Annotated in this window: 101 protein-coding genes and 2 pseudogenes (1 of these 103 running past the window's edge); 46 read left to right on the plus strand and 57 right to left on the minus strand. The window is 59.8% G+C overall.

Annotated elements, in window-relative coordinates; genetic code table 11:
- Nucleotides 1-212: 212 nt before the first annotated feature.
- Nucleotides 213-734: a BRO-N domain-containing protein gene (locus ACA071_RS30620; protein ID WP_497642416.1), complete on the plus strand. Its 522-nt coding sequence runs from the start codon at nucleotides 213-215 to the stop codon at nucleotides 732-734.
- Here ACA071_RS30620 and ACA071_RS30625 read toward each other — a convergent pair.
- Nucleotides 731-1,009 carry a HigA family addiction module antitoxin gene (locus tag ACA071_RS30625; RefSeq protein ID WP_497642417.1) on the minus strand — a complete coding sequence of 93 codons (279 nt, stop codon included), beginning with the start codon at nucleotides 1,007-1,009 and terminating at the stop codon, nucleotides 731-733. The two genes, ACA071_RS30620 and ACA071_RS30625, sit on opposite strands and share 4 nt — an antisense overlap.
- A gap of 285 nt (nucleotides 1,010-1,294) precedes the next feature.
- Between ACA071_RS30625 and ACA071_RS30630 the strand changes: the two genes are divergently transcribed.
- Entirely contained in the window at nucleotides 1,295-2,788 is a 1,494-nt protein-coding gene (locus tag ACA071_RS30630; RefSeq protein ID WP_497642418.1) for a YifB family Mg chelatase-like AAA ATPase, read from the plus strand.
- A gap of 5 nt (nucleotides 2,789-2,793) precedes the next feature.
- Here ACA071_RS30630 and ACA071_RS30635 read toward each other — a convergent pair whose 3' ends face one another.
- Nucleotides 2,794-4,008, minus strand: a complete 1,215-nt coding sequence (locus tag ACA071_RS30635) for an aldose 1-epimerase family protein (protein WP_497642419.1) — start codon at nucleotides 4,006-4,008, stop codon at nucleotides 2,794-2,796.
- A gap of 268 nt (nucleotides 4,009-4,276) precedes the next feature.
- Between ACA071_RS30635 and ACA071_RS30640 the strand changes: the two genes are divergently transcribed.
- The 13 genes from ACA071_RS30640 to ACA071_RS30700 all read left to right on the plus strand — a co-directional run bounded on the left by ACA071_RS30640 (nucleotide 4,277) and on the right by ACA071_RS30700 (nucleotide 22,948).
- Nucleotides 4,277-5,623, plus strand: coding sequence for an SrfA family protein (locus tag ACA071_RS30640; protein ID WP_497642420.1), 1,347 nt, complete (start codon nucleotides 4,277-4,279; stop codon nucleotides 5,621-5,623).
- A gap of 17 nt (nucleotides 5,624-5,640) precedes the next feature.
- Nucleotides 5,641-8,706 (plus strand): virulence factor SrfB, encoded by a 3,066-nt coding sequence (locus tag ACA071_RS30645; protein ID WP_497642421.1) that lies wholly within the window; start codon nucleotides 5,641-5,643, stop codon nucleotides 8,704-8,706.
- On the plus strand, nucleotides 8,703-11,417 hold the full coding sequence (locus ACA071_RS30650; protein WP_497642422.1) for a putative virulence factor: 2,715 nt from the start codon (nucleotides 8,703-8,705) through the stop codon (nucleotides 11,415-11,417). Before ACA071_RS30645 ends, ACA071_RS30650 begins: the two co-directional genes overlap by 4 nt.
- Before the next feature lie 3 nt (nucleotides 11,418-11,420).
- Nucleotides 11,421-12,443 (plus strand): hypothetical protein, encoded by a 1,023-nt coding sequence (locus ACA071_RS30655; protein ID WP_497642423.1) that lies wholly within the window; start codon nucleotides 11,421-11,423, stop codon nucleotides 12,441-12,443.
- On the plus strand, nucleotides 12,443-14,437 hold the full coding sequence (locus ACA071_RS30660) for a vWA domain-containing protein (protein WP_497642424.1): 1,995 nt from the start codon (nucleotides 12,443-12,445) through the stop codon (nucleotides 14,435-14,437). Before ACA071_RS30655 ends, ACA071_RS30660 begins: the two co-directional genes overlap by 1 nt.
- 10 nt (nucleotides 14,438-14,447) lie before the next feature.
- A complete protein-coding gene (locus ACA071_RS30665) occupies nucleotides 14,448-15,149 on the plus strand; it encodes an ABC transporter ATP-binding protein (protein ID WP_497642425.1) in 702 nt (233 codons plus the stop codon).
- Complete coding sequence (locus tag ACA071_RS30670) at nucleotides 15,133-16,356, plus strand: ABC transporter permease (protein ID WP_497642426.1); 1,224 nt, start codon at nucleotides 15,133-15,135, stop codon at nucleotides 16,354-16,356. The genes ACA071_RS30665 and ACA071_RS30670 overlap by 17 nt, the downstream gene beginning before the upstream one ends.
- Nucleotides 16,346-17,890 (plus strand): SUMF1/EgtB/PvdO family nonheme iron enzyme, encoded by a 1,545-nt coding sequence (locus tag ACA071_RS30675; protein ID WP_497642427.1) that lies wholly within the window; start codon nucleotides 16,346-16,348, stop codon nucleotides 17,888-17,890. The genes ACA071_RS30670 and ACA071_RS30675 overlap by 11 nt, the downstream gene beginning before the upstream one ends.
- A 34-nt stretch (nucleotides 17,891-17,924) precedes the next feature.
- A complete protein-coding gene (locus ACA071_RS30680; RefSeq protein ID WP_497642428.1) occupies nucleotides 17,925-18,656 on the plus strand; it encodes an OmpA family protein in 732 nt (243 codons plus the stop codon).
- Nucleotides 18,657-18,660: 4 nt separating this feature from the next.
- Nucleotides 18,661-19,167 carry a hypothetical protein gene (locus tag ACA071_RS30685; protein ID WP_497642429.1) on the plus strand — a complete coding sequence of 169 codons (507 nt, stop codon included), beginning with the start codon at nucleotides 18,661-18,663 and terminating at the stop codon, nucleotides 19,165-19,167.
- Nucleotides 19,168-19,225: 58 nt separating this feature from the next.
- Entirely contained in the window at nucleotides 19,226-20,644 is a 1,419-nt protein-coding gene (locus tag ACA071_RS30690; RefSeq protein ID WP_497642430.1) for a VWA domain-containing protein, read from the plus strand.
- 205 nt (nucleotides 20,645-20,849) lie between these two features.
- Entirely contained in the window at nucleotides 20,850-22,226 is a 1,377-nt protein-coding gene (locus ACA071_RS30695; protein ID WP_497642431.1) for an AAA family ATPase, read from the plus strand.
- On the plus strand, nucleotides 22,223-22,948 hold the full coding sequence (locus ACA071_RS30700; RefSeq protein ID WP_497642432.1) for a retron system putative HNH endonuclease: 726 nt from the start codon (nucleotides 22,223-22,225) through the stop codon (nucleotides 22,946-22,948). Before ACA071_RS30695 ends, ACA071_RS30700 begins: the two co-directional genes overlap by 4 nt.
- 98 nt (nucleotides 22,949-23,046) lie before the next feature.
- Here the strand turns inward: ACA071_RS30700 and ACA071_RS30705 are convergent, their stop codons facing one another.
- Nucleotides 23,047-25,023, minus strand: a complete 1,977-nt coding sequence (locus tag ACA071_RS30705) for a methyl-accepting chemotaxis protein (protein WP_497642433.1) — start codon at nucleotides 25,021-25,023, stop codon at nucleotides 23,047-23,049.
- A 345-nt stretch (nucleotides 25,024-25,368) separates the two neighbouring features.
- Complete coding sequence (locus ACA071_RS30710) at nucleotides 25,369-26,289, minus strand: LysR substrate-binding domain-containing protein (protein WP_497642434.1); 921 nt, start codon at nucleotides 26,287-26,289, stop codon at nucleotides 25,369-25,371.
- A gap of 157 nt (nucleotides 26,290-26,446) precedes the next feature.
- Here ACA071_RS30710 and ACA071_RS30715 point away from each other — a divergent pair, with 157 nt between their 5' ends.
- Complete coding sequence (locus ACA071_RS30715; protein ID WP_497642435.1) at nucleotides 26,447-27,844, plus strand: NorM family multidrug efflux MATE transporter; 1,398 nt, start codon at nucleotides 26,447-26,449, stop codon at nucleotides 27,842-27,844.
- Nucleotides 27,845-27,922: 78 nt separating this feature from the next.
- On the opposite strand, the gene ACA071_RS30720 is transcribed toward ACA071_RS30715, so the two are convergent.
- Nucleotides 27,923-29,593 (minus strand): putative bifunctional diguanylate cyclase/phosphodiesterase, encoded by a 1,671-nt coding sequence (locus tag ACA071_RS30720; protein ID WP_497642436.1) that lies wholly within the window; start codon nucleotides 29,591-29,593, stop codon nucleotides 27,923-27,925.
- A gap of 263 nt (nucleotides 29,594-29,856) precedes the next feature.
- On the opposite strand from ACA071_RS30720, the gene rep reads away from it, so the two are divergent.
- Both rep and ACA071_RS30730 read left to right on the plus strand, forming a co-directional pair.
- The gene (gene rep / locus ACA071_RS30725) at nucleotides 29,857-31,866 is read left to right on the plus strand and encodes a DNA helicase Rep (protein WP_092276241.1); all 2,010 of its coding nucleotides are present in this window, start codon (nucleotides 29,857-29,859) and stop codon (nucleotides 31,864-31,866) included.
- Between the two features lie 56 nt (nucleotides 31,867-31,922).
- Nucleotides 31,923-32,495, plus strand: coding sequence for a xanthine phosphoribosyltransferase (locus tag ACA071_RS30730; protein WP_020799401.1), 573 nt, complete (start codon nucleotides 31,923-31,925; stop codon nucleotides 32,493-32,495).
- A gap of 116 nt (nucleotides 32,496-32,611) precedes the next feature.
- Here ACA071_RS30730 and ACA071_RS30735 read toward each other — a convergent pair whose 3' ends face one another.
- The 6 genes from ACA071_RS30735 to dadA form a co-directional block, all read right to left on the minus strand.
- Nucleotides 32,612-34,537 (minus strand): acetyl-CoA hydrolase/transferase C-terminal domain-containing protein, encoded by a 1,926-nt coding sequence (locus tag ACA071_RS30735; protein WP_497642437.1) that lies wholly within the window; start codon nucleotides 34,535-34,537, stop codon nucleotides 32,612-32,614.
- A gap of 135 nt (nucleotides 34,538-34,672) precedes the next feature.
- On the minus strand, nucleotides 34,673-35,086 hold the full coding sequence (locus ACA071_RS30740; protein WP_497645409.1) for a c-type cytochrome: 414 nt from the start codon (nucleotides 35,084-35,086) through the stop codon (nucleotides 34,673-34,675).
- 181 nt (nucleotides 35,087-35,267) lie between these two features.
- Nucleotides 35,268-35,816, minus strand: a complete 549-nt coding sequence (locus tag ACA071_RS30745) for a cupin domain-containing protein (RefSeq protein WP_497642438.1) — start codon at nucleotides 35,814-35,816, stop codon at nucleotides 35,268-35,270.
- Nucleotides 35,817-35,944: 128 nt separating this feature from the next.
- Complete coding sequence (gene alr, locus ACA071_RS30750) at nucleotides 35,945-37,021, minus strand: alanine racemase (RefSeq protein WP_497642439.1); 1,077 nt, start codon at nucleotides 37,019-37,021, stop codon at nucleotides 35,945-35,947.
- Nucleotides 37,022-37,116: 95 nt separating this feature from the next.
- The gene (locus tag ACA071_RS30755; protein WP_497642440.1) at nucleotides 37,117-37,470 is read right to left on the minus strand and encodes a RidA family protein; all 354 of its coding nucleotides are present in this window, start codon (nucleotides 37,468-37,470) and stop codon (nucleotides 37,117-37,119) included.
- Nucleotides 37,442-38,746: a D-amino acid dehydrogenase gene (gene dadA / locus ACA071_RS30760; RefSeq protein ID WP_497642441.1), complete on the minus strand. Its 1,305-nt coding sequence runs from the start codon at nucleotides 38,744-38,746 to the stop codon at nucleotides 37,442-37,444. The genes ACA071_RS30755 and dadA overlap by 29 nt, the downstream gene beginning before the upstream one ends.
- Nucleotides 38,747-38,902: 156 nt before the next feature.
- Here dadA and ACA071_RS30765 point away from each other — a divergent pair, with 156 nt between their 5' ends.
- On the plus strand, nucleotides 38,903-39,391 hold the full coding sequence (locus tag ACA071_RS30765; protein ID WP_010465173.1) for an Lrp/AsnC ligand binding domain-containing protein: 489 nt from the start codon (nucleotides 38,903-38,905) through the stop codon (nucleotides 39,389-39,391).
- A gap of 115 nt (nucleotides 39,392-39,506) precedes the next feature.
- Here the strand turns inward: ACA071_RS30765 and ACA071_RS30770 are convergent, their stop codons facing one another.
- On the minus strand, nucleotides 39,507-39,860 hold the full coding sequence (locus ACA071_RS30770) for a YkgJ family cysteine cluster protein (protein WP_149416194.1): 354 nt from the start codon (nucleotides 39,858-39,860) through the stop codon (nucleotides 39,507-39,509).
- A 146-nt stretch (nucleotides 39,861-40,006) separates the two neighbouring features.
- Between ACA071_RS30770 and ACA071_RS30775 the strand changes: the two genes are divergently transcribed.
- A complete protein-coding gene (locus ACA071_RS30775; protein ID WP_497642442.1) occupies nucleotides 40,007-41,320 on the plus strand; it encodes an NAD(P)/FAD-dependent oxidoreductase in 1,314 nt (437 codons plus the stop codon).
- A gap of 109 nt (nucleotides 41,321-41,429) precedes the next feature.
- Here ACA071_RS30775 and ACA071_RS30780 read toward each other — a convergent pair whose 3' ends face one another.
- A complete protein-coding gene (locus ACA071_RS30780) occupies nucleotides 41,430-41,675 on the minus strand; it encodes a DUF1127 domain-containing protein (protein WP_497642443.1) in 246 nt (81 codons plus the stop codon).
- A gap of 179 nt (nucleotides 41,676-41,854) precedes the next feature.
- Here ACA071_RS30780 and ACA071_RS30785 point away from each other — a divergent pair, with 179 nt between their 5' ends.
- The gene (locus ACA071_RS30785; protein ID WP_497642444.1) at nucleotides 41,855-43,285 is read left to right on the plus strand and encodes an aminotransferase-like domain-containing protein; all 1,431 of its coding nucleotides are present in this window, start codon (nucleotides 41,855-41,857) and stop codon (nucleotides 43,283-43,285) included.
- Here the strand turns inward: ACA071_RS30785 and ACA071_RS30790 are convergent.
- From ACA071_RS30790 to ACA071_RS30800, 3 genes are all read right to left on the minus strand, one after another.
- Complete coding sequence (locus tag ACA071_RS30790; RefSeq protein WP_497642445.1) at nucleotides 43,282-45,702, minus strand: fimbria/pilus outer membrane usher protein; 2,421 nt, start codon at nucleotides 45,700-45,702, stop codon at nucleotides 43,282-43,284. The genes ACA071_RS30785 and ACA071_RS30790 overlap by 4 nt on opposite strands.
- Entirely contained in the window at nucleotides 45,702-46,406 is a 705-nt protein-coding gene (locus tag ACA071_RS30795; RefSeq protein ID WP_497642446.1) for a fimbria/pilus chaperone family protein, read from the minus strand. Before ACA071_RS30795 ends, ACA071_RS30790 begins: the two co-directional genes overlap by 1 nt.
- Before the next feature lie 175 nt (nucleotides 46,407-46,581).
- The gene (locus tag ACA071_RS30800; RefSeq protein ID WP_497642447.1) at nucleotides 46,582-47,232 is read right to left on the minus strand and encodes a DUF1120 domain-containing protein; all 651 of its coding nucleotides are present in this window, start codon (nucleotides 47,230-47,232) and stop codon (nucleotides 46,582-46,584) included.
- A 281-nt stretch (nucleotides 47,233-47,513) separates the two neighbouring features.
- Here ACA071_RS30800 and ACA071_RS30805 point away from each other — a divergent pair, with 281 nt between their 5' ends.
- A complete protein-coding gene (locus ACA071_RS30805) occupies nucleotides 47,514-49,082 on the plus strand; it encodes a phospholipase D family protein (RefSeq protein ID WP_497642448.1) in 1,569 nt (522 codons plus the stop codon).
- Between the two features lie 89 nt (nucleotides 49,083-49,171).
- Here the strand turns inward: ACA071_RS30805 and ACA071_RS30810 are convergent, their stop codons facing one another.
- On the minus strand, nucleotides 49,172-50,317 hold the full coding sequence (locus ACA071_RS30810) for an MFS transporter (protein WP_497642449.1): 1,146 nt from the start codon (nucleotides 50,315-50,317) through the stop codon (nucleotides 49,172-49,174).
- A 198-nt stretch (nucleotides 50,318-50,515) separates the two neighbouring features.
- Entirely contained in the window at nucleotides 50,516-52,009 is a 1,494-nt protein-coding gene (locus ACA071_RS30815; protein WP_497642450.1) for an aldehyde dehydrogenase, read from the minus strand.
- A 238-nt stretch (nucleotides 52,010-52,247) separates the two neighbouring features.
- Here ACA071_RS30815 and ACA071_RS30820 point away from each other — a divergent pair, with 238 nt between their 5' ends.
- On the plus strand, nucleotides 52,248-52,610 hold the full coding sequence (locus ACA071_RS30820) for a cupin domain-containing protein (protein WP_123403799.1): 363 nt from the start codon (nucleotides 52,248-52,250) through the stop codon (nucleotides 52,608-52,610).
- Between the two features lie 133 nt (nucleotides 52,611-52,743).
- Here the strand turns inward: ACA071_RS30820 and rpmG are convergent, their stop codons facing one another.
- Nucleotides 52,744-52,899 carry a 50S ribosomal protein L33 gene (gene rpmG / locus ACA071_RS30825; protein ID WP_007894709.1) on the minus strand — a complete coding sequence of 52 codons (156 nt, stop codon included), beginning with the start codon at nucleotides 52,897-52,899 and terminating at the stop codon, nucleotides 52,744-52,746.
- A gap of 11 nt (nucleotides 52,900-52,910) precedes the next feature.
- Nucleotides 52,911-53,144, minus strand: coding sequence for a 50S ribosomal protein L28 (rpmB, locus tag ACA071_RS30830; protein WP_007894701.1), 234 nt, complete (start codon nucleotides 53,142-53,144; stop codon nucleotides 52,911-52,913).
- Between the two features lie 445 nt (nucleotides 53,145-53,589).
- On the opposite strand from rpmB, the gene ACA071_RS30835 reads away from it, so the two are divergent.
- Complete coding sequence (locus ACA071_RS30835; protein ID WP_497642451.1) at nucleotides 53,590-55,176, plus strand: ABC transporter substrate-binding protein; 1,587 nt, start codon at nucleotides 53,590-53,592, stop codon at nucleotides 55,174-55,176.
- Between the two features lie 113 nt (nucleotides 55,177-55,289).
- Here ACA071_RS30835 and radC read toward each other — a convergent pair whose 3' ends face one another.
- Nucleotides 55,290-55,964: a RadC family protein gene (radC, locus tag ACA071_RS30840; RefSeq protein WP_497642452.1), complete on the minus strand. Its 675-nt coding sequence runs from the start codon at nucleotides 55,962-55,964 to the stop codon at nucleotides 55,290-55,292.
- 136 nt (nucleotides 55,965-56,100) lie between these two features.
- Between radC and coaBC the strand changes: the two genes are divergently transcribed.
- The 7 genes and pseudogenes from coaBC (at nucleotide 56,101) to ACA071_RS30875 (ending at nucleotide 61,848) form a co-directional block, all read left to right on the plus strand.
- Nucleotides 56,101-57,309 (plus strand): bifunctional phosphopantothenoylcysteine decarboxylase/phosphopantothenate--cysteine ligase CoaBC, encoded by a 1,209-nt coding sequence (gene coaBC / locus ACA071_RS30845; protein ID WP_497645410.1) that lies wholly within the window; start codon nucleotides 56,101-56,103, stop codon nucleotides 57,307-57,309.
- Between the two features lie 5 nt (nucleotides 57,310-57,314).
- Nucleotides 57,315-57,770 (plus strand): dUTP diphosphatase, encoded by a 456-nt coding sequence (dut, locus tag ACA071_RS30850; RefSeq protein ID WP_497642453.1) that lies wholly within the window; start codon nucleotides 57,315-57,317, stop codon nucleotides 57,768-57,770.
- A 359-nt stretch (nucleotides 57,771-58,129) separates the two neighbouring features.
- A pseudogene (locus ACA071_RS30855) lies at nucleotides 58,130-59,506 on the plus strand (phosphomannomutase/phosphoglucomutase); the annotation flags it as partial.
- A 25-nt stretch (nucleotides 59,507-59,531) separates the two neighbouring features.
- Nucleotides 59,532-60,437: an acetylglutamate kinase gene (gene argB / locus ACA071_RS30860; RefSeq protein ID WP_109626724.1), complete on the plus strand. Its 906-nt coding sequence runs from the start codon at nucleotides 59,532-59,534 to the stop codon at nucleotides 60,435-60,437.
- Between the two features lie 189 nt (nucleotides 60,438-60,626).
- Complete coding sequence (locus ACA071_RS30865; protein ID WP_497642454.1) at nucleotides 60,627-60,887, plus strand: hypothetical protein; 261 nt, start codon at nucleotides 60,627-60,629, stop codon at nucleotides 60,885-60,887.
- An 18-nt stretch (nucleotides 60,888-60,905) separates the two neighbouring features.
- Nucleotides 60,906-61,478 carry a hypothetical protein gene (locus ACA071_RS30870; RefSeq protein WP_497642455.1) on the plus strand — a complete coding sequence of 191 codons (573 nt, stop codon included), beginning with the start codon at nucleotides 60,906-60,908 and terminating at the stop codon, nucleotides 61,476-61,478.
- Nucleotides 61,465-61,848 carry a hypothetical protein gene (locus ACA071_RS30875; RefSeq protein ID WP_497642456.1) on the plus strand — a complete coding sequence of 128 codons (384 nt, stop codon included), beginning with the start codon at nucleotides 61,465-61,467 and terminating at the stop codon, nucleotides 61,846-61,848. The genes ACA071_RS30870 and ACA071_RS30875 overlap by 14 nt, the downstream gene beginning before the upstream one ends.
- 73 nt (nucleotides 61,849-61,921) lie before the next feature.
- On the opposite strand, the gene pyrE is transcribed toward ACA071_RS30875, so the two are convergent.
- Nucleotides 61,922-62,566: an orotate phosphoribosyltransferase gene (pyrE, locus tag ACA071_RS30880; RefSeq protein ID WP_497642457.1), complete on the minus strand. Its 645-nt coding sequence runs from the start codon at nucleotides 62,564-62,566 to the stop codon at nucleotides 61,922-61,924.
- Nucleotides 62,567-62,648: 82 nt separating this feature from the next.
- Between pyrE and crc the strand changes: the two genes are divergently transcribed.
- Entirely contained in the window at nucleotides 62,649-63,428 is a 780-nt protein-coding gene (gene crc / locus ACA071_RS30885; protein ID WP_007934608.1) for a catabolite repression control protein Crc, read from the plus strand.
- Between the two features lie 79 nt (nucleotides 63,429-63,507).
- On the opposite strand, the gene gltS is transcribed toward crc, so the two are convergent.
- From gltS to rph, 3 genes are all read right to left on the minus strand, one after another.
- Nucleotides 63,508-64,716: a sodium/glutamate symporter gene (gene gltS / locus ACA071_RS30890; protein WP_497642458.1), complete on the minus strand. Its 1,209-nt coding sequence runs from the start codon at nucleotides 64,714-64,716 to the stop codon at nucleotides 63,508-63,510.
- Between the two features lie 383 nt (nucleotides 64,717-65,099).
- Entirely contained in the window at nucleotides 65,100-65,465 is a 366-nt protein-coding gene (locus ACA071_RS30895) for a DUF4870 domain-containing protein (protein WP_463258857.1), read from the minus strand.
- Nucleotides 65,466-65,494: 29 nt separating this feature from the next.
- Nucleotides 65,495-66,217, minus strand: a complete 723-nt coding sequence (gene rph, locus ACA071_RS30900; RefSeq protein WP_163910644.1) for a ribonuclease PH — start codon at nucleotides 66,215-66,217, stop codon at nucleotides 65,495-65,497.
- Nucleotides 66,218-66,487: 270 nt separating this feature from the next.
- On the opposite strand from rph, the gene ACA071_RS30905 reads away from it, so the two are divergent.
- The 6 genes from ACA071_RS30905 to ACA071_RS30930 all read left to right on the plus strand — a co-directional run bounded on the left by ACA071_RS30905 (nucleotide 66,488) and on the right by ACA071_RS30930 (nucleotide 71,780).
- Nucleotides 66,488-67,351, plus strand: coding sequence for a YicC/YloC family endoribonuclease (locus ACA071_RS30905; RefSeq protein WP_497642459.1), 864 nt, complete (start codon nucleotides 66,488-66,490; stop codon nucleotides 67,349-67,351).
- A gap of 12 nt (nucleotides 67,352-67,363) precedes the next feature.
- Nucleotides 67,364-67,984 carry a guanylate kinase gene (gene gmk, locus ACA071_RS30910; protein ID WP_149659479.1) on the plus strand — a complete coding sequence of 207 codons (621 nt, stop codon included), beginning with the start codon at nucleotides 67,364-67,366 and terminating at the stop codon, nucleotides 67,982-67,984.
- A 167-nt stretch (nucleotides 67,985-68,151) separates the two neighbouring features.
- A complete protein-coding gene (rpoZ, locus tag ACA071_RS30915; protein WP_007894670.1) occupies nucleotides 68,152-68,415 on the plus strand; it encodes a DNA-directed RNA polymerase subunit omega in 264 nt (87 codons plus the stop codon).
- A gap of 57 nt (nucleotides 68,416-68,472) precedes the next feature.
- Nucleotides 68,473-70,578: a bifunctional GTP diphosphokinase/guanosine-3',5'-bis pyrophosphate 3'-pyrophosphohydrolase gene (gene spoT, locus ACA071_RS30920; RefSeq protein ID WP_497642460.1), complete on the plus strand. Its 2,106-nt coding sequence runs from the start codon at nucleotides 68,473-68,475 to the stop codon at nucleotides 70,576-70,578.
- A 24-nt stretch (nucleotides 70,579-70,602) separates the two neighbouring features.
- On the plus strand, nucleotides 70,603-70,983 hold the full coding sequence (locus ACA071_RS30925; RefSeq protein WP_003229509.1) for a RidA family protein: 381 nt from the start codon (nucleotides 70,603-70,605) through the stop codon (nucleotides 70,981-70,983).
- A 56-nt stretch (nucleotides 70,984-71,039) separates the two neighbouring features.
- Complete coding sequence (locus tag ACA071_RS30930; protein WP_497642461.1) at nucleotides 71,040-71,780, plus strand: hypothetical protein; 741 nt, start codon at nucleotides 71,040-71,042, stop codon at nucleotides 71,778-71,780.
- Between the two features lie 80 nt (nucleotides 71,781-71,860).
- Here the strand turns inward: ACA071_RS30930 and ACA071_RS30935 are convergent, their stop codons facing one another.
- Entirely contained in the window at nucleotides 71,861-72,718 is an 858-nt protein-coding gene (locus ACA071_RS30935) for an SDR family oxidoreductase (protein WP_497642462.1), read from the minus strand.
- A gap of 189 nt (nucleotides 72,719-72,907) precedes the next feature.
- On the opposite strand from ACA071_RS30935, the gene exbB reads away from it, so the two are divergent.
- The 6 genes from exbB to ACA071_RS30965 all read left to right on the plus strand — a co-directional run bounded on the left by exbB (nucleotide 72,908) and on the right by ACA071_RS30965 (nucleotide 79,825).
- The gene (exbB, locus tag ACA071_RS30940; protein WP_497642463.1) at nucleotides 72,908-73,873 is read left to right on the plus strand and encodes a tonB-system energizer ExbB; all 966 of its coding nucleotides are present in this window, start codon (nucleotides 72,908-72,910) and stop codon (nucleotides 73,871-73,873) included.
- 6 nt (nucleotides 73,874-73,879) lie between these two features.
- Complete coding sequence (exbD, locus tag ACA071_RS30945; RefSeq protein ID WP_008150131.1) at nucleotides 73,880-74,308, plus strand: TonB system transport protein ExbD; 429 nt, start codon at nucleotides 73,880-73,882, stop codon at nucleotides 74,306-74,308.
- Nucleotides 74,305-75,054, plus strand: a complete 750-nt coding sequence (locus tag ACA071_RS30950; protein WP_497642464.1) for an energy transducer TonB family protein — start codon at nucleotides 74,305-74,307, stop codon at nucleotides 75,052-75,054. The genes exbD and ACA071_RS30950 overlap by 4 nt, the downstream gene beginning before the upstream one ends.
- A 276-nt stretch (nucleotides 75,055-75,330) precedes the next feature.
- Nucleotides 75,331-76,260: a hydrogen peroxide-inducible genes activator gene (locus tag ACA071_RS30955; protein WP_497642465.1), complete on the plus strand. Its 930-nt coding sequence runs from the start codon at nucleotides 75,331-75,333 to the stop codon at nucleotides 76,258-76,260.
- A gap of 9 nt (nucleotides 76,261-76,269) precedes the next feature.
- The gene (gene recG / locus ACA071_RS30960) at nucleotides 76,270-78,345 is read left to right on the plus strand and encodes an ATP-dependent DNA helicase RecG (protein WP_497642466.1); all 2,076 of its coding nucleotides are present in this window, start codon (nucleotides 76,270-76,272) and stop codon (nucleotides 78,343-78,345) included.
- 79 nt (nucleotides 78,346-78,424) lie between these two features.
- Nucleotides 78,425-79,825 (plus strand): aminoacyl-tRNA deacylase and HDOD domain-containing protein, encoded by a 1,401-nt coding sequence (locus ACA071_RS30965; protein WP_497642467.1) that lies wholly within the window; start codon nucleotides 78,425-78,427, stop codon nucleotides 79,823-79,825.
- A gap of 98 nt (nucleotides 79,826-79,923) precedes the next feature.
- Here ACA071_RS30965 and ACA071_RS30970 read toward each other — a convergent pair whose 3' ends face one another.
- From ACA071_RS30970 to ACA071_RS31025, 12 genes are all read right to left on the minus strand, one after another.
- On the minus strand, nucleotides 79,924-80,307 hold the full coding sequence (locus tag ACA071_RS30970; RefSeq protein ID WP_201190491.1) for a helicase: 384 nt from the start codon (nucleotides 80,305-80,307) through the stop codon (nucleotides 79,924-79,926).
- A gap of 162 nt (nucleotides 80,308-80,469) precedes the next feature.
- A complete protein-coding gene (locus tag ACA071_RS30975) occupies nucleotides 80,470-81,069 on the minus strand; it encodes a lysozyme inhibitor LprI family protein (protein ID WP_497642468.1) in 600 nt (199 codons plus the stop codon).
- Entirely contained in the window at nucleotides 81,066-82,796 is a 1,731-nt protein-coding gene (locus ACA071_RS30980) for a tetratricopeptide repeat protein (protein ID WP_497642469.1), read from the minus strand. The genes ACA071_RS30975 and ACA071_RS30980 overlap by 4 nt, the downstream gene beginning before the upstream one ends.
- Nucleotides 82,793-83,215, minus strand: coding sequence for a hypothetical protein (locus ACA071_RS30985; RefSeq protein WP_497642470.1), 423 nt, complete (start codon nucleotides 83,213-83,215; stop codon nucleotides 82,793-82,795). Before ACA071_RS30985 ends, ACA071_RS30980 begins: the two co-directional genes overlap by 4 nt.
- A gap of 49 nt (nucleotides 83,216-83,264) precedes the next feature.
- A complete protein-coding gene (locus tag ACA071_RS30990; protein WP_497642471.1) occupies nucleotides 83,265-83,813 on the minus strand; it encodes a hypothetical protein in 549 nt (182 codons plus the stop codon).
- A 39-nt stretch (nucleotides 83,814-83,852) separates the two neighbouring features.
- Complete coding sequence (locus ACA071_RS30995) at nucleotides 83,853-84,335, minus strand: hypothetical protein (protein ID WP_497642472.1); 483 nt, start codon at nucleotides 84,333-84,335, stop codon at nucleotides 83,853-83,855.
- Between the two features lie 23 nt (nucleotides 84,336-84,358).
- Entirely contained in the window at nucleotides 84,359-84,811 is a 453-nt protein-coding gene (locus ACA071_RS31000) for a hypothetical protein (protein ID WP_497642473.1), read from the minus strand.
- Nucleotides 84,808-86,178 carry a tetratricopeptide repeat protein gene (locus tag ACA071_RS31005; protein ID WP_497642474.1) on the minus strand — a complete coding sequence of 457 codons (1,371 nt, stop codon included), beginning with the start codon at nucleotides 86,176-86,178 and terminating at the stop codon, nucleotides 84,808-84,810. Before ACA071_RS31005 ends, ACA071_RS31000 begins: the two co-directional genes overlap by 4 nt.
- 25 nt (nucleotides 86,179-86,203) lie before the next feature.
- Entirely contained in the window at nucleotides 86,204-88,639 is a 2,436-nt protein-coding gene (locus tag ACA071_RS31010; protein ID WP_497642475.1) for a PEP-utilizing enzyme, read from the minus strand.
- A gap of 9 nt (nucleotides 88,640-88,648) precedes the next feature.
- On the minus strand, nucleotides 88,649-90,091 hold the full coding sequence (locus ACA071_RS31015) for a TIGR01777 family oxidoreductase (RefSeq protein ID WP_497642476.1): 1,443 nt from the start codon (nucleotides 90,089-90,091) through the stop codon (nucleotides 88,649-88,651).
- Complete coding sequence (locus ACA071_RS31020; RefSeq protein WP_497642477.1) at nucleotides 90,084-90,569, minus strand: cell division protein; 486 nt, start codon at nucleotides 90,567-90,569, stop codon at nucleotides 90,084-90,086. The genes ACA071_RS31015 and ACA071_RS31020 overlap by 8 nt, the downstream gene beginning before the upstream one ends.
- Nucleotides 90,570-90,676: 107 nt before the next feature.
- Nucleotides 90,677-91,948, minus strand: a complete 1,272-nt coding sequence (locus tag ACA071_RS31025) for a hypothetical protein (RefSeq protein WP_497645411.1) — start codon at nucleotides 91,946-91,948, stop codon at nucleotides 90,677-90,679.
- Between the two features lie 390 nt (nucleotides 91,949-92,338).
- Between ACA071_RS31025 and ACA071_RS31030 the strand changes: the two genes are divergently transcribed.
- The gene (locus tag ACA071_RS31030; RefSeq protein WP_497642478.1) at nucleotides 92,339-92,728 is read left to right on the plus strand and encodes a DUF6124 family protein; all 390 of its coding nucleotides are present in this window, start codon (nucleotides 92,339-92,341) and stop codon (nucleotides 92,726-92,728) included.
- 51 nt (nucleotides 92,729-92,779) lie between these two features.
- Here ACA071_RS31030 and ACA071_RS31035 read toward each other — a convergent pair whose 3' ends face one another.
- Nucleotides 92,780-93,208 carry a hypothetical protein gene (locus ACA071_RS31035; protein WP_497642479.1) on the minus strand — a complete coding sequence of 143 codons (429 nt, stop codon included), beginning with the start codon at nucleotides 93,206-93,208 and terminating at the stop codon, nucleotides 92,780-92,782.
- Between ACA071_RS31035 and ACA071_RS31040 the strand changes: the two genes are divergently transcribed.
- Nucleotides 93,207-93,365, plus strand: a complete 159-nt coding sequence (locus ACA071_RS31040; RefSeq protein ID WP_497642480.1) for a hypothetical protein — start codon at nucleotides 93,207-93,209, stop codon at nucleotides 93,363-93,365. The two genes, ACA071_RS31035 and ACA071_RS31040, sit on opposite strands and share 2 nt — an antisense overlap.
- A gap of 20 nt (nucleotides 93,366-93,385) precedes the next feature.
- On the opposite strand, the gene ACA071_RS31045 is transcribed toward ACA071_RS31040, so the two are convergent.
- The 18 genes and pseudogenes from ACA071_RS31045 to tssG form a co-directional block, all read right to left on the minus strand.
- Entirely contained in the window at nucleotides 93,386-93,667 is a 282-nt protein-coding gene (locus tag ACA071_RS31045) for a hypothetical protein (RefSeq protein WP_497642481.1), read from the minus strand.
- A gap of 6 nt (nucleotides 93,668-93,673) precedes the next feature.
- On the minus strand, nucleotides 93,674-94,231 hold the full coding sequence (gene tli1a / locus ACA071_RS31050; protein WP_497642482.1) for a Tli1a family immunity protein: 558 nt from the start codon (nucleotides 94,229-94,231) through the stop codon (nucleotides 93,674-93,676).
- A pseudogene (gene tli1a, locus ACA071_RS31055) lies at nucleotides 94,216-94,536 on the minus strand (Tli1a family immunity protein); the annotation flags it as partial. The gene tli1a (ACA071_RS31050) and the pseudogene tli1a (ACA071_RS31055), both read right to left, overlap by 16 nt.
- Before the next feature lie 300 nt (nucleotides 94,537-94,836).
- Nucleotides 94,837-97,449: a T6SS phospholipase effector Tle1-like catalytic domain-containing protein gene (locus tag ACA071_RS31060; protein ID WP_497642483.1), complete on the minus strand. Its 2,613-nt coding sequence runs from the start codon at nucleotides 97,447-97,449 to the stop codon at nucleotides 94,837-94,839.
- Nucleotides 97,434-98,054: a Tli1a family immunity protein gene (tli1a, locus tag ACA071_RS31065; RefSeq protein WP_497642484.1), complete on the minus strand. Its 621-nt coding sequence runs from the start codon at nucleotides 98,052-98,054 to the stop codon at nucleotides 97,434-97,436. The genes ACA071_RS31060 and tli1a (ACA071_RS31065) overlap by 16 nt, the downstream gene beginning before the upstream one ends.
- A gap of 217 nt (nucleotides 98,055-98,271) precedes the next feature.
- On the minus strand, nucleotides 98,272-99,078 hold the full coding sequence (gene tla1, locus ACA071_RS31070; protein WP_497642485.1) for a toxin Tle1 chaperone Tla1: 807 nt from the start codon (nucleotides 99,076-99,078) through the stop codon (nucleotides 98,272-98,274).
- A gap of 11 nt (nucleotides 99,079-99,089) precedes the next feature.
- The gene (locus tag ACA071_RS31075; protein ID WP_497642486.1) at nucleotides 99,090-101,162 is read right to left on the minus strand and encodes a type VI secretion system Vgr family protein; all 2,073 of its coding nucleotides are present in this window, start codon (nucleotides 101,160-101,162) and stop codon (nucleotides 99,090-99,092) included.
- 28 nt (nucleotides 101,163-101,190) lie between these two features.
- Nucleotides 101,191-102,192, minus strand: a complete 1,002-nt coding sequence (locus ACA071_RS31080; RefSeq protein ID WP_497642487.1) for a serine/threonine-protein kinase — start codon at nucleotides 102,190-102,192, stop codon at nucleotides 101,191-101,193.
- Nucleotides 102,189-102,917, minus strand: a complete 729-nt coding sequence (locus tag ACA071_RS31085) for a PP2C family protein-serine/threonine phosphatase (protein ID WP_497642488.1) — start codon at nucleotides 102,915-102,917, stop codon at nucleotides 102,189-102,191. The genes ACA071_RS31080 and ACA071_RS31085 overlap by 4 nt, the downstream gene beginning before the upstream one ends.
- Complete coding sequence (gene tssM, locus ACA071_RS31090; protein WP_497642489.1) at nucleotides 102,917-106,456, minus strand: type VI secretion system membrane subunit TssM; 3,540 nt, start codon at nucleotides 106,454-106,456, stop codon at nucleotides 102,917-102,919. The genes ACA071_RS31085 and tssM overlap by 1 nt, the downstream gene beginning before the upstream one ends.
- 13 nt (nucleotides 106,457-106,469) lie before the next feature.
- On the minus strand, nucleotides 106,470-107,345 hold the full coding sequence (gene icmH / locus ACA071_RS31095) for a type IVB secretion system protein IcmH/DotU (protein WP_427630967.1): 876 nt from the start codon (nucleotides 107,343-107,345) through the stop codon (nucleotides 106,470-106,472).
- Between the two features lie 5 nt (nucleotides 107,346-107,350).
- On the minus strand, nucleotides 107,351-108,682 hold the full coding sequence (gene tssK / locus ACA071_RS31100) for a type VI secretion system baseplate subunit TssK (RefSeq protein WP_429513207.1): 1,332 nt from the start codon (nucleotides 108,680-108,682) through the stop codon (nucleotides 107,351-107,353).
- A gap of 2 nt (nucleotides 108,683-108,684) precedes the next feature.
- Nucleotides 108,685-109,185, minus strand: coding sequence for a type VI secretion system lipoprotein TssJ (tssJ, locus tag ACA071_RS31105; protein WP_497642490.1), 501 nt, complete (start codon nucleotides 109,183-109,185; stop codon nucleotides 108,685-108,687).
- Between the two features lie 5 nt (nucleotides 109,186-109,190).
- The gene (gene tagH / locus ACA071_RS31110; protein WP_497642491.1) at nucleotides 109,191-110,387 is read right to left on the minus strand and encodes a type VI secretion system-associated FHA domain protein TagH; all 1,197 of its coding nucleotides are present in this window, start codon (nucleotides 110,385-110,387) and stop codon (nucleotides 109,191-109,193) included.
- 17 nt (nucleotides 110,388-110,404) lie between these two features.
- Nucleotides 110,405-110,545, minus strand: a complete 141-nt coding sequence (locus ACA071_RS31115) for a hypothetical protein (RefSeq protein ID WP_008030659.1) — start codon at nucleotides 110,543-110,545, stop codon at nucleotides 110,405-110,407.
- A gap of 93 nt (nucleotides 110,546-110,638) precedes the next feature.
- Nucleotides 110,639-112,159: a sigma-54 interaction domain-containing protein gene (locus ACA071_RS31120; protein ID WP_497642492.1), complete on the minus strand. Its 1,521-nt coding sequence runs from the start codon at nucleotides 112,157-112,159 to the stop codon at nucleotides 110,639-110,641.
- 10 nt (nucleotides 112,160-112,169) lie between these two features.
- Complete coding sequence (tssH, locus tag ACA071_RS31125) at nucleotides 112,170-114,824, minus strand: type VI secretion system ATPase TssH (protein ID WP_497642493.1); 2,655 nt, start codon at nucleotides 114,822-114,824, stop codon at nucleotides 112,170-112,172.
- A 13-nt stretch (nucleotides 114,825-114,837) separates the two neighbouring features.
- Nucleotides 114,838-115,343, minus strand: partial view of a type VI secretion system baseplate subunit TssG gene (gene tssG / locus ACA071_RS31130; RefSeq protein ID WP_497642494.1) — the 3' portion only. Its footprint extends 502 nt past the window's final position; 506 of the gene's 1,008 nt are visible here — the last part of the coding sequence; the start codon falls outside the window, past its right edge; its stop codon occupies nucleotides 114,838-114,840.

Below are 115,343 nucleotides of genomic sequence, written 5' to 3' on the forward strand. Positions count from 1 at the left end.
GGTTTGGCGACCTGGATAGCATCTAAACGCATCGCGACCACGTTCGAATCAGGGAATTATTCCCATCTCGAATTATGGCGGCTGTGCGTGGGAGACCTTCGGGTCTGCCGGTTTCCGGATGCACCGGTTCGCCAACCCGCGCATAGCTGCCACCCTTTTCGTTTGGCGACGATCAGAGGCAGTTTCCTTAATTCGCATCCGGGAGCTGCACCATGAATGAAAACTATCTAATCCCCCACGTCTTCACCCGCCACAAACTCCACCTTCACGCGCTTTTGATCGAAAACCAGACTTGGTTCAGCGCCCGAGACCTGGGTCGTCTGCTTCGCCTTTTCCTCGACGAACGCGCTGTCCGAAAACTCGACCCCGATCAACATCAAACCGCGCAAGTCGTCATCCACGGCACTATCGAAAACACCCTGCTGATCAGCGAATCCGGCGTCTACGCCCTGCTCGTCTACCACTACTGCCCCGAATACCGAGGCCTGCGCGAATGGCTGACCCACGACGTAGTGCCAGCCCTGAGAGACGCGCAACACCCCACCTCAACCGAACGCCCGATGCTGAGCCTGCTGAACTGGCCCGAGATGTCGTTGAGTTTGCTGCACTGGAATAACCAACCGTGGATTCGGTTGCAGGATGTTCCGCAGATGCTGGCGGATAGTGAACGGTCGCAGACTGTGGTCAATGCATCGTGGTGGAAGCGTGCTTCGCGGATATTGCAATCGCTTTAAGTATTTAAAGTCCTACCACGTTCGATTTCGGCTTCCCGCAAATCGTAAGTCGCTTGCAGGTTCAGCCAGAACTCGGGCGTGGTATTCAGGCAGCGAGATAACTTGCCCGCTAGATCGGCACTGACACAACGCTGGTACATGACGATTTCGTTTACCGTTTCCAAACACTCGTCCAACGAATGGGCGAACGCTGATTCTGAAATGCCTAACGGCTCAAGAAACTCCTCCTTGAGGATTTCGCCGGGATGAATCGGCCGCATTCCATTACTGTTCATTTTTCCTTCCGAAGGCAGCGATCAAATGACGATCATAAGCAGCCCTGCCAGCCAGACAAGATCGCTCACACCCTTTCGCCGGAGTCCTTCATTAATCCAGGCAACGTCCTACAACAACCTCATCCCGCGACTGATTACGTCGCAAATCCCTACTCCCTTACGCTTCACCCATCAGAAAGACACTCGCAACATCCTGCGAAGATTTGGCACCTGCGCCATCACGCGCCCCCGACTACCCTTCAAAAAACCGCAGGAAGCGGTTCCCGTAAAGCTCAAGGAACGACCATGTCCCTCTCCATCGTCCATAGCCGCGCTCAGATTGGTGTCGATGCGCCCGCCGTTACCGTAGAAGTCCATCTGGCCAACGGTCTGCCGTCATTGACGATGGTTGGTTTACCCGAAGCGGCGGTAAAGGAAAGCAAGGATCGGGTACGCAGCGCGATCATCAACTCGGGTCTGCAATTCCCGGCGCGGCGCATCACGCTGAATCTCGCGCCTGCGGACTTACCGAAGGATGGCGGACGGTTTGATCTGGCAATTGCCTTGGGGATTCTGTCCGCCAGCGTGCAGGTACCGACGTTGACGCTGGATGACATTGAATGCCTGGGAGAGTTGGCGTTGTCCGGCGCGGTACGTGCCGTGAGAGGTGTGTTACCGGCTGCGCTGGCTGCACGCAAGGCCGGGCGTTCGTTGATGGTGCCGCAGGCGAATGCCGAGGAGGCGTGCCTAGCATCCGGGTTGAAGGTGTTTGCCGTGGATCACCTGCTGGAAGCCGTTGCGCACTTCAATGGACATACGCCGGTTGAACCCTACGTTTCCAATGGCTTGCTCTACGCCAGCAAACCCTATCCGGACTTGAATGAGGTGCAGGGGCAAATCTCGGCCAAGCGCGCATTGCTGATTGCGGCGGCTGGGGCTCACAACTTGCTGTTTAGCGGGCCGCCGGGGACTGGGAAAACGCTGTTGGCGAGTCGTTTGCCAGGCTTGCTTCCTCCCTTGGCCGAAAACGAGGCGCTGGAAGTCGCTGCCATTCAATCCGTCACCAGTTGCGTGCCCTTGAGCCACTGGCCGCAAAGACCCTTCCGCCAGCCCCATCACTCAGCCTCGGGCCCGGCGTTGGTGGGCGGTGGTTCGAAGCCGCAACCCGGCGAAATCACCCTCGCCCATCATGGCGTGCTGTTCCTCGACGAACTTCCGGAATTCGATCGAAAGGTGTTGGAGGTTTTGAGGGAGCCACTGGAATCCGGTCACATCGTGATCTCCCGCGCCAAAGACCGCGTGCGCTTCCCGGCACGCTTCCAACTGGTCGCCGCGATGAACCCCTGCCCCTGTGGATATCTTGGCGAACCCAGCGGCAAGTGCAGTTGCACGCCAGACATGGTCCAGCGCTACCGCAACAAACTCTCCGGGCCGCTGCTGGACCGCATCGACCTGCACCTGACCGTCGCCCGAGAAGCCACGGCATTGAATCCTTTACCCAAACCCGGTGATGACACCGCCACAGCTGCCGCACTGGTCGCCGATGCACGGGAGCGGCAACACAAACGCCAAGGCTGCGCCAATGCCTTCCTTGATCTGCCGGGCCTGCGTAGATATTGCAAGTTATCCACAGCCGACGAAACCTGGCTGGAATCCGCTTGCGAACGACTGACCTTATCGCTGAGAGCAGCGCACCGTCTGCTCAAGGTCGCCCGCACGTTGGCAGACCTTGAACAGGCAGATTCCATTACCCGCGAACACTTGGCGGAAGCGTTGCAATATCGGCCGACTGCCAACTGATGGCTTTACTCCTTGCTCAAATCCACCAACGGCACCGACCTCACCTCAGTCGCCCGTCCACCTTGAATCTCATTCACCCGCGTCAACGCCTTATCCACCGCCCCCTTATCCGCCAACAAGCTATAGCGAATCTGGAATTGCTTCTGCTCTTTCACCCCAATCGTCGGCACCAAACCAAGTGGCCGTTGATACCGACGGTTGTAGGAAAAACTCGTCCCCGGTTCCAGCCCGGTGACATAACCCTGACCTTGGGTATCGGTGTTTTTCCACAACGAAAACACCGGCAACTGCTGGGTGTTGAACCCCACCGAAACCCCGAGGCTGCCCGCCTTGTTATGCAGCACAGTCAGCGTATCGCCCTTGGCATCGCCATACGGCACGACGTTGTAGACGGTCTCGTCGTAATCCTTGGTCGGCGCACGGTAGGTCTGCCAGTCTGGCAAATCGCCTTTGGCCTTGTCGTTGAATGGCGAAACCTGTTTCACCGGCGCGGCAAACCGGGCGCCTTGTTCCAGGAATGGGGTGCTGAAGTTGCTGTGGTAGAGCGCTTGGTATTCCTTCGGATAGTCGCCGTTGTTGGTCAAGGTGTCGTTGAGGGCAAACGCGACGCTGCCGGGCTCGGTGACCAGCTCGGTCTGCACCGAGAAATCGACTTTCTTGAACGCCTGCTCCTTCAACTCGCCGCGCAGGCTGATGGCGTACGGCGGTTTTTCATCGATATGCAGGGTGACTTTGCTGGCCGGGATGTTCGCGGCGCGGCCGTGGAGGGTCAGCAGTTCGCCGTTGTCCATGCCGGGGTGGCCGACCCATTCGTAGCCGCAGCGGGCGACCAGTTCGTTGAAGCCTTCGAGCCAGCCCAGGCCGCCACGGCCATTGAGCTCTATAAAGGACGGATTGACCACGTCCTTGACCGGCGAATCCCAGCCCATGCGCACATTGCCTACAGACGCTTGCAGGACGTTCATCCCGCGCGTCGGCACCACCGAGAGTTTCAGCGTGCCGTTATCGATGTCGACAATGCTCACGCCTTCCTGCCGACCGCCATGCAAGGTGCGCAGGGTCACGGAGAAGGGTTTATCGGTTTTCACTCCCAGTTGCTGGCTGGTGATTTGCCAGTTCTGGGCGGCTTTGTCAGTGTCGAGCAAGACGTAATCCCAAGCCATGGCGTGGGAGGCAGCGGACAGTGCGCCAAGGGTGATGGCGAGTTTGAGCGGAGTCATGGGGAAAGCCTTTCTTGGAATTGTGTATTTTTTATAGCGCTGATGAAACGATTCAGCAAGATTAAAAAATACACAGGTCCAGGCCTCCCTCAACAAACAGGGAGAGGACTGAAGCAGTACGTGGATTTCTGTACTAGTCTCAAACGGTTTTGGACCATCGGCTGATTGACGGCGACATCATAATGACATTAAGGTCGCCAGCTTAATGCAGGAGCAAGTACAGACAGGTTTGTCTGTCATTTTGCGCAACGGATCATATGGAGTTTGGATGCGCGGGGCACTATTACGCAGCGGTAAGAGCGGGTCATTCACTGCCCTGGGCGAAACAGGTCAACCGGTCTACCGGGCGGCTCTGCAATTGCGCGAAGCCATTCGCCGCAAGAACCCCGAGATGGTCTATCACCTGGCCATTCCTCAAAGCGATGAACTCGGTAACCAGATCGACTGGTACAGCGGCCTCGACGGCGATGTCATCCCGTGGAGCAGCGCCACCGAAGAAGAGCGCGCGCCTGCGCGTCGGCAACTTGAAGCGCTGAAAACTGCGCTCGATGAGTTGAGCCAGCGTTTCCTGGCCACCGATACCGCTGAACAGCAGCAAGGCGACAAAGCCGTGTTCGGCAAGTTGCTCAAGCGCGTCATTCATTTCCCCGACGAAAACTTCGTTTACCTGGTGCAAGGCAAACCGGTGCTGACCTTTTGGGGTTTCGAGCATGCTGGTGCCGACCGCCTGCGCGATCCGTTGCACTGCCTGTATTCGGTTGCACCCGTATTCACCCCGCCACCCGTGGTCGAAGCGCCGGTTGTAGCGCCTATCGTGCCGGTGGTCGTCCGTCCGTGGTGGCGTCGCTGGTGGTGGCTGTTGCTGCTGCCGTTCTTGCTGCTGTTTCTATGGCTGTTGCTCGGCTTGCGCGGTTGCGTGCCGATTCCATTGGTGGCGGTTGATCTGCTGCCTGCGGGCATCGTTCCGGTAGAAAACCAGGAACCGCAACTGACCGGCAACGCCACGACGCTGAACGGCGTTCCAGTGACCGGCACCGTCGCAGGTTCCACCACCGCTGCCGCTGTTGAAGGCACCCACGGTGTGGAAGCGCCAGCCGTCGAAGGCAATGAAGCTGACGCCGCCCCCGCCGACATCACTCAAGACCCGGCAGCCGAAGCCCCGGCCACGCCACCAGAAAATAAAACCGCGCCGCCGGTGGTCACGCCACCCGACGTGGAAAAAGCCGGCTCAGCCAAACCAGGCCCGGCGCTGAGCATTCCACCTGACGCCGCCGACGGTGCCGCGGACTTCCTTGATGGTCAGTACCGTGCGGGCGCCGGCATCCAGGATCGCCGCACCGGCAAGCCGCTGCGCCTGGAATACCAGTTCAAGGACGGTAAAGGCGAAGTCACCGTGCACCAGGCCGACGGCTCGAAATGCAGCGGCCCGGTCACCGCTGCCATGAAGTCAGGCAGCCTGGCCATCGATAGCCAGGGCCAGGCCGTATGCGGCGATGGCAGCACCTACGACATGCCCAAGGTCAACTGCCGCAAAGGGGCGACCACGGTCGCGGACTGCACCGGCGGTTACGGAAAAGATCAATTCCCCATGTCCATGCGGCAAACGGGCGAATAAACACGGAATAACCTGACATGTTGCCTGAAGTCACCCAATTCGAAGACACCGTCACGCTGGTCAGCGACACCGGTATCCAGTTCATGGATTTCGCCCTGCGCCTGGACCCTCGCAAGGAACCGGCGGGCGAGTTCGCGCCGATGATCAGCGGGCTGATCTGCCGGTTGATGTACAACGAAGAGAAAGACTTCTACTTCTACGAGCCCGAGCCGGAAAAGGTCGAAAAAGCCAAACCGGCGTTCAGCGTCGACATGAAAAGCAGCCTGGATCTGCTCAACGGTGTCTGGCTGCCGATCCCGTTTTTCCGTTTCATGCCGCCGCACCGTTTCGACGAAGGCCCGAGCAACTGGTCGCGCATGCGTCTGGTAAAACTGGCCACGCCCGACATCGACGGCAACACACACCGCCTGACGATGGCGTTCGACAGCCGCGTGATGCCCAAGCGTGATGGCACTGCCTACCTGGCGCCGAACGAAGAAGACATCAGCTCCGGCGTGTCTTTCAAACTGGCGACCAAGGCCAGCGAAACCCGTTGGTTCCTGGCCCAGCCGTGGGTCAACGAATGGCTGCTGGAGCTGTTCAACGAAGGCAACACCCACCGCTCCCGCGAAGAGCTGGACATCGACATCCGCGCCAACCATCACCTGGCGCACTACCTCAACCTGCTGAGCCTGTTGAGCACGCCGTCTGTGGCAGCGCAGTCGACGGCCCGGCCGAAGGTCGATATCCCTGAACTGAAAGTGGTCGCCAACGACAGCAATGGCCTGGTCAAGCCGATCCCGGTGGACCTGGTGCTGGACGTCGGCAACTCGCGCACCTGCGGCATCCTGATCGAGAACCACGGCCAGGCCGGCTCCGGGTTGAAGCAGAATTACGTGCTGGAACTGCGCGACCTGATCACGCCCGAACACACTTACAACCAACCATTCGAAAGCCGCGTGGAATTCGCCCAGGCGTATTTCGGCAAGGACCACTGCTCGGTCAAGAGCGGTCGTCACGATGCGTTCCAGTGGGCGACGATCGCCCGGGTCGGCAACGAGGCCAGCCGTCTGGCCAGCCGCCGTCGCGGCACCGAAGGCTCCACTGGCCTGTCCAGCCCGAAACGTTACCTGTGGGACGAAAACGCCTATGGCCACGGCTGGCGTTTCAACTGTTCGTACATCAAGACCGACAACGAGCCGTACGCCACCGCCGCGCCGTTCTCACACCTGATCAATGAAACCGGCGAGGCGCTTTACAGCCTCGAAGAGGACGATCGTCTGCCCGTGTTCATGCCGCGTTACTCGCGCAGCTCGCTGATGACCTTCATGCTCGCCGAAGTGCTGGCCCAGGCGCTGTCGCAGATCAATAGCCCGGCCCAACGCTCGCGCCAGGGTCACACCCGCGTGCCGCGCCAACTCAACAGCATCACCCTGACTGTGCCACCAGGCATGCCCCAGGCTGAGCGCAGCATTCTCAACGAACGCATGTTGCAAGCCATCGGCCTGGTGTGGAAAAGCCTCGGCTGGCACGCCGGCGAGGAAGACCCGCATCAGGACGCGGCCGTCAGCCCACGCACGCCGATCCCGAGTATCCGCGTCGAATGGGACGAAGCCTCCTGCGGCCAACTGGTGTACCTGTACACCGAGGTCAACGAGAACTTCGCCGGCCACCCGGAAGAGTTTTTCGACACCATCGCCCGCCCCGACAAGACCGACCGCGAGCGCATCACCCTGGCGACCATCGACATTGGCGGCGGCACCACGGACCTGGTCATCACCGACTACCGCCTCGACCGCGCCGGCAACACGGGCAGCGGCAGCAACGTGCACATCGTGCCGGAGCAGCGTTTTCGCGATGGTTTCAAAGTCGCTGGCGACGATATCCTGCTGGATGTGATTCAGGACTTCATCCTGCCGAGCTTCGAGAAAGCCTTACAGAACGCCGGCGTCAAAGCCCCGGATTCGTTGATGTCGCGCTTGTGCGGCGACGAATCCGTCAGCGCCCAGGACATGATCCTGCGCCAGCAATTGAACCTGCAGGTGTTCTCGCCGCTGGGCCTGGCGCTGCTCAAGGCGTACGAGCATTACGACCCGCAAGTCCCGCAGGAAGTCACCCCGCAGAGCTACCGCCAGTTGCTGGGCGACAACGCGATCAGCCAGACCGTGCTCGACTACGTCAACGCCGCCGTGCGCCGCGATGTCGGTGGCCAGAGCGGTTTCGACCTGTATGAAGCGCCGATCAGCTTCGACCTGCAAAAACTTCACGCTGCGTTCCTCAATGATCAGGTCAACATCACCAAAATCCTTGGCGCACTCTGTGAAGTGGTCGCGCATTACCCGTGCGACGTCCTGCTGCTGACCGGCCGCCCTTCGCGCCTGCCCGGCATCCAGGCGTTCATCCGCAAGGTGCTGCCGCTGCCACCGGGGCGCATTCTGGCGTTGCAGAACTACCGCACCGGCGGCTGGTATCCGTTCCACAAGAATGGCCGGATCGACGACCCGAAAAGCACCGCGTCGGTCGGCGCCATGCTGTGTTTGCTGTGCGCCAACCACAGCGTGCCGAACTTCTACTTCCGCTCTTCGGCGCTCAAGCCGTACTCGACGGTCAAGCACATTGGCGTCATCGACCTGAACAATGTGATCAAGGATGCCGACGTGCTGTACCGCGACATCCAGTCCGAAGACTACAAAATCAAGCTGCCGGAAATCGGCACGGGCGACGACGCCGATACGCCGCAACTGGAAATGCGCGGCGACCTGCGCCTCGGTTTCCGCCAATTGGCCGCCGATCGCTGGGCCGCCTCGCCGTTGTACACCTTGCGGTTCACCAAGGCCGGCCGGGAAAAGTTCTCCCGCGCGATCGGTGATAACGGCAGCGCGCCGCTGCTCAAGGTGCGCTTCGAGGTCAAACCGGCGGACAAATACACGCGCAAGCAGGATCTGGTCAGCGACCGCCTCTCGGTACGCGACATCGAATCCAACAGTAACAACGTCAACTTCAACCCGCGCAGCGACCTCGAGCTGGAACTCAACACCATGCTCGACGCCGGCCTGAGCGAGACCAAGTACTGGCTCGACAGTGGAAGTGTGAAACGCAAATGAATGATCTGACTCCCGATCAACATCAGCTCGCTGCCAGCTGGACCGCTGTTTATGAAGGTGCCGGCCAGGCGCTGGAATGGATTGGCCAGACGCGCGTCAATGCGCCACGCCTGGACAGCGAAGCCGACAACCTGAACATCCGCCTGCACCGCGCCCGCAACCTGGCTCACAGCCTGGGTCGCGTGGCCTGCACGCCAATGACCATCGGCTTTTTTGGTTTGTCCCAGGCCGGCAAGTCCTACCTGATTTCGGCCCTGGCGGCCGGGCAGAACGGCAAGTTGGAAACCAACTATGGCGACCAGCGCCTGGACTTCATCAAGCACATCAACCCGGTGGGTGGCGGCAAGGAAGCCACCGGCCTGGTGACGCGCTTCAGCCGCCGCGCCACGCCAAGCCCGGACCGGGATTTCCCGGTGCAACTGACGCTGTTCAAGGAAGTCGAGCTGGCGAAGATTCTGGCCAACTCCTGGTTCAAGGATTTCGACCTTGAGCGCATCTCCTACGAAATCGATGAAGAGCGCATCCAGCGTGTGCTCAAGCCGTTCGAGGGCCGTGAAAACGGGCCGATACAGCCAGGCGTCAACGCCGACGACCTGGTGTCGCTGTGGGATTACCTGCGGGACAACTTCCGCAACTCGGTGAAGAAACTCGAACACCTGTATTGGCCCAAGGCGTTGAAACTGGCGCCACGCCTGAATTTCCAGGAGCGTGCCGAGCTGTTTGCCATCCTCTGGGGTGAGCAAAGCGAGTTGACCCGCGTGTATCAGCAACTGGCCGGCGCCCTGCATAAACTGGGTCTGCCCGAGACCGTGTTCGCGCCGCTAAAGGCGTTGGTGAGTTTCGAAAACGACACCTACAGCCAGCGCGACAGCATCATGAACGTCGACATCCTCGAACGCTTCGGCAGCCCGCGGGACTTGCCGATCGACGTACGGCCCCAGGTCGACGGACGCCTGCAAAACAGCCAGGGCATTCCCGTGGCGCAACTCGCGGCGTTGACCGCCGAAATGACCTTCTGCCTGATCGAAGCCCCGGCCGACGACATCGTCAATCAGGTCGATCTGCTGGATTTCCCCGGGTATCGCGGGCGCAAGAAGCTGCACGAGATCGCCGACTCCAACGACCCGGAATCCGCGACCAAGGACAACTCCGTCTCGCAGCTGATCCTGCGCGGCAAAGTGGCTTACCTGTTCGAACGCTACACCGACAACCAGGAAATGAACGCCCTGGTGGTGTGCACCGGCTCGACTAAACAGAGCGATGTCAACGACGTGGGCCCGGTGCTGACGCGCTGGATCGAAAAGACCCAGGGCGCCGACGCCGCCGCGCGCAGCAAACGCGACACCGGCCTGATCTGGGCGCTGACCATGCTCGACCTGCGCATCACCAACTCCCTGAGCCTGACGCCTGATCAGTACGACGAGAGCTGGAACGGCATGGTCAAGCTGACCATGCTGGAGCGCTTCGGCAGCCTGAGCTGGATGAATGACTGGGCCGGCACGCCGTTCCAGAACACCTTCCTGGTGCGCAAACCGCGCATGGATGCGGCGTTCATCGGCCAAGACGCCAACGGCGCCGAAACCGGGATCAACGCCAGCTATAAAGAACGCGTCGATGCGTTGGGTTCGAGCTTTGCCAGCAACGCGCTGGTGGGCAAGCACATCAACGCCCCCGCCAAAGCCTGGAGCGAAATGCTGCGCGACGACGACGGCGGCATCAGCCACTTCAGCGGCAGCTTCAAAGGTGTGGCCAACATCGATTTCAAACTGCAGCGCATCCGCGAGCAACTGAGCGAGTGCCTCGAAGGCCTGACCACTCACGGCCTGAGCACCTGGTATCACGCCGATGGTGACGGCGCCGCAGCCGCCAAGAAAGCCCAGGCACAGATGATCCTGTCGGGCCTGGGCCGTCGTCCGGCGGTGTTGGGCGAGTTCATCGATCAACTCGACATGCCGAGTGAAGAGGTACGTGACCTGTACCTCAGCGGCGTGTACGAAACCGATGATGAACCCGCCGCGAGCGATGAACCGGTGGCACCGACCCCGAGTCACAGCCTGTACGGTAGCAACGACGCCGGCTTCGACTTCGATTTCGGCGACGACTTGAGCCACGACGCACCGGCCAGCAGCAAAACCAGCGCCCCGGCGCCGGAGCTGCAAAGCAACGAACATCGATTCGCCAAAGCCGCATTCAAGGCCTGGATCGCGCACCTGCGTGAACTGACCACCCGGCAAAGCCTGCTCAACCTGCTGGGGCTGGAAAAAGCCTTGCTCGAAGCGGTGGTCGACGAACTGATCACCGCCGGTTATCGCCAGGACCTGCCGGGCCAACTGAGCCGCGCGGTGCTCAAGCGTGCGCAAAGCGGTGCACGACGGGATCAACTGGTCGAGCGCCAGGTCCTGGAAGTGCAACGGGTCCTGCGCGATTTCGTGTCCTGGTTCGGCTACATCCAGAAACCGGTCAGCGAGCGGCCGATCAGCCGCGCCGGGGCCAAGGCGCCATTGTTTTCGTTCTACACCGACATCGGTCCGGGACAAGTACCCGTGCTGCCGGCGCAACCGGCGAACCAGGCGCAGCGGTTCCTGGGCGACTGGCTCTCGGGCCTGGCCTACATCACGATGGACAACGCCGGCCATGGTGCCGGTCGCGAAATCACCCCTGAACAGAACGAACGGCTGGGCCATGTGCTCACCGCCTTCGCAGCGAGATAAGCAATGCCAATTCGTGTCGACCTGCTCGCGTTAGAGCCCAATGTGCCTGGCCACGCCAACCTCACCGTAAAGAAATGGCAGGGTGGCGAAGAACAGCTGGAGTTTTCCATCCAGCGCAACCAGGACGGTTTCTACCTCCAGGCCCAGAAGGCCTGGAGCAACAACCCGTTCTGGTTCCAGGTCGCGCGCTTTAACGTCGCGGCCAGTGGCGAAGCCATTGAAACCCCGGTCGGCCCGGACGTGCTCGACCCGTTGCTGGAAGGCAGCGCCGGTTCGCAATTCCAGATCGAGTTGCGCGAACAAGGCCCGGGGCACACCGACAAAGGCGTGGTCCGGCCAGGTGTTGGTCTGCTGCCGTCCACGGCCGGCGGTGAAACGCGCTCGACTTACGGCGGCGCAGAACTGACGGCGCCAAAAGCACCAGAACCTGAAATCCCGGAACTCCCTGAACTGATCCTGCCAACGGCAGAGCCGGAAGTGGAACCGAAACCGCTGGCCGCCGAACCCGTCTACACCCCTCCACCGGCTCCGGTGAAGAAAAGCAATAAAGCCCTCATCGCCCTGCTGATTGTCGTGCTGTTGCTGCTGGCAGCAGGGGCCGGGTTCTGGTTCTACAAACGCTCCCCGGCGCCTGTCCCGGCGGTCGCGACCACCGCACCGGCCACGGCCACGGCCAACGCTGAAGCCTGCACCCTCGACAGCATGAACAGCCTGCCCGAGCTGACCTTCGTCCAGACCTGCATCAAGGCCGCGCCGGACAGCGCCAAATTGCTGGAGATCATCAACCAGGCCAAGGCCGGCAAACACTGTGGCGTCGCCCAGCGTCTGTACGCCAACCGCGCCCAGGCCGGTGACCCGCTGATTGCCAACGCTTATGCCCGCGAATACGACCCTAAATACCTGAAGGCCAGCGAGTGCTTCCCGGTTGCGGACAACGCCACCGCCGCCTACTGGTACGAAACCATCCTCACCCAGGACCCGAACAACGCCGAAGCCAAGCTGCGTTTCGAGGAGTTGCAGAAGTGATGCGCTCGCCCTTGAGTCGATTCCTGTTGAGTGGCGCCGCGTTGCTGGCGCTGTGCATCAGCCCGCTGTCCCAGGCCGATGACAAGCCGCTGATCCAGGTCGGTAAAAAGACCTTGTTCCAGCGCGTGCTGACCACCCCGGGCTGCAAGATCAGCCCGACGGCGGGCGGCGCGGCGGGCGACGAACAACCGGTCTTCAGCCGTTTCTACGTCTACGAACGTGCCCAGGCCGCCAATGCCGAATGGTTGAAAGTCGGCCCCGACAGCTATGGCAAGACCATTGGCTGGCTGCCCGCCAGTTGCACCACCGACTGGAAGATGCAGCTGACTCTGGCCTTCACCAACCCGGCCAACCGCGACCGCTTGTTGTTCTTCAAGGAACGCGCCACCGTCGAAGGCATCCTCGATGCGCCGGACCCGGTGAGCAAAGTCGCGCCGCTGCGGGCCACGTTGAAGAAAGGCCAGCAAGCACCCGGCGTGCTCGCCGAAGAACCTGAATACTTTGTCGATATGCAAAAGCAGTTCTACCTGCTGCCAGTGCTCAGTGGCGAAGAAGTCATGACCGAGGCCGGTTTCCGCACGCGCCTGCTCAATGTGGCGTCGGTGAGCAAACCCGATGACAAGGATCCCAAGGGCGGCGCTGCCAAAACCGGCCCGGCCGGCAGTAAGGAAGCCGACGACAAGGCCGCCAGCCAACTGAAGGAATTCAGTGCGGCGGTGGTGTTTGTCATCGACTCGACGATATCCATGGATCCGTACATCGACCGCACCCGCGAAGCGATCCGCAAGGTCTATCAGCAGATCGAGTCGCAGAACCTCGGCAAGCAGGTCAAGTTCGGCCTGGTGGCGTTCCGTTCCAGCACTAAGGCAGTGCCAGGTCTGGAATACACCACCAAAATGTACGCCGACCCGACCCAGGTGAAGGACAGTACCGACTTCCTGGCCAAGGTCGCCGACCTCAAGCAAGCCAAGGTGTCGAGCAGCAGTTACGACGAAGACTCTTTCGCCGGTGTCATGCACAGCATCGACAAGATCGACTGGAGCCAGTTCGGCGCACGCTACGTGGTGCTGATTACCGACGCCGGAGCCATCGAAGGCGACGACAAGATCTCGCAAACCGGCTTGAGCGCTTCGCAGGTTCGCCTCGAAGCCGCCAACCCCGGCGTGGCGATTTACACCCTGCACCTGAAAACCCCGGCCGGGGTCAAGGATCACGCCAAGGCCGAAGCGCAGTACCAGAACCTGTCGACCTACCCGGGCACCAACACCTCGCTGTATTACCCGGTGAACGCGGGTGATATCCAGGAATTCGGGCGCAAGGTCGACGCCCTCGCCACGGCCATCACCTCCCAGGTGAAAGCGGCCTACATGGGTGAGGACGCCATCGGCAGCGCGGCGAACGCCAAGCAGGACCCGGCCGAGAAGAAAATGCTCGATGACGCCGCCCTGATCGGCCACGCCATGCAACTCGCTTATCTGGGCGAGAAGACCAACAGCAAGGCGCCGCCGGTATTCAAGGCGTGGATCACTGACCGTGACCTGATCAAGCAGAACATCCCGACCACCGACGTGCGAGTGTTGCTGACCAAGTCTCAGCTCAGCGACTTGAGCGACGTGATGAAGCAGATTCTCGATGCCGCCAACGAAGGGCTGATCTCGCCCACCGAAATGTTCGATCGCCTGCGCTCGGTGGCCGCGACCATGGGTGCCGATCCGAACCAGCTCAAGCAGAACGGCAACGCCAAACTGGCGGACATGGGCGTGCTCGGTGAGTACCTCGAAGACCTGCCGTACCAGAGCGAAGTGCTGAACCTGGATGAAGAAACCTGGAAGAGCTGGGATGGCCTGGCCCAAGAGAAATTCATCCGCACGCTCAACACCAAACTGCGGCACTACCAGCGCTACAACGCTGACGTCGACCGTTGGGTGGCTTTAGCCAAGGACAGCGACGCACGGGACAACGTGTACCCCGTGCCACTGGAAATGATGCCTTAACGAGACACCCATGCTCGATATCAAGAACCTGCTGGTGCGCCGTGGTGAAGGCGCGCTGGCCCATCATGTGCGCCTGCCGCACTTGCAGGTGGGGGCCGGGGAAATCCTCGCCATCACCGGCGAGAGCGGCAGCGGCAAAAGCACGTTGCTCGAAGCCATCGGCCTGTTGCTGGCACCGGTCGAGCTCGAGCGTTTTCGGCTGGGTTCGGCGCACGCCCAGGACATCGCTCAATTGCTCGCCAGTGACGACCAGGCGGCCCTGGCGGCGGTGCGTTCGCGACACCTGGGGTTTATTTTGCAGAGCGGCGGGTTGCTGCCGTTCCTGAGCGTGCGCGACAACATCAGCCTGCCCCGTCGTTTGCTCGGTATGTCGGCGAACAGCGCGCACATCGACCACGCGGTTGAAGTGCTGCGCCTGCAAGGCTTGCTGGATAAACACCCCCAGGCGCTGTCGATCGGCGAACGCCAGCGCGTGGCCTGTGTGCGTGCGATTGCCCATGAACCATTGCTGTTACTGGCCGACGAGCCGACCGCCGCGCTCGACCCCCACAGTGCCCGGCGTTTGTTCGAGTTGCTGTTGAGCCTGGTGTCGAGCATGGGCCTGAGTGCTCTGGTTGTGTCCCATGACTGGGCCTTGTTGAAGGATTTCGGCTTGCCGCGACTCGGCGCTATCAGCCGTCAGGGAGAGACACTGTTTGAACCGATGGACTGACCGCTTGCGCCTGCTGGCAACCCTGGCACTGCAAGACCTCTGGCACGACCGCAAAGTGTCGCTGTGCATCGCCGCCTCACTGGTGGCGGTCATCGCGCCGCTGTTGCTGCTGTTCGGCCTCAAGCACGGGGTGGTCAGTCAGTTGCAGGACGAACTGCTGCGCGACCCGCGCAACCTTGAAGTGAAGATGCTCAGCAACGGCAACTACGACAGTGCCTGGATCGAGCGCCTGCGCCTGCGACCCGAGACCGGTTTCGCCCTGGGCCAGACCCGCTCGCTCAACACCCAGGCCGATTTGTTGATCGGCCTGACACGCTTTGTTGAAAGCGCGGAAATCATCGCCACCGAACCCGGCGACCCACAACTGAACCTGCCGCAATTCAATCCCGTCGGCCAGCAGGTGATCCTCAGCGCCCGCGCCGCCCAACGCTTGCAGGCCAAAGTCGGCGACAGCGTGCAACTGCGCGTGCTGCGTCGCCTGGATGGCGCCAATGAGCGCGGCGAGTTGACCTTGACCGTGCTCGCGGTACTCGACGGCGCCCGCTTCGGCCGCGCCGCCGGGTTTGTCGCGCCGCCGCTGCTGCTGGAGCTGGAGCGCTTTCGCGATGGTTATCAGGTCGGCGCGTTCGGCATCACAACCGGTAAACCGGTCGGTGACCTGCCCGCGCTGTATGCCCGCGCCCGGGTCTATGCGCGTGACATTGATCAAGTCGCGCCGCTCGAGCGCTGGCTCAACGAACAACACATCGAAACCTCGAGCCGACTGGCCGACATCGACAACGTCAAAGCCATCAATCATGTACTGGGGCTGATCTTCGGGGTCATCGCTTTGGCCGCGCTGATCGGCTGCGTGGCGTCGATGGTCGGCGCGTTCCTGGCCAATATCGACCGCAAGCGCAAAAGCCTCGCGGTCTTGCGCCTGCTGGGGTTCAAGCGTACGGCAGTCGCCGGTTTCGTGGTCCTGCAAGCGCTGTTGCTGAGCCTGGCCGGTTACCTCGGCGGGCTGGGGTTTTATGCGGTCGGCAGCCATTTGTTCGACTACTTGCTCGGCAGCAGCCAGGCCACCGGCACCTTCGTTTGCCACATCACTATCTGGCATGGCCTCGCCGCCCTGCTCCTGACCTTTCTGGTCGCTGCACTGGTGGCCGTGATCGGCGCCGTGCGAGCCATCAGCATCCAACCTGCGGAGAGTCTGCGTGAGCTATAAACATCTTGGCTTGCTGTTGCCCCTGAGCCTGGGATACCTGCTCGACGCCTCGGCGGCGGGCTGGGAAGAGAAGTATTACAACCCGATGCCCGACGCCAGCGATGTCGTGCTGCCGATGCCGTGCGACGGTTCGATGGTGTTTCGCAAGGTGTTCATTCCGGTCGCCGGGCCGCTCGACGACTACCCGATCAACATCGGCCAGGACGGCGCCGAATACGGCTACGTCGAACAGACCCGCCCCACGTTTATCGCCGGCAGTTTCACCGGCGCCAAGACCGACAAATCCCGCTACTACCTGATGGCAAAGTACGAGATGAGTCAGCTGCAGTACGCGGCATTGACCGAAGACACCTGCCCCACCGCCGCCACCAAAATGCGCTTGCCGCAAGTGTCGGTGAGCTGGGTGCAAGCCGTCGAAGCGTCCGACAAGTACAACCTGTGGCTGCGTAAAAACGCCGCGGACAAACTGCCGAAAGAAGACGGCGCGCTGGGCTTCCTGCGCTTGCCGACTGAAGTCGAATGGGAGTTCGCAGCGCGCGGTGGCCTGGAAGTCGGCGCGGCGGAATTCCGTGATACCCACTACCCGATGCCCGACGGAATCAACGCCTACGAATGGTTCGCCGGGGCGCAATCGTCCAATGGCAAATTGCAGTTGTCCGGCCTGCAAAAGCCCAATCCGCTGGGCTTGCACGACATGCTCGGCAACGTCGACGAGATGATGTTCGAGCCGTTTCGCCTGAACAAACTCGACCGCCAGCACGGCCAGGCGGGCGGCTATGTGGTCCGCGGCGGCAACTACCTGACCGCCCAGGCCGACCTGCGTACCGGATTGCGCAAGGAAGATCCGTACTACAACGCCGAAGGCCAGGTGAAGAACAAGACCACCGGCCTGCGCCTGGTACTGGTCTCGCCGACCCTGACCTCCCGCGAACGGGTTGCCAGCATCGAAAGCAGCTGGAAGAAACTCGGCACCGGCAGCAAGGAAACCGAGTCGGCGGACAAAGGCACCGTGCAGTCACTGAACAGCCTGGCCTCGGGCGTCGAAGACAAAGCCCTCAAGGAAAAGCTTCAGGCGTTGGAAAACCAATTGCGCGCCAGCAACCAGCAGCAGGAAGAAACTCGCGACCAGGCGATCCGCGCCAGCCTCAACCTGGGAGCGTTCCTGTGCACCAAAATGCTCGACGACGGCCAATACGTGGATTTCCTGCAAAAGAACTACAAGCTCAACTGTGAAGCCGCGGACAAAGACGCCAGTTGCGACATGCGCAAAGGCAAGCTCGACGAGCAGAAGGATCGCCTGCACAAACTCAGCCGTTACTACGCCAGCAGCCTGGTGGAATCGGCCACCTTGTATGGCCAGCCACTGCTTGAAGCGCAAGTGCCGGTGATGGAAGAAATCATCACCCGCAACAAGCAGCTGCAAGACCTCAAACCCTATTTGCGTACCCACTGGGCGAACCAGAAGACCTTCCTGCAAAAGCAGAAGATCGACACGGATGCCTGGCTGACCAGTTGCAAAACCGTCACTCAATAACAACACGCCAACACCGTCACCAAGGAGTTTCACCATGTCGCGCAGCCTTTGGACTCGCTTCAAGCTACAGATCGCTTTCGTCCTCACCGGCAGTTTGCTGATGACCGGTTGTGCCACCACTGGTAGCTCGATGCTCGGCGGCAGCGACGGCACCGACCCGCGCCTGACTCAGGGCAATGACGCACAGTTCTTCAGCAAATCCGGTTACCAGGCCTGCGCCGTCGGCGCCGGTGTCGGCATCCTCGGTTGTGCACTGTCCAACAGCAGCAACAAGGCCGTGTGCGCCATCGCTGCCGGTATCACCGCATGTGGCGTGGCCATGGGCGCGAACTACTACCTGGATCAACGTCGCAGCGAATACTCCGACACCACCACCCGCCTGGCGAAGATGAACAGCGACGTCGAACAAGACACCCAGAACGTGATCGCCCGTACCGCGACCGCCCAGCAGGTGATCAACGATGATCAGGCGCGCATCGCCCAGATCAAAAAGGACATTGCCAGCAAGAAGGTCGACAAGACCAAGGCCCAGGCGCAAATCGCCGAGATCGACCAGAACATCGCCCGCCTGCGTAAAGACCTCGGCAACATGCGCACCAAAGTCACCGAGTACACCAAAGTGGCCGATGCCGAACGCTCCCAGGGCAGCAGCGCCGAAATCAAGCAAGTGGACGTGAGCATCCTGAAAATGAACTCGAAAGTCGCCGCCCTGCAAAAGGAAGTCGACGGTTTGTACAGCCAGCGCTCCGCAATCACCCTGGGCTAAGCACATGACTCTACGACAACTGACGATCCTCACCGCCGTCCTGGTGTTGAGCGGTTGCGCGACCAAGCCCGGCGAATGCGATGCGACCAATCGCGACAGCAGCATGCTGACCAAAATGAACTGCGACTACTCCGGTGGCTACAGTGATCAGGTCAAGCAGAAGGAACTGGCCCTGACCGCGTCTCGCCAGGAGAACGCGATGTTCCGCCAGGTGTACGAGAACATTCAGGCCCAGCAACTGAGCACTAAAACCGACCTGGCCAGCCAGCAGAAATCCCAGGCGGCGTTGAACCAGTCCCTGGGCCAACTGCTGACGTCGCTGAAATCCCGGCATGGCAATGAAAGCCAGGTCCAGAAACAGATTGCCGGGCTGGAACAGCAGCTCCAGGCTTCACAGGCTGCGCCAACAGCCAAGGCCACGCCCGCGTCGCTGGCAGCCAAGCAGGAACAACTGAAGGCGTTGCAGAAGAAGGTCAATCAACTGCAATTCAGCCTCGGTTACGAAGAGTAACTTTTCACCCCGCAGGCCTCCCTCTGGGGGCCTGCACTTTTTTCCAGGAATCGTCGTCATGCAGCGGGTCATCAGGGATGCGCAAGCCACACCGCAGGGGATGAGTGCGCTGCAAGCCAAAGTCGCCCTCATCCAGAAACACTTTCCACCCAACGTCGCCAGCCTCTTCGCCATCCCGCGGATGGGCAGCGGCGACGTGCTGGAATGGTGGACCGAACTGGGTGGCCAACCCACGCCCTATGCCGAGCTCAACGAAGACGCGCAACGACGTTTGCTGGAAACCTACGAAGTACGCCAGAAGTCCCTCGAGCTGCTGGCGGACGACCTGCAAAAACGCGGTCAGCCGACCGTAGCGGACGAGTTGCGCAGCCTGCTCGGCGCGCCCGAACTGGACAAACTCTACAGCCTCAACGGCGAACCGTTGGCCGTGCGCTGGAACCAGCGTCCGCCAAGGCCAATCCCGCCGCCGGTGATTCCACTGGCTCCCGTGGTGGCGGCTTTACCGCCGTCGCGTCGTGGATGGTGGGTCGCCGCCGCATTGCTCGCGCTGCTGTTGCTGCTGTTGGCGTTGTGGCTTTACTGGTTCCTGCACCGTGAACCTGTTGTCGTGGTTGAACCGGTAGCGCCAGTGGTGGTACCGGTCGAACAGCCGGTTGTCCCGGTCCCCGAGCCTGAACCGGTCGTGGCGCCCGTCCCGGAACCTGAGCCCGAGCCGGTACCCGAGCCCGAGCCAGTCCCGGTACCCGCGCCCGTTCCACCGCCAAAACCCGTAGTCGTCGCCCCGCCACCGCCGCCGACACTGGATAACTTCGCCTGCCGCAAAAAAACGCCGGATACCAAGATCCCGCAATTCGTCGTGGTGCTCGATACCTCGGGCTCGATGGACATGAACATCAAGTCGGTGAAGGCCGACGAAGACTGGTTCTTTGGCAACGAGTACAACAAGTACCTGGACCCCAACCGCACCTTGCGGATCTTCGCCAAACCGACTCGCATGGATGTGGCCAAGGATTCGCTGGCAGGCATGATCAACGGGCTCGACCCGAAGATCGATACACGCCTGATCACCTACGAAGGCTGCGACAGCACGCCGGACCAGGGTGTCTTCAAGTTTGGCGACCGCCAGCGGCTGATCAACGGGATTCGCGGCCTGCGGCCCAACGACGGCACGCCCCTGGCCGACAGCCTGGCCAAAGCCGCCAGCACGGTGGATGGGCGCAATAACGATGCGGTGATCGTGATGTTCGTCGACGGCGAGGACAACTGCCAGAAAGACGTATGCGCCGTGTCCCGCCAGATCGCCCAGAACCAGCCGCGCCTGCGGGTCAACGTGGTGAACATCGGTACCGGCGGCCCGTCACGCTGCATCGCGCAAAACACCGGCGGCCGGGTTTACTCCAGCAACGACGCGGCGGAGTTGGGCAAGCAGTTGAAACTGGCGAGCAAGGAAGTGGCGAGTAACGCCAAGTGCAAATAGTCGTCCTGCCTGGCAATGTCGGTCAGGACACAGCGACGTTCATTCTTCACCCGGGTCGCTACGGCGGCCGGATAAAACTGGTGGCTGTACCGGCGGGTATAGCGTTGTTTGGTGTTGTTGTGGTTTGCATTAGTATGCTGTTCCATTCGCAACGCAAAGGTGCGTTCCCTATGCATGGCCAGATAACGAAATCGGAGAAAATCCTGTGAGGCTCGACAAGCTGCGCGTACAGAACTATCGCTGCTTTGGGGAGTTCGAGATCGACTTCGATCCACATCTGACCATTTTGATTGCCTCCAATGGTGGCGGTAAAACCACCATTCTGGACGCCGCGCGAGTCGCGTTATGGCCTTTTGTCAAAGGTTTCGACCTGGGTAGTCAGACCGGTAAATCGGCAACTATCCAGAACGAAGATGTCCGGTTGGCTCGACTCAGCAGTGGCAACATGGAGCCTAAGACTCCCTGCGCTATCGAAGCCTTCGGGCATTGGACCAACACCTCTGTTCCCGACAGCTGGTTGCAGCAGCGCGTGAGCTTGAACAAATCGACCAATACCATCGGAGACGCTGGCTCCAAAGCCCTTACCTTGTTCAGCAAATCGCTTCAGGAACAGGTACGTGCTGATGCGCATGTGACCTTGCCGATGGTGACTTACCTGGGGACGTCCCGACTATGGTTCGAAGGGCGCTTCACCTCGGTAGCCGCCAAAACCGCTCTCGACATAAGCGAATACTCCAGAACCTCCGGCTACCTCAACTGTCTGTCCTATTCGTCCAGTTTCAAGAACTTCACTGCCTGGTACGGCTGGCTGTATCGCAGTTACCGGGAACAACAGTTGATCGCTCTGGAGAACAACAAAAAGTTATCTGATGAGGGGCAGCGCTTCGAACATGTCATAGCCGCCATCAAGAACGCCATCGATTTGCTGACAAAGACGCCTACTGGCTGGCACAGCCTGGAATACAGCGAGAGTCGTCACCAGCAACTGGTTATGCACCATCCTGAACAGGGCGTAATGCCTGTAGACATGCTGAGCGATGGCCTGCGAAACACCATTGCCATGGTTGCCGATCTCGCTTTTCGTGCCTGCAAACTCAATCCACACCTTGGTGAACGAGCCGTGCTGGAAACGCCGGGCATTGCATTGATCGATGAAGTGGACATGTTTCTTCATCCATTCTGGCAACAGACCATCATCGGTGGGTTGCGAGCGGCTTTTCCTGCCATGCAATTCATCGTCACGACCCACAGTCCTCAGGTGCTGAGTACCGTGCAGCGCGAGAACATCCGCGTAATCGGGAAAGATTCCCTGGGTCAATTGATTGCGTCACAACCTCTTGCCATGACCTACGGCGAGCCGAGCAACAACGTGCTGCATAGCGTGATGCAGGTTGATCCGCAGCCTCCAGTGACTGAGAAGCCAGACTTGCTGCAGCTCACCGAATGGGTGGATAAGGGCCGCTATGACGAACCACCAGCGGTCGAGTTGATGCAGCAACTGACCGAGACGCTCGGCGAACAACATCCCCAGCTTCAACGCCTGCAACGCAGTATCAGGCGGCAGAAGGTGCTGAAGGGATGAGGTCAATTCGTAAGCGTGGAAGCGGCCCCTTTCAGCTAACCAATGCGCATTCCAACCCTCCAACAACTAAAGCAGCTGCGACCAGCCGTTGGAAAAGCTTTAACCATGCAATACAGGTACGCGGCTATTTACTGGAGGAACAGTACGGGTTGTGCTGCTACAGCGAAATACGTCCGGATTTGTTGGGCGTGGGTTTACACATCGAGCATGTCGAAAACAAAAGCCAGCACCCTCAACGTACCTTTGACTATCTCAACCTAGCGGCCTGCGCGCTAGACAGCGAAATAGACTTGAAGGCATTCGCGGCGCAAGAAGCTGAAGTATTTGGTGGTCACGCGCTCGGCAAATCGAAAGGAGTCGACATTGCCCGCTTTGTCTCGTGCCATCAGCCCGATTGTGCGCGCTTCTTCGCTTATTTGTCCGATGGACGCGTCGTGCCTGCTGACGGATTGTCCGAACAGGAAGCTGACCGCACTCGATACACCATCAAGCTGCTTAACCTGAACAGCCCTTACCTACTAGTTTTACGCCAGCTCTGGTGGGACGAGCTCGAAACACTTTTTGAAGAGCATATTGGCCAAGACATGAGCCTGCATTGCCTCGCCGGAATCGATCTGGTGCCTATCGGAGGAAATCTGAGCCCGTTTTTCAGTATCACTCGCACGATTTTCAGGGGCATTGCCGAGGAAGTGCTCGAGCGCGTCGCCCCTCATTTGCGCTGAATAGATCTAATTCAGTTAAACCACGCAGGTCGATGTCTGAAACGTCCGATTAAAGGCCGCAAGGGGTGTCGATCCAAGATAGACGCCCTTAACTGGACTCAACGAAACCGATCAACCTCATGCCGCAAGCCCGCCGCCAGCGATTCCAGCTCCTTGGCGGTAATGGCCAGGTTCGACACCACTTCCCGCTGCTCGCTGTTGGCCAGCGCAATGCTTTGCAGATTGCTACTGAGCAACGTCGCGGTGCTGCTCTGCTCTTGGGTCGCGGTGGTGATCGCCGCAAACTGCTGACCCGCCGAACGGCTCTGCTCATCAATCCGCGCCAGTGCCGAAGCCACGTTGGCGTTACGGGACAGGCCTTCCTGCATCAGCACGTTGCCCTGCTCCATGGTGCTGATGGCGTTGCCGGTTTCCTGCTGGATGCTCTGGATCATCCCGGAGATTTCATCCGTCGCTTCGCGGGTACGTGAAGCCAGGTTGCGCACCTCGTCGGCCACCACCGCAAAACCACGGCCCTGCTCGCCGGCACGGGCAGCTTCGATGGCGGCGTTCAGCGCCAGCAGGTTGGTCTGATCGGCAATGGCGGTAATCACCCCGACAATGCCGCCGATTTCCTGGGAGCGCTGGCCGAGGGTGTTGATCACCGTTGCGGTGCTGTTCAACGCACCGGCGATTTGCTCCAGGGACGAGGACGCTTCCTCCATCGACGTACGACCGATCTGAGTTTGCTGTGCATTTTCCTGCGCCATACGCTGGGTGTTGCCCATGTTGTCGGCAATGTTCAGGGACGTGGCACTGAATTCTTCGACGGCGCCGGCCATGCTGGTGATTTCGCCGGACTGCTGTTCCATCCCTTCATAAGCACCGCCGGACAGACCGGACAAGGCCTGGGCGCGACTGTTGACCTCTTCCGAGGCCTTGCGGATGTGCTCGACCATGGTCGACAGCGCTTGGCTCATCTGGTTGAAAGCCCGGGCCAATTGACCGATTTCGTCATTGCTCGCCACGTTCAGGCGCACGCTCAAATCACCGGCACCCAAGGCTTCGGCCTGACGCACCAGGTCACTCAGGGGGGCCAGTTTGCTGCGCAGCAACCAGACCGCCGAACCCACCGCAATCAACATCGCGAGCAGGCTGCCGATGGCCAATTGAATGCCGACGCTCCAAGTCACGGCGCTGATTTCGGCTTTCGGCATGCTCGCCACCACCGACCACGGCCCGCCTTCGAACGGAACGGCAAGGCTGTAGAAATCTTCCGATTTGTCGCTCCAGAACTCGCCTTTACCCGGCGTCTTCGCCAAATCAGTAATGGTCGGGACCGCTTTATCCAGCGCTTGCACGCCGGCGATCGGCACCAGCCATTTGCGCTGCTCATCCAGCAACGCCAAAGAGCCGGTCTTGCCGATGCGGAAGCGTTTCAAGTTCTCGAACTGCGCGTTCTGCGCGTCGGTGTAATCGAATCCTACGAACAGCACGGCAATCACCTTACCGCCGGAATCTCGTACGGGGGTGTACTGAGTCATGTAGGAGCGTTCGAACAGCAACGCACGACCGACGTAGCTCTGCCCCGCAATCAAGCGCGCGTAGGCCGGGTGGGCGTGATCGAGCAAGGTGCCGATGGCGCGGCTGCCGTCCTGCTTGCTCAGGGAGGTGCTGACCCGAACGAAGTCTTCGCCGCTACGCACGAACAACGTCGCAACGCCGGCGGTCATTTGCTTGAACTCGTCGACTTCCTTGAAGTTGTTGTTCAACACTTCGCTGCCCAGGTGCAGGCCCGGGGTCTGTACGCCCGCCACGGTCACCGGCTCGTCCGGGTGCACGCTGAGGCCGGCGCTGAAGCGCTTCTCGAACAGACCGCTCAGGCGCTGGGTGCTTTCGCGCAGCGTACCGTGGAAGGTGCTGAGCTGATCGGCGAGCAAGCGGGCCTCACTGGCCAGGTGCTCTTCGCGGGTGGCGAGGTTGGCGGTGTCCAGCGAGCGCAGGGCGAACACGGTGCTGCCGCTGATGACAATCGCCAGAATCACGGCAAGCGCAAGACCAAGCTGTGAGGCGATCCGGGCACGAGGTTGAGACATGACAGCTCCTGGCCAAGCGACCGGGATCCTCCTTGATCCGGCTCAACGCTCAGCAAAATTTCGAATAATGGGACAAACGCGAAACCTGCACGAAGGTTCCACCTGCAGATTTTCGGCTGCAAACTTGAATACTTGAGTTATTAACCCGGTTATAGCTCAGTTACGCCGTAACGCGATCTGTAGCAGCTGGCGAAGCCTGCGTTCGGCGGCGAAGCCGTCGTGAAATCAGGCAGCGCGGAGCTTCCGGTAGATCGCGTGCGCAGGATTGACGACGGCTTCGCCGCCGAACGCTGCCTCGCGTTGCTCGTCAGCTGCTACGAAGAGCGTGTTTCGCCTGAGATTTATTTAGCTCAGGCGTTCAACGTCCGGCAATTCCATCGCCCGCACTTCGCCCTGTAGGAAATCGCTGAGCCGGCGCAAACGTTCGCCTCCGGGGCGGGTTTTCGGCCACACCAGGTAATAATGCTCGCCGCTGGCGACGGCGGTCGGCCATGGCAAACTCAGGCGACCTTGCGCCACGTCCTCGGCCACCATCAGCAGATCCCCCATCGACACGCCGTAACCTCGGGCCGCCGCGATCATGCCCAGCTCCAGGGTATCGAACACCTGCCCGCCCTTGAGCGACACCTGATCGGACAAGCCCATACGTTCCAGCCAACTGCGCCAGTCGCGGCGGTCCGGCGTCGGGTGCAGCAATTCGGTACTGGCCAGGCGCGCCACGTCCCACGGCTGATCCTTCAGAAGATTCGGCGCGCCCACTGGAATCAGCTCTTCCGGAAACAGCAACGTCGCCTCCCAGTCCGGAGGGAAACGCCCGTTACTGAGGATGACGGCGCAATCGAACGGTTCGTGGTTGAAGTCCACCGTGTCGATGTCCATCCAGGCACTGGTCAGTTGCACCTCGTTGCCCGGTTGCAGATGCCGGAAGCGACTGAGCCGCGCCAGCAGCCAACGCATGGTCAGGGTCGACGGAGCTTTCATGCGCAGGATGTCGTCTTCAGCGCGCAAGGTATTACACGCCCGTTCCAGCGCAGTGAATCCTTCGCGGATGCCCGGCAGGATCAGCCGAGCCGACTCGGTCAGTTGCAGGTTGCGTCCGCTGCGGTGAAACAGCCGACAGGCAAAATGCTCTTCAAGCGTACGAATATGCCGACTGACCGCACTTTGAGTGATCGACAGCTCTTCGGCCGCGCGGGTAAAGGAGCTGTGCCGCGCCGCCGCTTCGAATGCGCGCAGGGCATACAAGGGAGGAAGACGACGTGACATTCGGAATGCTCCTATAGCGGGATTGGGCAAACTTATCAGAAAGTCCTCTGGATGAGTTTTAATCATGCCACCCATCCTTTTTATCCCTTTGTGCAAACCCCGCAGAGCGCCGAGAATCGAGCCTTTCCAGTTCATTTCAAAAGGGAGCGTGATGACCATGCAGCATCCAGCACGTACCGAACTCTGGGCCATCCTGCGGCTGGCGGGGCCGTTGATTGCCTCGCAGTTGGCGCACATGTTGATGGTCCTCACCGACACCTTGATGATGGCGCGCCTGAGTCCCGAGGCGCTGGCCGGCGGCGGCCTGGGCGCGGCGACTTATTCGTTCGTGTCGATTTTCTGCATCGGCGTGATTGCGGCGGTCGGCACGTTGGTAGCGATCCGCAAAGGTGCCAACGATATCGTCGGCGCCGCGCGGCTGACCCAGGCCGGGCTGTGGCTCGCCTGGCTGATGGCGCTGGTGGCGGGGTTGCTGCTGTGGAACCTCAAACCGGTGCTGCTGATGTTTGGCCAGACCGAAACCAACGTCCACGCCGCCGGGCTGTTCCTGACGTTCCTGCCGTTCGCCCTGCCCGGTTACCTGAGCTTCATGGCCCTGCGCGGTTTCACCAGCGCCATCGGCCGGGCGACACCGGTGATGGTGATCAGCCTGTGCGGCACCGTGGCCAACTTCGTTCTCAACTACGCGTTCATCACCGGGATGTTCGGCTTGCCGAAAATGGGCCTGGTGGGGATTGGTCTGGTGACGGCGATTGTCGCCAACCTGATGGCCGTGGCCCTGGCGCTGCACATTCGGCGGCATCCGGCTTATGACGCTTATCCATTGCGCCAAGGCCTGTCGCGGCCGAACCGCCAGTACCTGAAAGAACTGTGGCGCCTGGGCCTGCCCATCGGCGGCACCTATGCGGTGGAAGTCGGGTTGTTCGCCTTCGCAGCGCTGTGCATGGGCACCATGGGCAGCACGCAACTGGCGGCGCATCAGATTGCCCTGCAGATTGTTTCGGTGGCGTTCATGGTGCCGGCGGGGCTGTCGTATGCGATCACCATGCGTATCGGCCAGCACTACGGCGCCGGGCAGTTGCTTTATGCACGGCTGGCCGGTCGGGTCGGGATCGCCTTTGGTGGTGCGTCGATGCTCGCCTTCGCCATGGTCTTCTGGCTGCTGCCGAATCAATTGATCGGCTTGTTCCTCGACCATAACGACCCGGCGTTTCGCCCGGTCATCGACCTGGCTGTGAGCCTGTTGGCGGTGGCGGCGTGGTTCGAGCTGTTCGATGGTACGCAAACCATCGCCATGGGCTGTATTCGTGGGCTCAAGGATGCCAAGACCACGTTCCTGGTGGGCTTGGGTTGCTACTGGCTGATTGGCGCGCCGGCCGCTTGGATGATGGCCTTCAATTTGAACTGGGGCCCGACGGGCGTCTGGTGGGGCTTGGCGCTGGGGCTGGCGTGCGCGGCGGTGAGTCTGACGCTGGCATTTGAGTGGAAGATGAAGCGGATGATTCGGCGCGAGCCTTCGTCAGGGGCAAGTTTTCAGGTAGCTCAAGCGGATTAAGATCAAAAGATCGCAACCTTCGGCAGCTCCTACAGGGGAATGTGTACACCCGTAGGAGCTGGCGAAGGCTGCGATCTTTTAAATGGCTTCCACAACTGCCTGCTGGTTGGAACCAAAGGTCAAATATTCAACCAACTCCGCCAACGGCAACGGCTTGCTGATCAAGTACCCCTGCACCTGATCACACCCAAACCCGCGCAACAAATCCAGCTGCTCCGGCGTTTCCACACCCTCAGCCACCACTTCCAGATTGAGGTTGTGCGCCAGGTTGATCATCGCATGCACCAGTTTGCGGTTTTCTTCGCGCTCCTCCATGCCGCCGACAAAGCTCTTGTCGACCTTTAGCAAGGTAATCGGCAGGCTGTTGAGGTGCACAAATGACGAGAACCCGGTGCCGAAGTCATCCAGCGAGAAGCGCACACCGAGGCGGCCGAGGGCGTCCATGGTCTGCTTGACCAGATCGCTGCGGCGCATCACTGCGGTTTCGGTCAGCTCGAACTCCAGCCATTGCGCTTCGACACCGCGCTCGTTGATCAGGCGACTGAGCGTCGAAAGCAACTGACTGTCCTGAAACTGGCGGAACGACAGGTTGATCGCCATGTGCAACGCCGGCAAACCTCGTTCGCGCAACGCCTGCATGTCGCGCAGGGCCCGGGATATCACCCAGTAACCCAACGGCACGATCAAGCCGCTCTGCTCGGCCAGCGGCACAAACTCGCTCGGCGGCAGCAAGCCCCGTTCAGCGTGACGCCAGCGCACCAGCGCTTCAAGGCCGACGATCTTGCCGTCTTCAAGGTTCAGGCGCGGCTGGTAGTGCAGTTCCAGCTCATCGCGCCGCAAGGCCCGGCGCAGCTCGCTTTCGAGGTCGGCGATGCTGCGGGCATTGCGGTTGATGCGTTCGTTGAAGATGTGGAAGGTGCAGCCCTGCGTGCTCTTGGCCTGCTGCATCGCAATGTGCGCGTGCCACATCAGCGGGTCGGCGCCGGCCTGGGCCCGAGCATGGGCAATCCCCAGGCTTGAGCCGATCAACAGGCTTTCGCCGTCGACCCAATAGGGCTCGGACAGCGCTTCGGTAATGCGTTCGGCCATCCATTCGGCGCGTTGCGGCGCGCGGCGGGTGTCGATCAGCAGGGCAAATTCATCGCTGCCGAGCCGCGCCAGTTGATCGCCTGCCTCAAGCTGGCTTTTGAGCCGAGCGACCACTTGCAGGATCAAGCGGTCGCCAGCCTGATGGCCGAGGGCGTCGTTGGCGTGACGAAAGTTGTCGAGGTCGAGGTGGCCGAGAGCCAGGCCGCGGCCGTCATTTTCCGCCAGGCGCGCTGCCAGCAGGGTCTGGAAACCCTGGCGATTGGCGATGCCGGTCAGCGGGTCTTGCTCGGCCAGGCGTTGCAGGGTGTTTTCCAGCACGCCGCGCTCGCGAACATGGCGCAGGCAGCGGCGCAACATGCCGGGGTCGAGCACATCGCGTACCAGCCAGTCACTCACACCATCGGGCGGCGACAACGGCTCGTGTTCGAGCAGCAACACCGTCGGCAGGCTGCAACGGCCAGGCGCCGGCTGAAGGGCCGGGATCGTCAACAACACCGCACTGCGGTTGTCTTCGAACAGACTGCTGACCGACTCCCAGCTCGGCGCGCTGATCAGCACTGCCGAGCTCCCCATTGGAGCCAGACACTCGCGCAACAACGCTGCCCACGCTGGCTCTTCGGCCAGTAGCAGCAAACGCAAGGGTTCGACAGGCGTAGACAAGCTAGCTCCCTAGACTCTGCTAATGATGGAGGCGGCGGGCATTATGCCGCGCCGATAACCAATGACCAACCGGCCCGGGTTATCAAACGCGGTTTTGTCTCTGGAATACGAACATTAGCCGCAAATTCTCTGCGCATCCTGCGTGAAAGTAGCAAAACCGGCAAATAGAGATCGCGTGCTGCGTCACAAGTCGGAGAGAGCAGCACAATTCGCTGAGCCTGTTAAAATGCCGGCCCATTTCATAAATGACTCCCTGATTCCGTATGTCCCGACTCAATCCCCGGCAGCAAGAAGCCGTGAACTACGTCGGCGGCCCTCTATTGGTGCTCGCCGGTGCAGGCTCCGGCAAGACCAGCGTGATCACGCGCAAGATCGCGCACTTGATCCAGAACTGCGGCATCCGTGCCCAGTACATCGTCGCCATGACCTTTACCAACAAGGCTGCGCGCGAGATGAAGGAACGGGTCGGCACCCTGCTCAAGGGCGGCGAAGGCCGTGGCCTGACGGTGTGCACCTTCCACAACCTGGGCCTGAACATCATCCGCAAGGAACACGTGCGGCTGGGCTACAAACCGGGCTTCTCGATCTTTGACGAGACCGACGTCAAAGCCCTGATGACCGACATCATGCAGAAGGAATACGCGGGCGACGACGGCGTCGACGAGATCAAGAACATGATCGGCTCGTGGAAAAACGACCTGATCCTGCCGCCCGAAGCCCTGGAAAATGCGCGTAACCCCAAGGAACAGACCGCCGCCATCGTCTACACCCACTACCAGCGCACGCTCAAGGCGTTCAACGCGGTGGACTTCGACGACCTGATCCTGCTGCCGGTGAAACTGTTCCAGGAACACGCCGACATCCTCGAAAAGTGGCAGAACAAAGTCCGCTACCTGCTGGTGGACGAATACCAGGACACCAACGCCAGCCAGTATTTGCTGGTGAAGCTGCTGATCGGCACGCGCAACCAGTTCACCGTGGTCGGCGACGACGACCAGTCGATCTACGCCTGGCGTGGCGCCCGTCCGGAAAACCTGATGTTGCTCAAGGACGATTACCCGTCCTTGAAAGTGGTGATGCTGGAGCAAAACTATCGCTCCACCAGCCGCATCCTGCGTTGCGCCAACGTGCTGATCTCGAACAACCCCCACGAGTTTGAAAAACAACTGTGGAGCGAAATGGGCCACGGCGACGAGATCCGCGTGATCCGCTGCCGCAACGAAGACGCCGAAGCCGAACGCGTGGCCGTCGAGTTGCTGACTCTGCACTTGCGCACCGACCGACCGTACAGCGATTTCGCCATCCTCTACCGCGGTAACTACCAGGCCAAGCTGATCGAGCTGAAGCTGCAACACCACCAGATTCCGTATCGACTGTCTGGCGGCAACAGCTTCTTCGGCCGTCAGGAAGTGAAAGACCTGATGGCCTACTTCCGCCTGATCGTGAACCCGGATGACGACAACGCCTTCCTGCGGGTGATCAACGTGCCGCGCCGGGAGATCGGTTCGACCACGCTGGAAAAACTCGGCAACTACGCCACTGAACGCAAAATCTCGATGTACGCCGCCACCGACGAAATCGGCCTGGGTGAGCATCTGGACACGCGCTTCACCGATCGCCTGTCGCGCTTCAAGCGCTTCATGGACAAGGTTCGCGAGCAATGTGCCGGCGAAGACCCGATCTCGGCCCTGCGCAGCATGGTCATGGACATCGACTACGAGAACTGGCTGCGCACCAATAGCTCCAGCGACAAGGCCGCCGATTACCGCATGGGTAACGTCTGGTTCCTGATCGAGGCGTTGAAAAACACCCTGGAGAAAGACGAAGAAGGCGAGATGACCGTCGAAGACGCCATCGGCAAACTCGTTTTGCGCGACATGCTCGAACGTCAGCAGGAAGAGGAAGACGGCGCCGAAGGTGTGCAGATGATGACCTTGCACGCTTCCAAGGGCCTGGAATTCCCCTACGTGTTCATCATGGGCATGGAAGAGGAAATTCTCCCGCACCGCTCCAGCATCGAAGCCGACACCATCGAAGAAGAACGCCGCCTGGCCTACGTCGGGATTACCCGGGCGCGTCAGACGTTGGCCTTCACCTTCGCCGCCAAGCGTAAGCAATACGGCGAAATCATCGACTGCGCGCCGAGCCGCTTCCTCGATGAACTGCCGCCGGACGACTTGGCCTGGGAAGGCAACGACGACACCCCCGTGGAAGTCAAAGCCGTTCGCGGCAATACCGCATTGGCGGATATACGCGCGATGTTAAAGCGCTAGAATCGACTACTTTTTAACCAGCCCTGGACGCACAAGCGTCCTTAGAGGAAAGCTTCATGGAAGCACTGCACAAGAAAATTCGCGAAGAAGGCATCGTGCTTTCCGACCAGGTCCTGAAAGTCGACGCCTTTCTGAACCACCAGATCGACCCGGCCCTGATGAAGCTGATCGGCGACGAATTCGCCACGCTGTTCAAGGATTCGGGTATCACCAAGATCGTCACCATCGAAGCCTCGGGCATTGCGCCAGCGATCATGACTGGCCTGAATTTGGGCGTGCCGGTGATTTTCGCCCGCAAACACCAGTCCCTGACCCTGACCGAAAACCTGCTGTCGGCGACCGTTTACTCGTTCACCAAGCAGACCGAAAGCACCGTGGCGATCTCCCCGCGCCACCTGACCAGCAGCGACCGCGTGCTGATCATCGATGACTTTTTGGCCAACGGTAAGGCGTCGCAAGCGCTGATCTCGATCATCAAGCAGGCTGGCGCAACTGTCGCTGGCTTGGGGATCGTGATCGAGAAGTCGTTCCAGGGTGGGCGTGCGGAATTGGATGCCCAGGGTTATCGCGTTGAGTCGTTGGCTCGCGTGCAGTCCCTGGCTGGCGGCGTCGTGACCTTCATCGAATAACCCCCACCAATGATCGTTCCCACGCTCCGCGTGGGAATGCCTCAAGGGACGCTCCGCGTCCGCTTTTGGGACGCAGAGCGTCCCGGGCTGCATTCCCACGCGGAGCGTGGGAACGATCAGGCTTGGGCGGTGGCTTTGAGGCCTGCGAGCAACAGTCGCTGAAACAAATCCTCTTTCAGCCCTTCAGGGTTGCTCAACTGCATCCGCTCCAGATGTTCCGGGTATTGCGATGCTTCCGGCGCATCCAGCGCAGCCTTGCCCAGTTCCAGAATCTCGCTCAGCTTGAACTTGCTCTTCAACCAGTTCAGCGCCCGCAACACGTCACGCTCCACCTCAGTAAAATCACACCCCAGCGGATATTCCGGAAACAGGTTCGGATGGCGTGCCTTGATGTCTTGCAAACGCTGAGGGCTGTTGTCTGCGAAGCGTGGATCAATGCGGAAATTCTTCGGCAACTTGCCAACGTTCTGCGCCTGTTCGATCAGCCCCGGCTGAAAGCGTGAGTCGCTGATGTTCAACAACGCCTCGATCACCGCCGAATCGGTCTTGCCCCGCAGGTCGGCGATGCCATATTCGGTGACCACGATGTCCCGCAGATGCCGTGGGATGGTGCAGTGGCCGTACTCCCAGACGATGTTCGAGCTGACCTCACCGCCCGACTCACGCCAACTGCGCAAGATCAGGATCGAACGCGCGCCCTCCAGCGCATGGCCTTGGGCGACAAAGTTGTACTGCCCACCGACGCCGCTGAGCACCCGCCCGTCTTCCAGTTGATCCGCCACGCCGGCACCCATCAGGGTCATGGTGAACACGGTGTTGATGAACCGCGCATCCAGGCGCTGCAAACGCTTGAGTTCTTCCTGGCCGTAGAGCTCGTTGATGTAGCTGATGCGGGTCATGTTGAATTCGAGCCGCTTGCTCTGGGGAAACTCGCGCAGCCGCTCATAGAAACTGCGCGGCCCGAGGAAAAATCCGCCATGCACCGAGATGCCGTCGGTTTGCGCCGCTTCGTCGAGGGTGCCGTCGTTGGCTTGTTGCTGGGTCGGCACGTCCGGGTAGACCTTGCGCCGCACAATCCCGGCATCCGCCAGCACCAGCAAGCCGTTGACGAACATCTCACTGCAACCGTAAAGGCCCGTGGCGAAGGGGTCGACGCCGCCTTCGCGATCAATCAACTGCGCCCACTGGCTCAGATTCAGATCCGCCAGCAACGCTTTGTACCCGGCATTATCGGCCTGGCGCGCCAGCAACGCAGCGGTCAACGCATCGCCCATGGAGCCGATGCCGATTTGCAGCGTGCCGCCATCGCGCACCAACGTGCTGGCGTGCAGACCGATGAAATGGTCTTGGAACCCCACCGGCATATTCGGCGTCGAGAACAGCGTGGTGTTGTCCTTCGCGTCGATCAACAGGTCGAACGCGTCCATGCCGACTTCGGCATCACCGGGCATGTAGGGCAAATCGTTGTGCACCTGGCCCACCAACAGGATCGTCTCCCCCGCCTCACGCCGTTTGGCGATCATCGGAAACAGGTCGAGGGTGATGTCCGGGTTGCAGCTCAGGCTCAGGCGATCCGGGTGTTCGGCGTGGCTGGCCACCAGTTGCGCCACGAGGTTTAAACCGGCGGCATTGATGTCCCGGGCGGCGTGGCTGTAGTTGCTGCTGACGTAGTCCTGCTGGGCCTGCGCGCTGTGCAGCAGGCTGCCGGGCTGCATGAAGAATTGCTGGATCTGGATGTTGGTCGGCAGGGTGTCTTTTTGTAATTCGGCTAGAAAATCCAGTTCCGGGTAATCGCCGAAGACTCGCTCAATGAAGGGTTCGAGGAAGCGCTTTTGCAAACCATCGCCCAATGAGGGACGGCCGAGGCACAGGGCGGTGTAGATGGTCAGTCGCCGCTCGGGCAGTTGCGCGACGCGTTGGAACAGCGCGTTGACGAAGTGGTTGGGTTTACCCAAACCCAGGGGCAAGCCCATGTGAATATGCACCGGCAACCGCGCCAATACGTCATCGACCGCCTGCTCGATAGAACACAGCTGCACCATCTGATCCTCCCTTACATTCCGTGAATTGGGGTTGGACCGAGCTTGCCGGGCCTTTGCTGCAAAGAATAGTCCCAAGGGTAAATCGCAGGCACAAAAAAGCCGCTCGCAAGCGGCTTTTTCGCTGAAGATGAAGGCTTATTTCAGGCCGGACATCTTCTCGATTGCGCCCTTCAGCTCAGGATCGGAGCAGTCGGCGCAGGTGCCTTTCGGCGGCATGGAGTTGATGCCGGAGATTGCTTTCGCGAGCAGGCCGTCAACACCACCTTCCTTCTTGGAGCGTTCGCCCCAGGCAGCAGCGTCACCGATTTTCGGCGCACCCAACAGGCCGGTGCCGTGGCAAGCGTTGCAATGTTTTGCAATCACTTCATCAGGGGTCTTGGCCCCACCGCCGCCTGCCGAAGCAGCGACTTCCATCCCTTTGCACTCTTGACCCGTTACACAGACCTGGCCGACTGGCTCAAGGCGCTTGGCGATATCGTCGGTGGTAGAAGCTTGTGCGCTCACTGCCCATAGGGCCAATACAGTTGCTGGTGCAGCCAGCATTTTCATAATTAGGTTCACGCGTTCACCCTCAATGGTGGCTAGTCACGCCCACGGCCACGGTTCGCAGGCGGGCGCAAGTATAACGGCAAGCCCGCCACACTGAAACAACCCCAAAGTCGAAGGGGTCTTGTTGTGTGGCGTAAAACGGTTCGGGCGCCTTCGCAGTGCTGGCAGGACGCCTCTTTTCTTAGAAATTCGCTGGCGTGGCTGCGCTGATTAGTCGCGCCGGCGAGTCGAACGGATTCCGGAAACGGTGCGGCTTGGTACTTTCAAAGTAGTAGCTGTCGCCGGCTTCGAGCACAAAAGTTTCAGCCCCGACCACCAGTTCCAGCCGACCTTCGACCAGAATCCCGGTTTCCTCGCCCTCATGGGTGAGCATCTCGTCACCGGTATCGGCGCCAGGCGGGTAGATTTCATTGAGGAATGCGATAGCCCGGCTCGGGTGGGCCCGGCCGACCAGCTTCATGGTCACGGCGCCATCGGAAATATCGATCAGCTCGTTGGCCTTGTAGACGATCTGGGTCGGTTTTTCCTGCAGGATTTCTTCGGAAAAGAACTCGACCATGGACATGGGAATCCCGCCCAACACTTTACGCAGCGAACTGATCGAGGGGCTGACGCTGTTTTTCTCGATCATCGAAATGGTGCTGTTGGTGACACCCGCGCGCTTGGCGAGCTCACGCTGCGAAAGACCTTTGAGCTTACGGATGGATTGCAGTCGTTCACCGACGTCCAATGCTGGAGCCTCCAGGGATTCAGGTTGTTGGAATATTGAGCGTTATCATGGCGACAGCGTTCAGTATTTACAACACTTGGGCCTGAATCCTGTTCAGCGAGGCGACTTCCGGTGCACAGTGCTTTGCCTCAAGCCCCGGAATAGAGCAGCGGCACCCGGCGCAGGTTGCAGAATATCTGGTACGGAATCGTGTCCGCAGCCAAGGCCACTTCGCTGGCCAGGATGTTTTTGCCCCACAACTCGACGGTCGAACCGAGGCCGGCTTGCGGCACATCGGTCAGGTCGATGCAAAGCATGTCCATCGACACCCGGCCGAGCAACTGGCTGCGCTGCCCGGCGACCAGCACCGGCGTACCGGTCGGCGCGTGGCGCGGGTAGCCGTCGGCATAACCCATCGCCACCACGCCGATACGCATTGGCTTCTGGGTGATAAATTTCGCGCCATAGCCAACGGGTTCGCCGGCCGGCAGTTCGCGCACGCAAATCACTTTCGATTCGAGGGTCATCACCGGTTGCAGGCGAGACGCCACGGCATTGGCCTCTTCGAAAGGCGTGGCGCCGTAGAGCATGATGCCCGGACGTACCCAATCGCTTGGGATCTGCGGCCAACCGAGCACCGCCGGCGAGTTGCGCAGGCTGACCTCGGCGGACAAGCCCTGGCGCGCCGCCTCGAATACCGCAACCTGCTCGGCACTGGCCTGATCGTGCAGCTCATCGGCGCGGGCGAAGTGGCTCATCAAGACGATTTTCGCCACTTTGCCGCTGGCCAGCAGCCGTTGATAGGCCGCCTGATAATCCTTTGGATGCAAGCCTACCCGGTGCATGCCGGAATCGAGTTTGAGCCAGACCGTGATCGGTTTGCTCAACGCGGCTTTCTCGATCGCCTCGAGCTGCCACAGCGAATGCACCACGCACCAGAAATCATGCTCGACGATCAGGGACAGCTCATCGGCCTCGAAAAAGCCTTCCAGCAACAACACCGGCGCCTTGATACCTGCGGCGCGCAGCTCCAGGGCTTCTTCGATGCAAGCCACCGCAAACCCGTCCGCCTCGGCTTCCAGCGCCTGGGCACAACGCACCGCGCCATGGCCGTAGGCATCGGCCTTGATCACCGCAAGGGCCTTGGCCCCCGGTGTGACTTCACGGGCGATCTGGTAGTTGTGACGCAGGGCTTGAAGGTCGATCAGGGCACGGGCAGGACGCATGGCGGCAGACTTCTAGGCGGTCATGGGAATAAAAACCGGCGCTGGCTGACGGCGTAAACCGCCAACAGCACCGGGAGAGGGATCGTTATAACGGGTTAAGGCAGTGCGGCAACCACCGACAGCTCAACCAGGATTTCCGGTTCGCACAGCTTCGACTCAACGGTGGCGCGGGCTGGCGCGACGCCTTTTGGCAGCCACTTGTCCCACACCGAGTTCATGCCGGCGAAATCCGCGTCGATGTCTTTCAGGTAAATCGTCACCGACAGCAGGTGGTTCTTGTCGGTGCCGGCCAGATCGAGCAATCGCTCGATATTGGCCAACGTTTCACGGGTCTGCTGTTCAATCCCGGCGCTCATGTCATCGCCGACCTGCCCTGCCAGGTACACCGTACCGTTGTGGGCGACGATCTGACTCATGCGTTCATTGGTGAGCTGGCGCTGGATTGCCATGTTTTGCGGACTCCTGAATTTTGTGACCGTAACGGGAAATATCGAGGCCTTCGGCGCTGATCTGCGGCGTTTTCTTCGCCATCAGGTCGGCCAGCAAACGACCGGAACCACAGGCCATGGTCCAACCGAGCGTGCCGTGGCCGGTGTTCAGGAACAGGTTGCTGAACGGTGTCGCGCCAACGATCGGCGTGCCGTCCGGCGTGGTCGGACGCAGGCCAGTCCAGAAACTCGCCTGGGCCAGATCGCCGCCCTGAGGATAAAGGTCGTTGACGATCATCTCCAGGGTTTCACGCCGACGCGGGTTCAGCGACAGGTCAAAACCGGCGATCTCCGCCATGCCGCCGACGCGGATGCGGTTGTCGAAACGGGTGATCGCGACCTTGTAAGTCTCGTCGAGAATGGTCGACGTCGGGGCCATCGCCGGGTTAGTGATCGGCACGGTCAGGGAGTAACCCTTGAGCGGATACACCGGGGCCTTGATGCCCAGCGGCTTGAGCAGTTGCGGCGAGTAGCTGCCGAGTGCGAGGACGTAGCGGTCAGCGGTTTCCAGCTTGCCGTCGATCCACACGCCGTTGATGCGGTCACCGGCGTAGTCGAGTTGCTGGATGTCCTGGCCGTAGCGGAACTCCACACCCAGTTTCACCGCCATTTCGGCCAGGCGGGTAGTGAAAATCTGGCAGTCACCGGTCTGGTCGTTCGGCAGGCGCAAGGCACCGGCGAGGATGTCGGTGACGCTGGCCAGGGCCGGTTCGACCCGGGCAATGCCGGCGCGGTCGAGGAGTTCGAACGGCACACCGGACTCTTTCAGCACAGCGATGTCTTTTGCGGCGCCGTCGAGTTGAGCCTGGGTGCGGAACAGTTGGGTAGTACCAAGGCTGCGGCCTTCGTAGGCAATGCCGGTTTCGGCGCGCAATTCGTCGAGGCAGTCACGGCTGTACTCGGACAGACGGACCATGCGCTCCTTGTTCACCGCATAACGGTTGGCGGTGCAGTTGCGCAGCATCTGCGCCATCCACAGGTATTGGTCGATGTCGGCAGTGGCCTTGATCGCCAGCGGCGCGTGACGCTGCAGCAGCCATTTGATGGCCTTGAGCGGCACACCCGGCGCGGCCCACGGCGAGGCATAACCTGGCGACACTTGCCCGGCGTTGGCGAAACTGGTCTCCATGGCCGCAGCCGGCTGCCGGTCCACGACCACCACTTCAAACCCGGCACGGGCCAGATAGTAAGCACTGGCGGTACCGATGACGCCGCTACCCAAGACCATAACGCGCATTTTTGTATCCCTCATCGCGGCTTACCGCTGACGTGTGTTGTGCAGACCGAAGATGTGGGCAGTTTAAAAAAGATTAGCCAGTGCATTTCACTATATAAGTGCCTATATTTGGCGACAATTCTCGGCAAAAACCCTTTTCACGGAGGCGCATCCCCTATGCGTACCAATACTCAGACCAAACGTGAGCTGGACAAGATCGACCGCAACATCCTGCGGATCCTGCAAGCGGACGGGCGTATCTCCTTCACCGAGCTGGGGGAAAAGGTCGGCCTGTCGACCACGCCTTGCACTGAGCGGGTCCGCCGGCTGGAGCGCGAAGGGATCATCATGGGCTACAACGCCCGACTCAATCCGCAGCACCTCAAGGGTAGTCTGCTGGTGTTTGTCGAGATCAGCCTCGACTACAAATCCGGCGATACTTTCGAAGAGTTCCGACGTGCGGTGCTGAAACTGCCCCACGTGCTGGAGTGCCATTTGGTGTCAGGGGACTTTGATTATTTGGTGAAGGCGCGGATTTCCGAGATGGCCTCGTACCGCAAGTTGCTCGGCGATATCTTGCTCAAGCTGCCGCATGTACGGGAGTCCAAGAGCTATATCGTGATGGAAGAAGTGAAAGAGAGTTTGTGTTTGCCGATTCCGGATTGAGCCCGCGCCGATCGCTCCCACGCTCCGCGTGGGAATGCAGCCTGGGACGCTCTGCGTCCCAAAAGCCGAACGCGGAGCGTCCGTTGAGGCATTCCCACGCAGAGCGTGGGAACGATCACACGAGGACCTGCCGCGTCGACGCCATGTACTCATGAATCTGCTTCTCCACCCGTGGATGAATCAGCTCCACCGGCCCGCGCCCATTGGGGCATGGCAAGGTCTTGGTGGTGCCGAACAGCCGGCAAATCAGCGGCCGCTCGCCATAAACAGTGCAGCCGTTTGGCCCCAGGTGCACACAGTTGAGCTCATCCATCGCCGCATCCTGCTCGGCGCGGGTCTTGCGCGGCAGGCGGGACATTTCTTCCGGCGAAGTAGTGACCGGACCGCAGCAGTCATGGCAGCCAGGCACGCACTCGAACGAGGGAATCTGCTGGCGCAGGGTGCGAATTTTCTGACTGTTGCAACTCATCGAAGCGGTGACCAAAAGCGGAATAGAGCGGGATTCTGACGCAAAAAACCCGATCCAGACAGCACCAGCCGACCAATGTTGCCCGCGCGGGAAGGTCCGGCTTATGCTCCGTCAACTTTTTCAAACACCGCATCTGGATGACGCACATGAACGCCCGTGTTCAGCAACCTGCCCCGAATCATCGGCATGCCGCCTCTTATTACGCCGCCAGCAGCCTGCCGCAGCCCGAACATCCGATGCTTCAGGGTGAGTTGACGGCGGACGTGTGCGTGGTCGGTGGCGGGTTCTCCGGGTTGAACACGGCGCTCGAACTGGCGGAACGTGGCCTCAGCGTGGTGCTACTGGAAGCGCACAAGATCGGATGGGGTGCCAGCGGCCGCAACGGCGGGCAATTGATTCGCGGCGTCGGCCATGGCCTCGATCAGTTTGCCAACGTCATCGGTGCCGACGGCGTGCGTCAGATGAAACTCATGGGCCTGGAAGCGGTGGAAATCGTCCGACAGCGGGTGGCACGTTTTCAGATCCCCTGCGACCTGACCTGGGGCTACTGCGACCTCGCCAACAAACCCCGGGACCTCGAAGGCTTCGCCGAAGACGCCGAAGAATTACGCGGTCTCGGTTATCGCTACGAAACCCGCCTGCTGCAAGCCAACGAAATGCATTCGGTGGTGGGCTCCGACCGGTATGTCGGCGGTTTGATCGACATGGGCTCCGGGCATCTTCATCCGCTGAACCTGGCGCTTGGTGAAGCAGCAGCCGCGCAGCAATTGGGCACCAAACTGTTCGAACAGTCGGCGGTCACCCGCATCGATTACGGCAGCGAAGTGAAGGTGCATACCGCACAAGGTTTGGTCCGCGCCAAAACGTTGGTACTGGGCTGCAACGCCTACCTCAATGACCTCAATCCCGAACTCAGCGGCAAAGTACTGCCCGCCGGCAGTTACATCATCGCCACCGAGCCGTTGAGTGAAGAACAGGCTCACGCGCTGCTGCCGCAAAACATGGCGGTCTGCGACCAACGCGTGGCGCTGGATTACTACCGGCTCTCGGCGGATCGACGCTTGCTGTTCGGTGGCGCTTGCCATTATTCAGGGCGAGACCCGAAAGACATCGCGGCGTATATGCGGCCGAAGATGCTGGAAGTGTTCCCGCAACTCGCCGAGGTGAAGATCGACTATCAATGGGGCGGCATGATCGGCATCGGCGCCAACCGCCTGCCGCAAATCGGCCGGCTCAAGGACCAGCCGAACGTGTATTACGCCCAGGCGTATTCCGGTCACGGGGTGAATGCCACGCACCTGGCGGGCAAGCTGTTGGCTGAAGCCATCAGCGGCCAGCACAGTGGCGGGTTCGATCTGTTTGCCCAGGTGCCGCACATTACCTTCCCTGGCGGCAAACATTTGCGTTCGCCGTTGTTGGCGCTGGGGATGTTGTGGCATCGGATGAAAGAGTTGGTTTGAGATCGTTCCCACGCTCCTGCGTGGGAATGCATCCAGTGACGCTCTGCGTCACAGTGGACGCAGAGCGTCCGGGGCGGCATTCCCACGCGGAGCGTGGGAACGATCACGACTAAATCCGCCAGAACGGCTTAAGCCCCTCCTCCAACGCCTGTTCCCGACTCAACCCGACATCCCTTAGCTGCTCCGGCGTCAGGTTCAGCAACGCCTTGCGCGTGTGCAGACGATGCCAGAACAGATCCCAGCGGCTCAGGCAGGACGGCGCATTGCGCATCAGCGCCTCGCGTGTACCGTTTTCCTGCCCTGCCGCCAGTTCCTGACTGTGTAACGTCAGCCGCACATCGCTCAAGCCGTTCATGTTGATCGCTCCTGTTTACTTGGGTAGCCAGAGGTTTCATCATGCGCGGACGGCGAAAAGCATTACAGATTCAAAGCCACTGTATTATTTCCATACAGATTTGCCACTTTAACCTCTGAATCACGTATTTTTGCCCCATCTGTACTGGTTAACCGAATCACCTGCATCGAGGCTGCACCATGACCCTTTACGTCAATCTCGCCGAGTTACTCGGCACGCGTATCGAACAGGGCTTCTATCGCCCCGGCGACCGGCTGCCGTCGGTGCGGGCGTTGAGTGTCGAGCACGGGGTCAGCCTGAGCACGGTGCAGCAGGCGTATCGGGTGCTGGAAGACAGCGGGTTGGCGACACCCAAACCCAAATCCGGATACTTTGTGCCGGTCAGCCGCGAGCTGCCGGAACTGCCCGCCGTCGGCCGTCCGGCACAGCGTCCGGTGGATATTTCCCAGTGGGATCAGGTGTTGGAGTTGATCCGCGCCGTACCGCGCAAAGACGTGGTGCAACTGGGTCGCGGCATGCCGGACATCACCACGCCGACCATGAAACCGCTGCTGCGCGGACTGGCGCAGATCAGTCGGCGCCAGGACATGCCAGGTCTGTATTACGACAACATCCACGGCAACCTTGAACTGCGCGAACAGATCGCCCGCCTGATGCTCGATTCCGGCTGCCAGTTGAGTGCCGCCGACCTGGTGGTGACCACCGGTTGCCACGAAGCACTGTCCACCAGCATCCGCTCCATCTGCGAACCCGGCGATATCGTCGCCGTGGATTCACCGAGCTTCCACGGCGCCATGCAGACCCTCAAGGGCCTGGGCCTGAAAGCCCTGGAAATTCCCACCGACCCGATCACCGGCATCAGCCTCGATGCGCTGGAACTGGCCCTGGAACAATGGCCGATCAAGGCCATACAGTTGACCCCCAACTGCAATAACCCCTTGGGCTACATCATGCCGGAGGCGCGTAAACGCGCGTTGTTGAATCTGGCACAGCGCTTTGATGTGGCGATCATCGAGGACGATGTGTATGGCGAACTGGCCTACACCTACCCGCGCCCACGCACGATCAAATCCTTCGACGAAGATGGCCGCGTGCTGCTTTGCAGCTCCTTTTCCAAGACCTTGGCGCCGGGGCTGCGCATTGGCTGGGTCGCGCCGGGGCGTTATCTGGAACGGGTGCTGCACATGAAATACATCAGCACCGGCTCCACCGCGCCGCAAGCGCAGATCGCCATCGCCGATTTCCTCAAAGGTGGGCACTTCGAACCGCATTTGCGGCGGGTGCGTACCCAATACCAGCGCAATCGCGACATGATGATCGATTGGGTTACGCGCTACTTCCCCGCCGGCACCCGGGCCAGTCGGCCACAGGGCAGTTTCATGCTGTGGGTCGAACTGCCGGAAGGATTCGATACCCTGAAACTGAATCGTGCACTGCATGACCAAGGCGTACAGATTGCCGTCGGCAGCATCTTTTCGGCCTCGGGCAAGTACCGCAATTGCCTGCGGATGAACTACGCTGCCAAGCCGACAGCGCAGATCGAAGAAGCTGTGCGCAAGGTTGGCGCGGCGGCGATCAAGTTGTTGGCGGAAACGCCAAGCGACAGCTAACCCGCCCGGCAAACCATCTCGACGGTTGAGTAAGGCATGGACGATTCGGGGAGCCCGGAAGGGTCGACCTGCAAATGGCAGGGCTCGTCATCAGGCAGCATCACTTGCAGTCGAACGTCATCGGGCACATCGGCCAGGTACACCAGACCGGCGTCCACCACGCTGGTCAGGTACTCACCCTGGCTGCCATGTACCGATGCGCCTTTGGGTACCCAGTCGCCCTCGGCTGTGCGTACGTGGAGCATCAAGCGGCGTACCGAGCCCACGCTGAAGTCCAGTCGTGGTACTGCGCCACGCCCGGCCTCGACCTCTTGATAGCCGTTGAGCACGTCGAGGTGACGCGGCAGGCTGACGGTGTCGATTTCGATGCGACTGGTCTGGTAGGCCGGCAAACTGGCAGCCACCGCCCGCCCGCCGCCATCCGTCCAGACCGGGCCTTGTGGCGTGCTGACCTTAATCCCGGCAGCATCGCCGACTTTGAGCAGGCCGAAGGTGTCACGCAGCGGATAGGGTGATGGGGTCAGCCCTTCTTCATGGATCGCCAGGCCGCCGCGTAGCGTGAGATCGTAATTGCTGGCGCCGACGCCACTACGCGAATAACCAAGGTCAGCGCTGGTGTAACGGGGCAACGCATTGAGGCGCCCGTTGAAGTCCGTCTGGCCACGGTCAGAACGGTCGGCGCCGATGCTGTAGCCCAGGTTTTCGCTGAGTTGTTCTGTGTATCGCCCCCCAGTGCGTAGCCCGCTCCGCTTGTCATGACGCCCATAGGTATTGAGGCTTCGGTTGCGCCCAATGGGCAGGCTGAGGTTGGCATGAAGGCCCGTGCCACGGACATCGTCGCCGCTGTCGCGTTGCACGCTCAACGACATGTTCGCCCCACTGAACCCCCGCGACCACGAGGCACTGACCCGCGAACGGCCCTGCCCACTGTCCACGGTGTACCGTGTCAATGCTCCGGAAAACGCCCCCCATCGCGGGCCGGAAAAGCTCAACGACGCACCCCACTGGCGCTCAGAGCGACCACCGATGTCATCGGCAACCGACGCCAATCCGGTGTCGGCCAGGTGCCGAAATCCTTGACTGCGCTGGCTTGCCGTCAGGCTGGCGGACAACCCGGGACCCAATGCCGTGCTGAACGCGGCTTGCAGTTCCCGGCCCTGGCCGCTTTGTGGCGTACGCGAACTCAACTGCTGGACGCTCACCACCGACCTTCGCGACAACGCCTGCTGCACGCCCAAGCCCAAGGATTGGTATTGGCCGGCGCCCATTAACCCGCCGCTGAACTGAGTCGCAGAGCCCCACTGCCAGTCCTGGCTCACCGCAAAAAACGACGGTGCATCGCGCTCATCCCCGTCAAACCGTCGGACCTTGCCTGCCGCAATTCCATAGCCGGGCAACGCCCCGACGCTGACGGGGCGCACGTTCGCCGCCGGCACGCGAAAGTCACGCTGCTCGCCGCTCTCTTCGAACACGCTGATCTCAAGGTCCAGGCGATTGCTGAGCAACGGCAAATCGCGCAAGGTGAATGGTCCGCTGGGGACGAGGGTGGTGTAGATCACCACGCCACTCTGGCGCACCTCGACCCGCGCCGGTGAATAGGCCAGCCCTTGCACTTGCGTCCCGGCGCCCAGGCCTTCACCGGTCCGAGACGCGAGGGCCGTTTCCGGGAGGATCTGCAGACCGGTGAACGCTTCTCCGGCAAACAGCGACGAACGCATATTGAGCTGGCCAAGCTGCACGTTGGCCTGAAAGTGTTCCCACGTTCGCGAGGCCTGGGTGTAAAGCGTCTCGAAACGCTCCACGCCCTGAAACGAGGTGTAGTTTTGCCGGCTGCGCACCACCCAATCGCCTGCGTTGAAACCCAACTCGGTACCGAGGCTGCTGAATTGGCTGGATTGCCCGGCGGCAGAACTTGTGAGCAGTAGCGCGTCGTAGTTGAACAACCCGGCTATACCGCCCGTGGTCCAGGTTCGCGGATCGCGCGCTGACGGGAGCAGCCACTCGGTCGGCACTAGCAACTGTACTTGCTGCTTGCCCGGATCGAGCTGAACCTGCGCACCCGCCAGACCATCGATGGCCCGTAAGCACTGCGCACTGCCAGCGCTCGAGGGCATATCCGATGGCGCGGCGATCCCGGCCTGATCAAGCAGATTCGAATCGAAGCACAACTGCCCCTCCTCATCGAAGGTCGCCACAATGTGTCCCGAAGGTGCGCCATTGACCTGCAGCGCCACTCGACTGCGGCCTGCCGAAAAGCGTGGCGCCCGACCAAAGTGCTCAGCGACTTTCGGGTCAATGCCCCGCGCCTTGAGCACCGACTGATCGAACTCGGTGAGTGCTTCACCCCAGGCTTCTTCCATCGCCACCATGACCAGGACGAAGCCACCGGCCAAATACCAGCTGCAGCCATGGCTCACTACTGCAAACTCAGCAGAGCGTCATAACTGCCGACGGCAAACCCGTAGGTGGTCGCGGGAAACAGCCGTACATGTGTGCCCAGAATCGATGGCGCACTGAGGCTCAGCACCTCTCCCGGCAGGATATAGGTGCGCCCCAAATCCAGCGTGGCGCCACCAGGAATCAGGTTCACCGACCTGGCCAGCCGAACCACATAGGGGCTGGGATTGCTGACCTGCACACGAGTGCCGGCACCCGCCCAGACCAACCGTTTCCAGGGCATGCGTTCCACTGCAAGATTGGCCGGACGCAGGATGACCGGGATGTTCTGCCTGATCCCGAGGCTGACGTGTGCATCACCTGTGTTCTGCCGAGGCTTGATGCCCTCCAGCACCACACGTTTGAGCCGCTCGGTTTCCAGGGGCTTGGCACTGCGCAGGATGAATCGCACTTGCTGGCTCTGACCCGGCTCTACCCGTGCCACCGGCGGGTTCAGCAACAACAGAGGCTCGTCGTCCTCGGCGATATGTTCGATGGTGCTGTACAGCAATGCCGGTTGATCGTCGGAGTTCCTGACGTTCAGGGTTGCCTCGCCCAATGCCTGGTCGACCACCACCACCGGCGTTTCCGGAATCATTCCGGCGGCATGAGTACTCAAATTTGTGAACGACAGGCACAACGTCGCGACAGCGCCGAGCACAGTGGAAGGTTTAAGGGGGTACATGAAAGTCTCCAAAAGGCATCGACCGACCCTGTAAACACAGCGCCAGCCGAGGCCCGGTAATGCAATGGATCCTGTCAGTGACAGTTTTTCAGGCGAGCCGCCGCCCAGGCTCACCCCAGGCGAACCCCGTCAATCAGGCCGGTTCAGAACACAGTGACGCAGGGGCTGCGTCGGCTCAGAGGTAATACACGTCAAACGTGACCGAACCATCGAGCAGGAACTCGTCGGTGGTCGGTGGCAGCTCAGAAGTGGCGCGAATGGCCGCAGCCACTTTCATCGGGAAGGTGTGCAGACGGGCGGCGGCCGGGCCGGCCGCAGCGCTCGGCCCCCAGGAATAGGAGATCGGCGCATTGGACACCAATCCGCTGACCGGAACTCGCCATACTGGATTAGCCGGCGAACGCACCAGGAACATCTGTGGGTTGCCATCGGTCAATGGTTGACCGGTCAACAGACCGAAACCACCAATACCGACGCCTTGCGTACTGCCCAGACCGTAGTAAAGGTCGTTATTGGTGCGACCATTGAAGGTCAGGCCCGGCACCTTGGTGGCGCCACGGTTATCGGTGACGGCGATTTCCACCGCCGCCGGCGCATCGCAAGCGATCTTCAGGGTGATATCCCGTGGCGGCAGGTTGTTTTGCGCGCCCGGGTTCAAGGTGGCGGAAAAGATCCGACCCAGATCGACATTGCTGCCGCCTGCAAAGGCCGGGATACACGATGTCGGAATGACCGCGCCGGAGACCGACAGATCTACGCTGGCTGCCTGGACCGCAAAAGGCGTCAATGCAGCGACCAAAGCAACTACCAATTTAGTTTTTTTCATCATCACTTACCTGTGAAATAGCTGGAAACATTGGTGCCAGAGAGCGCGCAAGAAAAAACACGGCCTCTTGTGGCACCAAATGCCTAGCGATCATTCCGGCTTTTGTAGGTCTTTTATGTAGGAAAAAAAGGCAAATCGACGTGACTTTATCTACAGGGTTTGTAGTTCTTGAAAGTTCGTGGAGAACTGTCCGACAACAGAGACCTTCACTTCCTGCAAAAGCGGCGAATCACAATGACGTGCCATACTTCGGCCTTTGCAATGACCCGAGACGATCCGATTTGAGAGTCAGCCCGGCCCTGCCCTTCGCTCTGTTGCTCGCCTTGCTACTCAATGGCTGTGCGAGCCTCGACGTCTCCCGTGAGCCCAGCCAGGCATTGCCGGCGGGCAACTCGGCGTTCGGTCGCTCAATCCAGGCCCAGGCCGCGCCTCACCAAGGGCAATCAGGCTTTCGCCTGCTCTCCAACAGCACCGAAGCCTTCATGGCCCGCGCCGAGCTGATCCGCAACGCGCAAACCAGCCTCGACTTGCAGTACTACATCGTCCACGACGGCATCAGTACGCGCATGCTGGTGGAGGAATTGCTCAAGGCAGCCGATCGCGGTGTGCGGGTGCGGATCCTGCTCGATGACACCACCAGCGATGGCCTGGACCAGATCATTGCAACCCTGGCGGCCCATCCGCAGATTCAGATCCGCTTGTTCAACCCGTTGCACCTGGGTCGCAGTACCGGCGTGACGCGGACCATGGGCCGGTTGTTCGACCTGTCGTTGCAACACCGACGCATGCACAACAAGCTCTGGCTGGCGGACAACAGCGTGGCCATCGTTGGCGGACGCAACCTGGGCGATGAGTACTTCGATGCCGAGCCCAACCTGAATTTCACCGACATCGACATGCTCAGCGTCGGGCCGGTGGCCGAGCAGCTTGGGCACAGTTTCGACCAGTACTGGAACAGCGCCCTGAGCAAGCCGATCGACGAATTCCTCTCCAGCAGGCCGACCGCCAAGGATCTGCAAAACACCCGCACGCGCCTGGAAGAATCGCTGGAAGAAACCCGCAAACAGAACCACGCGCTGTATCAACAGCTGATGATCTACGACAAGCACCCACGCCTGGACGTCTGGCGCCGGGAGCTGATCTGGGCCTGGAACCAGGCGTTGTGGGACGCGCCGAGCAAGGTGCTGGCCAAGGGCGAGCCCGATCCGCAGTTGCTGCTGACCACGCAGTTGGCACCCGAACTCAACGGGGTCAGTAAAGAGTTGATCATGATCTCGGCGTACTTTGTGCCCGGCCAACCGGGGTTGGTGTACCTGACCGGCCGCGCCGATGCCGGGGTTACGGTGAGTTTGTTGACCAACTCGCTGGAAGCCACTGATGTGCCGGCGGTGCACGGCGGTTACGCACCGTATCGCAAGGCGTTGCTGGAGCATGGCGTGAAACTGTTCGAATTGCGCCGCCAGCCCGGTGAAGGCGGCGGTAGCGGACCGCATCTGTTCCGGCGTTCGGCTTATCAGGGCTCGGATTCGAGCCTGCACAGCAAAGCGATGATTTTCGACCAGCAGAAATCCTTCATCGGCTCCTTCAATTTCGACCCGCGGTCGGTGCTGTGGAACACCGAAGTCGGCGTGCTGGTCGACAGCCCGGAGCTGGCTGCGCATGTGCGCGAACTGGCCCTGCAAGGCATGGCGCCGCCGCTGAGTTATGAGGCGAAACTGGAAAGCGGCCAGATTGTCTGGGTCACCGAAGACAACGGCAAACTGCACACCCTGACCAAAGAGCCGGGGAATTGGTGGCGACGGTTCAATGCGTGGATGAGCACCACCGTAGGGTTGGAGCGGATGTTGTAGCTCAAATCGCCAAGATCACAGCCTTCGACAGCGCCTACATTCGAATGGCGTACACCCGTAGGCGCTGCCGAAGGCTGCGATCTTTTGATCTATGCGGGTTCGGCCACCGCGCCAAATGCCCCTTGGCGCATCAGCAGAATCACCAACCCCAACGCCCCCACCGCCATCAGCAACGGCAACGCATGCCCGCTGATCCACTGACTCCCCGCCCCGGCCGCCAGCGGCCCGACCAGACACCCAATCCCCCACAGCTGCGCGATATGGGCATTGGCGCGCACCAGCGCATCGTCGCGATAGCGCTCGCCGATCAAGATCAGCGACAAGGTGAACAAACCACCGGCACTGGCACCGAACAGCACCCACAGCGGCCAGATCAACAACGTATCGATCAACAGCGGAATCGCCAGGCTCGACACCAAAAGGACCACGGCGCACCCAGTGAACAAACTACGCCGGGACAGGCGATCCGCCAGTGCACCGATGGGCAGTTGCAGCAAGGCATCGCCAACCACCACGGTACTGACCATCGCCAGGGCGATTTCCGCAGTAAAGCCCTGGCGCAGGCAATACACCGGCAACAAGGTCAGGATCATCGCTTCAAACGCGGCGAACAGCGACACCGCCCAGGCAATTGCCGGCAGCCCCCGGCAGAAGGTCCATAAATCGCCGAAGGTCACGCTGCTGGCTTCACTGCTCGGTGCGCCGCTACGGCCCAACAGCAGCAACGGCGCCGTCAGCAGCAAGCCGACGCCGACCCAGAAGCCGTAATCGTGCTCCGTACCCAGCGCGCCCAGCAGCAACGGCCCGCCGAGCTGACTCAACGCATAACTGCTGCCATACAACGCCACCAGCCGCCCGCGCCACTTTTCGACCACCAGTTGGTTGATCCAGCTTTCACCGAGGATAAACACCAGGGTCAGAATCACGCCAATCATCAGGCGCAACACCAACCAGATCGGATAACTCGGCAACAGCGCCAGCAAACCGATGGACACCGCGCCGGCCCACAGGCACAGGCGCATCAGATTGGCCGTGCCGAAACGCGCGGCCAGGTGGCTGGAAATCTTCGCCCCCAACAGCACGCCAATGGCCGGCATCGCCGCCATCACACCAATCGCAAACGAACCGTAACCCCAGCTTTCCAGGCGAAACGACACCAGCGGCATGCTGACACCCAGGGCTAGGCCGACACTCAAGACAGACGCCAACACGGCGAAATAAGTCGCCCAACGCATGTTCCACGCTCCTGTGGATATTATTTTTCAAACATCAGAGACGACGCAGCCGGACCCCCTTGAGGAAAGTCCGGCTGCGGCGATAGACCTGTGTTTTCACGTCGTCCCCTTCGCGGGTAAGCCTCGCCCTAAGCGATCTCCGTAGGAGCGAGGCTTGCCCGCGAAGGCGTCATCAGCAACACCACAGGCTTTAGATTCTTACAACTTGATCCAGGTCGCCTTCAGCTCGGTGTACTTGTCGAACGCGTGCAGCGACTTGTCGCGACCGTTGCCCGACTGTTTGAAACCACCGAACGGTGCGGTCATGTCGCCGCCGTCGTACTGGTTGACCCACACGCTACCGGCACGCAGGGCCTTGGCGGTCAGGTGCGCTTTGGAAATGTCCTTGGTCCACACCGCTGCGGCCAGGCCATACGGCGTGTCGTTGGCAATCTGGATGGCTTCTTCGGCAGTGTCGAACGCGATGACCGACAACACCGGGCCAAAGATCTCTTCCTGAGCGATTTTCATCGCGTTGTTCACGCCGTCGAAAATCGTCGGTTCAACGTAGGTGCCACCGGTTTCCTGCAGAATACGCTTGCCGCCAGCCACCAGTTTGGCGCCGTCGGTGTGACCGGATTCGATGTAGGACAGCACGGTGTTCATCTGCTGGGTATCGACCAGCGCACCGACGTTGGTCGCCGGGTCCAGCGGGTTGCCTGGCTTCCAGGTTTTCAGCGCTTCAATGACCAGCGGCAGGAAGGTGTCCTTGATCGAACGCTCGACCAGCAGACGCGAACCGGCGGTGCAGACTTCGCCCTGGTTGAAGGCGATGGCGCTGGCGGCGGATTCGGCGGCGGCTTGCAGGTCCGGGGCATCGGCGAACACGATGTTCGGGCTCTTGCCGCCGGCTTCGAGCCAGACGCGCTTCATGTTCGATTCGCCGGAGTAAATCAGCAATTGCTTGGCGATCTTGGTCGAACCGGTGAACACCAGGGTGTCCACATCGTTGTGCAGGGCCAAAGCCTTGCCGACGGTGTGGCCGTAGCCCGGCAGCACGTTCAGCACGCCTTTCGGGATACCGGCTTCAACGGCCAGTGCGGCGATGCGGATGGCGGTCAGCGGCGATTTTTCCGACGGTTTGAGGATCACCGAGTTACCGGTGGACAACGCCGGGCCGAGTTTCCAGCAGGCCATCATCAGCGGGAAGTTCCACGGCACGATGGCAGCGACCACGCCGACCGGCTCGCGAGTTACCAAGCCCAGTTGATCGTGCGGGGTGGCGGCGACTTCGTCGTAGATCTTGTCGATGGCTTCGCCGCTCCAGCTCAGGGCTTGCGCCGCGCCGGGAACGTCGATGTACAGGGAATCGCTGATCGGCTTGCCCATGTCCAGGGTTTCAAGCAGGGCCAGCTCTTCGGCGTGCTGTTTCAGCAGGCCGGCGAAACGAATCATGGTGGCTTTGCGCTTGGTCGGCGCCAGGCGCGACCACACGCCGGAATTGAAGGTGGCGCGGGCGTTTTCCACGGCGCGCTGGGCGTCGGCGGCGTCACAGCTGGCGATCTTGCCCAGCAGACGGCCATCGACCGGGCTGATGCACTCAAAGGTCTCGCTGGAGACGGCGTCGGTGTATTCGCCATTGATGTAGGCGCGGCCTTCGATCTTCAGATCGCGAGCCCGCTGTTCCCAATCGGCACGAGTCAGGGTGGTCATTCGAGTGTCCTCCTCTTATTGAATACAAGCGCCCCGCGATCTTCGCGGGTGCTTTCAGGAATTCCGCCCGGCCAGCCTGCTATCGGCCCGAGGCACCTGCCACCCTAAACCAGTGGCCGGGGTTGTTTCAATATATTTGACACAAGGTCGGCAAACGGCCTTGCAGTGTTCATTTTAATAAACATAGACTTTGTCCTTTCCAGCCAATCGCGCCGCAATCACGGGGGATTACAACAAAATGAATATCCAGGATGTCGTCGACTTCAGCCAAGCCACCACCCAGCCCGATCGCTATCGGCCGGACCCGGCGAAAGTCCTCAAGGGTGACCCCGAACAAGCGGTGTACAACCACTACAACAGCCCCTGCGGGCAGATGAGCGCCGGCGTGTGGGAAGGCGAAATCGGCCAGTGGCTGGTGAATTACACCGAACATGAATACTGCGAGATCGTTCAGGGCGTTTCAGTGCTGCGCGACAACGATGGCAACAGCAAGACCCTGCGGGTGGGTGATCGCTTTGTGATCCCTGCGGGTTTTCGTGGGACTTGGGAAGTGCTGGAGGCGTGCCGCAAGATCTATGTGGTGTTTGAACAGAAGGCTTGAGGATTTGTGTTAGCAGGGTCGACCTCTTCAACTTGCCCGTGAAGGCGCCCTGGCAGGCAACACATAAACCACAGGCAACAAAAAAGGCCCGTATCTCGCGATACGGGCCTTTTTCGTAAGTCGGAAAAATCAATTACTTGATTTTGCCTTCCTTGTAGATCACGTGCTTGCGAACAACCGGATCAAATTTCTTGATCTCGATTTTGTCCGGAGTAGTACGCTTGTTCTTGTCGGTAGTGTAGAAGTGACCAGTACCGGCGCTCGAAATCAAACGAATCAATTCACGCATGATTAGCTCCCTTAGATCTTGCCGGCTTTGCGGATTTCGGCCAGCACGACAGTGATGCCACGCTTGTCGATGATACGCATGCCTTTGGCAGATACGCGCAGACGCACGAAACGTTTCTCTTCTTCAACCCAGAAGCGGTGATGCTGCAGGTTCGGCAGGAAACGACGACGGGTTTTGTTGTTTGCGTGGGAAATGTTATTCCCAGTCACCGGACCCTTACCGGTAACTTGACATACTCTCGACATGCCTCAGCCCTCTAAAACCACATGCCCAACCCGGCATGGGTTGGCCGCTTAATCTCTCAGTCATTTGGCGCCAGGCGCCGCGTTTCTTTAGAGGTCTTACCGGCTACACCTACAGTGAAGGAACCGGGCCCCTAGAAAAGAGCGCTGCTTTATACCAGAAAGACCAGAGAGCAACAACATTCAGTGTGCGATGAATTCACAAAAAGCCCGTTTTCCGCGCTACGAGCGCCTTGGACAAAGGCTGTCGTCGATGGCGACCGCTCGTCGCAGAGCATCGGCCAACACGCCAATCCAGGGCTTTGTGAAACCGCGCACACCCAAATAAGGCGCCTATAGTCACCCCAAAATGAAAATGGGGATAGTCATTTGCAAAAGAGCCCACTAGGGTAGGCCTTTTCCAGACTGCACTTGCAGATGGGCCTTCGATCTGTAAAGGAATCCGACCATGCGCCTCGCTGCCCTACCGCTGCTGCTTGCCCCACTGCTACTGAGCCCACTGGCCCAAGCCGCCGCCCTGACCGTCTGCACCGAGGCCAGCCCCGAAGGGTTCGACGTGGTGCAATACAACTCGCTGACCACCACCAACGCCTCGGCCGATGTGCTGATGAACACACTGGTGAATTTCGATACCGCCAGCGGCAAAGTGGTCGCCAGCCTTGCGGACAGCTGGGAAGTCTCGCCCGACGGCCTGAGCTACGTCTTCAAATTGCACCCGCAAGTAAAATTCCACAAAACCGACTATTTCAGCCCGACCCGCGACCTGAGCGCCGAAGACGTCAAGTTCAGCTTCGACCGCATGCTCGACCCGGCCAACCCGTGGCACAAAGTCGCCCAGAGCGGCTTCCCCCACGCCCAGTCGATGCAACTGCCGGCGCTGATCAAAAAGATCGACGCCCTCGACCCGCTGACCGTGCGCTTCACCCTCGATCACCCGGACTCGACCTTCCTCGCCACCCTGAGCATGGGCTTCGCCTCGATCTATTCGGCTGAATACGCGGACAAACTGCTGAAGGCCGGCACGCCCGAGAAGCTCAACAGCCTGCCGATCGGCAGCGGCCCGTTTGTGTTCACGCGCTTCCAGAAAGACGCCTCGATTCGCTACAAGGCCAACCCGGACTACTTCGGCGGCAAGCCGTCGGTGGACCCGTTGATCTTCGCCATCACCCCGGACGCCAACGTACGCTTGCAGAAACTGCGCCGCAACGAGTGCCAGATCGCCCTGTCGCCCAAGCCCCTGGATGTGGTGGCTGCCAGGCAAGAGCCGACACTGAAAGTGGAAAAGACTGACGCCTTCATGACCGCATTCGTCGGCATCAACAGTCAGCATCCACCGCTGGACAAGCCCGAAGTCCGCCAGGCGATCAACCTGGCGTTCGACAAGGCCAACTACATCAAAGCCGTGTTCGAAGACACCGCCGAAGCGGCGAACGGCCCTTATCCGCCGAACACCTGGAGTTACGCCAAAGGCTTGCCGGGTTATCCGCATGACGTGGCAAAGGCCAAGGCATTGATGGCCAAAGCCGGGCTCAAGGAAGGCTTCCAGACCACCATCTGGACTCGCCCTTCCGGCAGCCTGCTCAACCCGAATCCGAGCCTCGGCGCACAACTGTTGCAATCTGATCTGGCGGAAATCGGGATTCAGGCCGAAATCCGCGTGATTGAATGGGGCGAGCTGATCCGCCGCGCCAAGGCTGGCGAGCATGACCTGCTGTTCATGGGCTGGGCCGGCGACAACGGTGACCCGGACAACTTCCTCACGCCGCAGTTTTCCTGCGCTGCGGTCAAGTCCGGCACCAACTTCGCCCGTTACTGCAACCAGGACCTGGACAAGTTGATCAGCGCCGGCAAGACCACCAGCGAGCAAGGTGTGCGTACCAAGCTCTACGAACAGGCCCAGGCGCAGATCCAGCAACAGGCGCTGTGGCTGCCGCTGGCGCATCCGACTGCGTTCGCGTTGACGCGTAAAGATGTGCAGGGTTACTCGGTAAGCCCGTTTGGTCGCCAGGATTACTCGAAGGTCAATCTCAAGTAACCCCCTGTAGGAGCTGCCGAGTGAAACGAGGCTGCGATCTTTTGATCTGAAAAACAAAATCAAAAGATCGCAGCCTTCGGCAGCTCCTAAAGGTGCAGGGCGCCCGCTAAGGCTTACATCCACCCATACTCAGCCATCGACAGCGGATCCCCATCCCCAATGATGAAATGGTCGAGCACCCGCACATCAATCAGCTCCAGCGCCTCCTGAAGACGCTTGGTCAGCATTCGGTCGGCCTGACTGGGGTCGGTGTTGCCTGACGGGTGGTTGTGGCACAGGATCAACGCAGCGGCGTTGTGAGCCAGGGCGCGCTTGACCACCTGACGCGGGTAAACGCTGGTGCTGTCGATGGAGCCACGAAACAGCGTTTCAAACGTCAGCACCCGGTGCTTTGAATCCAGAAACAGGCAACCGAACACCTCGTGGGGTTCATGACGGAGCATCGCCTTCAGGTAATCACGAACAGCCTGCGGGTTTTCCAGCGCTGACTTCTGCCGCGAATGCTCCGCCAAATGCCGTCGGCCCATTTCCTGGGCTGCCTGCAATTGAGCGAATTTCGCGGGCCCGAGGCCTAATTCTTTGCTGAATGTTTTTTGATCAGCCTCTAGCAGTGAACGCAGACTGCCAAACTGACTCAACAAGTGTCGCGCCAGGTCTACCGCGCTTTTGCCGGAGACACCCGTGCGTAAAAAAATCGCCAGCAGCTCGGCGTCCGAAAGACTTGCCGAGCCCAACTCCAGTAACCTCTCCCGCGGCCGCTCCGCCGCCGGCCAATCACGAATACTCATAACACCTCCCTGGTCTGTGGGCGCCGCTGTTCCGTAGCGGTCGCTGTGATATCGTAGCCCATCTTTTTTGCGGGCGATTTCACTCCTGGGGAGGGGGTTTCGCCATGCAGTCATCAACGAAATGAAAGGCAGACCTATGCAGCGGCTGTATCGGAAACGCATCGTTCTGGGCGTCGGCGGCGGCATTGCTGCCTACAAGAGCGCCGACCTGGTTCGCCGTCTGATCGACCAGGGCGCCGAAGTGCGCGTGGTCATGACCCGTGGCGGCAGCGAATTCATCACCCCGTTGACCATGCAGGCCTTGTCCGGCCACCCGGTTCACCTCGACCTGCTGGACCCGGCGGCCGAAGCCGCCATGGGCCACATCGAGCTGGCCAAATGGGCCGACCTGGTGCTGATCGCCCCCGCCACCGCGGACCTGATCGCCCGCCTGGCCCAAGGCATTGCCAACGACCTGCTGACCACACTGGTGCTGGCCACCGACGCAGTGGTTGCCGTGGCTCCGGCAATGAACCAGGCCATGTGGCGCGACCCGGCGACCCAAGCCAACCTGCAACTGCTCGAAAGCCGCGGCATCAAATCCTTGGGCCCGGCCTCCGGCAGCCAGGCCTGCGGCGACGTCGGCATGGGCCGCATGCTCGAAGCCACCGACCTTGCCCAGTGCGCGGCGGACTGCTTCCAGCGCCAGGCCCTGACCGGTAAACACGTGCTGATTACCGCCGGCCCGACCCAGGAAAACATCGACCCGGTGCGCTACATCACCAACCACAGCTCCGGCAAAATGGGCTTTGCCCTGGCCGAAGCAGCCGTGGAAGCCGGCGCCCGCGTCACGCTGATCACCGGCCCGGTGCATTTGCCGACTCCGGATCGCGTGACGCGCATCGACGTGGTCAGCGCACGCGACATGCTCGCTGCCTGTGAAGCCGCGATCCCTTGCGACCTGTTTATCGCCTCGGCAGCGGTCGCGGACTACCGCCCGGAAGTCGTCGCCCCACAGAAACTCAAGAAAGACCCTACGAACGGCGACGGCTTGTTGCTACAAATGGTGCGTAACCCGGACATCCTGGCCACCATCGCCACCCGCCCCGACCGTCCGTTCAGTGTTGGTTTCGCCGCCGAAACCGAACACCTGCTCGATTACGCTGCCCGCAAGTTGAAAGACAAAAACCTCGATTTGATCGTCGCCAACGACGTCGCCAACCCGAGTATTGGCTTCAACAGCGAAGAAAACGCCTGCAGCGTGATCGACCGCGAGCTGCACGCCACACTTTTCGCCCAGACCAGCAAGAGCAAGATTGCTCGCCAGCTGATCACTTTTATCGCCGACCGTCTGAACCAGGTTTAATTTACATGCACACTTTGCAAGCCAAGATCCTCGACCCACGCATCGGCAGCGAATTCCCGCTGCCGCAGTACGCTACCCCTGGCTCCGCCGGCCTTGACCTGCGCGCCATGCTGGAAAAAGACACCGTGATCAAGCCGGGCGAAACCCTGCTGATCCCCACCGGCCTGTCGGTCTACATCGGCGATCCGGGCCTGGCGGCGCTGATCCTGCCGCGCTCCGGCCTGGGCCATAAGCACGGCATCGTGCTGGGCAATCTGGTCGGTTTGATCGACTCCGATTACCAGGGCCCGTTGATGGTTTCGTGCTGGAACCGCAGCGACAAGGATTTCACCCTTGAAGTGGGCGAGCGTCTGGCTCAGCTGGTTTTGGTCCCTGTGGTTCAGGCGCACTTCGAAATGGTCGAAGCGTTCGTTGAAACCGAACGCGGTGCCGGCGGGTTTGGCCACTCCGGTAGCCAATGATCCGCTGAAGCCCTCCCGGTAGGAGCTGCCGAAGGCTGCGATCTTTTGATTTTGCTTTTTAAGATCAAGATCAAAAGATCGCAGCCTTCGGCGGCTCCTACAGGGAAAGCGTGAGCAGGTTCTGTTGCTTAATACTGAAAATTGCACAGTCGTCATCTGGAAGGTTTACCACTGAATATCAAGGGATTGGCGGGCCAAATGCGCGTCGATGCCGCGGTCATGGCCTTTGCACACCACGAACTCTCTGTGGAAAACGCCGTCATACCCTTCAGTTTGCGCCTGCCGACGAGTCATTCCCTGGCAGGTCCAGTCACTTTCGAAATGGAGCAATCCCACAGATGAGCAGTCCAGCCCAAGTCGCACCCAAGTTCCCCGACAGCATCTTCCGCGCCTACGACATTCGCGGCACCGTCCCGGAATTCTTGAACGGTGAAACCGCTTACTGGCTCGGCCGTGCCATCGGCGCCCAGAGCCTGGCTCAGGACGAACCCAACGTATCCGTCGGCCGCGACGGCCGCCTGTCCGGCCCGGAACTGGTCGAACGCCTGATTCAAGGACTGGCCGACAGCGGCTGCCACGTCAGCGACGTCGGCCTGGTGCCAACGCCTGCGCTGTACTACGCCGCCAACGTACTGGCTGGCAAATCCGGGGTGATGCTCACCGGCAGCCACAACCCGTCGAACTACAACGGCTTCAAGATCGTCATTGCTGGCGACACCTTGGCCAACGAACAGATCCAGGCCCTGCACGAACGCCTCAAGACCAACAACCTGACCAGCGGCAAGGGCAGCATCACCAAGGTCGAGATCCTTGATCGCTACAACACCGAAATCGTCCAGGACATCAAACTCGCCCGCCGCCTGAAAGTGGTGGTCGATTGCGGTAACGGCGCGGCCGGCGTGATCGCCCCGCAACTGATCGAAGCGCTGAACTGCGAAGTTATCCCGCTGTTCTGCGAAGTGGACGGCAACTTCCCGAACCATCACCCGGACCCGGGCAAGCCTGAAAACCTCGTGGACCTGATCGCCAAGGTCAAGGAAACCAACGCCGACATCGGCCTGGCCTTCGACGGTGACGGCGACCGCGTCGGCGTGGTGACCAACACCGGCAGCATCGTCTTCCCGGACCGCCTGCTGATGCTGTTCGCCCGCGACGTGCTGGAACGCAACCCGAACGCCGAAATCATCTTCGACGTCAAATGCACCCGTCGCCTGACGCCGCTGATCAAGGAATACGGCGGTCGTCCGCTAATGTGGAAGACCGGTCACTCGTTGATCAAAAAGAAAATGAAACAAACCGGCGCCCTGTTAGCCGGCGAAATGAGCGGGCACATCTTCTTCAAGGAGCGCTGGTTCGGTTTCGACGACGGCATTTACAGCGCCGCACGGCTGCTGGAGATCCTCAGCAAGGAAAAATCCACCGCAGAAGAGCTGTTTGCGACCTTCCCGAACGATATTTCTACGCCTGAAATCAATATCCATGTGACCGAAGAGAGCAAATTCAGCATCATTGATGCATTGCACGACGCGAAGTGGGGCGAAGGCGCCGACCTGACCACCATTGACGGCGTGCGAGTCGACTACGCCAAAGGCTGGGGCCTGGTGCGCGCGTCCAACACCACACCGGTGCTGGTGCTGCGTTTCGAGGCTGATGACGAGGCTGAACTGCAGCGCATCAAGGACGTTTTCAAAGTCCAGTTGAAGCGTGTTGCCCCTGATCTCCAACTACCGTTTTGATTTAACGATGCACCCGGAGCCCTGAATGACCCTCGAACGCGAAGCCGCCGCCAACACCGCCAAGGTCCTGTCCGAAGCGCTGCCTTACATTCGCCGCTATGTCGGCAAGACGCTGGTGATCAAATACGGCGGCAACGCGATGGAAAGCGAGGAGCTGAAAACCGGCTTCGCCCGCGACATCGTGCTGATGAAAGCCGTGGGCATCAACCCGGTGGTGGTTCACGGCGGCGGCCCGCAAATCGGCGACTTGCTCAAGCGTCTGTCGATCGAGAGCCACTTCATCGATGGCATGCGCGTGACTGACGCGCAGACTATGGACGTGGTGGAAATGGTCCTCGGCGGCCAGGTCAACAAGGACATCGTCAACCTGATCAACCGTCATGGCGGCAGCGCCATCGGCCTGACCGGTAAAGACGCCGAGCTGATTCGTGCGAAAAAGCTCACCGTGACCCGCCAGACCCCAGAGATGACCCAGCCGGAAATCATCGACATCGGCCAGGTGGGCGAAGTGGTCGGCATCAACACCGACCTGCTGAACCTGCTGGTCAAAGGCGATTTCATCCCGGTGATCGCGCCAATCGGCGTGGGCGCCAACGGCGAGTCGTACAACATCAACGCTGATTTGGTGGCCGGTAAAGTGGCCGAAGCACTGAAAGCTGAAAAGCTGATGCTGCTGACCAACATCGCCGGACTGATGGACAAGTCGGGCACGGTCCTGACCGGCCTGACCACCCAGCAAGTCGACGACCTGATCGCCGACGGCACGATCTACGGCGGCATGCTGCCGAAGATCCGTTGCGCGCTGGAAGCGGTACAGGGTGGCGTGGGCAGTTCGCTGATTATCGACGGTCGGGTACCGAATGCGATTCTGCTGGAGATCTTCACCGATACCGGTGTGGGTACTTTGATCAGTAATCGCAAGCGTCCCTGATCTAAAGATCAAAAGATCGCAACCTTCGGCAGCTCCTACAGGTGTATCGCAATTCCCTGTAGGAGCTGACGAAGGCTGCGATCTTTTTTTGCTCGCAGGAAATGCCTGACACCAATGCAGGAAGTGTCTGACATCGAGAAAGAAGCAATCTGCCTAGGATCTTCCCTGTATCCACAGGAGATCTTCCCTATGCAAAAAGATTACGTTCCTTACGGCAGTGATGTTTCACCAGGCACCTACGAGTGCGTGGACTGCGGCCACCAGTATTCGAATCAGGCCAAAACATCGATGCCGCCCTGCCCGCAACTTCGTAAAACCCCGCACATTAGCCATGGTTGGAAAATTCTGACCGGCCAAGGCGACGCCGTGATTGATCCATATCCTGAGAAAGCCGAAAAACCTGCCGGAATCAAACAGGTCGAAACCTCCAGCCCTGCCAGCAAAAAATAACTTCGGAGGCGCTGAGCCATGCAGATCTCGTTCACGATTGACGCCCAGGCTTTCGAGCAAGAGCAAAAGGAACCGGTCAAGAAGACCCTGAAGATTTCCGACAGCGAAATCGCCCATGCTTTGCAGCGTATTGCCAAGGCCAGCCTGACTGAATACTTGAAAATGCTGGTCGAAGGCGGGATGCCGAGTCGGGCCGATGAAGCGAAACAGGATCGCTTGCTGTATCTGATTCAAAGCTACTTCGGGCAGACACTGCCGACCGAATCGCAAATATCGACGATATTCCAGCTGACCCAGAGTCAAAGTAAAACCTTGCTGAAAAACACGGTGTCACGCTTTCGCAATCAGCTGGACGAGATCTTGCGACACAGCATGCGTGCAGTGATCGAGTCTGCAGAGCATGCGCAGACGGTGTATCTGGTGGTGATCAGCTCTGACGTCATCCGTGATGAGCTGAACATGCTGATCACGCAGAACGAGCCTACTTTCAAACCCATCATCAAACGCAAAGGCAGTGCCGGGCAATTCGAGATCAGCGAAGATTCCCACGCGTTGTTGTGCCAGACGCTGGGCCTGAATGCCGTTCAGTGACATCGTCGCGGTCAGTGGCTTGCTGCTGACCCTGACCACTTTCATGTTCAATCTGGCGTGGCCCAGGTTGCATGAAGCGTTGGAACTGGATGAAAAACAACCGGGTCCGCTTGCCAGAAAGCGCAGCCGAAAAATCGTAATGACCGTTTTGTTCGGCTGCGCCCTTCCGCTGACGACCGCTTTCATGGCGCTGTTTTACGTCAACTTCCCTGCCGCCGTGAGGATCATGGGAAGCAGCACACTGAATCTGTGGGAGTTTGATGTGGATCGCACGCTCTACGTGTTAGTTGATTTGGCACTGCTGGTGTTTGCGCTGTTCAACTTGGGATTGGCAATGAAACTGGTACATAAATGGCGAAGACTATGCTGAAGACATAAAACAAAAGACCCCGCTCAGAACGGCTGAGCGGGGTCTTTTTGTATGTGCAATCTTTGTCCGCGTATCAGACGCCGAACTGGGCGCGGTAGGCTTCTACGGCAGGCAAATGCTGCTTGAGCTGCGGATCGTCTGCCAGGAATTCCAGCACTTGGTTCAGCGAAACAATGCTGATTACCGGAATACCGAAGTCACGCTCCACTTCCTGAATCGCCGACAACTCGCCATTGCCACGCTCCTGACGGTTCAGCGCGATCAACACGCCCGCCGCCTTGGCGCCATCCTGGGAAGCGATGATTTGCATCACTTCGCGGATGGCGGTGCCCGCAGTGATCACGTCGTCGATAATCAGCACGTCGCCGGTCAACGGTGCGCCGACCAGGCTGCCACCTTCGCCGTGGGCCTTGGCTTCCTTGCGGTTGAAGCACCATGGCAGGTCACGGCCGTGATGTTCGGCCAATGCCACTGCGGTGGTCGCCGCCAACGGGATGCCTTTGTACGCAGGGCCAAACAGCACGTCGAACGGGATGCCGCTCTCGACGATGGCCGCAGCGTAGAAACGACCCAGCTGCGCCAAGGCGGAACCGCTGTTGAACAGACCGGCATTGAAGAAGTAAGGACTGGTGCGCCCGGACTTCAGGGTGAACTCACCGAAGCGCAAAACGCCGCGATCGATGGCAAAACGAATGAAATCGCGCTGATACGCTTGCATGAAAAAAACCCCAAATACCACGGATTTAGCTAATTAGGTTGACGCCGTGTATCATACACGCACGCGATTTTTGGGGCCATTTATGCGGATCATCAGTGTGAACGTCAATGGTATTCAGGCTGCAGTGGAGCGAGGTTTGCTCAGTTGGCTGCAAGCACAGAATGCCGACGTCATCTGCCTGCAGGACACCCGCGCCTCCGCCTTTGAACTGGACGATCCAGCCTTCCAACTGGATGGCTACTTCCTTTATGCCTGCGAAGCCGAAGTTCCCGCCCAGGGTGGCGTGGCTTTGTATTCGCGGTTGCAACCGAAGGCAGTCATCAGCGGTCTCGGCTTCGAGACGGCCGACCGCTACGGGCGCTACCTGCAAGCCGATTTCGATAAGGTCAGCATCGCGACCTTGCTGCTCCCTTCGGGGCAGAATGGCGATGAAGACTTGAACCAGAAGTTCAAGCTAATGGACGATTTCGCCCGTTATCTGGATAAACAGCGACGCAAACGTCGCGAGTACATTTATTGTGGCTCGCTGTACGTGGCGCAACAGAAGCTGGATATCAAGAACTGGCGCGACAGCCAGCAATCCCCGGGCTTCCTGGCACCTGAACGTGCCTGGATGGACGAGATTGTCGGCAATATGGGTTATGTCGATGCCCTGCGCGAAGTCAGCCGTGAAGGCGACCAGTACAGCTGGTGGCCGGACAATGAACAGGCTGAGATGCTCAACCTGGGCTGGCGTTTCGACTACCAGTTGCTGACCCCGGGCTTGCGCCGCTTTGTACGCAGCGCACGCCTGCCACGTCAGCCACGGTTCTCGCAGCACGCACCGCTGATCGTGGACTACGACTGGACGCTGACTATCTAAGCGTCAATTCGCAGATAAAAAAATGCCCGTATCGCAAGATACGGGCATTTTTTATGCGCCAGTCGACATGGCCCAAACCTCAGGCAACGGCAAAAAACGGCAGCGCAAGGTACATCTTGATCACGATGACATTGATGATGTCGATGAAGAACGCACCCACCATGGGCACCACGAGAAACGCTATCTGCGAAGGCCCGTAGCGCTGCGTCACCGCCTGCATATTAGCGATGGCCGTGGGTGTGGCACCCAGCCCAAAACCGCAGTGCCCCGCCGCCAACACCGCCGCATCGTAGTTACTGCCCATGATTCTGAACGTCACGAAAATCGCAAACAACGCCATGACCAACGCTTGCGCAGCCAGAATGATGAAGATCGGCAAGGCAAGTGCCGCCAGGTCCCACAGTTTTAGCGACATCAAGGCAATCGCCAGAAACAGCGACAGGCTGACGTTCCCCAGCACGGAGACTTCACGCTCGAATACCTGATACAAGCCCAACGCTGAAAGCCCATTGCGTAAAACCACACCCACGAACAAGACGCACACGAACGTCGGCAGCTCAAGTGCAGTTCCTTGCAGGAAGCCATTCAGAAGATTGCCGGCCAATAAGCTGACCGCGATCAGGGCGAGTGTTTCGATAAACGAAAATGGCGTAATCGAGCGCTCTTTGTTCGGCTGCTCAAAACCTTTCGGCAACTGTGGCGCTTCCTGAGAGTGGCAGCCAGGTACTTGAACACGCTTGATCAGCAGGCGAGCGACCGGACCACCAATCAAGCCACCCAACACCAGGCCAAACGTTGCAGAGGCAATCGCAAGCTCGGAGGCAGACGCCAGACCGTACTTCTCACTGAACACCGTTCCCCATGCAGCGCCTGTACCGTGACCGCCCGACAACGTAATCGAACCTGTCAGCAGACCCATCAAAGGATCGAGCCCCAGCATTTTTGCGAGGCCGATGCCCATGGCGTTCTGGGCGATCAGAAGTCCGGCCACTGCCAGCAGAAAAACGCCCACTACGCGACCGCCCTTCTTCAGGCTGGCGAAGTCCGCACTCAAGCCGATCGTGGCAAAAAAAGCCAACATCAACGGCGTCTGTAATGAAGTATCGAAGCGGACTTCAATATCAAACGTTCGTAATACCAAGAGAACCAAGGCAACCAACAAGCCGCCGGCGACGGGTTCAGGGATATTGTAATTACGTAGAAAACCAACACGTGTAACAAGTCCGCGCCCCAGCAAAAGCACCAAGGAGGCGGCCACAAGCGTTCCATAAAAATCGAGCTGAATCATTGGGATTATTCTTGGCTATATATATTCAGAGGCGAACTTTTTACCTGCGCACGCCTCTTGAACCGGCTGAGTGCCTCAACACTGATTGCTTGAAATTCAAGGACCTTCGATGGCTTGAATATGTCGAAATATTTCTTAGTAAATATAACGTGGGGCAACTCTATCAACCGTAAAGTCTCATTGCCAAGGACGCAGCCGATGTTGAGGCATTACAGTTGTGACTAAAGATGTAAGAGTGATCGTTGATAAAGAACTGCGGCGCAGTTATCACCTGCCCCGTGCGCCAGAGATGTTAATTGAACTGCAAAAATACAAATGCCCTGACAAGTCAGGGCATTTGTTTTAAAGCGTTCAATGTAAGGCGGGCCTGCCCGGATTGATCTTTACTTGATCAACCGCCAGGTGAACGGATACCGATAAGGCACCCCTTCATTAGCTTTTACGCCAGCGATGATCGTCAGCACCAACGCGCCGATGGCGATCAGGCCAAGCAGGAAGAACCCGATGACCACCAACATCAAAAAGAACGAGAGGGTCGCGGCGATGGCGACGGTGATCTGAAAATTGAGCGCCTCCTTGCCCTGCGCATCAATGAACGGGTCACTCTCACGCTTCATCTGCCAGAGAATCAGCGGGCCGATCAGCGTGCCAAACGGAATCCAGATCCCCAGCAAGGCGGACAAGTGACAAAACATCGCCCACTGACGAACCTCCTGGCTCGGCGTGGGTAGCAGTTGCTGATCACTCATGGCGTCCTCCTTGGTGTGGAAAGGTTCGATCAGTCAGCCAGTGCGGCTTTCTGCAGTTCGAAAATTTCGTTCATGCCTTTCTTGGCCAGTTCCAGCATGGCGTTCAGCTCTTCAGGCTGGAACGGCGCGCCTTCGGCAGTGCCCTGGACTTCGATGAAGCCACCGGTGCTGGTCATGACGACGTTCAGGTCGGTCTCGGCAGCCGAGTCTTCCAGGTAGTCGAGGTCAAGCACAGGCTCGCCCTGGTACATGCCCACCGAAACGGCTGCGATCATTTGCTTGAGCGGGTCGCCGCCTTTCAGGCCGCCGCGCTTCTTGATCACTTTCAAGGCATCGACCAGCGCAACCATGGCGCCAGTGATAGACGCGGTGCGAGTGCCGCCGTCAGCCTGGATCACGTCGCAATCGACGTACAGGGTGACGTCGCCCAGCTTCGACATGTCCAGCGAAGCACGCAGGGAGCGACCGATCAGACGCTGGATTTCCAGGGTGCGGCCGCCTTGCTTGCCGCGGCTCGCTTCACGCTGGTTACGCTCGCCAGTGGCGCGCGGCAGCATGCCGTATTCGGCAGTCAACCAGCCTTGGCCCTGACCTTTTAGGAAACGCGGCACGCCGTTCTCGACGCTGACGGTGCAGATGACTTTGGTATCACCGAACTCGACCAGCACAGAACCCTCGGCGTGTTTGGTGTAGTTGCGGGTAATGCGGATCGAGCGGAGCTGATCGGCAACGCGACCACTTGGACGTTTCATAGGGAATACCTGTACTGGGGACGGAAAACTGCGGAGCATTATAGAGCCGCCAGCCACGACTGGGCACTTCTAAAAAATCCGGCCGACGGTTGAAGGCGGTAAATAGTGCCTAACCGACGGCCTGCAGCCCTTTGTCACAGGGTGTGTTTGGGCGCATCCGCCCCACTGCGCTACAATCCTGCGCCTTTGCTGCCAGTCGGCTTACATTCATTGATATCGGGTCCGCGAAGCCCATGGGTTTCGCGCCGGCCTGCATTGCGAGGTACCTCCATGGTGCACAGCATGACCGCCTTCGCCCGCGTCGAAAAAGCCGGCGCCCAAGGCACCCTGAGCTGGGAACTGCGCTCGGTCAACAGTCGCTACCTGGAGCCGCACCTGCGTCTGCCGGAATCCTTTCGCGACCTCGAAGGCGCGGTCCGCGAGGCACTGCGCCAGGGTATTTCCCGGGGCAAACTGGAATGCACCCTGCGTTTCACTGAAGAAAGCACCGGCAAAACCCTGCAAATAGACCGCGATCGCGCTTCACAACTGGTCGCCGCCGCCGAAACCATCGCCAGCCTGATCAAGAACCCGGCCGCGCTGAACCCACTGGAAGTCCTGGCCTGGCCCGGCGTGCTGGTGGGCGACGCAACTGACCCGCAAGCCCTTAATGCCGAGGCATTGGCCCTGTTCAACCAAGGCCTCAAAGAACTCAAGGCCGGCCGCGAGCGCGAAGGCGCGGAGCTGGCTCGGCTGATCAGCGAGCGCCTGACGTCCATTGAAGAAGACGTCGTGACCCTGCGCGAGCTGGTTCCGCAGATGCTCGCCACCCAGCGCCAGAAAGTCCTCGACCGCTTTGCCGACATGAAAGCCGAGATGGACCCGCAGCGCCTGGAACAGGAAATGGTCATGCTCGCTCAAAAGAGCGACGTCGCCGAAGAACTGGATCGCCTGAGCACTCACATCATCGAAGTTCGCCGAGTGCTCAAGTCCGGTGGCGCTGCCGGTCGGCGCCTGGACTTCCTGATGCAGGAGCTCAACCGCGAAGCCAACACACTGGGCTCCAAAGCCTTCGACCCGCGCAGCACGACGGCTGCGGTCAACCTCAAAGTGTTGATCGAGCAGATGCGCGAACAAGTGCAGAATATTGAGTAAGGCAACCCCGACATGACCCACAGCACCGGCACCCTGTACATCATTTCCGCCCCTTCGGGCGCGGGCAAGAGCAGCCTGGTCAAGGCCCTGACCGACTCCGACCAGGAGATCCGCGTCTCGGTTTCCCACACCACCCGGGCCATGCGCCCCGGCGAAGTGGACGGCGTGAACTATCACTTCGTTTCGCGCGAAGCGTTTGTGAAGATGGGGGAGCATGGTGACTTCCTGGAGCGCGCCGAAGTGTTCGGCAATCTCTACGGCACCTCGCAAAGCCACCTGCAGCAGACTCTGGACGCGGGCCACGACCTGATCCTGGAAATCGACTGGCAGGGCGCCGAGCAAGTGCGCAAGTTGATGCCGCAAGCGCGCTCGATCTTCATTCTGCCGCCGTCCTTGGAGGCCTTGCACCAGCGCCTGACCAATCGCGGCCAAGACAGCGACGAGATCATTGATGGCCGGATGCGTGAAGCGGTCAGCGAGATGAGCCACTATGTCGACTACGACTACCTGATCATCAACGACGATTTCGCCCACGCTTTGCACGATCTGAAGGCGATTTTCCGTGCCAATCAGCTGCATCAGAAGCGTCAGCAGCAGCGTAACGGAAAACTTTTGGCTGAATTGCTCGGCTAAACAGCTCTTCCCAAAACCGCTGCGGGGGCTTTACATTGGCACTTGCAGCGCGTTGAAGGGCTTGGTCAAAAAATCAGCGCTTCCCTAATCGCTGGTGATTTTTTAAACTGTTGAGTCCGCTCGCCCAACCGGGCAGCGCGCATATTGCATTCGCTCCGAGGAATACCATGGCCCGCGTAACCGTTGAAGACTGCCTGAACCACGTGGAAAACCGTTTTGAGCTGGTCATGCTGTCCACCAAACGTGCCCGTCAACTGGCCACCGGCGGCAAAGAGCCACTGGTTCAGTGGGAAAACGACAAGCCTACCGTTGTAGCGCTGCGTGAAATCGCTGAAGGCCTGATGAGCTATGAGTTCATCGCCAATGCTGAAATCGTCGAAGACGAACCGCTGTTCGCAGCGTTCGAGGACGAGTCCAACGAGGCCGTCTAAGCCTATGCCTGGTCGACGTAGCACGGCGCGGGGTCACAGCGAACGGCAGGAGTCATCATGCCGAGCATAGACGCCCTCGCCGATCGCTTATCGACCTACCTCGGCAAGGACCAGGTCAACCTGGTCCGCCGAGCGTATTTCTACGCCGAACAAGCCCACGACGGCCAACGCCGCCGCAGCGGCGAGGCGTACGTCACGCATCCTCTTGCGGTGGCGAACATTCTTGCCGACATGCATATGGACCATCAGAGTTTGATGGCGGCCATGCTGCATGACGTGATCGAAGACACCGGGATTGCCAAAGAAGCGCTGCAAGCGCAGTTCGGCGAAACCGTGGCCGAACTGGTCGACGGGGTCAGCAAACTGACCCAGATGAACTTCGAGACCAAAGCCGAAGCCCAGGCCGAAAACTTCCAGAAAATGGCCATGGCCATGGCCCGCGATATTCGCGTGATCCTGGTCAAGCTGGCCGACCGCCTGCACAACATGCGCACGCTGGAAGTGCTGTCCGGCGAAAAGCGCCGGCGCATCGCCAAGGAAACCCTGGAAATCTATGCGCCCATCGCCAATCGGCTGGGCATGCACGCCATCCGCATAGAATTCGAAGACCTCGGCTTCAAGGCCATGCACCCGATGCGTTCCGCGCGGATCAACCAGGCGGTAAAACGCGCTCGGGGCAACCGCAAGGAAATCGTCAACAAGATCGAAGAGTCCCTGAGCCATTGCCTGGCGATTGATGAAATCCAGGGCGAAGTCAGCGGACGCCAGAAACACCTCTACGGCATCTACAAGAAAATGCGCGGCAAGCGTCGGGCCTTCAACGAGATCATGGACGTCTATGCGTTCCGGATCATCGTCGACAAGGTCGATACCTGCTACCGCGTGCTGGGTGCTGTGCATAATTTGTACAAACCGTTGCCGGGGCGCTTCAAGGATTACATCGCGATCCCCAAGGCCAACGGCTATCAGTCGTTGCACACCACGCTGTTCGGCATGCACGGCGTACCGATCGAGATCCAGATCCGCACCCGTGAAATGGAAGAAATGGCCAACAACGGCATCGCCGCCCATTGGCTGTACAAATCCAGCGGCGACGAGCAACCGAAAGGCACTCACGCCCGCGCTCGCCAGTGGGTCAAAGGCGTGCTGGAAATGCAGCAACGCGCCGGCAACTCGCTGGAATTCATCGAAAGCGTGAAGATCGACCTGTTCCCGGACGAGGTCTACGTGTTCACGCCCAAAGGCCGGATCATGGAGCTGCCCAAAGGCTCCACGGCGGTGGACTTCGCTTACGCGGTGCACACAGACGTCGGCAACAGCTGCATCGCCTGCCGGATCAATCGTCGTCTCGCACCGCTGTCCGAACCGTTGCAAAGCGGCTCCACGGTCGAGATCGTCAGCGCCCCCGGCGCACGGCCGAACCCGGCATGGCTGAACTTCGTGGTCACCGGCAAGGCGCGGACCCACATCCGCCATGCGCTGAAACTACAGCGCCGCTCCGAATCCATCAGCCTCGGCGAACGCCTGCTGAACAAGGTGCTCAATGGTTTCGACAGCACCCTGGAAAAGGTCCCGGCCGAGCGCATCAAGGCGATGCTCACTGAATACCGCCTGGAACTGATCGAAGACCTGCTTGAAGATATCGGCCTGGGCAATCGCATGGCCTATGTGGTCGCCCGTCGCCTGCTGGGCGAAGGCGAACAGCTGCCGAGCGCGGAAGGCCCGCTGGCGATTCGCGGCACCGAAGGCCTGGTGCTGAGCTACGCCAAATGTTGCACGCCGATCCCGGGCGACCCGATTGTCGGCCACCTGTCCGCGGGCAAAGGCATGGTCGTGCACCTGGACAACTGCCGCAACATCAGCGAAATCCGCCACAACCCGGAAAAATGCATCCAGCTCTCGTGGGCCAAGGATGTCACCGGCGAGTTCAACGTCGAGCTGCGTGTCGAGCTGGAACATCAGCGCGGCCTGATCGCCCTGCTGGCCAGCAGCGTCAACGCGGCCGATGGCAATATCGAAAAAATCAGCATGGACGAACGCGATGGTCGCATCAGCGTGGTCCAACTGGTGGTCAGCGTGCACGACCGTGTGCACCTGGCTCGTGTGATCAAGAAACTGCGCGCCTTGACCGGGGTGATTCGCATCACCCGCATGCGTGCGTAGCCCATCCATTACAAGGAGTCATTCATGACCAAGACTGTTATCACCAGCGACAAGGCCCCGGCCGCCATCGGTACTTATTCCCAGGCGATCAAGGCTGGCAATACCGTTTACATGTCGGGTCAGATTCCCCTGGACCCGAAAACCATGGAACTGGTCGAAGGCTTCGAAGCCCAGACCGTCCAGGTGTTCGAGAACCTCAAGGCCGTGGCTGAAGCTGCTGGCGGTTCGTTCAAGGACATCGTCAAACTGAACATCTTCCTCACCGACCTGAGCCACTTCGCCAAGGTCAACGAGATCATGGGCAAGTACTTTGACCAACCCTACCCTGCCCGCGCCGCTATCGGCGTTGCAGCCCTGCCAAAGGGTTCGCAGGTAGAAATGGACGCCATTCTGGTCATCGAGTAATACATCCGGCGCAGCCCCAACAGGTTGCGCCGACTTCGTTTTGAAAGGATTCCACCATGCGCAAAGCGCTTGCCCTCTCCTTGCTCGCCGTGTTCCTCGGCGGCTGCGCCAGCAATCCTGCCGACCGTGATATCAGCGGCACCTGGATCAACCAGGTGGCCATCGATGCTGCCTCCAAGGGCGGCCCCCTGCGCGAAGCGCTCCAGGCTTACGGTCCGAACCTGGAATGGGACGTCAACACCAAGGCCAGCCAGGCCCGCTACACCAACGGTTTTGAAAACGTCGAAGGCAAGCTGCTGGCCGATGAGTCCGGCGCCTGGAAGGTCGACTTCTATGGTAGTTCCGCCAGCGAGCTGAGACGTGACGGCAAGCAGTTGAGCCAGGTCGCGAACGACAACGAACCCGCGCAAGTCTTCGACCGTGCATTGATTCCGGTACCGGAAGGCGCGCCGATGGGCGCCAGCTTCGAACGCGCGCTGTACTCGGCCTACATGGGCGGCAGCTGGACAATCGTCAACGGCCAGGGTGAAGGCAGCACCGTGCAATTCCAGGCGGATGGCCAAGTGGCCGGCCTGCCGGGTGCGGATCGTTATGCCCTGTGTCTGGCGGGCGATTGCGCGTCGATGAGCGGCGGCAACGACAATATGTGGCTGCAACAAAACGGCCAGGGCAACACCTGGATCTTTGCGCGCAAAGGCAAAGAACTGGAAATCTTCCAGGCCGTGAACACGGCGCAGGCGGATGAAATGCCTCAGTTCACGCCGGGTGATCGCAAGTGGGTGCTGGAAAAGCAGTGACCCGGTCGTAAGACCAACGCAAAACCAATGGTAGGAGCGAGGCTTGCCCGCTCCTACAGTTGTTTTGGGGGGATTGAAACTCAGCAGCGGCCTTCGAGAATCGCCGCATAACCTTCGCGATAGCTTGGGTACTTCGGCGTCCAGCCCAACGCCTTGGCTCGGGCATTGCTGCAGCGCTTGCTGCCAGTGCGGCGCACGCTCTCGTCCTCGGCCCACTCGGTCACGCCTAGATACTCACGCAGCCAGCCCACCACTTGCGCCAGTGGCGCAGGCGCATCGTCGACACCTATATAGACGTCATCCAGCACCGTTCCCCGTTGATCCGCCTCCAGCAGATACGCCATCAACCCCGCCGCGTCGTCCGAGTGAATACGGTTGCCGTATAACGGCGGGTCGACCGCCACGCGATAACCGCGACGAACCTGAGTCAGCAGAAATTCGCGGCCCGGACCGTAGATCCCGGTCAAACGCACGATGCTCGCCGAGATACCGCTATTGAGGGCAACCTGCTCGGCATCCAGCATCACACGCCCCGAATAGCCAGCCGCCACAGTCGGCGAAGACTCGTCGACCCACTCGCCCTCTTGCTGGCCATAAACACTGCTGCTGGAAACGAAGAGCAGCCGATTGGGCTCTTGCCCATAGTCGCCCAGCCATTCCAGCACGTGCTGCAAACCCTGAATATAAGCGGCGCGATAGCCCGCCTCATCGTGATCAGTGGCCGCCGCGCAATACACCAGATAATCCACCGCACCGATTGGCCAGGTTTCCGGGCAGTCTTTATTGAACAGGTCCCCGGCAACGCCAATCACCCCTTCGGGCAGGCGCGAGATATCACGCCGCAAGCCGTGAACCTCCCACCCAGCAGCCAGCAATTGCGTGGCCAAACGGCTGCCGACATCACCACAACCGGCGATCAAAACAGATGGCGCGGACATCAGAAAACTCCCTCAGGAAAGGTACAGACTAGCGCCCATAAAGGACGAGCGGCTAGCAATGGAGGAAAAAAAGAGAAGCCATTACTTTTGTTAACAAGAATTACTTGCAATAATGCCGACCACTTTTGTTCTCGGCCTTACGAGGCCTGGAAGAACATTTACCCTCTTTTTCTCTCAGGTCCGGCCAGCATGACACGCAATCAATTCCCCGCTTCGCCAACCAAACGACCTCGCGCCTGGAGCGCTGTGGCCGCCTTGCTGCTCAGCCTGATGCTGGCACCTGTCGCCGCTTTCGCTGATGCACAAGCACCCGCCGCTCCTGCTGCCACCGCTGCGGCCCCGGCTGATCACGCCGCTCCCGCCGTAGCACCTGCTGCAACCGATCCGGCTGTGGATGCCAACGCCGAAGACGCACCCGAAGTGCTCGAACCCGACAACTCCCTGGGCATGGCTCATGACCTGTCGCCGTGGGGCATGTATCAGAACGCCGATATTATCGTGAAAATCGTCATGATCGGCCTGGCCATCGCCTCGATCATCACCTGGACCATCTGGATCGCCAAAGGCTTCGAGCTGATGGGCGCCAAGCGTCGTCTGCGTAACGAAATCGTCCACCTGAAGAAAGCCACCACCCTTAGAGAAGCCAGCGCCACCGCAACCAAGCAAGGCACCCTCGCCCACCTGCTGGTCCACGACGCCCTGGAAGAAATGCGCCTGTCGGCCAACAGCCGCGAGAAAGAAGGCATCAAGGAACGTGTCGCCTTCCGTCTTGAGCGTCTGGTCGCCGCCTGCGGTCGCAACATGAGCAGCGGCACCGGCGTGCTCGCCACCATCGGTTCCACCGCGCCGTTCGTGGGTCTGTTCGGCACCGTGTGGGGCATCATGAACAGCTTCATCGGCATCGCCAAAACCCAGACCACCAACCTCGCCGTCGTCGCTCCCGGCATCGCCGAAGCCCTGCTGGCCACCGCGCTGGGCCTGGTTGCCGCGATTCCTGCCGTTGTCATCTACAACGTCTTCGCCCGCTCCATCGCCGGTTACAAGGCGCAGGTGTCGGACGCTTCTGCTGAAGTCCTGTTGCTGGTCAGCCGTGATCTGGATCACCTGCCGACTGCTGAGCGCTCCACGCAACCCCACGTGGTCAAAGTAGGGTAATCAGCCATGGGCTTGCATTTGAAAGAAGGCGCAGACGACGATCTGGCCGAGAACCACGAAATCAACGTCACGCCGTTTATCGACGTGATGCTGGTGCTGTTGATCATCTTCATGGTGGCCGCGCCATTGGCCACCGTGGACATCAAGGTTGACCTGCCGGCCTCCAGCGCCAAACCGGCGCCACGGCCAGAGAAACCGGTGTTCCTCAGCGTCAAGGCTGACCAGCGCCTGTTCCTCGGCGAAGACGAGGTGAAAGCCGAAGCACTCGGCGCCACGCTCGACGCCAGGACCAAGGGCAAGAAAGACACGACGATCTTCTTCCAGGCCGATAAAGGCGTGGATTACGGCGACCTGATGAGCGTGATGGACAACCTGCGCTCCGCCGGTTACCTGAAGGTAGGTCTGGTCGGGCTTGAGACGGCAGTCAAGAAATGATCACGACGCGCCATAAGCTGACGCGTTACAGCGGGAGCCTGGCCGTGGTGCTGGGCGTCCATGCGCTGGCCATTGCGCTGGCGGTGAACTGGACGGCGCGCCCACCGATCGAGCTGCCACCGCAGGCGATGATGGTCGAGTTGGCGCCGGTTCCGGCACCGCCACCGCCGGCACCGCCGAAGGTCATTACGCCGCCGCAGCCACCGGCCCCGGTGGAAGAGTTGCCGATCCCGAAACTGGCGGAAGTGCCGAAGGCCGAGATCGCCGTGCCGAAACCGGTTAAACCCAAGCCCAAGCCGCAACCGCCCAAGCCTGTGGAGAAAAAGCCGGAACCGCCGAAGGAAAAACCGTCCGAGGAAAAACCGAGCGACGCACAACCGACCCAGGCACCGACCGAGAAGTCCGCACAGCCAGCTCCGGGCCCATCGCCCGCGCAGCAGGCCGCCAAGGCCAGTTGGCAAGGCACTCTGCTCGCTCACTTGGCCAAGTACAAAAAGTACCCGGCCAGTGCGCAGTCACGGGGCAAGGAAGGGCTGAACCGCTTGCGTTTCGTGGTCGATGCCGAAGGCAATGTGTTGTCGTTCGAACTGGTGGACCGCTCCGGCAACGCTGATCTGGACCGAGCCACCCTGGAAATGATCAAGCGCGCCCAGCCGCTGCCCAAGCCACCGGCCGACATGCTGAACAACGGCTCCATCGAAATTGTTGCTCCGTTTGTTTACTCGCTGGAAAAACGCCGGCGCTAAACAACACACGAACCCTGTAGGAGCAGAGCTTGCTCGCGAAAGCGGTATGACAGCCAACTAAGATGTGGGATGTGATGGCCTCTTCGCGAGCAAGCTTTGCTCCTACAGGTTCTGCGGCGACAACAAGACCTCCTAAAAGGCACCGAAAGGTGCCTTTTGCATATCCGCCAGCGGCAAACGCGCATTGCCCTGTGTCACTCAACACACTCTCTCTGATAACGTGCGTCTATCGATTGCAGCCGGTATGCTTGGCCCGCAACTTCATGGACGCTCGCTATGACTCTTACAGAATTACGCTACATCGTTACCCTCGCCCAAGAGCAGCACTTCGGCCACGCGGCCGAGCGTTGCCACGTCAGCCAGCCGACCCTATCGGTGGGCGTGAAAAAGCTTGAAGACGAACTCGGCGTGCTGATTTTCGAGCGCAGCAAGAGCGCCGTGCGCCTGACTCCGGTCGGCGAAGGCATCGTGGCCCAGGCGCAAAAAGTCCTGGAACAGGCCCAAGGCATCCGCGAACTGGCCCAGGCCGGCAAGAACCAGCTGACCGCTCCGCTGAAAGTCGGCGCGATCTACACCGTCGGCCCGTACCTGTTCCCGCACCTGATTCCGCAACTGCACCGGGTCGCCCCGCAGATGCCGTTGTACATCGAAGAAAACTTCACCCACGTGCTGCGCGACAAACTGCGCAACGGCGAGCTCGACGCGATCATCATCGCCCTGCCGTTCAACGAAGCCGACGTGCTGACCCTGCAGCTCTACGACGAGCCGTTCTACGTCCTGATGCCGGCCCAGCACCCGTGGACCCAGAAAGAAACCATCGACGCCAGCCTGCTCAACGACAAGAGCCTGCTGCTGCTCGGCGAAGGCCACTGCTTCCGCGATCAAGTGCTGGAAGCCTGCCCGACCCTGGGCAAAGGCAACGACGGCGCCAAACACACCACGGTGGAATCCAGTTCCCTGGAAACCATTCGCCACATGGTCGCTTCCGGCCTCGGCATTTCGATCCTGCCGCTCTCGGCGGTCGACAGCCACCACTACGCCCCCGGCGTGATCGCCGTGCGCCCACTGTCGCCGCCGGTGCCGTTCCGCACCGTGGCCATCGCCTGGCGCGCCAGCTTCCCACGGCCGAAGGCCATTGAAATCCTCGCTGACTCCATTCGCCTGTGCTCGGTGGCCAAGCCACAAGCGCCGGTGGTGGCCGGTTAAGTCGCTGCCATGACCGAGTTGTCGCAAGTGTCGGTGACGGCACTCAAGGGTGTCGGTGACGCCATGGCCGAGAAATTGGCCAAGGTTGGCCTGGAGAATCTCCAGGACGTGCTGTTTCACCTGCCGCTGCGCTATCAGGATCGCACTCGCGTGGTCCCGATTGGCCACTTGCGACCGGGACAAGACGCGGTTATCGAAGGCACCGTCAGCGGCGCCGACGTGGTCATGGGCCGACGCCGCAGCCTCGTGGTACGGATCCAGGACGGCACTGGTGGCCTGAGCCTGCGCTTCTACCATTTCAGCAACGCCCAGAAAGAAGGCCTCAAGCGTGGCACGCGGATTCGCTGCTACGGCGAAGCGCGGCCCGGTGCGTCGGGGCTGGAAATCTACCACCCGGAATACCGCGCCATCACTGGCGACGAGCCGCCGCCGGTGGATGAAACCCTGACCCCGGTCTATCCGCTCACCGAAGGCCTGACTCAACAACGCCTGCGCCAACTGTGCATGCAAACCCTGACCCTGCTCGGCCCCAGCAGCTTGCCCGACTGGCTGCCGACCGAACTGGCCCGGGACTATCAACTGGCGCCGCTGGCCGATGCAATCCGCTACTTGCATCACCCGCCCGCCGATGCCGACGTCGATGAACTCGCCCTTGGCCATCACTGGGCGCAACACCGCTTGGCTTTCGAAGAACTGCTGACGCATCAACTGTCCCAGCAGCGCCTGCGCGAAAGCATGCGTTCCCTGCGCGCCCCGGCAATGCCGAAAGCCACCAAGTTGCCGGCCAAGTACCTGGCCAATCTCGGCTTCACGCCGACCGGCGCCCAGCAACGAGTCGGCAACGAAATCGCCTACGACCTCAGTCAGCACGAACCAATGCTGCGGCTGATCCAGGGCGACGTTGGCGCGGGCAAAACCGTGGTCGCCGCCCTCGCCGCGTTGCAAGCGCTGGAGGCTGGTTATCAGGTCGCATTAATGGCGCCCACCGAGATTCTCGCCGAGCAGCACTTCATCACCTTCAAGCGCTGGCTCGAACCGCTGGGCATCGAAGTCGCGTGGCTGGCCGGCAAGCTCAAGGGCAAGAACCGCGTCGCGGCGCTGGAGCAAATCGCCAACGGTGCGCCGATGGTGGTCGGCACCCACGCCTTGTTCCAGGAAGAAGTGAAATTCAAGAACCTGGCACTGGCTATCATCGACGAACAACACCGTTTCGGCGTCCAGCAGCGTTTGGCGCTACGGCAGAAAGGCGTTGGCGGGCGGATGTGCCCGCACCAACTGATCATGACTGCCACGCCGATTCCACGGACGTTGGCCATGAGCGCCTACGCCGACCTCGACACCTCGATCCTCGACGAACTGCCGCCCGGCCGGACCCCGGTCAACACCGTGCTGGTCACCGATACCCGGCGCGTCGAAGTGATCGAACGGGTGCGCGGTGCCTGTGCCGAAGGGCGCCAGGCCTACTGGGTTTGCACGCTGATCGAAGAATCCGAAGAGCTGACCTGCCAGGCCGCGGAAACCACCTACGAAGACCTCACCGCCGCCCTCGGCGAGTTGAAGGTCGGGCTAATCCACGGGCGCATGAAGCCTGCCGAGAAAGCCTCGGTCATGGCCGAATTCAAGGCCGGCAACCTGCAACTGCTGGTCGCCACCACGGTGATCGAAGTCGGCGTCGACGTCCCGAACGCCAGCCTGATGATCATTGAAAATCCGGAACGCCTCGGCCTGGCGCAGCTGCACCAGTTACGCGGTCGCGTCGGCCGGGGCAGCGCCGCCAGTCACTGCGTGCTGCTTTATCATCCGCCGCTGTCACAGATCGGTCGCCAGCGACTGGGCATCATGCGTGAAACCAACGATGGTTTTGTCATCGCCGAAAAAGACCTCGAACTGCGCGGCCCCGGCGAAATGCTCGGCACGCGCCAGACCGGCTTGCTGCAATTCAAGGTCGCGGACCTGATGCGCGACGCCGATTTGCTGCCCGCCGTACGCGATGCGGCCCAGGCGCTGATGGAGCGCTGGCCGGACCACGTCAGCCCATTGCTTGATCGCTGGCTGCGTCACGGGCAGCAATACGGCCAAGTGTGAGCACCGTCGCAGTTTCTGGACCATGGCTTTAAACAAGCTGGTTATACTCCAGCAATTGTTTCAAAAACGGATACACACCATGACCGAAGCTGCCCTCGTCCCCGAAACCCCGCACGCTCCGTCTGTTATTCGGCTGCTGCTCGGCAAGCTGGGTATCGCCTACGAAGAAGTCCTCGACCATCACGGCCTGAACGCCGCGCGTAAAGTGCAGGCGGTTTTGCTCGACGATGCTGTCGGCGCGCTTATGGTGCTGTTCCCGCAGAGCCAATTGCTGGACCTCAATCGCCTCGCCGAACTGACCGGCCGCCGACTGACCGCTGTCTCGACCGAACGCCTGGAGAAGATGCTCGGCAAACACAGCCTGAGCCTGCTGCCCGGCCTGCCGGCGCTCACCAGTTCGCCATGCCTGTACGAAGAAAGCTTGCTGCGCGAACCGAAGTTGCTGATCAACTCGGGCGAGCCGAACGTGCTGCTGGAAATCACCAGCGAAGCCTTCAAGAGCATGCTGACCAAGGCTAGCGCCGCCAACTTCGGCGAAGCCTTGACCAGCATCCGCCCGAACCTCGACCGCCCAGACGACGACCGCGAGGAAATCACCCAGGCCGTCCAGGCGTTCACCGCGCGACGCATCCAGCAACGTCTGGAAGCCACCATCGAAATTCCGCCGTTGGCCGAAACCGCGCAGAAAATCATCAAACTGCGGGTCGACCCCAACGCCACCATCGACGACATCACCGGCGTCGTCGAAACCGACCCTGCCCTGGCCGCACAAGTCGTGAGCTGGGCCGCCTCGCCGTACTACGCCTCGCCGGGAAAGATTCGTTCGGTGGAAGATGCGATCGTCCGCGTGCTGGGTTTTGATCTGGTGATCAACCTCGCGCTGGGCCTGGCCTTGGGCAAAACCCTGAGCCTGCCCAAAGACCACCCGCAACATACGACGCCGTACTGGCAGCAATCGATCTACACCGCCGCCGTCATCGAAGGCCTGACTCGCGCCATGCCCCGTGCCCAGCGCCCGGAAGCCGGCCTGACCTACCTCGCAGGCCTGCTGCACAACTTCGGCTACTTGCTGCTGGCCCACGTCTTCCCGCCGCACTTCTCACTGATCTGCCGCCACCTGGAGGTCAACCCGCACCTGTGCCACAGCTACGTCGAGCAACACCTGCTGGGCATCAGCCGCGAACAGATTGGCTCGTGGTTGATGCGCTATTGGGACATGCCGGATGAATTGGCTACGGCGCTGCGCTTCCAGCACGATCCGGGCTATGACGGCGCGTATGCCGAATACCCGAACCTGGTGTGTCTGGCGGTGCGTTTGCTGCGCAGTCGCGGGATTGGCTCCGGACCGGATGAAGACATCCCCGATGCGCTGCTGGAGCGTGTGGGGCTGACTCGCGACAAGGCTAACGACGTGGTCAGCAAAGTCCTCGAAGCCGAAGTGCTGCTGCGCGAACTGGCTTCGCAGTTCACCCAGGCTTAAAAGCTTCGCGGGCAAGCCTCGCTCCTACAGGGATCAACGAAACCCTGTAGGAGCGAGGCTTGCCCGCGAAGAATCCACTTCGGTCTATCTGAAAGACCTCAAGCCTTAGGTTTAGCCTTCCTAGGCTTCAAATACTTGGTCAACCCCTGAAACCAGATCACCAACGCCGGGTTGCCCTTGATCTGAATCGACTTGTCCTGAATCCCCGTCATAAACGCCAACTGCTTGTTCTTCGCCTGCATCGTGGCAAAGCCATACGCCGCGTCTTTAAAGGCAATCGCAAACGCCGGCTCGGCATACACGCCGGACTTGCTGGTAATGCGCTGATCCTTCACCAGGAAATGCCGCGCCACTTTCCCGTCCAGGGTCTGGAGTTGAAACACCAGTTCCTTGTCACCCAACTGCTGTTGAAATGCAGGATTAGTCCGGCTGGCCTTACCCATCAACAAACCCAGCATCCACAGTAGAAAACGAAATTTCATGCGCACAGCCTCAAAAGAAATGAACGGCCGGCGCAGTGTAGCGGCTTCGGGGGATGACGACACTATTGGGTTGTGTTTGAAGAAGATGATGCAGTTTTTGGCGCCAATGACTGCCAAGTCACGTTTTTCAACTGACGATATGATCGCCTCCACGGCCCACTATCAACGATTGATGGGCAACTGAAAACGCATCCGCTGCCCACATAGATCCAGGTCTTCTCGGAACAGACCGTAAGCCATCTCACAATGGCCAGCCACGTAGTGCTGCCAAACCGGGTCAACCAACGGCTCGCCGCCTAACCGTTCCGCCGCGGCCTCCATCGTCATGGCGTTGTCTTTACCCACCATCGCCAGGGTCGCGTTGTAGAACCCATCGTTGGTCATCCCGGTCTGCAAATACATCAATTCGTTCAGCCGGCCATTGGTGGTGTGCAGCAAACAGGACCACTTTTTGAGTGCCGCCGCCTCACCCGCCTCAGCCTTTTGATAAAGCGTTTCGCAGTATTCTTCCTTGAACTTCACCCAACTGCGCTGCACATCAACCAACAACTGCCTGTCGTCCGGGGACAAGCTGGCCAGTGCTTTTTTGTATTGATCGTTCAATGCAGCGTCGAGTGATTCGAAGGTTTGCTGGCTGCAGATCAACCAATCAGGCGTCTCAAAACTGTCGAGATTGCAGTTAGGCTGGGCGAAAACCGGGGACATGGACGCCGCAAGGACCACGCCTGCGAAATTCAAAAACACCTTTTTGCATCCGTTCATTCCACCGCTCCATCACTACGCTCAGCCACTCGCGCAGGAATCTTCGACGCCTTGCCCGCGTCGGTCATCAACGAGGCGTACTGCTTGTAGGCCTGCGCCGCCAGCGCTTTATTCTTCAGGCCCCAGTAACTGTCGGCGAGGTTGAGATAGGCCACGGTGCGGGTGGGATTCCTGGCGATCACTGCGTTCAACAACTCAGTGGATTCTTCGTAGTAGCCGGTTTCACCGAAGAGAAACCCCAGGTCGTTGGACCAACCCTGCATCTGCGCGAAGTCATACTTTTGCGCTATGTAGCTATCCGGATCGCATTGGCCTGCGTTGTTGTACATCAGGAAGCTTCCCATCAACTCCGAGACGGCCTCGGTCTGCCCTTTTCGATACAGCGCCAACGCCTTGTCGAGCTGTTCCGCGACGTCCGTCATCATCAATTTTTTGTAATCGCCGCCCGCTTGAATGCGCAATTCAGACAACTGCTCAAACAGCTTGCGGCCATCGAAAGACGCCAAGGACATTTCGCCGATCAGGCTTTTGGGTACTTCTTCAACACTGACAACCGAGTGATCACAGGACTCGTTGTTGACCACCTGCAATACATGTTTCAGCTCGAACTGCCTGGTGTTTTTGTTGTAGCGAAACACCAGGTTGAAGTTATAAACGGCGTTATCTTCTTCGTTGCTGACCAGCACAAGGGCGTTCCCGGCTTCGGCAGAAGGCTGCTTGACCGACACGGAGTCACCTTGCATATCGATGACTTTCAGCACACCCGCCGGGTTGCTGATGATGTGGACGCTGAAGATATCGCTCATGGCCGACGAGTATTGGCTCTTGATCAACGGCAATGCCTTGGCGGTATCCAGCAGGATGTCGTTGCCGGTGCTGTGTTCAGGTGTGATCTGCAGGCGACGGGAGTCTGCACCGGCTTCACCGGACAGCACAGACACGTTTTGACGGGATGCATCGCCCAATAAACTGGCCTGTTGCTGCTTGATCACCGTTGGCGGGTTGGCAGTGGAGCTCGGTTGCGCGACTTCACCCGTACTCAGCGAAGCCGTTTCTTTCAAGGGAAGCGCGCAGCCGGAATCACACGCCATCTTCAAAAACTCAGGCTCGTCCGTCCCCTCGAACACATAAGTTGCCGCGCCATTGCGTTGCCCGTCGCTGTACACCGGCACACTGACCGCCAGCGAACCGGCCTTCGAAGAGGCCGGAGCTTGATCCGCAACTGTCACCACGCTGGCTTCAACGTCCTTGCAAAGGGTGTCGGAGGCCGATTCCAACAGTCTCTGCCCCGCATGCGGACCCAACTTCCCGCTGACCGCACGGCAGTCATAGCCATGCCAGTAAGGGCCCGATTGCATCGAGATATGCTGGGAAAAAATATAGAGATGGTTCAGGACGACTTCTTTGCCGTCATAACTGAAGACCACCCAACGGCGAGATTTAGCGGAAGAGTAATTCTCACTGTCCAGAATGTACTGTCTGCCGGATCGATACAGCGCGTTGGTAAACATCGCGCCGGTATATTCCGCGTCGTCGAACAGTCGCTTTCCTGAGCTGGCATCTAAAATATAGCCGTCTGCATCCATGGCAACGGAACAACCGCCGGGCGCCTTGCCGTAAGGCTCACAGAGGGTTGCATGCGGGAATACAGACTCTGCGGCACCCGCGCCGCCAAAGTTCAATAGTGCCATCAGGAACATTGAAATCTTCAAGGTAAACAGCTTCACCACTGACACCCCTTCTCAGCAGAAGTCTCAATCAACGGGTGATGCTCAAACTCAAACCGCTTCTTGGTTTTGGCATTGGTGTACGACATGCCGTAAATCAGCGCACCTTGACGAACCATGACGTATTCACCGGTGACGGCGCCGCCAACGACTTCGACCCAGGTGGTGGTGAATTGAAAAGGCCGGCCCTCGGCCATTTCTTCTTGCTCGGTACTTTTGAATACCAGCGGGATCGACTCTTTGGACGTCCCATACTTGGCCCCCGCCCCGCTCCACTTGGCGGCCTCATCACGGTAGATCCTGAACTCCAGTTTTATGTCCTTGCCTTCCAGGGATCGAAAACAGTTAATTTCCGTTTCCACTTCGCTGTGAGCGAATACGGGGAAGGCCAGCAACATCAGCATCAATAACTTTTTCAAAGACAACTCCTTTGTTTTGATTAGTCCCGCACTCTTGCATCCAGCCAGATCAAGGCTGCCCATAAGTAATCTTTTTTACCGCCGGACTTTCCTCGCGAAAGTCTTTCGCGGTCACGCCGTAGGCTTGGATCAACGCTTCAGGTGAGCCTTTGGAGCAAAACGATCGGTAAGCATTGCTGTAGGCATACATTTCCAACTTGCCCGCCGTTGAGTAATAGCCGTGCCATTCCGGGCAAGCGTTACAACCACCGTAACCACCAATGGCGACCAAACTACCCTTGGTCCCTTTGAGGCAATCCATCGCCACCACCACATTGGCCAACATCGGCGTGGTTGCGCCGTCCGTGGTCAATTGGGAAACCCGGGCAATTTCGCGCCGGAGCACTTTGCCGTTGATGTTGATGGTCTGGTCGGAGCACACCGGGAGCAGGTGGTCTTGATCGTCCTGCACCGTCACCGACCGGCAATACGAAATCAATGCCACTTCCACGCCACCGCACTGCATGACGTCGCGTTGGGTATAGGCATCCGGTGGGGCGGCAAAAACCGCCAGTGCGAACAGCGCTGAAACGCTGCCCACGCAAAAACGCTGAATCATGGAACAAGTCCTCAAGGCACTAACCCGCATGTTTTCCGCTTAGGAGTCAGTGATTTTCAACAACCGGAATTCGTTGTTCACAAACTCGTAGTAGCGAGTCCGGTCGCGATTCTTCAGCCGTTTACCCTTCAGGTCTTCTTCGGTGTCGACGGTGATGCCGGAGACGATGATCAAGTTGCTGTCGGGCTGGTAAGACAGCGCCAGCAAGTTGCCGTCGTAGGCATTGGGCAGCCCCGTCGCGACCTCGCCCGTCTGCGCGTCCAGCACCTCGACACACAGGGCGCTGCCGCCACAGCCAGCCTTATGCAGAACGTAGTGCCCGGCGAAATTGACCTTGCCGGCGAGGGCTTGCGCGCGCGCTTCATCCATCCATTGGTTGCTGTTTTCCTGTGGCACCGGAGCGTGGTTTGGACCGGTAAACACTTCGGTGACCTTGAAGTCTGTGAAGGATGGATCGGAGGCGAAAGACAAAGAGGCTGCACCCGCCAGGACGCAGCCTAATAAAATCGACAGTCCTTTCAAGTTGTAACTCCTCAGCAAACTGACTATTCCCATTGGCAACCTTTCTCCAAAGAGACTTCGGTGGGCGTATACAAAAATCCGTATTCCTTGCCGCTCGACTTATTCGTGTAGCTCATCGAAACGATCATCCCGCCCTGGCTCACCATTTCGTATGCACCCGTCACCTTTCCCTCAAGCACTTCAGACCATGTCCTTGTGGTCTGCCATGGCCTGTCCGGGCTCACTTCTTCAGATTCGCTGTCGGTTAAAACCAGAGGAATCGCCACACCGGAGGAAGCGTACTTAACAAACCCACCGTGCCATTTGTTCGTTTCGTCGTAATAGGTTCGCAGCTCGAAATTCACCGGGCTCGACTCACCAGTCCCAAAACAATAGATTTCCGACACCACCTCGCACTGAGCCGTCAACGGCAGCACGCCAATCACCAACAGCAGCCATCCTTTCACTTCAAATCCCTTGAAATAACCCGCCTTCAAATCGAAAAATCCTGCACTTCATCCAGCCCCCAACACCCCTCAAAACTGAACCGGTAAATCACCTGATAACCCGTATCCGGCTTTTGCAGTTTCACCGTCGCCGACGTGTCGCTCTTGTCCACGATCTCTAGCGTCAGCCCTTGCGTCTCACGTGCCTTCGCCTCGGGGATCAGCGGGAATAGCAGCTCACTGCGATCCAGCAACGTGCTGACCTGCTTCGGCTCAGGCTCGGCATCCACCGTGATCAGCTTTTTCATCGGAACGTGGGTGAAGGCTTTTTGAATGGCCGGGCTTTCCATGAAGTCGGTTAAAAACGCTGAGAAATCCTGCGAAGGGCAAGCCAACGCCTGGGCGTGTTCGACAGGCTCCGGCATCAGGCAGGGCTTGGCCGGATCAACCCGTATGCCTTGAGCGCTCAACTGCTCTGCGGTCGTGCGTGAATCTTCGAGCCCCTTGTTGGCCGCCGCCAGGTAACAAGCCAGTGCCCGTTGCGAATCCTGAATGCCCAGGGTGCCACGTTGAAAGGCACTGCCAAGGTCGTTGAGCGCATAAGGCGCACCTTGCGCTGCGGACCTTTTCAGCGCCGCCAGGGACTTTGCCGGGTCGGCGCAAGGGCGCGGGTCGCCATACTCGCCTTCGTCGCAATAAAACCCGGACAGCGCATGGCTGGCCTGGGCGAGCGTTCGGGAACCTTGCGTATAAAGTTCGAGGATTTTGCTGTTGTCCAAGCGCGGCGCCTGCCCCGAGAGGCTGACTGACGCGGCAGCATAGGCAGCCTGGTCGTTACCTTGGGCGGCACCGTCCAGGTAACTGTCCAGGGACGAAACATACAATTGCACATCGGCCGGATACCCCGACTCGTTCGTCAGCTTGTCATACAGCGCGCCTCTCTTCAGGGCGCGAGCACCCGGCGCAGCGCGCAGTTCCCCTTGTTGCGCGGACAGCACTTTTTCCAGGGACCAGTCTTCGACCCGCACCAATTTCCAGCAGTCGCCGAACTTGAACGTAAAGACCTTCAGCACCTCGCCTTTGCGGTCGCGGACGAACACATAGTTGGGCAACTTAACCTCCAGGCTCAGCCCGGATTTGGCGATGTAATCCGCGGACAATTCGACCAACGAGCGCGGCGCCAACGTCGGCACCTGCCGTTGCACCACCCGGGGTTTCGACCCGGTGGAGACCACCGACAACTCCATCACCGGCGAAGCGACAAAGGCTGGCTGCGTGTCCACATTCGCCGTGAACGCTGTGATGAACGCCGCAAACTGCGTGCTTGGGCACTGCGTAGCACCCGGCTCCACCGCAAGCGCAGCCGACGATATCACCAACGCCAACAACGCCAGATACCCACGCTTCAAACCCGCCACACGAGAATTCCTTTTCATCAAAAACCTACTTCACCAACGTCAGTTCACCATCGCGATACAACACCTCACACCCCAGCCACGCCACGTCGACTTGAGGCAGCACCGCCGAAGGTTTGCGCAGTTCACGCAACAAGGTCGAGCCGTGGGACAAGCGCCCGCCCATGCGCGCAATCACCGCCCGCGCGGCCTGGTAGTGCGCGTGGCGACCGGGGTCCAGAGTGTCTTCGAGCAAAATGTCGTCGCCCAGAATGCCTTGCACTTGCCCCGGATAAATCATGAAACCCGTCGCCTGCTCGGTGCCTTCGCGACCGTCCTGCCAGAAGCTGCCGTCGCGGCTGCGAATGTCTGGATGCGGTGCAAACCAATGCGCTCGATCCGCCATCGGCATGGCGTGGTGCAGACGGAAGAACACCCGCATCAGGTTGTCGCGGTACCACTCGCGCACTTGCAGGTAGTAACCGCGCAGGCCCGGCAGGCCGGTGGAATGGGCGACGCGGATAAGCCCGGACCATTGCGGGAAGGCCTGCAACGGCAAGTCAGTCGGTGCCGGGCGCGGTGTGGCTGGATCGGTTTCCCAGGGCAATCGATGCGGGCTGTTTTCAAGGTCGTCGTAAGCGGTGGGCGGCCGGCCCAGCAGATCGCCGCCGCTGCTGGCCAACGAGGTGGCGATGCACAGGTTGCCCTGGACCACGAACACATAGAACCGGGTGAACCAGTCGGCCAGTTGTTGGCCATCGGCACCTTGCGCGATCAGTCCGGACAGTTCTTCGTCGAAGCGGCGCAAGCGCTTTTCCAACGTCAACAAATGCCCGCGCGCGATACGCTGCATGCGCAGGAACAACGGCAACGAACGCAGCATTCGCAGCGGCCGCCAAGGCAGGTGCGGTGTCGCGCCACCAACCTCACCGGCATAGCTGCTGGCGGAAATACCCCAGTCGGCCAGACGCGCGAGAAACAGGTCGTTGTTGATGTATGAGGCGCCGCCGAACACCGCAGTAAACGGCTCGTTATCCTGCAACACCCGCGAATCCCAACGCGCCATGATCGCCGGAATACTCGCCGCCGCACGTCGTTGCGCGTATTCCACGAACACGCTCGGTTGCGGCGGCAGAATTTCGGCGATGTTGGCGGCGGTCAGGTGCCGGCGCCAGCCGTAATCACTGATCGGTCGGTATTGCAGCAACCAGAGTTGCTGGCCGTCCCAGGCCCATTCGACGTCGCCGGGCACGTAGTGAAAGACCCGCAACACGCCTTGCAGAAAGCGCCACAACAGGTCCGCCGTCAGGCCGTCGGACGGCTTGAACGTGTCGCTGCTCCACGAATCGCCGAGGCGGGAAATGATCGCTCGCTCGGGACTCACCTGACCATCGGCCAGCGACTCAAGATGACCTTCGACCCATTCCAGCTCCACCGACAGGTGCCGCACAAAAGCGATCCCGGACACCTGCGGCGTGATGAAGCGCTGCACCACCACTTCTTCCACGCCCGCCGCGCTCAACTCGGCAATCCGCGCCGGCACGTTGGCCGTCGGTTCGCGCAGGAACGTGGTACTCAACCCGGCATTAGCCGCATCAGCCTGATCCTCACCGTAACTGGAAGAACGCACGGCCCACGTGGCGTCCGGCTGGCTGGCGAGAAACGCCGGCAAACGCAAATCGTCGCAATCGTTGAGCGACAGCGCCGGCGGCACCGCTTGCCCGGCCAACTCGGCCAGACGCAAGCGACCGCCCTTGGTGTGCGCGACGAATCCGCTTTCGCCCGACTCCAGCCACGTGGCGAATTCGGCCGGCGCGTCGATCCACGGGTAATGGCCCCAACCGGTTTTCAGGCTGATGGTCAGATCGGCGCGGGCCAGAATCGCCGACCACGCCGCAGCCTGGGCGATGCCGAGCACGTTGTCCTGATCGCCCCATACCAACTCGACCGGATCGGTGATCCACTCCAGCAGGGGCAACGCCGTGTCGGCCCGCACCAAGTCCCAGTGCGGCACAAACGCGCGACAGCGCGCATACCCGGCGCCCATGCGCTGGTACTGCGCGGACGTCCACGTCTGGTTGGAGAACTTGTGCGCGAACACCGCAGGTTTGTTCGACAGCAACCAATGAATGGTCTTGCGAATCGGCAGCGGCGACATCAGCGCCGGCAGCCGTCGTTGCCACAAAAATGCCCCGACCGGCGCCAGCAACACGCTGCGGCAGAAGTGCCCCGGCTGACGTTGCAGCGCGTGCAACACCAGCAACGCATTGACCCCGACCGCCATGATCGCGCTGCCTTCAACCGTCATCGCCAGCAACGCTTGAGCGTACGCTGTGAGGTCTTCGCACGGCGCCTGTGGGTTGTCGCCGAAGCCCGGCAATTCCAGCGGCACCACGTGGTAGCGCTGGAAGTGCGGCAACGCGTCATCCCACCATTCGGCGGCGCTGCCGTTGCCGGCCAGCAGGTACATCACAGGCTTGCTCATGGACAGTCCTCAGGCCAGGTCGCGCAGGGCAGCGTCGAGGGTCGGGTAACGGAACGTGTAGCCGGCCTCGGTCAATCGGCTCGGCACCACCCGCTGACCGTCGAAAAATAACTGCGCCATTTCGCCGGCCAACGCGCGTACCGGTGCTGCGGGAATGTGGAACCACACGGGGCGTTTCAGGGCTTTGCCGACGCTGGTGGCGAACACGGCCTGACTCACCGCATCCGGCGCCACCAGGTTGTACGTGCCGCTCAAATTGTCGTCGTCGAAGGCACGGGCGATCACTTGAATCACATCGTCGCGATGCACCCAACTCATGATCTGCTGGCCATCGCCCATGCGCCCGCCGAAACCCAGGCGAAACGGAATCAGCAACGGCAGCAACGCACCGCCCGGACCGAACACCACGCCCAAGCGCAGCACCACTTGACGCACGCCAAACTCGGTGGCCGGTCGGGCGGCGGCTTCCCATTTGGCGCACAACTCGGCCATGAAACCGTCGCCCTTGCTCGCGCCTTCATCCAGGTTTTCGCTGGCATCGCGCACGCCGTAGAAACCGATGGCCGAGGCCTGCACCCACAGCGCCGGTTTGTGCTTGGCGTTCTTCAGCCAGGTCATCAGCGCTTCGGTGGTGTTGACCCGACTGGCGATCAATTGCGCCTGACGCTTCTCACTCCAGCGCGGCCCGGCGACCGGCGCACCCGCGAGGTTGATCACCACATCAAAGGTTTCGTCGTAGCCGAGTTTGCTTAGCGATCGCACGCACCGGGCGCGGCCATCAAACAGATACGCCGCCTTCAGCGGATCACGCGCCAACACGCTGACCGTATGACCAGCGTCGAGCAATTGATTGACCAGCACTTCGCCGATAAACCCGGTGCCACCGGTCACCAGCACGCGCTTATAGGCACCGCCCGCGAACGGATTCGACGGTTTGCCTTCGCGCTGCATGCGCAACGCGGCCAAGCCATCGCGAATGCCAGAGGCCGTCACGCCAATGGCGAACAACGTCAGCAACCAGCCGCGCCAGCCGAAATCAATCGCGGTCAGGCCCGTCGGCAGGCTCGCCCACTGCGCCAGTTGCACGCCGTATAGCGCAAAAAACGCCCCGCCATTCACCGCCAACACGGTGTGCATGATCCGCTCGATGGCCGGCAGTTTACGGCTGCGATCCTCGACCACGAAATCCCACAGCGTCAGGCAAATCTCCAGGGCAAACAGCAGCGCAATCACAATCGCCCACGTGCCCTGAAACGCCAGATGCGCCATGCCCAAAAACAGCACCCCGTAGAAACACGAACGCAACGCGTGGATCGACAACTCCAGCCGCGCACTGTGCCGATACGGCAGCGCGACCGTCAGTTCGTGGTGATAAAGGGTATCCAGTGCACCCAGAATGGCCTGGGCAATCAGCAGCGCGACCGCCCAATCCAGAAGAGAAAAATCAGGCATGGTCGGCGTCACTCGGTGTGGTGTTTGAAGAGGCGGTGCGGCGATCGTGGCGATAGAGCCAGATCAGCGGCGGTAACAAAGTTAGCAGTGCAAAGCCGTCGATCCACAGGTTCACCCAGAGCTGCGCCGTCAGGGAAAACCACATGTCCTGCGGCGCCCACAGCACGATGCCGGCGATCAACCAGCCCCAGGCCATGGGACTTTTCAGGCGATTGCCGATGCGCACGAGACCGAGCATGTAGAGCGAATAACTTTGCAGCGTGGCGCCGAACACGGCGAGCCACCAGAGTTGTTGCTCGCGGGCGGCGCGCGGTGGCAGGTCCGTCCAGAAGGCGTAGTCGACGTTTTGCAGGTAGACGTCGAGCCATCCCGAAGGGCCGACCCAGGTCAGCACGATGCTGACCAGCAGATGCACCAGCGCGGCGGCGGATAGCCAAGCCACCAGGGCTTGGCGAAGGGTATTTGAGGGGACTGGCATTCCGTGTCCTGAGGGCTTCCTTGAGGGGCGCAAGTCTAAAGGAAATCGGGGACAGATTTATTTATTAATGGCAGTGGTTAGCGCCCACTAACAGGCCGAAGTATCCATCAGCAACCACCGGCATCGCCGCATTGCACCCAACCCCGAATCGCTTTGCCCTTGGGGGTTTTGAACAGGATCTTGAGCCAACCCGCCTCAACCCCTTCCTGCAACACCGAATCGCCCTGGATCAAATACATCTTCGTCACGTCGGCTAAAACCGGCGAACTGTAGATGGAGGTCTTCTTGTTGATTGTGAGCGTTACTTTGTCTCCCGCTGCCCAATGTTTATAGGCTGGGGAGTTGAGTTTGGCGACGATGTCATCAGCGGTTTTATAGGGGAACGTGTAGACCAACTCTTCCGACTCGGCATCGCGCGCGATATCGCCGCCATTGCCAAAGTAATTCGACAACCGCTCATTCCGCACATAACCCGTCGCCGTAGGGGAATACGCGTGAACGGTGTAGTACTCGCCCAAATAATTAACGCCGGTATAGGCTCTGATTCCGACCGCATGAATGATGAAAAACATCGGCGCCGCATCGGGTTTCGCCTGGGCCAGGAAAGCCGCTTGCACGCGCCCGGTGGCCGCCAAGAATGGCAGCCCGCCGATGTTCGTCGTTGTACCGTCGGCGCAATTTACAAAATCGACGTCGATGGCCTTTTCGTCGGGGTCTTGGGACTCGTCTTCGGGCAGTTTGGTGTAGTTGAAGACGATAGCGCCCGAGTCAGTTTGCAGCGCTGGGAAGGCTTCACTTTTTGGTGGTTCGCAGGTAATTCGGGCGAGGAGTTCTTTCAGGCTCGATACACCCTCTTCATAAAAGGTATTGCACTGCGAAACCACGACAAAACCCTGGGCTGTTTCGGCTTGAAGTGTGTTGCAGGTTAATGAAAACCCTTCAACGTCATCCGGGCCAGGGTAGATAACGTTCTTCATGTCCAGCAGCGTCCAGCCTTGCTGCTTCATTAGCGCTTTTGCTGTGGGCGCAGCGTCCGAAAATTCCTGGAGTTCTTCAGCGTGAGGCACTTCGATCAGCTTGTTGTAACGCCGCGCACTGTCGATTCCGACAACGGCCAAAATGTCCGGCAGGTTTTTCCCGGAGACGACGAAGGTGGGGAGGTTTTCGAAGACGTTGGTGGACTCAGGTTTGTTGCGGGGCACGAGTTTCAGGATGTTCACGCTCCCTTCTTGAGCGCAGTTCGCGACCTTCAGATCTGTTTGCGGGACTTCGAACGGGCAAGGTGAGTCTTTAGCGAATGCATGCACGCTGCCCAGGAACAGGCTCAGCAGGAAAGCAGCTTTCAGTACTACTCGGTATTTGTTCAATAAACAATCCATGTCGATCACTCAAAAAGCCCCTTGTTTAAGCTGTGTGGTGGCTGCGTTTAAAAGTGTCGGATCATCCGCTTACATTGCCTGCAAAACCATCGGATATTTCCTTCGATACGTGGGGGTGTTCGTGAACTAGGCGGGCTGCATTCATAGGGATAACCTTTCTTCGTCACCGCAAAATCGGTGACTCGAACGTGCAAGTTCGGTGGGATACACAATGGTTATGGCAATTCGTCGTGCGTTTTCCTATGCTCGCGAACCGTTATGGCAGTTGTGTATGGGAGACCTTCGGGTCTGCCGGATAATCCCGCCGGTCTTGCACACCTATGCACAGCTGCCACCTCTTTCGAAGCGCAAGCGAAACGGTGTCGGCTCCTTAATTACGGGATTACTTCTATGATCAAGCCAACACCGAATCCACCAGACGACTTATCCACATCCCCCTACGAATCCCTCGATTCCAGAAAACTCCACGAAGCCGCCGAACGCGCCCTCGACTACCACCTCGGCCCAAACCCGGACGCGAAACCCAAATCCAAGCGCCGCAAAGGCGCCCTATTCAACGCTAACCTCGACCTTCACATCGAAACCCTCCTGGCCAACGCGTCCGAAGACCTGCTGTCCATCAGCGCCATCGCTGCGAACTTGGCCGACGATGTGGAAGGCACCCGCCGCTCGGTAGCCTTGGCGTTGAGCCGACTGGCGGACGGCGTGCATTTATTGGTGGAGCGAGCGCTGGATCAAATTGATGCGCCAGACCCCGGGGGACACCGGGCCGCCGCGTAGTAAAAGTACGAAGGGGACTTAATGTCCCCTTCTTGCTGCGGCTCAATGCGATCAGCCAGCCCCAACCTCACACGTACCATCCTGAAGATTAGGCATCATGTTTTTCCCCTTCGACAGATACCAATCAGCTAGCTCGCTGCTTGAGCAAAAAGCGTTTTTCTCAGCATCGAAATACAGCGCCACGATGTGGTTCACCATCGCGCCACGGTTGGGCAGGAAAACCTCCAACTCGAACACAACATCCGGCAGCGCAGCTTTCCTGTCGGATTTCAGCTTCGGCGGGCCTTTAAACTTGCAGGGCACGTTCGAAAACACCTCGCCCAGAACACCGCCCTGATAGGTATGAATCGAACAACTGCCTATCGCGTCCTCATACGCCACCGCCCCGACAACACTCCCCTTCCAACTCACCGAACCGTTTGGTCTCAGGCGAAGCTCCTGCGCCGAGATATGATTTTCCAATTCGATGGCGGCGACCATGGCAGCGGGCAATGAAGGTTCTATTTTCAAGCTGGAAGGCGCGGCGCTAACGGGCAATGCAAATACAGAGATGAGTGCGGAGAAAATAAGAAATCGCATGTTGGTGCAGCCCTTTTCAAAAGAAAAACAATGGGATTTTTCATGCACAGAAAATTGATAATCGCCACACGTAAACTTTTAGTAATTCAACCGATCATCAACTAATAAATAAATCTGTTCCCTTTTAGCCATGTCTATACCCGAAGGTTCGAGCATACTGGGCAAATGGTATAGCCTGAATGCACCATCAGGCCCTTTATATTCTATGTCGGTCCACCCGCCATGCTGATGCCAGTTTTTGAATTGCAGCAAACTTCCATTGGCGCCGGTAATATCCAGCGGAGCCTGGACTTCATCCGCAACACAAGCCTGGATGAATAACAAAGCGAGCCACGCAGTTGCGTGGAACTTATTAAACATTTAAATCTACCTTTTTTGCATCAATGCGGAAAAAGGACAAGTTTTTGAATCTTCCATGTGCATTGGGTAGTTGTAAGGATAACTAGGCGTGCCGGGTAGAACCCCATTGGCCGAAACACGTACCTGATCACAAGGCAAGAAATGGACTTTCAGGCTTCCGGGGATGTCGTATTTTGGAATTTCAACGACGACGGTGTGGTGTGAGTAACGCCGCTTTTGCTCCGCCATGCGTTTTCTCCAAGCGTCGGAGTAAGGCGTTTCAACCCACGTGCCGTAGGCGTACGGCTCAGGATCAGCCTCCCACTCAACAATCGCCCTCAAACCCGGCACCCAAACTTGCGGCACCACTCCACAGCACACCTCACTGCCACCACCTTGATGCGGCCCAACATTCCCACCACCAGCTCCGTTGACGCTAAACCAATTGATCGCCGCGGAGGTGTGGTTGTAACCGGTCACTGATGTACCGAGCATTGTTGGGCCTGTCTTGCAGGCATCCAATGCCAACACTCCAACCATCAACAGGCCAACCTTGGCGCAACCGTGACTCATGAACCAGGACATACCTTCGGCTCCTCCATATTCATTGGAAAGTTATATGGGTAGCCTGGCTCTCCGCGTTTAATGTTGTCAGCGGATACGCGAATTTGATCACACGGAAGAAAATGCACTTTTAAAGAACCTGCGACTTCATACCTCGGAATGTCGACAGTCACTGTGTGGTGCGTATATTTAGCTGCGTGCTTTTTTAACTCTGCACGAAAGGCGTCCGTACCAAGAGGAGGCCATTTAGTTGATGATTTTGAATTAGGATCCGCCTCCCACTCAACAATAGCTCTTAATCCAGGAGTCCATACCCTTGGTATAACACCACAACAAACTTCGCTTCCTCCACCTTGATGCGGCCCAACATCCCCCCCCCGGCGCCGTTGACGCTAAACCAGTTGATCGCCGCGGAGGTGTGGTTGTAACCGGTCACTGACGTACCGAGCATTTTCGGTGATGTGCTACATGCAGACAGCACAAACAGGCTGATTAGCAGCGCAATACTTCTCGTCGTTAAAACCAATTGCGCCGCTCCCTCATCCGGTCGTTAGTTCTTGTCCAGAAACCTGAGCGCAAAAACGCAAAGGACGGCTCATCAAGAGCCGCCCTTCAGCGTTTTGCAATTACACAGTCTTTTCAGACGAGTTCAACTTACCAGCCTGATCGGCCACCATGTCCATCCAGCCTCCGGGCTTATCCTCATCGTTAGCCGCTTTGGCCACCAGACTTGCCAAGGCACTAGCGTCTTTCTTGCGGGCTGCTTCGACTGCCTGATGGGCCACCAGGATTTTCTGAAGGACTGGAGTGTTTGCGTTGGCTGCGGTAAGCGGCTGCAGCGCGGGTAATGCGGCGACTTTAGCCACCATGTCGCCTGGTTCTTTGGTGAACGACCTCAACGAATCGAGGTTAGTGAGCATCGGTAGTGCGATACCGGTAAGCGGGTCGAAGGCGCTGATTTCCGGAAGACCAACTTTGCCGCTCAGGACCGGCCGCGCCAAGGACGGCAAGAACAGTCCCAGCAACATGCGAGGATCTTTTTTCTTAATGCTCAGCCCAATACTGGCCAAGGCAATGCCGACCCCTACCACTCGGCCGGCGGTAGCCAAAAGTGATAACTGCTTATTCGACTCATTGTCGAAGTGGACTAACCGAATACGGAAATAGTCTGTAAAGGGTTCACGAGGGCCCATGAGGTCATCCGAATTCATGAACCAGGCGCGAGAGTCATGGACCTGATCATCAAAGAGCGCCACCAAGTCCTCTTTACCTGCTCTTGGTTTACCTGGAGTACTAAACATTTCTTGATAACGCGAAGTCCCCTCTTTATACAAGTAAGTATATTCCTCGGCTTCGTCCTCTTCGTTTATCAAGTAAACAGTTCCGCCCAGCAACATATCCACCACACCGAGGACGGTAAACCCATCCTCCACAGGCCCCCATTCCTGTCGGTAGTCATGACGAAATTCGGCAGCCGCTGCACTTAGTTGTCGATGGTCCAAAGGTGGTTCAAATACCTTTTTCCAAAGCATCTTGTCGACTTCTTCTTGCCCACCAACAATTTGAACATTCAGCTTATTCTCTTGCGCTTGAGCCTGAGAGTAAACCGGCACAGGAAGCTTGTTGCTTTCAGCCACAACTTCTGCATTGTGTCGCTTTTCAATCGCTTTCCAGGCATCTATTTTAGCCTTCGGCATATCCGGAGCAGCATTTTTGAAAAACGATTGTTTTTCTACACCGCCGGCATACCGATCGATTCGCCATCCAGTAATTAAAGCTTGTTCACGCTTCATCATCTCTTCTAAAGGGCCGCTTTTGCACTGTGCTTGCCAAGCATTGAAACGCTTAATGAGTGTTTCGGAAACCATGAACTCCATCTCAAGGCCCGTAGGCATAATTCGCCAAATATCGTGAATCCCTTTTTGCACCGCTGGCTCAGGAACCGTCAATGGCGCACCTGCCATGAACGCTTCGGCATACATGTGCTGTAAAGCGATTTGCGACAATACATGATCTGAGCCAGCGGTAGCCTTACCCTGATCATTTGGTGAGTATCCCCCGCCTACATCCGAATGCACACCCGGATAAATGTATTCGACCGTACCTTGTCGATAACTCGAAGCTTTATTTTTATCAAGGTTGCCGTCAGGTGTTTTAGGACGTCGGCGTATTGAATCCAGTGGAAAACTTGCTCGCTGCTCATGGCCAGAAACCAAATGGACACAGCGCTTTAGAAAAGTACAGTCATCGGGTAACGCCGTGCTCTGGCAAGTGGATGCTGCCTCATCAGGTAGACGCATAGTGCCGTCGGCCCAGTCCATATGCCCGGCCGCAAATGGAAGGCTATCAGCCAATCCAACTGCCGCAACGGTATCAAATACACCTAGAAAGTTTACGGAAATTGGTAATCCCGCAAAACGATACTCAACTTCACCATTCACACCTTGGCAACGAACGAGTTTCTGCAACCAATTAACGAACGTTCTAGCTTCCGCTGCCCCGCGAGAGAACCCATATACATAGAGCCGCATAGCCAATATATGTGGTTTTTCATCGGAGTCGATCCTCTGCTTTATCTTGCCCTGCAGTTTTTCAATCTCTTCACGCAATGCGGCTTCGCGTTTTTTTTCACCGTCTTCCAAAAGACCTGCACTAAAAACGTTACCAAGCCAACTAGTTGCCATCTTTTTCAAGAGAGCTTTTGTTTCATTGATATCTGCTCTCTTTTCTCCTAAATTTCGATTTAACGCATCAAGCAACCTGGTAAGAGCCCAATTAATGCGATTTTCGCCACCACTTGCTCCAACAAGGCCATTTTGATCTGGAGTATATTCATCTACATCAGGAAAAACTGTACCCACGCCAGGGCAGTAATATTTATGGAAGCCCTCATTCTTCAAATCAAAGGACGACTCTAAACTTGCGTGGAAAAGCCGAGCTATATTGCTGCGAGAGTTTGGGGTTGACGAACCATCTGCTTGGTCGTTGTTATTGGTGCCATCAAAAGCCAGTGTGATATGTAATGTTTTACAGCAGGGCGTTCCGATATCCGCCTGGCCCTTAGCCTGAGCAGTCTTGCGTTGATTATTACCAAATTCCTTTTCGTCTTTCTTCTGCAACTGTATGTTCTTCGACAGCTGCCCCGGATCATTCGGCAGCCGACGCGTAAGAGGAAAACTCGGGGCAACTAGTGCACCCTCAGGAGGAGGGGAATCGTCCCCCATCAGTGATTCGAACATGAAGCCGACTCCTTAACTTGAAAGTACGCTTTATCTGGGTAATTAGGGTTTCCGGGTGTAAAGCAAGTCGTAGATACTTTTACTTGGTCGCAGGGTAGAAAGTGAACCTGCAACGCACAAAGTTCCTTGGCGTACTTAGGAATGTCAACAGTTGCTGTGTGGTGAGAATAACCAACGGAGTGACGAACAGCTGCCTCTTTGACAATTTGCCCGTACTGATCACGCTTTAATGACTCGTATGGTTTTGAATCTTTGTCCCACTCGATAACAGCTCTCATTCCAGAGCTCCATTCAACAGGAAGCACGCCACAGCAAACCTCACCTCCACTCTGATTTGGTGGGATCCGAGGACCACCAGCACCGTTAATACTGAAGCTTATAATTTCTGCGGATGTATGGTTGTAACCAGTAATCGGTGCAGACACCATTTTAGGAGCAGCACTGCAAGCGCTTATACAGAACATACTAACTGAGAGGATTAATGATATTCCTCTCGTCTTAGCGCTGATATTTTTTAACCCCAAGCACAATTTTTGTGCAAGCACCTTTGGCATCAACGAGGCATAACCGCATATTTTATTAAACCCATTAATCAATGTAGACATATCTTCGGCTCCTCCAAGTTCATCAGTAGCTATAGGGACTAACGTAGAATTTTCACAAACCGCGTACCTGATCAAAGAACGGGACATGTCACGGGTGCCGACAGCATCGTCGATGGGGCACTGCTGCAACCGCTTAACACCACCAAAACCATCAAAACTCGCGCACAGCACCCTCCAGAAGACAGAATCCTCTCGACCAGTGCTACGAGAATGAATTTCAAATCAACGCCCTAACCGGCTCATCAATCACAAACGCCGAGTTCTCCACCAACCATTGATCAATAAACGGCTCCCGCTCTTCCGGCTCTTTCAATCCTTTCTGATTCGCCGCCAATTGGCTGCGGTACAGATGACGAATAAGGCTTTCATTGCGGCTCAGACCGTAGTGCTGCGGGATGGCGCAGTGGTCGATGCGGTAGGCGTCGGCTTCGGTCCAGGCGAGCAGGTTGGCCACTTGTGGGTGGTCGAACATGACGGGGGCGCTGGGTGGGACGGCGGCGTGGCGGACGTAGTTGCCGGGCAGGCTTTGTGGGCGTTGGTCGCGGTCGAGCCAGTGCCAGGAAATGACGGCGGCGTGGAAGGCGTTGCTTTGCGCGGGGGTGAGGGTTTCGGCGACGGGCAGCAGCAGGCGCGGGTCGTAGTAGCGCAACACGCCTTCCGAGCGGCCCTGGTTCCATTGGGCCTGGAGGAAGCCGCGCAAGTGGTCGGCCAACGCTTCAAACGTCCACGGGCTGAACAGGGCGACGACGTGTTTGTTGCAGTCGACGGCGCTGATAAAGGTTTTCAGCCAGGGCCGTTGGGAAGTTTCCACGCGCAGCAGCAGCGGGCCGAAGTCGGCGATGGCGACTTCCGGGGTGTTTTCGAACAGTTTGGCCAGTTTCGGTGCGTCGGTTTGCTCTGCCAGTTCTTGCAGCAGCGGGTAGTCGAGGCTGGTGGCGTCGATCAGCAGGTCGAGGTGCTGGTGTTGCAGTTGCTGGGCGTTGACCCATAACTCGTCGAGCCAGTGCAGGTTGCTTGTGGTCATGAAGTCGTCCTTTATCGCGCGGCCAGGGCCTGGGCGTTACGTTTGGCCCGTGCCAGGCATTCTTTGCAGACTGGCGGTGGCGGCATCGGTGTCGGTGTGTTGCCGAGTGCCTGGGGCGGTACGTCGCCAGCGATGTCCGCGTCGGCAGCCCCCGGCAGCACCGGCGGCTTGATCCCGATCCCCGTGCCCGAACCCGCCGACCCACCCGCATTAATCTTCACCACCGGCCCAACCACCGTAATCCCACCGGCATCCAGCTTGATGAAACTCCCCCCGGCCTTAACCGTGAGTTCCATCCCAGCCTCAATGACAATCTTGTCCCCGGCCTTCAGATGAATCTCTTTCCCAGCACTGGTCAGCTGCGCGGTCCCGAGCTTCACATGCTGGCTCTGGCCGATCGTCAGGTGATCATCCATCCGCGTTTCAATCTTGCGGTCGGCGATGGTGGTGCGGTGTTCTTCGGCTTTGAGTTCGGTGTAGGTGTTCTTCTCCACGGTGTCGTGGCGTTCATTGCCGACGCGGATTTTTTGGTCGTGCTCGATGTTTTCATCCCAATCGCGCTGGGCATGCAGGTAGATCTGTTCCGCGCCTTTTTTGTCTTCAATGCGCAGTTCGTTGTAGCCGCCGCCCCCCGGTGAGCTGAGGGTTTTGAACACGGTGCGGGTTTTGTTCGCCGGCAGTTCGTAGGGGACCTGGTTTTCCTTGTGGTACAGGCACCCGGTCACCAGTGGCTGGTCGGGGTCGCCTTCGAGGAAGGTGACGAGGACTTCCATGCCGATGCGCGGGATGGCGATGGCGCCGTAGCGGTCGCCGGCCCAACTCGAGGAGACGCGCATCCAGCAGCTGGTTTTGTCGTCGGCCTGGCCTTCGCGGTCCCAGTGGAATTGCACTTTGATGCGGCCGTATTGGTCGCAGTGGATTTCTTCGCTTTTAGGGCCGGTGACCAGTGCCGTTTGACTGCCGAGGACGCGGGGTTTGGGGTGTTGCAGCGCCGGGCGGTAGAACACGGCCCACGGGGTGGCGAGGAAGCGGTTGCGGTAGCCCTGGTGGAAGTCGTCTTTGTTGTCGGTGGTGTCGCTGGTCACCGATTCTTCGAGGACTTGCGGCTGTTTGCCTTCGTGGAGGATTTCGGTGAGCAGCCAGAGGTCGTTCCACTCGGTGCGCGGGTGGTCGGAGAGTTCCAGGAAGTGGCCGCTGACCAAACGCGTCTGGTCGCCGTGGCCTTCGGCTTGTTGGTAGTCGGCGCGGTGGCGTTCGAGGGCGCGTTGGCTGAGGAACTTGCCGCGCGCGCGGTCGATGAAACGGCCGGGGTAGTCGTAATCCTCCAGATCCGGTTCGGTGCTTTCGCCTTCAGGTTTATAGCCGGCTTCGAGTTGCAGGCGTGGCTTTTCAAAGTCGTAGTCGCGACGGGTGACGCGGCCGGTGCGGGTTTCCAGGCGTAGCTTGAAGCCTTTGATCACCGGTTCTGTGGCGACCATGCCGCTACCTTGCACATACGCGGTGGGCTGGCCGAGTTTGGGGAACACGGTCTGGTCGTCGCCGAACACCAGCAAATGCCCTTTTGGCGTGTGCTGGAAGTGGTAGTGAATGCCTTCTTCTTCGCACAAACGCTGCACGAAATGCAGGTCGGTTTCGTCGTACTGCACGCAGTAATCACGATCCGGGCACGGCACGCTCAACTGGAAGTTGTAGGCGTTGCCCTTGATGCCGTGTTCTTCGAGGATCAGCGCGATGATTTTCGGCGCCGACATCTGCTGGTAGATGCGCTGGTTGGTGCGGTGGTGCAGGTATTGCAGTTGCGGCACCAGGGAGATTTTGTAGCGGGTCAGGCGTTTGCCGGCATCGCCCTGGGCGACGCGGTAGATCTGGCCGTGAATGCCAGAGCCTTGCGGGTCGAACGCCAGGAACGCCTGTTTGTGCAGGAGCTTTTCCAGGTCCAGGTCGGGGTTTTCGCTGACCAGTTCCACGTCGATGCGATAGGGCTGGCTGATGCCTTCGGTGCCGGTGAACGACAGCACTTGCAGGTCGCCCACGTAGTCTTCAACGGTCAGGCTGAAGTGCGTTTCGTTAGCTGGGTTGAACATTGGTCGATCCCTGTTCGAGTGTCATCCGTTACGCCGATAGTCGCAGGCGTTGCAGCCAGGACGAAGTGGCGCCCATGGCGTCGCGTAATTGAGCGGCGCTGACCGTACGATCAGCCGCGTTGAAGGTCAGCGCGTTGCGCAGGGCTGGCCAGCAGTGTTTCGGTAGATTTTTCGGTGCATGCAGTTCGCGCTCCAGGCGTTCGTCGCGGGCCTGGGTCGAGGGCAAGCGGCGGAACGGGTGTTTGCCGCCCGCCAGTTCGTAGAGCACGCAGGCGACGCCGTAGACGTCGGCGCTGGCGGTCAGCGGCTGGCCTTCGAGCAGTTCGGGGGCGGCGTAGCCGGGGGTCCAGGCGTTGAAGCGGCTGCGGCTCAGGTGTGGCAGGCCGGGCAGGATGCCCTCTTCGGCCTGGCCGAGGCCGAAGTCAAACAGGCGCACGCCTTCTTCGCTGAGCATGACGTTGCTCGGTTTCATGTCGCCGTGCAGCACGCCGCGAGCGTGGGCGTAGGCCAGCGCGTCGAGCAGCGGCAGCGCGATGTCGCGCAGTTCTTTCCACGGCAGGCCCAGAGGCCGCTCGCAGAGTAATTTGTCCAGGGTCAGCCCACGCATGAGTTCCATGGTGATGAAGGCGCGCTGGCAGTCGGTGTCGACTTCAAAGGTGTGAAAGCGCAGCACGTTGTCGTGGCGCAAGCGTCGGGTCAGGGCGAACTCGCTGTAGAGCAAGGCACTGGCGTCCGGCGATTCGGCAAATTCTTCGCTGAGAATTTTCAGCGCGATGTAAGGGTCGGGATCGCCGAACTGTTCGCTCAGCAAGTCCCGTGCGCGGTAAACCGCGCCCATGCCACCGGCACCGAGCAGGCGCTCGATGCGGTAACGGCCTGCGAGCACGTCGGGCAATTCGCCGACGCTGGCCCGTGTTGGCGCCAGTGCAGGTTCCGCCTGATGAGATTTGGCGAACGCAAAGTAGGTCAGGTTGTTGTCCTGCTCTTCGCTCACCAGCAGGTCGTCGATCGGTCGCATGAGTTCAGTCATTGGCGGATCACCACAGCAGTCAAGTTGTCCCGGGCCGCGCCACGCAAAGCGCCATCGAACAGACGCTCCAGCGCAACGTGCGGCGCGGTCAGGCTCAGGGCGTTGCCCAAGGCATCGCTGCTGAGCCCTTGGTACAAACCGTCGCTGCACAACAGGAACGCATCGCCGGGGTAAACCTCGAGTTCGAGCACGTCCAGCGTCAGCACATCGGCCGCCCCGACCGCACGGGTCAGGGCATGGGCCGATGGATGGGCGCGGGCGTCTTCGACGCTCATATTTTGCTCGTCGATCAGTTGCTGTTGCAGCGAATGGTCCTTGGACAGCTGATACAAGCGCTGGCCACGCCACAGATAGCAACGGCTGTCGCCGGCCCAGATACAGGCCGCGCGACTGCCTTCCACCAGCAGCGCCACCACGGTGCTGCCCATGATGCTGTCGTGGCGCCCGGCCGTGACGGTCAACTCCTGACCCAAGCGGCGATTGATCCAGTGCAAGCACTGGCGAATGCCCTTGAGTCGTTCGTCGAAGTCGTCCTGCACCGGCAATTCCGCCAGGCTGGCGACGATCAACTGGCTGGCGATGTCGCCACCCTGATGACCGCCCATGCCGTCCGCGACCACCCACAGCCCCTGCTGTGGCGAGTCGAGGAAGGCATCTTCGTTGCGCGCCCGAACCTTGCCCGGATCGGTGCGCGCAGCGCTGCGCCAGGGACTGGCAACCTGCATCAGAGTTGCACCGGCATACGGAAGGTCCGCAGCACGCCCATGTCGAACGGGTTCGGCGTGCGTTGGCTCGACAGCAGGTAGTTGGCGCGCAGGCCACCCACGTCCGCTTTCAGCACCAGCACGTCGCGACCGTTCAGGTACTCGGTCTGCATCAGGTCGAACAGACGGAACAGCGACCAAGGGCCGGTGTTCTTCTCGATACCGATCGGGCGGCCGGCCATTTTGTCGAGGACCAGGCTGGTGCGACCGTCTTCAGCATCGGTCGGCCATTTGAACGACACCGGCACGATCGGGCCGTGACGGTATTCGATGGTCTTGTCGCCAAACTTGAACTCGGAACGGCTGACGGCCGGGTCGAGGGTGTACGGCTCCAGTTTGAATTGCACTTGCGGCTCGGCCGGGTTCTCGGCAAAGAAGCTCTGGCGAATGGTTTGCGCCGCCGCCATCTGGTCGAGGTAGACCTTGGAGATCGGCAGGCTGTGACCATCGACGCTGCGCATGCGGTAGTTGCCCGGATCGCCGCTGACGAAGGGACGCATGTAGGTTTCGAAGAAGCGGTCGTTGATGCCTTGAGCCTTGAAGAACTCGCGGAAGTCGCTGATCGCCACGTCGCTGGTGCTGTGGGCGCTGAACGGATAACGCTTGTTGATCGCCTTACCGTAGAAGCTATACAGCTCGCTCTGGTAGCGCTGGTTCAGGTACGCGTAGGAATCGTTGAGCACCAGACGCCAGGTGTCTTCGGCCAGCACGTTGAACCAGACACTGACCGGACGCGGCAAACGGTTGGACGCATTGCGCAGGTTGCTCAGCGCATCACGCTGGCCGCCCATGCGGGTCTTGGCCATTTCGAACGCCGCCTGCTCCGGCGAACTGGCACGAGCCAGGCTGGCCACTTGCAATTGCAGGTCGTTGAGCGCGGTCAGGGCCGGGGTCAAATCAGCGGCCGGACCGTTGTTGTCATCCAGCAAACGGTGCAGCGGTTCGAAGCGCCGTTGCAGGGACTTCTTCGCGGTGTCCGGCAGGTTCTTGGTCGCGGCCATGTCCGAGGCCTTGTCCGCTGCAGCCGACGCCAGTTTGCCGATTTTGCCCAACTTGCCCTTCTGATCAGCCAGTGCGCCGGCGGCATCCGCCGCCTGATCAACCGGTTCGGCTTCTGCCGGGAACCGGGTGTTCTCGCGCACTTCCACCAGCAGTTGCAGCACTGGCGAGTTGGCCGAAGTCAGGCCCGCCAGTTGCTCGGCGCCTTCGCTGAATTCGTTGATCGGTGGCAGGGCAACCTGGCCGACCGCTTCACTCCAGAAGTTGGCGTAGTCGCGGAAGTACAGTTGCTCCAGTTCGACCATCAGGCGACGCAAGTCCATGCCGCTGATGCCCGAGCCTTCGCCCAGCACCCAGTTGTCGCGCAGGATATCGGTGACCAGCGCCGAGCCCTGGATCGAGAAGTATTGCTGATAACCCTGTTGGGTGTAGAACCCCGGGATCACGTAGTCGGTGCCGACAAACAGCGCCGCTTGCGGGCCCATATGTTGACTCAAACGGTATTCCGGCAGGTTGCGGGCCTGCTCGCGCAGCATCCGGTAAACCACGTTGGCCAAGGACTCACTACGCAATACCTGACGCGCCTGGGCCACCAGTTGATCGTTGAGCGGGTAGATAAACGGTTGCTGCAGCAAACGCTCGAAGTGCGTGTTCAAACCGTTCTGTACCGCGGTGTTGCCGGCGTAGCGCTGGGACCAGTCGGTAGCGACCCAATCCTTGAGCCAGCCTGCATCGCGGCGATCCTTCATGTTCAGCATCAGGTACGCACGCAGGCTGTTGAGCAAGCGCTCGCGGTCCTGCATGTTGGCGCGGATCTGCCCTTCGAGCAGGGTCGCGACCCGTGGCAACAGTTGCGCTTCAAGCTCACGCTCGTAGGCTGCCTTGACCACCGGGTTGGACTCTTCGCCCTGGTACAGACCGCCGCGCTCGTGGTAACTCACGTCACCCTTTTTCGGGAAAACCTGGGTCGCCGCGTAGCTGGTGTCGAGGGTTTTGAGCACGGCCATGGAATCGTCACGCGCGGTCAGAGCCGAGCGCGATTGCGTCCAGTTTTGCGCCAGGTTACGCAGGTTTTCCAGACGCTCGTAGTTGGCGGAGAAACCGCCAGCCCACAGGATGCCGAACAGCGCCAATGCCGCCAACGCCCCCACGTACAGAGCACGCTGGCCCCAGTGGATGCGGCTGCGTTCGCGCTTGTCCAGGCCCGCCAGGTCGGCTTCCGGGAAAATTACGCGGCTGAGCAAATGGTGAATGAAGCGCGAACGGCCGCTGCGCAGGGTCGGCAGCACGCCGGCATTCATCCCCAGATTGGCGCCGATGCCGGCGGTGGTCTGGTCCATCTCTTGCGTCAGGTGCGGTGCGCTGGTCAGGTAGAAACCGCGCAACTGGCTGACTCGCTGGTAGCGGTTGCCGGTGAACGCCATGTCGACGAACAGGCACAGGCGCTCGCCGATCTGCCCCAGTTGATGCGGGAAGTCGAGGATGCGGCCACGGCGCTGGGTGTCGCGCTCCTGGTGCATGCGCATGATCACTTGGCTGTTCAGGCGACGCAGCAGTTCTTCGAACTCGGCGCGCAACACGGCCACATCGGTGCCGCTCTGCTCTTTGCGGAAGCTGGTGCCGAGCACCTGATCGCTTTCTTCGCGGGTCAGTTGATCGAAGAACTCGTCGAAGCCGAGCAGGCGATCAGCCTTGCTCAATACGAGATAGATCGGCACGTCGACGTGCAGTTTCTGATGCACGTCTTGCAGACGGGCACGGACCTGGCGAGCCAGGGTGTCAAGGTCTTGCTCGCTGCCGCCCAGCAGGGTTTCCACCGGAATGGTCACCAGCACGCCGTTCAACGGACGGTTGCGGCGACGCTTGCGCAGCAGGTCGAGCAAGGTGCTCCAGGCGCTGCCATCGACTTCGGCATCCGGCTGGGTCAGGTAGCGGCCAGCGGTGTCGATCAGCACGCCGTGGTCGGCGAAGTACCAGTCGCAATGACGGGTGCCGAGGGTGTCGCGGGTCAGTTTGCGATCGATCTTGTTGATCGGAAACTCAAGGCCCGAGAAGTCCAGCAAACTGGTCTTGCCGCTGCCCTGTGGACCAATCAACAGGTACCAAGGCAAATCACTGCGCCAGCGCTCACTGCGACCACGATACAGGCTCGAAGTCTTCAGGGTTTTCAGTGCGTCTTTGAAACGCACCTTCAACTCTTTCTGCTCTTCGTCGATCAGCTCTTCGCGGCGGATACGATCCTGTCCGTCTTCGGTGTCTTCGATGGCTTTCTTACGAACGCCAGCGCGCCAGCTGACGAAGACCATGGTCAGGCCCCAGATCAGGAACAGCACACTGATGGTCAGCAGGCGGGAGGTCGAACCTTCCCAGAACTTGTAGTCATCCACCGCCAGCAGCGGCCCGACGAACCACACCAGCAGCGCGACAAACAGCACCACCAGCAAGGTCCAGACCCAGGTCTTGCGCAAGAATGCGCCGACTTTCTTGAAAAACTTTTTCATCACACGTCCCTGTTTACGGCTGCGACTGCGGCTGGACCGCGGCCGGATCTAGCTGCTGATAAGGTTGCAGAACCGTTTCGCGTTGCTCGCCCAGTACCCAGGCAAAACCCGAATACATCACCACCAGGCACACCACGGTGAACAGCACCACCATCCACGCCGGCACGATGCGCACCAGGCTGCGGCGCTGATCGTTCAAGCCTTCCCAATGGGGCGACAGCTCACGGGGCACGTCGCCGCGCAGTTGACGAATCTGGCGATACAAAGCGTCGCGGATGCCTTCGAGCTCGAGCATGCCGCGGGCTTGCACCCGATACTTGCCTTCGAAGCCCAGGGACAGGCACAGGTACATCAGCTCCAGCATCGGCAGGTGCTTGACCGGGTTTTTCGACAGGCGATCCAGCAGTTGGAAGAACTTCTCGCCGCCGAAGGTTTCGTTGTGGAAGCTGCTGAGCAGACTCATCTGCGACCACTCGCTTTCGTTGCCCCACGGGGTGGTCACGACGGCTTCGTCGACCACGGTGCAGAGTACGTAACGGGCGGCCATCACCTGGCTGCTTTCGGCGCCGTTGTGCAGCGCGCGCACTTCAAACAGCTTCAGCGCGGAAGTCAGTCGCTCGTTGAGCGCGTACATGTCTTCGCGGGTGTCGCTGTGCTTGAGGCGCACCACTTCCGACAACAGGTCGGAAGCGGCGGCCACCAGCGAATTGAGGCTGATGTTGAACGCTTCGGCCGGGCGCAAACGCGCGGCGTAGATCATGCGTTCTTCGAGCTGTTCGAAACGCGGCGGTGCGGCGAAATCTGTCAGCGGACTCTGCGCCGGGCCGTGGCCCTGGCGGTCGAGCAGGACGGTTTTATCGTCCTGGTTGTATTCCGTGTCCTTGATCATTTCGGTCAGTTCCTGATGGCCCAGAATTTCAGTTCAAGCTCGGCAAATTCGCCGGACACGTGGAACGCGAAGCCGCCGGAGCGCTCGAGTTGTGCCAGGTCTTCGGAACTGAGTTCGAGGATGAAATAGGTTTTGTTGGAGTGGAACGCGATCTGCCGCGGGGCCACCGGCAACGGTTTGACCTTGATGCCTGGCAGATGCAGGTTGACCAGTTGGCGAATGCGCTCCACCGGGCCGACCTTGAGGTGCGCCGGCAAGCGGTGGCGCAGTTCTTCGGAATCGCAGTTGGCACTGGCCGCGAGCACGAACGACGCCGAGCCCAGCAGTTTGTGGTCGTGCAACGGCGAGACGATGATCCCGTACTGACGCGCTTGCAGCACCAGTTCGATGGCGTGCTGTTCGAGCACCATCGACAACACCTGACGAATCGCTTCCATCAGTTTGCGGAAGCTCGCGCCCTGGTCGCTGTGCTGGTAACGGCTGTCCAGGCGCGGGCGTTTGCTGTCGCTGGAGAACGTCGCCAGATCACCGAGCATGGTCAGCAGCGTGCGGTACAACTCTTCCGGGTGAACCTGTTCCAGGCCGAGGTAGTGGCGCAGCAACAGTTCGGTGCGGTTGATCAGTTGCAGCATCATGAAGTCGCCGACTTCCGCGCCACCAACCTTGCCGTTGGAGCGGATCCGGTCGGCGATGGTGTCGCCCCGGTGGCCGAGCATGCTGATCACTTCTTTGAGGCACGACAGCAGGTAGCTGGAGGAATGCGCCTGGATGTAGGTCGGCACGAAGTCCGGGTCGAGGCTGATCACGCCGTCGGGCGTGGTGTCGAGCACTTCGCAGATCTTCAGCTTCACGTAGGCCTGATCGCTCTGCTGCTCGCCGAGCAACAGTTTGAAGTCCGGACGGGCGCAGCTGACCTGGCTGGCGGAGTCGTCGCCAGCGTTGGAGTCGGCGACTTCCGCTTCATACGCGGTGAAGCGCGCCAGCACGTCGGATTGCTCTGGGCGACGGGCTTCGATGTGGTTACCGGTGACCAGCGGCAGCGCCAGGTAGATTGGCGTGTTGCCGGTGTTCGGCGGTACGTCCAGGGCCAACGGCTCGGTGTTGCCGCCCAGTTCGAACAGGCTGCCGTCCGGCAAAATCCCCGAGGCCTGGCTGATCACCAGTTTGCCCATGTTGAGGAACTGCAAGTCGATGTCCAGGTTCAGGAAGCCCCAGGTGTAGCTGCCCAGCAACTGGGTGCGGGTCTTCATCTGGTGGTCGTAGTAACGATCGTTGTGCTGGAAGTGCTGCGGACGCAGCAACATGCCTTCCTGCCAAATGACTTTATGGGAGTTCATGATCAGTCAACCGCCTTGGCGAGCGTTTCATTGGTGTTGCGGATGCCGGCCTGGTCGAGGGTCAGGTCAGCCTCGGTGAGTGCCACCGGGGTAACTTGCACCGTGTAGCGCCATTTGGTTTCCGGCAGGTCGCGGTAGGCGGCAAGAACGCCGACGTAGCGGCTGCCCTCCTCCACGCTGAGCTTGAGCTCGACGGTTTCGCCCGGACGCAGTTCCAGCTCTTCGGTGGCGACCATGTCCGGGGCCAGAGATTCCTTGGCGCGCTCGTACAGGCTGAAGAAGTCAGCGTTCTCGAAGGCCACCGGGTGCTTGAGCTCGAACAGACGCACGACAATCGGCGACGGACGCCCGTTGAGGTCCGGGTTCAGCTGATCGCTGGCGGTCAACTTCAGGTTAAGTTTGGTCACGGTGGAATACGGCGACAGCGACGAGCAGCCGGCCAGCAGCAACAGGGCTGTCAGCGCAGTCAGCGTCTTGAAAAAAGCGGTCGAGCAGCGAGACATGCGCATCATCCTTGGTGGTCGGTGTGTAGGGTGGAAATCAGACGGATCTGTTCTTCGTAAGCCTGGGCAAAGTCGCGGGCCAGCAGGCGTTCGCTCCAGTCATCATCCTGGCGCAGGGCCTGGTGATAACGGCCGTAGGCTCTCCAGCGGCTGCCGGACGTGGCCAGGATCGGTTTGTTGTCGCGCTCGAAACGCAAGGTCAACTGCTCGGGCGAGAAGTGTTCCAGCGTGCCGCGAACGGCCGCGCGGCTGGCGGTCAGCAAGGCCACCTGGTGCGCCTGCAAATCGCGGAACGAGCGGGAGATCGCCTGCTCGGCCGGCATCTGCCCCGGTTTGTTGGGCTGCAGCAGAATCTCCAGCGCTTCACCGGGATCCACGGCAAATTTGAGCGGGTTTTTGTGGTTGCCCTGAACGAGGGTCTGGGCCAGGCGCAGTTCGTTTTTCAACTCGCTGCGGGTGCGCAGGCTCTGTTGCAAACCACCGACGCTCTGCCGCAGCAGACGCGCAGCGTGCAGCGCCAAAGCTTCGCGGGCGTCGTGGTCGAGGCCTTTGAGGTCCACGCCCAGCGCCGCACCGAAGTGCTCCCAGAAACCGTCGCTCTGACGCTCGACGGCTTTCGGCGCCGGGGCTGGCGCAGGTTCGGCCGGGGCGTCGATCAGCTCCGGGACCATCAGGCTTTCCATGTCGATACGCGCGTAGTCGGCGCGTTGACGGGTGTCCTCGGGGGCATTGCGCGGGGAGATCAGTTCGTCGATTTCCGAGTACACGCGCTCTTGCTGGTCGAGGGCGTTCATCGGGTCGAGGTCGAGGAACGCATCGTCAGGAATGATGCTGCCCGCCGCCTGCGGACGGCCGACTTCGACGTCGAAGGTCGCCGGGTCGCGCACCAGGCGCGCACGGATCTCGAAGTCACCCAGCACGTAGACGCTGCCGTGCTCGATGCGCATGGCTTCGCCCTTGCGCAGGCGCGCGCCGCTTTCGTTGTCCTGAATACCGTTGCTGCTGGTATCGGTCAGGTAAAACGTGCCTTCGCGGTAGCTGATCAACGCGTGGTGGTTGGACAGGTGACGCTTGCGGTCCGGGATGATCCAGTCGCAATCCTCGCCCCGGCCAATCACGCCACCGGCCTGCTTGAAGGTCTTCTGGCACAAATCCGTGGGCACGAACTGCTTGGTGTTCAGCATTTCGAAAACCAGTTCCATGATGATGCTCCTTGCGGTCACTTGCCGCGATTGACCGCCTGCGGATCACCCAATGGGCGATAGGTGTTGTCGTTGAATTTGTAATTGCCGCTGCAGCCGCCGAGGCCGCATAGAACGACGAGGGTCAGCAGGACGGCTTGCCAGTGACGAACAGACATCAGAGGGACTCCAGAGGTAGACAAAGTACAAAGCGCCGACCCTTTCGGGCGGCGCTGTTAGTAGCGAATAAGGTGAAATCGAGGGTCATTTGCCTACCCATCGAAATCACCCAAGTTGATATTCAGGCGCCCGAGGCGATAAAGCAGGGTGCGACGTGGCAGTCCGAGTTCGCGGGCGGCAAGGGTCTGGTTGCCGTCGTTTTTGCGCAGGCAATCGAGCAGCAGGCTGCGTTCGACCTGCTCCAGACGTTCACGCAAATTCAGGCTGCTGTTGTCTTCCGGCATGGCTTCCATGCGCAGGGAAAAATGTTCGGCCAGCAACTCGCCGCCCTCGCACAGCAGCACTGCGCGTTCGACCAGGCCTTTGAGTTCGCGCACGTTGCCGGGGAAGGCGTAGCCGGACAGGTGATCCAGCGCCGCCTCGGACCAGCGCACCGCATCCCGCTGCAAAAACGCGCAGGCCTTTTCGGCGAAGTGCCGGGCCAGATCAAGAATGTCGCCTTCGCGATGACGCAGGGCCGGCAACTCGATCGGGAATTGCGCGAGGCGGTAGTACAAGTCCTCGCGGAATTTGCCTTCGCTGACCAACACCGCCAGATCCCGGTGCGTGGCGGCGATGATGCGCACGTCGATTTTGTGCGTGTCGTTGGAACCCAGCGGACGGATCTCGCCTTCCTGCAAGACGCGCAACAGCTTGGCTTGCAGGGACAACGGCATGTCGCCGATTTCATCGAGCAGCAAGGTCCCGCCATTGGCCGCATCGAACAGTCCGGCGCGGTCACGATCAGCGCCGGTGAACGCGCCTTTGCGGTAGCCGAACAACTCGCTTTCCAGCAAGTTCTCGGGGAACGCCGCGCAGTTCTGCACGATGAACGCCTGGGAACGGCGCGGCCCGCAATCATGAATCGCCCGCGCGACCACTTCCTTGCCGGTGCCAGTTTCGCCGCGCAGCAGCACGGTGTACGGGCTGTGCAGGACTTTGCTGATCAGTGAATAAGTCTGGCGCATGGCCGCACTTTTGCCGATCAAGCCATAACCGCTGACGCTCGGAGCACCGCGCATGACCGGCGCGGCAGCACTTGCAGGCTGACGCAGGCGTTGCAGCAGATGCAATTGGCCGAGCACGAACGACCCCAGTTGCCCGAGGGAATCGGCAAAGCCTTGCAGGGCGATGTGCCGAGGACTGGCGCACAGCAGCAAGCCTTCGACAGCCTTCTGCTGATTGACCAGCGGCACGCACAACAGCGACTGCCAAGGTGTGGCCTGCAGCGGCAGAAAACTGGTTTCGTGCAGGCTGCCGCTCAACTCGCCGAGGCACACCACGCGGTTCTGGCACAGGGCGAATTGCAGCAGTTGTTCACCGGTGTAATCCGCCGGCAGGCTCGCCGCGCCCTGGAGTTGCAGGGTGCCATTGAGGCACTCGGCGTTCATTCCCAGGCAAGTGTGGGTCGCGTCCAGCAGGTACAACTGGGTCAGCTCGCAACCACTGAGCTCGGCCAAACCGCGCACGAAGTCACCCAGCAGCGCAGCACCGTCCGCTGCCCGCGACAAGCTGGCGAATTGCGCCAGCAAGGCTTCGGCATAGACCAGTGGTTGCGGCACTTGAGTGAACATCACACCCACCTCAGGCGAACTCGCAAATCACGCTGGCGTTGCCGTCGAGCGTTGCGTGAACGCGCTTGAGGCTTTCACCGGTGGCCATCGCATCGAGCAAGCGGTCGGCCACCAGCGGCAGCACATGCAGGTCGAGCAAATGATCGATCAGGCGCGCGCCGCTGTCGCTTTGGGTGCAGCGTTCGGACAGGTGATCGACGAGGTTCTGGCACCAGGTGAAATCCAGCTGACGACGGTTGAGGCGCTCGCCCAAACGACCGAGTTTGATTTCGATCAGCTCGCGCAGCACCGGACCACCGACCGGGAAGTAAGGAATCACGCGCATCCGCGCCAGCAGCGCCGGTTTAAAGTGTTTGCTCAGCACCGGGCGAATGGTTTCTTCAAGCACTTCGGCCGATGGCCGCTCGCCGTTTTCGCAGAGTTCGGCGATGAGGTCGCTGCCCAGGTTCGAGGTCATCAGGATCAACGTGTTGCGGAAGTCGATCTCGCGTCCTTCGCCGTCGTTGGCCACGCCTTTGTCGAAGATTTGGTAGAACAGGTTGAGCACGTCCGGGTCGGCTTTTTCGACTTCATCGAGCAGCACGACGGAGTACGGCTTCTGCCGTACCGCTTCGGTGAGCATGCCGCCTTCGCCATAACCGACGTAGCCTGGCGGCGCACCGATCAGGCGCGAGACGGTGTGCTTCTCCTGGAACTCGGACATGTTGATGGTGGTGATAAAACGATCACCGCCGTACAGCAAATCGGCGAGGGCCAGCGCGGTTTCGGTCTTGCCGACGCCGCTCGGGCCGACCAGCAGGAACACGCCCACCGGCGCATCAGGCTTGTTCAGGCCGGCCGCGGTGGCGCGCATCGAGCGATCCAGCGCGTGGACCGCTTGTTCCTGACCACGGATGCGCACACGCAAATCGGTGGCGAAGCTCGCGACTTTGGCGTTGTGCTCACGGGCCAGTTGCGCCAAGGGCACGCCGGTCCAGGCGCTGATCACTTCAGCCACCAGACGCGGGCAGACTTCGAAGCTCACCAGCCGTTCTTTGACTTGCAGTGCCGTCAGGGTTTTGTGGGTTTCGTTGAGTGCGGCTTCCAGGGTTTCAACGCTTTGCGCTTCGTCCACGGTCGTTTCAACGGTTTCGATCACGGTACCTTCGGCGTCTTCTTCAACCGTGACGGGCGGTTCGACGGCGACCGCGACCCGGGCCTTGGCCAGTTGCTGACGCAGGTCCAGCAGGCGCTCGGCGAGTTCCTTCTGTTCAGTCCACAGGGCTTCCAGCGCGACGCTTTCGTCTTCGGCTTCTTCCAGACGCGCTTCCAAAGCATCCAGCGCTTCGTGATCGATCAGCAGACCAGCCTCGGCATCACGGCGCAGGGCCTGACGCTGACGGCCACCTTCCGCCAGTTCGCCACGCAGGCGCTCCAGGCTTTCCGGGGCAGCAGCGAGGCTGATGCGAACGCGGGCGCAGGCGGTGTCGAGTACGTCGACGGCTTTGTCCGGGAGCTGACGGCCGGCGAGGTAACGCGCCGACAATTCCGCCGCTGCAACCACTGCGTCATCACGCAGGTAGATGCCGTGGCTCTTCTCGTAGACCTGAGCCAGACCACGAAGAATGGTCACCGCTTCGCTGACGGTCGGTTCGTGCAGTTGCACCGGTTGGAAACGACGGGCCAGGGCCGGGTCTTTTTCGAAGTATTTCTTGTACTCCGCCCACGTGGTGGCTGCGATGGTGCGCAACTCGCCACGGGCCAGGGCTGGCTTGAGCAGGTTGGCCGCATCGGAACCGCCGGCGTTGCCGCCGGCGCCAATCAGGGTGTGGGCTTCGTCGATAAACAGGATGATCGGTTTTGGCGAGGCTTTGACTTCGTCGATCACGCCTTTCAAGCGACGTTCGAATTCACCTTTGACGCTGGCACCGGCCTGCAACAGGCCCATGTCCAGGGACAGCAACTCGACGCCTTTCAGTACTTGCGGCACTTCACCGGCGGCGATGCGCGAAGCCAGGCCTTCAACGATGGCGGTTTTACCGACGCCGGCTTCACCGACCACGATCGGGTTGTTCTTGCGCCGACGGGCGAGGATGTCGACCATCTGGCGGATCGCGCCATCGCGGCACAGCACCGGGTCGAGCTTGCCGTCGCGGGCCTGTTGGGTCAGGTTGTGGGTGAAGCGCTGCAGCAGCGATTCGCCAGGCACGGTTGTTTTGCCGCTGGCCGGTTGCTCTTTCTGCGACAGGGCGAATTCTTTCAGGCGCTCGATGTTCAGCTTGGCCAGCAACGCCTGATAACGGCTGCCGGCGTAGCGCATCGGGTTGCGCAACAGCGCGAGGATCAGCGCTGCTTGCTCGACCTGGGTCTGGCCCAGTTCAAGGTTGGCCACCAGCAAGGCGTCTTGCAGCCATTGCACCAGTTCCGGGGCGAACACCGGGTTGCGCGAGGCACTGTGCTCGACCCGCGATTGCAGGGCGGCACTCAGTTCACCGGCATCCACTTCGGCATCTTGCAGCGCGCGTGCGAGCAGGCCTTGCGGGCGCTCCAGCAAGCCCAGCAGCAGGTCTTCGACGAGGATCTTGCTGCCGCCACGGGCGACGCAGCGCTCGGCCGAGCTTTCCAGGTCACGACGGGTTTCGGCGTCCAGCGCCTGAATCAGTTGTTGCAGGTCTACGTTGCTCATGAGTCATCTGTCCTTAATGAATTTTGCTGCCGAGGGTCACCACGCCGTCCGCTTTTTCGCGGCCGAGCCAACTGGTCCACCCCAGGCGACAGGCGTTCTGCTCACCGATTCGCAGTTCGCGGATTTCTTCCTGGCGCAGCACCAGGCGAATGTCGTAATCGAGCGGGTCACGCAGGGTGAACCGCACCAGTGCGCACAACGGCTGGTAGCCGAAACCGATTGGCAGGAATTCGTGAAAACGCAGCCAGTCGAGCTCGCGGATGTGAATGCGGAATTTGCCGCTGCGGTCGCGCACGTGTTCGCCGAGTACCAGGTCTTCGCCGAGCATGCTGTTGGCGCAGCCCAAACGATTGCGCTGTTCGTCGAGGATTTCTACGCGACGCTCGATGCACTGCTCGATGGTCAGTTCGGCGTGTTTGAAGTAGTACCGCAGCACCGCTTCGATCAGTGCCGCCGAGTGCGCGCGCAAGCTGAGCAAACCGAGGTACGGCAACAGGCGTTTCCAGTTCAGTTCCTGAG

The organism is Pseudomonas sp. LBUM1646 (assembly GCF_059716165.1).

Bases quoted from the DNA above. Each gene is read 5' to 3' on its own strand.
- ACA071_RS30935 (WP_497642462.1), bottom strand. From the start codon at position 72,718: ATGTCCGCGCCATCTGTTTTGATCGCCGGTTGTGGTGATGTCGGCAGC.
- ACA071_RS30870 (WP_497642455.1), top strand. From the start codon at position 60,906: ATGCAGATCTCGTTCACGATTGACGCCCAGGCTTTCGAGCAAGAGCAA.
- ACA071_RS30765 (WP_010465173.1), top strand. From the start codon at position 38,903: ATGCGTACCAATACTCAGACCAAACGTGAGCTGGACAAGATCGACCGC.
- ACA071_RS30665 (WP_497642425.1), top strand. From the start codon at position 14,448: ATGCTCGATATCAAGAACCTGCTGGTGCGCCGTGGTGAAGGCGCGCTG.
- ACA071_RS30775 (WP_497642442.1), top strand. From the start codon at position 40,007: ATGAACGCCCGTGTTCAGCAACCTGCCCCGAATCATCGGCATGCCGCC.
- ACA071_RS30800 (WP_497642447.1), bottom strand. From the start codon at position 47,232: ATGAAAAAAACTAAATTGGTAGTTGCTTTGGTCGCTGCATTGACGCCT.
- ACA071_RS30965 (WP_497642467.1), top strand. From the start codon at position 78,425: ATGACCGAAGCTGCCCTCGTCCCCGAAACCCCGCACGCTCCGTCTGTT.
- ACA071_RS31085 (WP_497642488.1), bottom strand. From the start codon at position 102,917: ATGCAGGTTGCCAGTCCCTGGCGCAGCGCTGCGCGCACCGATCCGGGC.
- alr (WP_497642439.1), bottom strand. From the start codon at position 37,021: ATGCGTCCTGCCCGTGCCCTGATCGACCTTCAAGCCCTGCGTCACAAC.
- ACA071_RS31020 (WP_497642477.1), bottom strand. From the start codon at position 90,569: ATGCCAGTCCCCTCAAATACCCTTCGCCAAGCCCTGGTGGCTTGGCTA.
- ACA071_RS31120 (WP_497642492.1), bottom strand. From the start codon at position 112,159: ATGTTCACTCAAGTGCCGCAACCACTGGTCTATGCCGAAGCCTTGCTG.
- ACA071_RS30780 (WP_497642443.1), bottom strand. From the start codon at position 41,675: ATGAACGGCTTGAGCGATGTGCGGCTGACGTTACACAGTCAGGAACTG.
- ACA071_RS30990 (WP_497642471.1), bottom strand. From the start codon at position 83,813: ATGATTCAGCGTTTTTGCGTGGGCAGCGTTTCAGCGCTGTTCGCACTG.
- ACA071_RS31115 (WP_008030659.1), bottom strand. From the start codon at position 110,545: ATGTCTGTTCGTCACTGGCAAGCCGTCCTGCTGACCCTCGTCGTTCTA.
- radC (WP_497642452.1), bottom strand. From the start codon at position 55,964: ATGAGTATTCGTGATTGGCCGGCGGCGGAGCGGCCGCGGGAGAGGTTA.
- coaBC (WP_497645410.1), top strand. From the start codon at position 56,101: ATGCAGCGGCTGTATCGGAAACGCATCGTTCTGGGCGTCGGCGGCGGC.
- rpmG (WP_007894709.1), bottom strand. From the start codon at position 52,899: ATGCGTGAATTGATTCGTTTGATTTCGAGCGCCGGTACTGGTCACTTC.
- ACA071_RS30710 (WP_497642434.1), bottom strand. From the start codon at position 26,289: ATGTCACGTCGTCTTCCTCCCTTGTATGCCCTGCGCGCATTCGAAGCG.
- ACA071_RS30930 (WP_497642461.1), top strand. From the start codon at position 71,040: ATGCGCAAAGCGCTTGCCCTCTCCTTGCTCGCCGTGTTCCTCGGCGGC.
- ACA071_RS31075 (WP_497642486.1), bottom strand. From the start codon at position 101,162: ATGTTCAACCCAGCTAACGAAACGCACTTCAGCCTGACCGTTGAAGAC.
- ACA071_RS30820 (WP_123403799.1), top strand. From the start codon at position 52,248: ATGAATATCCAGGATGTCGTCGACTTCAGCCAAGCCACCACCCAGCCC.
- ACA071_RS30950 (WP_497642464.1), top strand. From the start codon at position 74,305: ATGATCACGACGCGCCATAAGCTGACGCGTTACAGCGGGAGCCTGGCC.
- ACA071_RS30685 (WP_497642429.1), top strand. From the start codon at position 18,661: ATGACTCTACGACAACTGACGATCCTCACCGCCGTCCTGGTGTTGAGC.
- ACA071_RS30875 (WP_497642456.1), top strand. From the start codon at position 61,465: ATGCCGTTCAGTGACATCGTCGCGGTCAGTGGCTTGCTGCTGACCCTG.
- ACA071_RS30955 (WP_497642465.1), top strand. From the start codon at position 75,331: ATGACTCTTACAGAATTACGCTACATCGTTACCCTCGCCCAAGAGCAG.
- argB (WP_109626724.1), top strand. From the start codon at position 59,532: ATGACCCTCGAACGCGAAGCCGCCGCCAACACCGCCAAGGTCCTGTCC.
- ACA071_RS30815 (WP_497642450.1), bottom strand. From the start codon at position 52,009: ATGACCACCCTGACTCGTGCCGATTGGGAACAGCGGGCTCGCGATCTG.
- ACA071_RS30700 (WP_497642432.1), top strand. From the start codon at position 22,223: ATGAGGTCAATTCGTAAGCGTGGAAGCGGCCCCTTTCAGCTAACCAAT.
- ACA071_RS30770 (WP_149416194.1), bottom strand. From the start codon at position 39,860: ATGAGTTGCAACAGTCAGAAAATTCGCACCCTGCGCCAGCAGATTCCC.
- tli1a (WP_497642484.1), bottom strand. From the start codon at position 98,054: ATGTCTACATTGATTAATGGGTTTAATAAAATATGCGGTTATGCCTCG.
- ACA071_RS31010 (WP_497642475.1), bottom strand. From the start codon at position 88,639: ATGAGCAAGCCTGTGATGTACCTGCTGGCCGGCAACGGCAGCGCCGCC.
- tssJ (WP_497642490.1), bottom strand. From the start codon at position 109,185: ATGTCTCGCTGCTCGACCGCTTTTTTCAAGACGCTGACTGCGCTGACA.
- dadA (WP_497642441.1), bottom strand. From the start codon at position 38,746: ATGCGCGTTATGGTCTTGGGTAGCGGCGTCATCGGTACCGCCAGTGCT.
- ACA071_RS30925 (WP_003229509.1), top strand. From the start codon at position 70,603: ATGACCAAGACTGTTATCACCAGCGACAAGGCCCCGGCCGCCATCGGT.
- ACA071_RS30640 (WP_497642420.1), top strand. From the start codon at position 4,277: ATGCGCGGGGCACTATTACGCAGCGGTAAGAGCGGGTCATTCACTGCC.
- tli1a (WP_497642482.1), bottom strand. From the start codon at position 94,231: ATGTCCTGGTTCATGAGTCACGGTTGCGCCAAGGTTGGCCTGTTGATG.
- recG (WP_497642466.1), top strand. From the start codon at position 76,270: ATGACCGAGTTGTCGCAAGTGTCGGTGACGGCACTCAAGGGTGTCGGT.
- tagH (WP_497642491.1), bottom strand. From the start codon at position 110,387: ATGGAACTGGTTTTCGAAATGCTGAACACCAAGCAGTTCGTGCCCACG.
- ACA071_RS30740 (WP_497645409.1), bottom strand. From the start codon at position 35,086: ATGAAAATGCTGGCTGCACCAGCAACTGTATTGGCCCTATGGGCAGTG.
- pyrE (WP_497642457.1), bottom strand. From the start codon at position 62,566: ATGCAAGCGTATCAGCGCGATTTCATTCGTTTTGCCATCGATCGCGGC.
- ACA071_RS30645 (WP_497642421.1), top strand. From the start codon at position 5,641: ATGTTGCCTGAAGTCACCCAATTCGAAGACACCGTCACGCTGGTCAGC.
- ACA071_RS30785 (WP_497642444.1), top strand. From the start codon at position 41,855: ATGACCCTTTACGTCAATCTCGCCGAGTTACTCGGCACGCGTATCGAA.
- ACA071_RS31045 (WP_497642481.1), bottom strand. From the start codon at position 93,667: ATGTTTAATAAGTTCCACGCAACTGCGTGGCTCGCTTTGTTATTCATC.
- ACA071_RS30620 (WP_497642416.1), top strand. From the start codon at position 213: ATGAATGAAAACTATCTAATCCCCCACGTCTTCACCCGCCACAAACTC.
- ACA071_RS30975 (WP_497642468.1), bottom strand. From the start codon at position 81,069: ATGAACGGATGCAAAAAGGTGTTTTTGAATTTCGCAGGCGTGGTCCTT.
- rpoZ (WP_007894670.1), top strand. From the start codon at position 68,152: ATGGCCCGCGTAACCGTTGAAGACTGCCTGAACCACGTGGAAAACCGT.
- ACA071_RS30735 (WP_497642437.1), bottom strand. From the start codon at position 34,537: ATGGTGCAGCTGTGTTCTATCGAGCAGGCGGTCGATGACGTATTGGCG.
- ACA071_RS30730 (WP_020799401.1), top strand. From the start codon at position 31,923: ATGGAAGCACTGCACAAGAAAATTCGCGAAGAAGGCATCGTGCTTTCC.
- ACA071_RS30680 (WP_497642428.1), top strand. From the start codon at position 17,925: ATGTCGCGCAGCCTTTGGACTCGCTTCAAGCTACAGATCGCTTTCGTC.
- gltS (WP_497642458.1), bottom strand. From the start codon at position 64,716: ATGATTCAGCTCGATTTTTATGGAACGCTTGTGGCCGCCTCCTTGGTG.
- ACA071_RS31015 (WP_497642476.1), bottom strand. From the start codon at position 90,091: ATGCCTGATTTTTCTCTTCTGGATTGGGCGGTCGCGCTGCTGATTGCC.
- ACA071_RS30650 (WP_497642422.1), top strand. From the start codon at position 8,703: ATGAATGATCTGACTCCCGATCAACATCAGCTCGCTGCCAGCTGGACC.
- icmH (WP_427630967.1), bottom strand. From the start codon at position 107,345: ATGATCAAGGACACGGAATACAACCAGGACGATAAAACCGTCCTGCTC.
- ACA071_RS31040 (WP_497642480.1), top strand. From the start codon at position 93,207: ATGGCAGCGGGCAATGAAGGTTCTATTTTCAAGCTGGAAGGCGCGGCG.
- tssH (WP_497642493.1), bottom strand. From the start codon at position 114,824: ATGAGCAACGTAGACCTGCAACAACTGATTCAGGCGCTGGACGCCGAA.
- ACA071_RS31035 (WP_497642479.1), bottom strand. From the start codon at position 93,208: ATGGTCGCCGCCATCGAATTGGAAAATCATATCTCGGCGCAGGAGCTT.
- ACA071_RS31030 (WP_497642478.1), top strand. From the start codon at position 92,339: ATGATCAAGCCAACACCGAATCCACCAGACGACTTATCCACATCCCCC.
- exbD (WP_008150131.1), top strand. From the start codon at position 73,880: ATGGGCTTGCATTTGAAAGAAGGCGCAGACGACGATCTGGCCGAGAAC.
- exbB (WP_497642463.1), top strand. From the start codon at position 72,908: ATGACACGCAATCAATTCCCCGCTTCGCCAACCAAACGACCTCGCGCC.
- ACA071_RS30835 (WP_497642451.1), top strand. From the start codon at position 53,590: ATGCGCCTCGCTGCCCTACCGCTGCTGCTTGCCCCACTGCTACTGAGC.
- tssM (WP_497642489.1), bottom strand. From the start codon at position 106,456: ATGAAAAAGTTTTTCAAGAAAGTCGGCGCATTCTTGCGCAAGACCTGG.
- rpmB (WP_007894701.1), bottom strand. From the start codon at position 53,144: ATGTCGAGAGTATGTCAAGTTACCGGTAAGGGTCCGGTGACTGGGAAT.
- ACA071_RS30895 (WP_463258857.1), bottom strand. From the start codon at position 65,465: ATGAGTGATCAGCAACTGCTACCCACGCCGAGCCAGGAGGTTCGTCAG.
- ACA071_RS31080 (WP_497642487.1), bottom strand. From the start codon at position 102,192: ATGACTGAACTCATGCGACCGATCGACGACCTGCTGGTGAGCGAAGAG.
- ACA071_RS31025 (WP_497645411.1), bottom strand. From the start codon at position 91,948: ATGGATTGTTTATTGAACAAATACCGAGTAGTACTGAAAGCTGCTTTC.
- ACA071_RS30970 (WP_201190491.1), bottom strand. From the start codon at position 80,307: ATGAAATTTCGTTTTCTACTGTGGATGCTGGGTTTGTTGATGGGTAAG.
- ACA071_RS30635 (WP_497642419.1), bottom strand. From the start codon at position 4,008: ATGACTCCGCTCAAACTCGCCATCACCCTTGGCGCACTGTCCGCTGCC.
- ACA071_RS30755 (WP_497642440.1), bottom strand. From the start codon at position 37,470: ATGGCAATCCAGCGCCAGCTCACCAATGAACGCATGAGTCAGATCGTC.
- rph (WP_163910644.1), bottom strand. From the start codon at position 66,217: ATGAAACGTCCAAGTGGTCGCGTTGCCGATCAGCTCCGCTCGATCCGC.
- ACA071_RS30660 (WP_497642424.1), top strand. From the start codon at position 12,443: ATGCGCTCGCCCTTGAGTCGATTCCTGTTGAGTGGCGCCGCGTTGCTG.
- dut (WP_497642453.1), top strand. From the start codon at position 57,315: ATGCACACTTTGCAAGCCAAGATCCTCGACCCACGCATCGGCAGCGAA.
- tla1 (WP_497642485.1), bottom strand. From the start codon at position 99,078: ATGACCACAAGCAACCTGCACTGGCTCGACGAGTTATGGGTCAACGCC.
- ACA071_RS30865 (WP_497642454.1), top strand. From the start codon at position 60,627: ATGCAAAAAGATTACGTTCCTTACGGCAGTGATGTTTCACCAGGCACC.
- ACA071_RS30715 (WP_497642435.1), top strand. From the start codon at position 26,447: ATGCAGCATCCAGCACGTACCGAACTCTGGGCCATCCTGCGGCTGGCG.
- gmk (WP_149659479.1), top strand. From the start codon at position 67,364: ATGACCCACAGCACCGGCACCCTGTACATCATTTCCGCCCCTTCGGGC.
- ACA071_RS30905 (WP_497642459.1), top strand. From the start codon at position 66,488: ATGGTGCACAGCATGACCGCCTTCGCCCGCGTCGAAAAAGCCGGCGCC.
- spoT (WP_497642460.1), top strand. From the start codon at position 68,473: ATGCCGAGCATAGACGCCCTCGCCGATCGCTTATCGACCTACCTCGGC.
- rep (WP_092276241.1), top strand. From the start codon at position 29,857: ATGTCCCGACTCAATCCCCGGCAGCAAGAAGCCGTGAACTACGTCGGC.
- ACA071_RS30690 (WP_497642430.1), top strand. From the start codon at position 19,226: ATGCAGCGGGTCATCAGGGATGCGCAAGCCACACCGCAGGGGATGAGT.
- crc (WP_007934608.1), top strand. From the start codon at position 62,649: ATGCGGATCATCAGTGTGAACGTCAATGGTATTCAGGCTGCAGTGGAG.
- ACA071_RS30630 (WP_497642418.1), top strand. From the start codon at position 1,295: ATGTCCCTCTCCATCGTCCATAGCCGCGCTCAGATTGGTGTCGATGCG.
- ACA071_RS30705 (WP_497642433.1), bottom strand. From the start codon at position 25,023: ATGTCTCAACCTCGTGCCCGGATCGCCTCACAGCTTGGTCTTGCGCTT.
- ACA071_RS30795 (WP_497642446.1), bottom strand. From the start codon at position 46,406: ATGTACCCCCTTAAACCTTCCACTGTGCTCGGCGCTGTCGCGACGTTG.
- tssK (WP_429513207.1), bottom strand. From the start codon at position 108,682: ATGAACTCCCATAAAGTCATTTGGCAGGAAGGCATGTTGCTGCGTCCG.
- ACA071_RS30655 (WP_497642423.1), top strand. From the start codon at position 11,421: ATGCCAATTCGTGTCGACCTGCTCGCGTTAGAGCCCAATGTGCCTGGC.
- ACA071_RS30625 (WP_497642417.1), bottom strand. From the start codon at position 1,009: ATGAACAGTAATGGAATGCGGCCGATTCATCCCGGCGAAATCCTCAAG.
- ACA071_RS31060 (WP_497642483.1), bottom strand. From the start codon at position 97,449: ATGTTCGAATCACTGATGGGGGACGATTCCCCTCCTCCTGAGGGTGCA.
- ACA071_RS30810 (WP_497642449.1), bottom strand. From the start codon at position 50,317: ATGCGTTGGGCGACTTATTTCGCCGTGTTGGCGTCTGTCTTGAGTGTC.